This is a genomic window from Paractinoplanes pyxinae (assembly GCF_026626335.1).
Taxonomy (GTDB): Bacteria; Actinomycetota; Actinomycetes; order Mycobacteriales; family Micromonosporaceae; genus Actinoplanes; species Actinoplanes pyxinae.
This window is the reverse complement of sequence record NZ_JAPNTZ010000005.1, coordinates 449,092-560,902: the sequence shown is the minus strand read 5'-3', so window position 1 is coordinate 560,902 and position 111,811 is coordinate 449,092. Positions and strand designations below refer to the sequence as shown.

Annotated in this window: 111 protein-coding genes (2 of these 111 running past the window's edge); 60 read left to right on the top strand and 51 right to left on the bottom strand. The window is 71.2% G+C overall.

Annotated elements, in window-relative coordinates:
• On the bottom strand, positions 1 to 515 hold the 5' portion of the coding sequence (locus tag OWR29_RS16970; protein ID WP_267563827.1) for a helix-turn-helix domain-containing protein. Its footprint begins 34 nt before the window's first position; 515 of the gene's 549 nt are visible here — the first part of the coding sequence; it begins with the start codon at positions 513 to 515; its stop codon lies off the left edge, out of view.
• A 109-nt stretch (positions 516 to 624) separates the two neighbouring features.
• Between OWR29_RS16970 and OWR29_RS16965 the strand changes: the two genes are divergently transcribed.
• Together OWR29_RS16965 and OWR29_RS16960 are read left to right on the top strand one after the other, a co-directional pair.
• The gene (locus OWR29_RS16965; RefSeq protein WP_267563826.1) at positions 625 to 918 is read left to right on the top strand and encodes a hypothetical protein; all 294 of its coding nucleotides are present in this window, start codon (positions 625 to 627) and stop codon (positions 916 to 918) included.
• Positions 915 to 1,841, top strand: coding sequence for a hypothetical protein (locus tag OWR29_RS16960; RefSeq protein ID WP_267563825.1), 927 nt, complete (start codon positions 915 to 917; stop codon positions 1,839 to 1,841). Before OWR29_RS16965 ends, OWR29_RS16960 begins: the two co-directional genes overlap by 4 nt.
• Positions 1,842 to 1,848: 7 nt before the next feature.
• Here the strand turns inward: OWR29_RS16960 and OWR29_RS16955 are convergent, their stop codons facing one another.
• Complete coding sequence (locus OWR29_RS16955; RefSeq protein WP_267563824.1) at positions 1,849 to 2,709, bottom strand: UbiA prenyltransferase family protein; 861 nt, start codon at positions 2,707 to 2,709, stop codon at positions 1,849 to 1,851.
• 50 nt (positions 2,710 to 2,759) lie between these two features.
• On the opposite strand from OWR29_RS16955, the gene OWR29_RS16950 reads away from it, so the two are divergent.
• The 4 genes from OWR29_RS16950 to OWR29_RS16935 all read left to right on the top strand — a co-directional run bounded on the left by OWR29_RS16950 (position 2,760) and on the right by OWR29_RS16935 (position 5,447).
• Entirely contained in the window at positions 2,760 to 3,662 is a 903-nt protein-coding gene (locus tag OWR29_RS16950) for a serine hydrolase domain-containing protein (protein ID WP_267563823.1), read from the top strand.
• A gap of 14 nt (positions 3,663 to 3,676) precedes the next feature.
• Positions 3,677 to 4,162 (top strand): GNAT family N-acetyltransferase, encoded by a 486-nt coding sequence (locus tag OWR29_RS16945; RefSeq protein ID WP_267563881.1) that lies wholly within the window; start codon positions 3,677 to 3,679, stop codon positions 4,160 to 4,162.
• Positions 4,159 to 4,773, top strand: coding sequence for a ribonuclease FAU-1 family protein (locus tag OWR29_RS16940; protein ID WP_267563822.1), 615 nt, complete (start codon positions 4,159 to 4,161; stop codon positions 4,771 to 4,773). Before OWR29_RS16945 ends, OWR29_RS16940 begins: the two co-directional genes overlap by 4 nt.
• Before the next feature lie 71 nt (positions 4,774 to 4,844).
• On the top strand, positions 4,845 to 5,447 hold the full coding sequence (locus tag OWR29_RS16935; RefSeq protein ID WP_267563820.1) for a sigma factor: 603 nt from the start codon (positions 4,845 to 4,847) through the stop codon (positions 5,445 to 5,447).
• Positions 5,448 to 5,487: 40 nt separating this feature from the next.
• Here the strand turns inward: OWR29_RS16935 and OWR29_RS16930 are convergent, their stop codons facing one another.
• Complete coding sequence (locus OWR29_RS16930) at positions 5,488 to 5,856, bottom strand: FKBP-type peptidyl-prolyl cis-trans isomerase (RefSeq protein WP_267563819.1); 369 nt, start codon at positions 5,854 to 5,856, stop codon at positions 5,488 to 5,490.
• A gap of 106 nt (positions 5,857 to 5,962) precedes the next feature.
• On the opposite strand from OWR29_RS16930, the gene OWR29_RS16925 reads away from it, so the two are divergent.
• The 5 genes from OWR29_RS16925 to OWR29_RS16905 all read left to right on the top strand — a co-directional run bounded on the left by OWR29_RS16925 (position 5,963) and on the right by OWR29_RS16905 (position 10,026).
• Positions 5,963 to 6,877, top strand: a complete 915-nt coding sequence (locus OWR29_RS16925) for a lytic polysaccharide monooxygenase (RefSeq protein ID WP_267563818.1) — start codon at positions 5,963 to 5,965, stop codon at positions 6,875 to 6,877.
• 118 nt (positions 6,878 to 6,995) lie between these two features.
• A complete protein-coding gene (locus OWR29_RS16920) occupies positions 6,996 to 7,238 on the top strand; it encodes a hypothetical protein (RefSeq protein WP_267563817.1) in 243 nt (80 codons plus the stop codon).
• Between the two features lie 11 nt (positions 7,239 to 7,249).
• On the top strand, positions 7,250 to 8,644 hold the full coding sequence (locus OWR29_RS16915; RefSeq protein WP_267563815.1) for a DUF4331 domain-containing protein: 1,395 nt from the start codon (positions 7,250 to 7,252) through the stop codon (positions 8,642 to 8,644).
• Entirely contained in the window at positions 8,641 to 8,982 is a 342-nt protein-coding gene (locus OWR29_RS16910) for a phospholipase (RefSeq protein ID WP_267563814.1), read from the top strand. The genes OWR29_RS16915 and OWR29_RS16910 overlap by 4 nt, the downstream gene beginning before the upstream one ends.
• A 27-nt stretch (positions 8,983 to 9,009) precedes the next feature.
• Complete coding sequence (locus tag OWR29_RS16905) at positions 9,010 to 10,026, top strand: AraC family transcriptional regulator (protein WP_267563813.1); 1,017 nt, start codon at positions 9,010 to 9,012, stop codon at positions 10,024 to 10,026.
• Here the strand turns inward: OWR29_RS16905 and glgC are convergent.
• The gene (gene glgC / locus OWR29_RS16900) at positions 10,023 to 11,255 is read right to left on the bottom strand and encodes a glucose-1-phosphate adenylyltransferase (protein ID WP_267563812.1); all 1,233 of its coding nucleotides are present in this window, start codon (positions 11,253 to 11,255) and stop codon (positions 10,023 to 10,025) included. The genes OWR29_RS16905 and glgC overlap by 4 nt on opposite strands.
• 135 nt (positions 11,256 to 11,390) lie before the next feature.
• Between glgC and glgA the strand changes: the two genes are divergently transcribed.
• Both glgA and OWR29_RS16890 read left to right on the top strand, forming a co-directional pair.
• On the top strand, positions 11,391 to 12,590 hold the full coding sequence (glgA, locus tag OWR29_RS16895) for a glycogen synthase (protein ID WP_267563811.1): 1,200 nt from the start codon (positions 11,391 to 11,393) through the stop codon (positions 12,588 to 12,590).
• Positions 12,591 to 12,617: 27 nt separating this feature from the next.
• A complete protein-coding gene (locus tag OWR29_RS16890) occupies positions 12,618 to 14,237 on the top strand; it encodes a glycoside hydrolase family 10-like protein (protein ID WP_267563810.1) in 1,620 nt (539 codons plus the stop codon).
• On the opposite strand, the gene OWR29_RS16885 is transcribed toward OWR29_RS16890, so the two are convergent.
• Positions 14,212 to 15,105, bottom strand: a complete 894-nt coding sequence (locus OWR29_RS16885; RefSeq protein WP_267563809.1) for an SDR family NAD(P)-dependent oxidoreductase — start codon at positions 15,103 to 15,105, stop codon at positions 14,212 to 14,214. The genes OWR29_RS16890 and OWR29_RS16885 overlap by 26 nt on opposite strands.
• Positions 15,106 to 15,164: 59 nt before the next feature.
• On the opposite strand from OWR29_RS16885, the gene OWR29_RS16880 reads away from it, so the two are divergent.
• Both OWR29_RS16880 and OWR29_RS16875 read left to right on the top strand, forming a co-directional pair.
• Positions 15,165 to 16,199: an AraC family transcriptional regulator gene (locus OWR29_RS16880; RefSeq protein ID WP_267563808.1), complete on the top strand. Its 1,035-nt coding sequence runs from the start codon at positions 15,165 to 15,167 to the stop codon at positions 16,197 to 16,199.
• A gap of 52 nt (positions 16,200 to 16,251) precedes the next feature.
• Positions 16,252 to 17,367, top strand: coding sequence for a DUF4331 family protein (locus OWR29_RS16875; RefSeq protein ID WP_267563807.1), 1,116 nt, complete (start codon positions 16,252 to 16,254; stop codon positions 17,365 to 17,367).
• Here the strand turns inward: OWR29_RS16875 and OWR29_RS16870 are convergent.
• The 3 genes from OWR29_RS16870 to OWR29_RS16860 form a co-directional block, all read right to left on the bottom strand.
• On the bottom strand, positions 17,364 to 17,735 hold the full coding sequence (locus tag OWR29_RS16870) for a VOC family protein (protein ID WP_267563805.1): 372 nt from the start codon (positions 17,733 to 17,735) through the stop codon (positions 17,364 to 17,366). The genes OWR29_RS16875 and OWR29_RS16870 overlap by 4 nt on opposite strands.
• A 71-nt stretch (positions 17,736 to 17,806) precedes the next feature.
• Positions 17,807 to 18,238: a YidB family protein gene (locus OWR29_RS16865; protein ID WP_267563804.1), complete on the bottom strand. Its 432-nt coding sequence runs from the start codon at positions 18,236 to 18,238 to the stop codon at positions 17,807 to 17,809.
• A 66-nt stretch (positions 18,239 to 18,304) separates the two neighbouring features.
• A complete protein-coding gene (locus tag OWR29_RS16860; RefSeq protein WP_267563803.1) occupies positions 18,305 to 18,493 on the bottom strand; it encodes a hypothetical protein in 189 nt (62 codons plus the stop codon).
• Positions 18,494 to 18,607: 114 nt separating this feature from the next.
• On the opposite strand from OWR29_RS16860, the gene OWR29_RS16855 reads away from it, so the two are divergent.
• Entirely contained in the window at positions 18,608 to 19,207 is a 600-nt protein-coding gene (locus OWR29_RS16855) for a TMEM175 family protein (RefSeq protein ID WP_267563801.1), read from the top strand.
• Between the two features lie 139 nt (positions 19,208 to 19,346).
• Here OWR29_RS16855 and OWR29_RS16850 read toward each other — a convergent pair whose 3' ends face one another.
• Positions 19,347 to 20,252: a hypothetical protein gene (locus OWR29_RS16850; protein WP_267563800.1), complete on the bottom strand. Its 906-nt coding sequence runs from the start codon at positions 20,250 to 20,252 to the stop codon at positions 19,347 to 19,349.
• Between the two features lie 134 nt (positions 20,253 to 20,386).
• Between OWR29_RS16850 and OWR29_RS16845 the strand changes: the two genes are divergently transcribed.
• The 3 genes from OWR29_RS16845 to OWR29_RS16835 are packed head-to-tail and all read left to right on the top strand — an operon-like array spanning position 20,387 to position 24,064.
• Positions 20,387 to 22,732, top strand: a complete 2,346-nt coding sequence (locus OWR29_RS16845; protein WP_267563799.1) for a PEP/pyruvate-binding domain-containing protein — start codon at positions 20,387 to 20,389, stop codon at positions 22,730 to 22,732.
• Complete coding sequence (locus tag OWR29_RS16840) at positions 22,729 to 23,337, top strand: hypothetical protein (RefSeq protein WP_267563798.1); 609 nt, start codon at positions 22,729 to 22,731, stop codon at positions 23,335 to 23,337. The genes OWR29_RS16845 and OWR29_RS16840 overlap by 4 nt, the downstream gene beginning before the upstream one ends.
• Before the next feature lie 4 nt (positions 23,338 to 23,341).
• Entirely contained in the window at positions 23,342 to 24,064 is a 723-nt protein-coding gene (locus OWR29_RS16835) for a TetR/AcrR family transcriptional regulator (protein ID WP_267563797.1), read from the top strand.
• Between the two features lie 298 nt (positions 24,065 to 24,362).
• On the opposite strand, the gene OWR29_RS16830 is transcribed toward OWR29_RS16835, so the two are convergent.
• On the bottom strand, positions 24,363 to 25,259 hold the full coding sequence (locus OWR29_RS16830) for a helix-turn-helix transcriptional regulator (protein ID WP_267563796.1): 897 nt from the start codon (positions 25,257 to 25,259) through the stop codon (positions 24,363 to 24,365).
• A 205-nt stretch (positions 25,260 to 25,464) separates the two neighbouring features.
• On the opposite strand from OWR29_RS16830, the gene OWR29_RS16825 reads away from it, so the two are divergent.
• The 8 genes from OWR29_RS16825 to OWR29_RS16790 all read left to right on the top strand — a co-directional run bounded on the left by OWR29_RS16825 (position 25,465) and on the right by OWR29_RS16790 (position 33,918).
• Positions 25,465 to 28,260 carry an alpha-L-rhamnosidase gene (locus tag OWR29_RS16825; RefSeq protein ID WP_267563795.1) on the top strand — a complete coding sequence of 932 codons (2,796 nt, stop codon included), beginning with the start codon at positions 25,465 to 25,467 and terminating at the stop codon, positions 28,258 to 28,260.
• An 11-nt stretch (positions 28,261 to 28,271) separates the two neighbouring features.
• Positions 28,272 to 29,585 carry an ABC transporter substrate-binding protein gene (locus tag OWR29_RS16820; protein WP_267563793.1) on the top strand — a complete coding sequence of 438 codons (1,314 nt, stop codon included), beginning with the start codon at positions 28,272 to 28,274 and terminating at the stop codon, positions 29,583 to 29,585.
• A gap of 2 nt (positions 29,586 to 29,587) precedes the next feature.
• Positions 29,588 to 30,493: a carbohydrate ABC transporter permease gene (locus OWR29_RS16815; protein ID WP_267563792.1), complete on the top strand. Its 906-nt coding sequence runs from the start codon at positions 29,588 to 29,590 to the stop codon at positions 30,491 to 30,493.
• Entirely contained in the window at positions 30,490 to 31,341 is an 852-nt protein-coding gene (locus OWR29_RS16810) for a carbohydrate ABC transporter permease (protein ID WP_267563791.1), read from the top strand. The genes OWR29_RS16815 and OWR29_RS16810 overlap by 4 nt, the downstream gene beginning before the upstream one ends.
• A gap of 60 nt (positions 31,342 to 31,401) precedes the next feature.
• The gene (locus OWR29_RS16805) at positions 31,402 to 32,364 is read left to right on the top strand and encodes a zinc-dependent alcohol dehydrogenase (protein ID WP_267563790.1); all 963 of its coding nucleotides are present in this window, start codon (positions 31,402 to 31,404) and stop codon (positions 32,362 to 32,364) included.
• 172 nt (positions 32,365 to 32,536) lie between these two features.
• The gene (locus OWR29_RS16800; protein ID WP_267563789.1) at positions 32,537 to 32,986 is read left to right on the top strand and encodes an HNH endonuclease; all 450 of its coding nucleotides are present in this window, start codon (positions 32,537 to 32,539) and stop codon (positions 32,984 to 32,986) included.
• A 9-nt stretch (positions 32,987 to 32,995) separates the two neighbouring features.
• A complete protein-coding gene (locus tag OWR29_RS16795; RefSeq protein WP_267563788.1) occupies positions 32,996 to 33,583 on the top strand; it encodes a sulfotransferase family protein in 588 nt (195 codons plus the stop codon).
• A gap of 23 nt (positions 33,584 to 33,606) precedes the next feature.
• The gene (locus tag OWR29_RS16790) at positions 33,607 to 33,918 is read left to right on the top strand and encodes a DUF1905 domain-containing protein (protein ID WP_438872603.1); all 312 of its coding nucleotides are present in this window, start codon (positions 33,607 to 33,609) and stop codon (positions 33,916 to 33,918) included.
• A gap of 98 nt (positions 33,919 to 34,016) precedes the next feature.
• Here the strand turns inward: OWR29_RS16790 and OWR29_RS16785 are convergent, their stop codons facing one another.
• On the bottom strand, positions 34,017 to 34,217 hold the full coding sequence (locus OWR29_RS16785) for a hypothetical protein (RefSeq protein WP_267563787.1): 201 nt from the start codon (positions 34,215 to 34,217) through the stop codon (positions 34,017 to 34,019).
• Positions 34,218 to 34,305: 88 nt separating this feature from the next.
• On the bottom strand, positions 34,306 to 34,650 hold the full coding sequence (locus tag OWR29_RS16780) for a MerR family transcriptional regulator (protein WP_267563786.1): 345 nt from the start codon (positions 34,648 to 34,650) through the stop codon (positions 34,306 to 34,308).
• 51 nt (positions 34,651 to 34,701) lie between these two features.
• On the opposite strand from OWR29_RS16780, the gene OWR29_RS16775 reads away from it, so the two are divergent.
• From OWR29_RS16775 to OWR29_RS16765, 3 genes are all read left to right on the top strand, one after another.
• Positions 34,702 to 35,700, top strand: a complete 999-nt coding sequence (locus tag OWR29_RS16775; protein ID WP_267563785.1) for an oxidoreductase — start codon at positions 34,702 to 34,704, stop codon at positions 35,698 to 35,700.
• Between the two features lie 41 nt (positions 35,701 to 35,741).
• On the top strand, positions 35,742 to 40,793 hold the full coding sequence (locus OWR29_RS16770) for a PDDEXK-like endonuclease domain-containing protein (protein WP_267563784.1): 5,052 nt from the start codon (positions 35,742 to 35,744) through the stop codon (positions 40,791 to 40,793).
• Between the two features lie 62 nt (positions 40,794 to 40,855).
• The gene (locus tag OWR29_RS16765) at positions 40,856 to 42,244 is read left to right on the top strand and encodes a WD40 repeat domain-containing protein (RefSeq protein WP_267563783.1); all 1,389 of its coding nucleotides are present in this window, start codon (positions 40,856 to 40,858) and stop codon (positions 42,242 to 42,244) included.
• On the opposite strand, the gene OWR29_RS16760 is transcribed toward OWR29_RS16765, so the two are convergent.
• A complete protein-coding gene (locus OWR29_RS16760) occupies positions 42,241 to 42,858 on the bottom strand; it encodes an L-threonylcarbamoyladenylate synthase (RefSeq protein ID WP_267563782.1) in 618 nt (205 codons plus the stop codon). The two genes, OWR29_RS16765 and OWR29_RS16760, sit on opposite strands and share 4 nt — an antisense overlap.
• Before the next feature lie 9 nt (positions 42,859 to 42,867).
• Complete coding sequence (locus OWR29_RS16755; protein WP_267563781.1) at positions 42,868 to 43,707, bottom strand: NAD(P)-dependent oxidoreductase; 840 nt, start codon at positions 43,705 to 43,707, stop codon at positions 42,868 to 42,870.
• A 118-nt stretch (positions 43,708 to 43,825) separates the two neighbouring features.
• On the opposite strand from OWR29_RS16755, the gene OWR29_RS16750 reads away from it, so the two are divergent.
• The 4 genes from OWR29_RS16750 (at position 43,826) to OWR29_RS16735 (ending at position 47,059) form a co-directional block, all read left to right on the top strand.
• On the top strand, positions 43,826 to 45,145 hold the full coding sequence (locus tag OWR29_RS16750) for a WD40 repeat domain-containing protein (protein WP_267563780.1): 1,320 nt from the start codon (positions 43,826 to 43,828) through the stop codon (positions 45,143 to 45,145).
• Positions 45,146 to 45,255: 110 nt separating this feature from the next.
• On the top strand, positions 45,256 to 46,218 hold the full coding sequence (locus OWR29_RS16745; RefSeq protein WP_267563778.1) for a WD40 repeat domain-containing protein: 963 nt from the start codon (positions 45,256 to 45,258) through the stop codon (positions 46,216 to 46,218).
• On the top strand, positions 46,187 to 46,783 hold the full coding sequence (locus tag OWR29_RS16740) for a GNAT family N-acetyltransferase (RefSeq protein ID WP_267563777.1): 597 nt from the start codon (positions 46,187 to 46,189) through the stop codon (positions 46,781 to 46,783). The genes OWR29_RS16745 and OWR29_RS16740 overlap by 32 nt, the downstream gene beginning before the upstream one ends.
• Before the next feature lie 33 nt (positions 46,784 to 46,816).
• Positions 46,817 to 47,059, top strand: a complete 243-nt coding sequence (locus OWR29_RS16735) for a hypothetical protein (RefSeq protein ID WP_267563776.1) — start codon at positions 46,817 to 46,819, stop codon at positions 47,057 to 47,059.
• Between the two features lie 2 nt (positions 47,060 to 47,061).
• On the opposite strand, the gene OWR29_RS16730 is transcribed toward OWR29_RS16735, so the two are convergent.
• Positions 47,062 to 48,483, bottom strand: coding sequence for a peptide MFS transporter (locus OWR29_RS16730; RefSeq protein WP_267563775.1), 1,422 nt, complete (start codon positions 48,481 to 48,483; stop codon positions 47,062 to 47,064).
• A 48-nt stretch (positions 48,484 to 48,531) separates the two neighbouring features.
• On the opposite strand from OWR29_RS16730, the gene OWR29_RS16725 reads away from it, so the two are divergent.
• The 4 genes from OWR29_RS16725 (at position 48,532) to OWR29_RS16710 (ending at position 52,733) form a co-directional block, all read left to right on the top strand.
• Positions 48,532 to 49,971 (top strand): NAD-dependent succinate-semialdehyde dehydrogenase, encoded by a 1,440-nt coding sequence (locus OWR29_RS16725; protein WP_438872602.1) that lies wholly within the window; start codon positions 48,532 to 48,534, stop codon positions 49,969 to 49,971.
• Positions 49,971 to 50,657 (top strand): class I SAM-dependent methyltransferase, encoded by a 687-nt coding sequence (locus OWR29_RS16720; protein WP_267563773.1) that lies wholly within the window; start codon positions 49,971 to 49,973, stop codon positions 50,655 to 50,657. The genes OWR29_RS16725 and OWR29_RS16720 overlap by 1 nt, the downstream gene beginning before the upstream one ends.
• 7 nt (positions 50,658 to 50,664) lie before the next feature.
• Positions 50,665 to 51,264 carry a mycothiol-dependent nitroreductase Rv2466c family protein gene (locus OWR29_RS16715; protein ID WP_267563772.1) on the top strand — a complete coding sequence of 200 codons (600 nt, stop codon included), beginning with the start codon at positions 50,665 to 50,667 and terminating at the stop codon, positions 51,262 to 51,264.
• A 308-nt stretch (positions 51,265 to 51,572) separates the two neighbouring features.
• On the top strand, positions 51,573 to 52,733 hold the full coding sequence (locus OWR29_RS16710) for a sugar ABC transporter substrate-binding protein (protein WP_267563771.1): 1,161 nt from the start codon (positions 51,573 to 51,575) through the stop codon (positions 52,731 to 52,733).
• On the opposite strand, the gene OWR29_RS16705 is transcribed toward OWR29_RS16710, so the two are convergent.
• Positions 52,730 to 54,676, bottom strand: coding sequence for a hypothetical protein (locus OWR29_RS16705; RefSeq protein WP_267563770.1), 1,947 nt, complete (start codon positions 54,674 to 54,676; stop codon positions 52,730 to 52,732). The genes OWR29_RS16710 and OWR29_RS16705 overlap by 4 nt on opposite strands.
• 68 nt (positions 54,677 to 54,744) lie before the next feature.
• The gene (locus tag OWR29_RS16700) at positions 54,745 to 55,068 is read right to left on the bottom strand and encodes a putative quinol monooxygenase (protein ID WP_267563769.1); all 324 of its coding nucleotides are present in this window, start codon (positions 55,066 to 55,068) and stop codon (positions 54,745 to 54,747) included.
• A gap of 69 nt (positions 55,069 to 55,137) precedes the next feature.
• Between OWR29_RS16700 and OWR29_RS16695 the strand changes: the two genes are divergently transcribed.
• The gene (locus OWR29_RS16695; RefSeq protein WP_267563767.1) at positions 55,138 to 55,938 is read left to right on the top strand and encodes an IclR family transcriptional regulator; all 801 of its coding nucleotides are present in this window, start codon (positions 55,138 to 55,140) and stop codon (positions 55,936 to 55,938) included.
• On the opposite strand, the gene OWR29_RS16690 is transcribed toward OWR29_RS16695, so the two are convergent.
• The 12 genes from OWR29_RS16690 to OWR29_RS16635 all read right to left on the bottom strand — a co-directional run bounded on the left by OWR29_RS16690 (position 55,925) and on the right by OWR29_RS16635 (position 71,778).
• On the bottom strand, positions 55,925 to 56,893 hold the full coding sequence (locus OWR29_RS16690) for an amidohydrolase family protein (RefSeq protein WP_267563765.1): 969 nt from the start codon (positions 56,891 to 56,893) through the stop codon (positions 55,925 to 55,927). The two genes, OWR29_RS16695 and OWR29_RS16690, sit on opposite strands and share 14 nt — an antisense overlap.
• Before the next feature lies 1 nt (position 56,894).
• A complete protein-coding gene (locus OWR29_RS16685; protein ID WP_267563764.1) occupies positions 56,895 to 57,893 on the bottom strand; it encodes an NAD(P)-dependent alcohol dehydrogenase in 999 nt (332 codons plus the stop codon).
• A gap of 88 nt (positions 57,894 to 57,981) precedes the next feature.
• A complete protein-coding gene (locus OWR29_RS16680) occupies positions 57,982 to 59,130 on the bottom strand; it encodes a tetratricopeptide repeat protein (protein ID WP_267563763.1) in 1,149 nt (382 codons plus the stop codon).
• The gene (locus OWR29_RS16675; protein ID WP_267563762.1) at positions 59,127 to 59,339 is read right to left on the bottom strand and encodes a hypothetical protein; all 213 of its coding nucleotides are present in this window, start codon (positions 59,337 to 59,339) and stop codon (positions 59,127 to 59,129) included. Before OWR29_RS16675 ends, OWR29_RS16680 begins: the two co-directional genes overlap by 4 nt.
• Positions 59,336 to 61,129 (bottom strand): tetratricopeptide repeat protein, encoded by a 1,794-nt coding sequence (locus tag OWR29_RS16670; protein ID WP_267563760.1) that lies wholly within the window; start codon positions 61,127 to 61,129, stop codon positions 59,336 to 59,338. The genes OWR29_RS16675 and OWR29_RS16670 overlap by 4 nt, the downstream gene beginning before the upstream one ends.
• Positions 61,102 to 62,490 (bottom strand): hypothetical protein, encoded by a 1,389-nt coding sequence (locus OWR29_RS16665; protein WP_267563759.1) that lies wholly within the window; start codon positions 62,488 to 62,490, stop codon positions 61,102 to 61,104. Before OWR29_RS16665 ends, OWR29_RS16670 begins: the two co-directional genes overlap by 28 nt.
• Positions 62,487 to 64,361, bottom strand: a complete 1,875-nt coding sequence (locus tag OWR29_RS16660; protein WP_267563758.1) for an Hsp70 family protein — start codon at positions 64,359 to 64,361, stop codon at positions 62,487 to 62,489. Before OWR29_RS16660 ends, OWR29_RS16665 begins: the two co-directional genes overlap by 4 nt.
• 10 nt (positions 64,362 to 64,371) lie before the next feature.
• Positions 64,372 to 64,923: a nucleotide exchange factor GrpE gene (locus tag OWR29_RS16655; RefSeq protein ID WP_267563757.1), complete on the bottom strand. Its 552-nt coding sequence runs from the start codon at positions 64,921 to 64,923 to the stop codon at positions 64,372 to 64,374.
• A 17-nt stretch (positions 64,924 to 64,940) separates the two neighbouring features.
• Positions 64,941 to 65,387, bottom strand: a complete 447-nt coding sequence (locus tag OWR29_RS16650; protein WP_267563756.1) for a hypothetical protein — start codon at positions 65,385 to 65,387, stop codon at positions 64,941 to 64,943.
• Entirely contained in the window at positions 65,374 to 67,779 is a 2,406-nt protein-coding gene (locus OWR29_RS16645) for a hypothetical protein (protein ID WP_267563755.1), read from the bottom strand. The genes OWR29_RS16650 and OWR29_RS16645 overlap by 14 nt, the downstream gene beginning before the upstream one ends.
• Complete coding sequence (locus tag OWR29_RS16640; RefSeq protein ID WP_267563754.1) at positions 67,776 to 69,539, bottom strand: toll/interleukin-1 receptor domain-containing protein; 1,764 nt, start codon at positions 69,537 to 69,539, stop codon at positions 67,776 to 67,778. The genes OWR29_RS16645 and OWR29_RS16640 overlap by 4 nt, the downstream gene beginning before the upstream one ends.
• A gap of 109 nt (positions 69,540 to 69,648) precedes the next feature.
• The gene (locus tag OWR29_RS16635) at positions 69,649 to 71,778 is read right to left on the bottom strand and encodes an MMPL family transporter (RefSeq protein ID WP_267563753.1); all 2,130 of its coding nucleotides are present in this window, start codon (positions 71,776 to 71,778) and stop codon (positions 69,649 to 69,651) included.
• Between the two features lie 202 nt (positions 71,779 to 71,980).
• Between OWR29_RS16635 and OWR29_RS16630 the strand changes: the two genes are divergently transcribed.
• Genes OWR29_RS16630 through OWR29_RS16605 form a run of 6 tightly spaced genes read left to right on the top strand, consistent with a single transcriptional unit; the run spans position 71,981 to position 75,328 of the window.
• Positions 71,981 to 72,244: a hypothetical protein gene (locus OWR29_RS16630; protein ID WP_133877323.1), complete on the top strand. Its 264-nt coding sequence runs from the start codon at positions 71,981 to 71,983 to the stop codon at positions 72,242 to 72,244.
• A 16-nt stretch (positions 72,245 to 72,260) separates the two neighbouring features.
• Positions 72,261 to 72,746 carry an SsrA-binding protein SmpB gene (gene smpB, locus OWR29_RS16625; protein ID WP_267563752.1) on the top strand — a complete coding sequence of 162 codons (486 nt, stop codon included), beginning with the start codon at positions 72,261 to 72,263 and terminating at the stop codon, positions 72,744 to 72,746.
• A gap of 7 nt (positions 72,747 to 72,753) precedes the next feature.
• The gene (locus OWR29_RS16620; RefSeq protein WP_438872601.1) at positions 72,754 to 73,785 is read left to right on the top strand and encodes an LLM class flavin-dependent oxidoreductase; all 1,032 of its coding nucleotides are present in this window, start codon (positions 72,754 to 72,756) and stop codon (positions 73,783 to 73,785) included.
• The gene (locus OWR29_RS16615) at positions 73,782 to 74,000 is read left to right on the top strand and encodes a hypothetical protein (protein ID WP_267563750.1); all 219 of its coding nucleotides are present in this window, start codon (positions 73,782 to 73,784) and stop codon (positions 73,998 to 74,000) included. The genes OWR29_RS16620 and OWR29_RS16615 overlap by 4 nt, the downstream gene beginning before the upstream one ends.
• Positions 73,931 to 74,512: an alanyl-tRNA editing protein gene (locus OWR29_RS16610; RefSeq protein ID WP_267563749.1), complete on the top strand. Its 582-nt coding sequence runs from the start codon at positions 73,931 to 73,933 to the stop codon at positions 74,510 to 74,512. The genes OWR29_RS16615 and OWR29_RS16610 overlap by 70 nt, the downstream gene beginning before the upstream one ends.
• Before the next feature lie 51 nt (positions 74,513 to 74,563).
• Positions 74,564 to 75,328 carry a methyltransferase domain-containing protein gene (locus OWR29_RS16605; RefSeq protein ID WP_267563748.1) on the top strand — a complete coding sequence of 255 codons (765 nt, stop codon included), beginning with the start codon at positions 74,564 to 74,566 and terminating at the stop codon, positions 75,326 to 75,328.
• 136 nt (positions 75,329 to 75,464) lie between these two features.
• Here the strand turns inward: OWR29_RS16605 and OWR29_RS16600 are convergent, their stop codons facing one another.
• Positions 75,465 to 76,586 (bottom strand): cellulose binding domain-containing protein, encoded by a 1,122-nt coding sequence (locus OWR29_RS16600; protein ID WP_267563747.1) that lies wholly within the window; start codon positions 76,584 to 76,586, stop codon positions 75,465 to 75,467.
• A 99-nt stretch (positions 76,587 to 76,685) separates the two neighbouring features.
• Here OWR29_RS16600 and OWR29_RS16595 point away from each other — a divergent pair, with 99 nt between their 5' ends.
• On the top strand, positions 76,686 to 78,920 hold the full coding sequence (locus tag OWR29_RS16595; protein ID WP_438872600.1) for a rhamnogalacturonan lyase family protein: 2,235 nt from the start codon (positions 76,686 to 76,688) through the stop codon (positions 78,918 to 78,920).
• Between the two features lie 62 nt (positions 78,921 to 78,982).
• Positions 78,983 to 79,357: a VOC family protein gene (locus tag OWR29_RS16590; protein WP_267563746.1), complete on the top strand. Its 375-nt coding sequence runs from the start codon at positions 78,983 to 78,985 to the stop codon at positions 79,355 to 79,357.
• Here OWR29_RS16590 and OWR29_RS16585 read toward each other — a convergent pair whose 3' ends face one another.
• The 4 genes from OWR29_RS16585 to OWR29_RS16570 all read right to left on the bottom strand — a co-directional run bounded on the left by OWR29_RS16585 (position 79,358) and on the right by OWR29_RS16570 (position 84,136).
• On the bottom strand, positions 79,358 to 80,062 hold the full coding sequence (locus tag OWR29_RS16585; RefSeq protein ID WP_267563745.1) for a hypothetical protein: 705 nt from the start codon (positions 80,060 to 80,062) through the stop codon (positions 79,358 to 79,360). It lies immediately after the preceding gene.
• Entirely contained in the window at positions 80,055 to 81,431 is a 1,377-nt protein-coding gene (locus OWR29_RS16580; RefSeq protein ID WP_267563744.1) for a (Fe-S)-binding protein, read from the bottom strand. Before OWR29_RS16580 ends, OWR29_RS16585 begins: the two co-directional genes overlap by 8 nt.
• Positions 81,432 to 81,525: 94 nt before the next feature.
• Entirely contained in the window at positions 81,526 to 82,644 is a 1,119-nt protein-coding gene (locus tag OWR29_RS16575; protein WP_267563743.1) for an FAD-binding oxidoreductase, read from the bottom strand.
• A 43-nt stretch (positions 82,645 to 82,687) separates the two neighbouring features.
• The gene (locus OWR29_RS16570; protein ID WP_267563742.1) at positions 82,688 to 84,136 is read right to left on the bottom strand and encodes an FAD-linked oxidase C-terminal domain-containing protein; all 1,449 of its coding nucleotides are present in this window, start codon (positions 84,134 to 84,136) and stop codon (positions 82,688 to 82,690) included.
• Between the two features lie 142 nt (positions 84,137 to 84,278).
• Between OWR29_RS16570 and OWR29_RS16565 the strand changes: the two genes are divergently transcribed.
• Positions 84,279 to 84,974: a hypothetical protein gene (locus OWR29_RS16565; protein WP_267563741.1), complete on the top strand. Its 696-nt coding sequence runs from the start codon at positions 84,279 to 84,281 to the stop codon at positions 84,972 to 84,974.
• Positions 84,975 to 85,077: 103 nt separating this feature from the next.
• Here OWR29_RS16565 and OWR29_RS16560 read toward each other — a convergent pair whose 3' ends face one another.
• Positions 85,078 to 86,232 carry a cytochrome P450 gene (locus OWR29_RS16560; RefSeq protein WP_267563740.1) on the bottom strand — a complete coding sequence of 385 codons (1,155 nt, stop codon included), beginning with the start codon at positions 86,230 to 86,232 and terminating at the stop codon, positions 85,078 to 85,080.
• 265 nt (positions 86,233 to 86,497) lie between these two features.
• Here OWR29_RS16560 and OWR29_RS16555 point away from each other — a divergent pair, with 265 nt between their 5' ends.
• On the top strand, positions 86,498 to 86,908 hold the full coding sequence (locus tag OWR29_RS16555) for a helix-turn-helix domain-containing protein (protein ID WP_267563739.1): 411 nt from the start codon (positions 86,498 to 86,500) through the stop codon (positions 86,906 to 86,908).
• Here OWR29_RS16555 and OWR29_RS16550 read toward each other — a convergent pair.
• Both OWR29_RS16550 and OWR29_RS16545 read right to left on the bottom strand, forming a co-directional pair.
• On the bottom strand, positions 86,841 to 87,914 hold the full coding sequence (locus tag OWR29_RS16550; protein WP_267563738.1) for an MAB_1171c family putative transporter: 1,074 nt from the start codon (positions 87,912 to 87,914) through the stop codon (positions 86,841 to 86,843). The genes OWR29_RS16555 and OWR29_RS16550 overlap by 68 nt on opposite strands.
• Positions 87,911 to 88,378 carry a hypothetical protein gene (locus tag OWR29_RS16545; protein ID WP_267563736.1) on the bottom strand — a complete coding sequence of 156 codons (468 nt, stop codon included), beginning with the start codon at positions 88,376 to 88,378 and terminating at the stop codon, positions 87,911 to 87,913. The genes OWR29_RS16550 and OWR29_RS16545 overlap by 4 nt, the downstream gene beginning before the upstream one ends.
• A 190-nt stretch (positions 88,379 to 88,568) precedes the next feature.
• On the opposite strand from OWR29_RS16545, the gene ppdK reads away from it, so the two are divergent.
• Positions 88,569 to 91,259 (top strand): pyruvate, phosphate dikinase, encoded by a 2,691-nt coding sequence (gene ppdK, locus OWR29_RS16540; RefSeq protein WP_267563735.1) that lies wholly within the window; start codon positions 88,569 to 88,571, stop codon positions 91,257 to 91,259.
• Positions 91,260 to 91,411: 152 nt separating this feature from the next.
• Positions 91,412 to 91,822, top strand: coding sequence for a VOC family protein (locus OWR29_RS16535; protein ID WP_267563733.1), 411 nt, complete (start codon positions 91,412 to 91,414; stop codon positions 91,820 to 91,822).
• A gap of 43 nt (positions 91,823 to 91,865) precedes the next feature.
• On the opposite strand, the gene OWR29_RS16530 is transcribed toward OWR29_RS16535, so the two are convergent.
• The 4 genes from OWR29_RS16530 to OWR29_RS16515 form a co-directional block, all read right to left on the bottom strand.
• Positions 91,866 to 92,249 carry a DUF732 domain-containing protein gene (locus tag OWR29_RS16530; RefSeq protein ID WP_267563732.1) on the bottom strand — a complete coding sequence of 128 codons (384 nt, stop codon included), beginning with the start codon at positions 92,247 to 92,249 and terminating at the stop codon, positions 91,866 to 91,868.
• A 258-nt stretch (positions 92,250 to 92,507) separates the two neighbouring features.
• Complete coding sequence (recQ, locus tag OWR29_RS16525) at positions 92,508 to 94,529, bottom strand: DNA helicase RecQ (protein ID WP_267563731.1); 2,022 nt, start codon at positions 94,527 to 94,529, stop codon at positions 92,508 to 92,510.
• Between the two features lie 100 nt (positions 94,530 to 94,629).
• Entirely contained in the window at positions 94,630 to 96,531 is a 1,902-nt protein-coding gene (locus tag OWR29_RS16520; protein WP_267563730.1) for a SpoIIE family protein phosphatase, read from the bottom strand.
• Positions 96,532 to 96,564: 33 nt separating this feature from the next.
• The gene (locus tag OWR29_RS16515; RefSeq protein WP_267563729.1) at positions 96,565 to 97,206 is read right to left on the bottom strand and encodes a GTP cyclohydrolase II; all 642 of its coding nucleotides are present in this window, start codon (positions 97,204 to 97,206) and stop codon (positions 96,565 to 96,567) included.
• Positions 97,207 to 97,363: 157 nt separating this feature from the next.
• Between OWR29_RS16515 and OWR29_RS16510 the strand changes: the two genes are divergently transcribed.
• A complete protein-coding gene (locus tag OWR29_RS16510; RefSeq protein ID WP_267563878.1) occupies positions 97,364 to 98,056 on the top strand; it encodes a RibD family protein in 693 nt (230 codons plus the stop codon).
• Positions 98,057 to 98,071: 15 nt separating this feature from the next.
• Here the strand turns inward: OWR29_RS16510 and OWR29_RS16505 are convergent, their stop codons facing one another.
• The 5 genes from OWR29_RS16505 to OWR29_RS16485 form a co-directional block, all read right to left on the bottom strand.
• A complete protein-coding gene (locus tag OWR29_RS16505) occupies positions 98,072 to 99,127 on the bottom strand; it encodes a lysylphosphatidylglycerol synthase transmembrane domain-containing protein (RefSeq protein WP_267563728.1) in 1,056 nt (351 codons plus the stop codon).
• A 62-nt stretch (positions 99,128 to 99,189) separates the two neighbouring features.
• Positions 99,190 to 99,957, bottom strand: a complete 768-nt coding sequence (locus OWR29_RS16500; RefSeq protein ID WP_267563727.1) for a class I SAM-dependent methyltransferase — start codon at positions 99,955 to 99,957, stop codon at positions 99,190 to 99,192.
• Positions 99,954 to 101,117, bottom strand: coding sequence for a glycosyltransferase family 4 protein (locus tag OWR29_RS16495; RefSeq protein WP_267563726.1), 1,164 nt, complete (start codon positions 101,115 to 101,117; stop codon positions 99,954 to 99,956). Before OWR29_RS16495 ends, OWR29_RS16500 begins: the two co-directional genes overlap by 4 nt.
• The gene (locus OWR29_RS16490; RefSeq protein ID WP_267563725.1) at positions 101,114 to 101,512 is read right to left on the bottom strand and encodes a 6-pyruvoyl trahydropterin synthase family protein; all 399 of its coding nucleotides are present in this window, start codon (positions 101,510 to 101,512) and stop codon (positions 101,114 to 101,116) included. Before OWR29_RS16490 ends, OWR29_RS16495 begins: the two co-directional genes overlap by 4 nt.
• Before the next feature lie 3 nt (positions 101,513 to 101,515).
• On the bottom strand, positions 101,516 to 102,490 hold the full coding sequence (locus OWR29_RS16485; RefSeq protein ID WP_267563724.1) for a zinc-dependent alcohol dehydrogenase: 975 nt from the start codon (positions 102,488 to 102,490) through the stop codon (positions 101,516 to 101,518).
• A 114-nt stretch (positions 102,491 to 102,604) separates the two neighbouring features.
• Between OWR29_RS16485 and OWR29_RS16480 the strand changes: the two genes are divergently transcribed.
• On the top strand, positions 102,605 to 103,375 hold the full coding sequence (locus OWR29_RS16480) for a CDP-alcohol phosphatidyltransferase family protein (RefSeq protein WP_267563723.1): 771 nt from the start codon (positions 102,605 to 102,607) through the stop codon (positions 103,373 to 103,375).
• A gap of 590 nt (positions 103,376 to 103,965) precedes the next feature.
• On the opposite strand, the gene OWR29_RS16475 is transcribed toward OWR29_RS16480, so the two are convergent.
• Positions 103,966 to 104,850: a cobalamin-binding protein gene (locus OWR29_RS16475; protein ID WP_267563722.1), complete on the bottom strand. Its 885-nt coding sequence runs from the start codon at positions 104,848 to 104,850 to the stop codon at positions 103,966 to 103,968.
• A gap of 180 nt (positions 104,851 to 105,030) precedes the next feature.
• Between OWR29_RS16475 and OWR29_RS16470 the strand changes: the two genes are divergently transcribed.
• Positions 105,031 to 105,621 carry an HAAS signaling domain-containing protein gene (locus OWR29_RS16470; protein ID WP_267563721.1) on the top strand — a complete coding sequence of 197 codons (591 nt, stop codon included), beginning with the start codon at positions 105,031 to 105,033 and terminating at the stop codon, positions 105,619 to 105,621.
• Positions 105,622 to 105,794: 173 nt separating this feature from the next.
• Here the strand turns inward: OWR29_RS16470 and OWR29_RS16465 are convergent, their stop codons facing one another.
• Positions 105,795 to 106,643, bottom strand: coding sequence for an alpha/beta fold hydrolase (locus tag OWR29_RS16465; protein WP_267563720.1), 849 nt, complete (start codon positions 106,641 to 106,643; stop codon positions 105,795 to 105,797).
• Between the two features lie 139 nt (positions 106,644 to 106,782).
• Here OWR29_RS16465 and OWR29_RS16460 point away from each other — a divergent pair, with 139 nt between their 5' ends.
• Positions 106,783 to 107,049 (top strand): hypothetical protein, encoded by a 267-nt coding sequence (locus OWR29_RS16460; RefSeq protein WP_267563719.1) that lies wholly within the window; start codon positions 106,783 to 106,785, stop codon positions 107,047 to 107,049.
• 390 nt (positions 107,050 to 107,439) lie between these two features.
• Here the strand turns inward: OWR29_RS16460 and OWR29_RS16455 are convergent, their stop codons facing one another.
• Together OWR29_RS16455 and OWR29_RS16450 are read right to left on the bottom strand one after the other, a co-directional pair.
• Positions 107,440 to 107,808, bottom strand: a complete 369-nt coding sequence (locus tag OWR29_RS16455) for a hypothetical protein (RefSeq protein ID WP_267563716.1) — start codon at positions 107,806 to 107,808, stop codon at positions 107,440 to 107,442.
• 57 nt (positions 107,809 to 107,865) lie between these two features.
• Entirely contained in the window at positions 107,866 to 108,639 is a 774-nt protein-coding gene (locus OWR29_RS16450) for an alpha/beta hydrolase (protein ID WP_267563715.1), read from the bottom strand.
• 53 nt (positions 108,640 to 108,692) lie between these two features.
• Between OWR29_RS16450 and OWR29_RS16445 the strand changes: the two genes are divergently transcribed.
• From OWR29_RS16445 to OWR29_RS16435, 3 genes are all read left to right on the top strand, one after another.
• Complete coding sequence (locus OWR29_RS16445) at positions 108,693 to 109,457, top strand: alpha/beta hydrolase family protein (protein WP_267563712.1); 765 nt, start codon at positions 108,693 to 108,695, stop codon at positions 109,455 to 109,457.
• A gap of 95 nt (positions 109,458 to 109,552) precedes the next feature.
• A complete protein-coding gene (locus OWR29_RS16440; RefSeq protein WP_267563711.1) occupies positions 109,553 to 109,837 on the top strand; it encodes a hypothetical protein in 285 nt (94 codons plus the stop codon).
• Between the two features lie 143 nt (positions 109,838 to 109,980).
• A complete protein-coding gene (locus OWR29_RS16435) occupies positions 109,981 to 110,451 on the top strand; it encodes a DUF1877 family protein (protein WP_267563709.1) in 471 nt (156 codons plus the stop codon).
• Here OWR29_RS16435 and OWR29_RS16430 read toward each other — a convergent pair.
• Positions 110,435 to 111,328, bottom strand: coding sequence for an SDR family NAD(P)-dependent oxidoreductase (locus OWR29_RS16430; RefSeq protein WP_267563708.1), 894 nt, complete (start codon positions 111,326 to 111,328; stop codon positions 110,435 to 110,437). The genes OWR29_RS16435 and OWR29_RS16430 overlap by 17 nt on opposite strands.
• A 132-nt stretch (positions 111,329 to 111,460) precedes the next feature.
• On the opposite strand from OWR29_RS16430, the gene OWR29_RS16425 reads away from it, so the two are divergent.
• Together OWR29_RS16425 and OWR29_RS16420 are read left to right on the top strand one after the other, a co-directional pair.
• Positions 111,461 to 111,769 (top strand): ArsR/SmtB family transcription factor, encoded by a 309-nt coding sequence (locus OWR29_RS16425; protein WP_267563707.1) that lies wholly within the window; start codon positions 111,461 to 111,463, stop codon positions 111,767 to 111,769.
• A protein-coding gene (locus OWR29_RS16420; RefSeq protein WP_267563706.1) for an SRPBCC family protein crosses the window boundary here: on the top strand, positions 111,766 to 111,811 show its 5' portion. Its footprint extends 479 nt past the window's final position; the window shows 46 of its 525 coding nt (coding positions 1–46); it begins with the start codon at positions 111,766 to 111,768; its stop codon lies beyond the right edge, outside the window. Before OWR29_RS16425 ends, OWR29_RS16420 begins: the two co-directional genes overlap by 4 nt.

Here is a 111,811-nt window from a genome sequence, read left to right as displayed (position 1 = left end):
TCCTGCGGCCGGTACGGGCCATCGAGCCACCTGAGCAACGAGTCGGCCCGCAGCCGATAGTGCGCGCCGATCCGGTTGCCTGGAATCTGCTGCTGCCGAATTGCGGTGACAACGTCGTCCGACTGCACCTGAAGCAGGTTGGCGGCATTTTCGGGCGTCAGAACCATAGGGAAGCCGGCCGTGTACGGCGGTGTCGATGCCACCGAAGCCGGAACCGTCGCGATCGGCGTTTGGCTCGGGCCGGCGACCGGAGCCGGCGCCGGAGTGGCTGGCGTTGGCGGCGCGGCTGCAGCCGGAGGAGCCGGTGTGAGGGCTGTAGGTGAGCGCTTCGGCGTCGCCCGGCGGCGAGTGGATATCAGAATGACCAGGCCGATCGTTGCGACCCAGGCGGTCAGCACCAGGCCGACCTGCTTGAGCGTCACAGCAAGCAAGAAGAGCCATCCCAGCGAGAGTGCGCCCAGGAGCCACGGTGAAAAGGGCGGCCGCAAGGGCGGGGGCTCGCGGTCGTCTGGCATCCCGTCATCCTCGCTCAAACAAGTCCTGTTCGGAACGTAGCGACACGGATGATTACGTTCATGGCCGTCGTTCCGTAGCGTGGTCCCAGAGCTGAGAAAAGGGGCCGGCATGGCGAAGGGGCATGGCGTCGGGCGAGTCGTGCGGCGGCTGCTCAGCCTGGCGACACTACGCCAGTCCGACCCGGGCTACGGCTCGACAGAGATCGATATCACGTTGCAGCGGACGTGGCCCGCGAACTGGAAGGCGTTTCGGTGCCGACGGTGCGACGGGGTCAAATGGGCGGCATACGCCCCGACCTGTCTGGGTATCCGCGGTGCGCATCAGTGGGAGCCCGAGGAAATGAAGACGGCTAACAGCAGTACGGCAGGACCGGACACTCCCGAGCTCAAGATCCAGGAATGAGCACGCCGGATGTGTTGACGTTACGGATCGGCTCGCGATTCCTCATCGTCACGTTGTTTCCCAACCTCGTCTTCGCGTTGCTCATCGGAGCGTTGATGTTTGCTGGCGCACCGTCCCATCGGCCCGACTGGCACCGGCTCGAGCAACGTCTCCAAGACTTGTCTGTCGTCGGCGTCGTGCTTCTGGGTGTGTCAGTTCTGGCCTTCTCGGTGGCTCTGCACCCACTCAACTACACGCTCGTGCAATTGATGGAGGGCTACTGGCGCGGCTTGCCGTTCGGCGATCAGCTTCAGCGGTCTGCGGAGGCGCGAGGAAACCTGTATCGGCGTGAGCTGCGCCGCCGCGGCGCGAACGGCGCCGATGTCGCTGCCTTGCTGTACTGGCTCCCACCAGGCAACAATCCGGTTCGTCCGACCATGCTGGGCAACGTGCTGTTCGCGGGTGAGGTTCGAGCAGGCAGCCGATACGGATACTGGACCGAGGTTGTCTGGCCGAGGCTTATGCCGCTTCTATCCGACCAGATCCGAAGCCAGCTGGGTGATGCGCGAAATCAGCTGGATGCCGCCGCACGGCTGGCGAGTGTGGGTTTGCTTGGCGTTTTGACTACCACTCTGTTGTTGATCCAATACGACGTCTGGCTTCTGGTCGCGGTCGGCTGTTATCTGTTCGCATGGACCTCCTACCGGTCTGCGGTCGCCGCGGCAAGGCGCTTCAGTCAAGGCCTCGCAGTCGCTTTCGATCTGCACCATCTGGCGCTGTGGGATGCGTTGTCCCTCGACCGTCCAGCCGATCTCGATGTTGAGTACGAGACTCGCGCCGAACTTCTGACCAGATTGTTCCGGGACGAGCACGACCTGGAACCGGATGAACGCGCGACCTTCAAGTACCTGCCTCCTCCGCCGCCCTGTCCACCTTGCCCCTGACCGGCGCTCAGCCGACGATCGCCAAGGCGAATCCGGCGGTCGGGATGGCGAAGAACAGCGAGAGGATCGCCAGGCGGGGGATCGACGGGCGGCGGGTCAGAATTGCGTACGCGGTGACGAGCACGGGAATCGTCAGGAGCTGACCGGTCAGTGTGGACCGGGGGACGACGGTGTCGAGGGCGGCGCAGACGACGCTGATGGCGAGGGCCGCCGACCACAGGGCGACGCCCACCGCGTACGCCGGGCGGGCTCCGAAGCGTACGGCGAAGGTTCTGTCGCCCGCCTTCTCGTCGGCCGGCAGGTCGGTGACGGTGGTGGGCACGTAGAGGGCGGCCGCGAAGAGCACGCCGATCAGGCCCAGCGGCCACGGGAAGTCCCAGGGGTCGCGGGTGATCGACCAGCCCGCGGCCGGCGAGACCAAGCCGACGACCAGCGCGTTCACGGCGACGTCCCAGCCCGGGCGGGTCTTGAGGCGCAGCGGGGGAGCGCTGTACGCCCAGCCCAGCACCAGCACGCCGGCCACGCCCAGCACGAACAGCGGGCCCACCAACAGGGCGGCGACCAGGCAGGCCACAGCCATCCGGAAGTACCAGGTACGCAGCGTCCGCTCGTCGACGGCGCCGGTGACCAGGGGCGCCGTCGACTTGCGGGGGTTGGCGCGGTCGCTGGCCAGGTCGTGCCGGTCGTTCTGGGCCAGCACGGCGCCCCAGACCAGCGGCCCCAGCACCAGCAGGGCGACGAGCGCCCGGGGCAGGTCGGCCGGAACCCACTGCCGTCCGGCCAGCACCGTGCCGAGGTAGGCGGGCACCCACGACACGGGCCAGAACCAGGGCCGCGACACGGCGACCACGAGGGTGGCGGCTGTCATGACCAGATCCTCGGCCCGCCCCGCTGACAGGGCGCTGAGAACATGTCCTGATGAGGGATCGCGTACGGCGTACCGCGGAACTGCTCGGACCGAAGCGGGACCGCGTGGTCGTCGCCGCCGTCGCCGGCGACACCGTGGAGATCGTCGGGGACGCCGACGCGGTCTACGAGATCGGCTCGATCACGAAGGTGTTCACGTCGCTGGCCCTGGCCCGGCTGACCCTCGCCGGCGTGGTCGCGCTCGACGAGCCCCTCGCCGATCTCCTGCCGGCCGCGCCGCCCCGGATCCGGCTGCGGGACCTGGCCACGCACACCTCCGGGTTGCCTCGCCTGCCGACCGGCATGCTGCTTCCGGCTCTTCTGCGACCCGGGCGGCCTGACCCGTACGCCGGCTGCGATGCCGAATTCCTGCTGGCGGCCCTGCGGCGTACGCGATTGAAGGCCCCGGAATTCCGCTACTCCAACTTCGGGGTGGGACTGCTCGGGCTGGCCTTGTCGCGCCGGACCGGTTCGGGGTACGACGAACTGCTGCGGCCGGCCGGCCTGGACTCCACCGGCGTCTTCCTCCCGCCGATCCAGGGGCACAACGCCCGCGGCAAGCCCGTTCCGCCCTGGAATCTCGCCGACCTGGCCGGAGCGGGCGGACTGCGCTCGACGGCGGCGGACATGGTGACGTTCCTGCGCGCCCAGCTGGCGGCCGAGGACGAGGCCATCCGTTTCACCCGCTCGGTTCGGCATGAGATCAACCCGTACGCGTGGGTGCATCTGGGCTGGATGGGGCGCCGCCTGCCCGGCGGCCGGGAGCAGCTGTGGCACAACGGCGGCACTGGAGGTTTCTGCTCGTTCGCCGGCCTGGAACCGGCGCGCGGCGTGGCCGTGCTGGCCTTGAGCAACACGGCGCGCATGATGGACGGCCCCGCCCTCGAGCTGCTCACCGCGATGGGAGAAGACTGAGCGTCGTGCGCATCGTGTTGATCCGGGAGTTCGCCGAGTCCGACTGGGCTCAGGTGTGGCAGATCGTGCGGCCGGTGGTCCGCGCCGCGGACACGTTCACCTATGACCCGGGGATGACCGAACGGGAGGCCCGCGCCGTCTGGATCGAGGCGCCGCCGGGTGAGACGGTGGTGGCCGTCGACGGGGACGAGGTGCTGGGCACGGCCAAGGTGGGCACCAACCGGCCCGGCCCCGGCTCGCACGTGGCCACGGCCAGCTTCATGGTCGCCCCGGCCAGCCGTGGTCAGGGCGTGGGCACCGCCCTGGTGCGGTACGCGCTCGAGTGGGCCCGCCGTCGCCGGTACGCGGGAATGCAGTTCAACGCCGTGGCCGAGTCCAACAAGTCGGCGGTCGACCTCTACCTGCGCGAGGGCTTCACCATCGTCGGCACGGTGCCCGGGGCGTTCGCCCACCCGATTCACGGCCGCGTCGGGCTGCACATCATGTACGCGCCCCTATGACCTTTCTCTACCGTTACGGCCGCGACGGACGCACCCGGTTCGCCCGCACCGGCCGGGTCGTCGCCGACAACGCGGACGGCGTGACGCTGTGGATCGCCCCCGGCTCCCCGCAGATCGAGTCGGTGCTCGCGGACGGCCGCCCGCTGCGCTCAGTTTCCCTGGCCGAGCGCTGCGACCTGCCCCGCATCCGCCGCGAGACCACGTGGCGCGGACCCGGCATAGTCCAGTTCGCGCCCACCAAGGGCGAGTACTCGATCTCGTGGTTCTTCACCGACACCGGAGAGTTCCGGGGCTGGTACATCAACCTGGAATCCCAGCCCGTCCGCCACCGCCTGGGCCTGGACAGCACCGACCAGGCTCTCGATGTGTGGGTCACCCCCGACCGTGTGCCCCACTGGAAGGACGAGGACGAGTTCGCCTTCCTGACCGGCCGCCCGGGCCGCTGGACTCCGGCCGAGGCCGCCGCCATCCGCGCCACCGCCACCGAGCTGATCGCTCTCGCCACCGCCGCCGAGCCCCCGTTCGACGGCCGCTGGACCACCTTCCGCCCCGACCCCGCCTGGCCCGTGCCGGCGCTCTCACCCGATTGGGATGAGCCGCACCTGTCGTAGGCCACGGACCACGGGGTGGCCACGTGGTTTCCGGGGCGCGACCCACCGGGACGTACCGCGACGGTAGGACCGTGAGCGTTGGGGAGGCGGAGGTGTTCGTCGCGGCGCGGCCGCGGCTGATGGCGTTGGCCCTGCGGGTGCTGGGGGACCCGGGGGAGGCGCAGGACGTGGTGCAGGAGGCGTGGCTGCGCTGGCGGCGGGAGGACCGGTCGGGGGTGGTCAACGCGCCGGCTTTCCTCGCGACCACGACCACGCGGCTGGCCATCAATGTGGCCCAGTCGGCTCGGAAGCGGCGGGAGACGACGGCGGGGTCCTGGATGCCCGAGCCGGTCGACCGGGAGGCCGACCCGGCGGCCGAGGTGGAGCGGCACGACGCGCTCGACGGGGCGGTCCGGTTGATGCTGCAGAAGATGACGGCGGCCGAGCGGGCGGCCTACCTGCTGCGCAAGGCGTTCGACTACCCCTACCAGCGGATCGCCGAGATTCTGGAAGTCAGCGGGGACAGCGCCCGGCAGTTGGTGCGGCGGGCGCACGACGGGCTGGGCTCGGAGCGGCAGCGGCCGGTCGACGACGACGAACACCGGCGGCTCGTGCGACTCGTGCTGGTTGCCGCGCGTACGGGAAGTCTGGCCGAACTCGAGCAGGAGCTGAAGCCCCGACCGGGAAGGGCGTGACCGCGGCGCTGCCCGCGAGGGACAGCGCCACGGTGACGGGTCACTGCACGCCGAGCAGATCCACCACGAAGATCAGGGTCTCGTTCGGCTTGATGACGCCGCCGGCGCCGCGCGCGCCATAGCCCAGCTGCGGCGGGATGGTGAGCTTGCGGCGGCCGCCGACCTTCATGCCGACCACGCCCTGGTCCCAGCCGGCGATGACCTGGCCGCCGCCGAGCGGGAAGGCGAAGGGCTCGCCACGGTTGTAGGAGGCGTCGAACTCGCGGCCCGTCGAGTGCGCCACGCCCACGTAGTGCACGTTGACGTACTGGCCGGGCGTCGCCTCGGGCCCCTCGCCGACGGTGATGTCCTCGATCACGAGGTCGGCCGGGGGCGCGCCCTCGATCGGACCGACGTCGGGCTTGTCCATGGGAACTCCATTCGTTGACAGTCGAGCCCCATGCAATCACACGCCCCGTCACAGTCGGTGGCGGACGTGCTGAACGACTCACGCGGATTATCCGTACTGCACGGGCGTGAGGATTCATCGTCTGGCCGCCGCGGCACTGGCTGTGACCGCGGCTGCCGCTCTCGCGCCCGCCCCGGCCGAGGCGCACGGGGCGCCCACCACGCCGATCAGCCGCACCGCCGCCTGCGCGAACGGCGGCGAACAGACGGACGCCGCGGCCTGCCAGGCGGCCCGGAAGGCGAACGGCCGCAGCTTCGGCAAGTTCGACAACCTGCGCATCGCTAACGTCAACGGCAAGGATCGCCAAGTCGTGCCGGACGGGAAGCTGTGCAGCGGCGGGCTGGACGCGTTCCGCGGTCTCGACCTGCCGCGCGACGACTTCCCGGCCACCAAGGTCACCTCGGGCAAGACCTTGACCATCCGCTACCGGGCGACGATTCCGCACGCGGGCGAGTTCCGGGTCTTCCTGACCAAGGCCGGGTACGACCCCACGGAGCGACTGAGGTGGGCCGACCTCGGCAGCAAGCCGCTCGTGTCGGTCACCGACCCGGCGCTGGAGGACGGCGCGTACGAGTTGAAGGCGAAGCTGCCCGAGCGGACCGGCCGCCACATCCTCTACATCGTCTGGGAGACGTCGAGCACCCCTGACACGTACTACTCGTGCTCGGACCTCACTTTCCCGGCGGCCGCGAAGGCGGCCGAGAAAGCAGCGACGCCACCGAAAGCGACAAAAGCCACCGAAGCCACTCAAGCCCCGAAAGCGCGACCTGCTGCGAAAGCGAAGAGCGTAGCCCCCGCGATCGTGAAGGCAACGGCCAAGCCTGTCGCCCCTCGGAAGACGCAAGCGATCCAACCGGTGAGTGACAACAGCCGAGTCACCCTCGGTCACTGGATAGTCGCCGCCGCCCTCCTTCTGGGAATCGGTGCGGCGGCCTGGGCAGGCACGGGATCAATTCTTCGCAGACGCCGCGAAAACCGTTGAACCGCAACGGTTCGCGCCTCGTACTGATGGTCGTCGACATCGCAAGCAGGTCCGTTCCTCCCCCCAAGGAAACACGAAAGGCCGAGCAATGAGGCGAGTTCGTTACGGTCACCAGGGTGTGAACCGGCGTCGCGTCCTGGCGATCGCCGCCACCGCGGGTGTCGGTGTCTCGGTGGCCGGCGTGGCCGGTCTGAGCCTGGCCGGCGAGTCCGGCGGCGAGGCCCCCAAGGGCGCCGGTCCGCTGGTCCTGTCGCTGCGCGACGCCGAGAAGGGCACGTTTGACGTGTTCGTCGGCGGCTCCAAGAGCACGCTCACCGACAAGAAGCTCGCCGCCAAGCTGCTCAAGTCGGCGAAGGGCTGAGGGGGAACCGCATGTCATCGCACCGCGAAGCGCCCGAGATCAGCAAGGATCCGGTGGCCGACAGCTCCGATCTGTACGCGTTCGTCAGCCCGGACGACCCGGACACCGTGACGATCATCGCGAACTACGTCCCGCTGCAGCTGCCGGCCAGCGGCCCCAACTTCTTCGAGTTCGGCGACGACGTCCTGTACGAGATCCACGTCGACTCGAACGGCGACGCCCGCCCCGACCTGACGTACCAGTTCCGGTTCCGCACCGAGCTGCGCAACGAGAAGACGTTCCTCTACAACACGGGGCCGATCGACGCGCTGGACAGCGAGAACTGGAACCGGCGCCAGTTCTATTCGGTCACCAAGGTCGACGCGTACGGCAAGAGCACCGTACTGGCCAAGAAGTTGCCCTGCCCGCCCTGCAACGTGGGCAAGCTGTCCATCCCGGACTACGACGCCCTGGCTGCCGACGCCGTGGCCAAGCTGAAGACGGGCGAGAAGGTCTTCGCCGGTCAGCGGGCCGACGCGTTCTTCGTCGACCTGGGCGCCATCTTCGACCTCGGCACCCTGCGCCCCTTCCAGGACAAGCACCTGGTCGGCTCGACGCTGTTCAATTACGCGGGCAAGGCGGTCAACGCCACCGACAAGCTCAACGTGCACAGCATCGCGATTCAAGTTCCTCTTTCCGCCGTACGCCGTGACGGTAAGAAGAAGGTGCGTGGGCGCGACCCCGAGGCGGTCATCGGCGTGTGGACGTCGGCCAGCCGGCGTCAGGTGCAGGTGCGTAACGGCGACAAGAAGAACGACGACGTCGTGGTCGGCCCGCAGGTGCAGGTCTCGCGTCTCGGCAACCCGCTGTTCAACGAGGTCATCGTGCCGATGGCCGAGAAGGACAAGTGGAACAGCCTGTCCCCGGCCGAGGACAAGCGCTTCGCCCAGTTCGTCGAGAAGCCCGAGCTGCAGACGCTGCTGCCGGTGCTCTACCCGGGCCTGTTCGACAACCTGGCCGCCCGCGACAAGAAGGACAAGGCCCGCGCCGACCTGGTGGCGATCCTGCTCACCGGCATCCCGGACGGGGTCATCGAGAACTTCCAGAACAACACCGGCGAGGTGCAGGCCGACATGCTGCGCCTGAACACCGCCGTGCCGCCGGCCAAGGAGCCGAGCAAGTTCGGGATCCTCGGCGGCGACCTGGCCGGCTTCCCGAACGGGCGGCGCATCGCCGACGACGTCGTCTCGATCTCGATCCGGGCCATCGCGGGCGCGACGCTGCCGCTGGTCGAGAAGGACTTCAAGCCGGACGCGGCGGCGACGCTGGTCGAGCAGGGCCTCAGCATCAAGGACGCGAGCGCCCCGCTGCTCAAGAAGTTCCCCTACCTCGGCACGCCCTTCGACGGATTCGGTAACCCCTCATGAACCACGAGCACTCCTGGCACAGCATGACCCCTTCCGGGCAGGGCACCGTCATGCTCAACATCGGGGCCGGAATCGGCGCGCTGATCATCAACACGCCCGGCGGCATGCACGGGCGCGAAATCGAGGTCAGCCCGGTCGAGGACCCGACCCGGCGCACGCACGCGGCCGTGCGCGCCCGCTACGTATGGGGCGGGGTCTGCTTCAGCGTCGTGCTCGACAGCCTGCCCGAGGGCCGCTACACCGTCTGGGACAACCCGGTCACGCCGCTGGGCGAGATCGATGTGCCCGGCGGGGCGGTCGCCGAGTTCACCTGGCCGATGGCTTCCGTCCCCGTTTAGGCGGTCGCCGGGTCTAGGGTGGACGCCATGGTCGGCGTCCCCCTGACGACTCGTCCGGGTTCACCCGGGTCGGACGCGCCCGTCCACTTCTCTCTCGCCACGACCGATGTGGACGAGGCGCGCACGTTCTGCCGCAGCATGTTCTACGGCCCCCTGCGGGTCGACCCGGTCGGTGACCGGTCCCGCTTCGCCTTCCGCGGTGACGTGGTGGCGCTCGGCCCGATCACGGTCGGCGAGATCAGCTACGGCAGCGACATCCACGTCGAGATCGCCGACCTCGAGACGTCCTACCACGTGCTGGCCCCGCTGACCGGCATGCTGCGGTCGCGGCACCGGGGCACGACGGTGCTGGCCGACCAGACCCGGGCCGCGGTCTACCGGCCGGTCGGCGACATCGACCTGGACTGGCCGGGCGAGTGCCGGCTGCTCAGCGTCAAGGTCGAGCGGGCGGCCCTGGAACGGGAGCTGGACGCCGCGCTCGACCAGCAGATCGTCACCCCGCTGCTGCTGGGCGACAGCTTCAACGTCGTCGAGGCGCCCGGGCGTACGTGGGTGTCGCTGGTCCGGCTCTTCTTCGGCGAGCTCATGCGGGGCCGGGGCCTGACCACGCAGCCGCGCATGGCCGCCCGCTGGCGCGACATGGTGGTCAGCGGCCTGGCGTTGACGGTCGAGCATCCGTACGGCGAGGAGCCGGCCGGCATGCGCGGGCCCAACCGCCCGCGGACGGTCAAGCGCACCCTCGACGCCATGCACGCCGAGCCGTGGCGCCCGTTCACCGCGACCGACCTGGCCGCCATAGCCGGGGTCGGCGTGCGGGTGCTGCAAGAGTCGTTCCGTCAGCACGTGGGCATGTCGCCGCTGACCTACCTGCGGCGATTACGGCTCGACGGGGTGCACGCGGAACTGTCGCGTTCGGACCCGTGGCAGGTGAACGTGTCCGAGGTGGCCTATCGCTGGGGGTTCACCCACCTCGGACGGTTCGCCGGCGCGTACCGGGCCCGCTACGGCGTCTCGCCGTCGCAGACCCTGCGCGAACGCCGCTAGAGCTCTACTTTCTGACCCTTGCCGATGACAACCACGCCATTGTCCGAGACCGTGTAGAGCTTCCGGTCGCGGTCGAGGTCGACGCCGATCTGGGCGCCCTCGGGCACGATGACGTTCTTGTCGAGGATCGCGTTGCGGATGACCGCGCGGCGGCCCACCTTCACGCCCTCCATCAGCACCGAGCCCTCGACGTGGGCCCAGGAATTGACCCGTACGTTGGGGGAGATCACCGACCGCTCGACGAGCGCGCCCGACACCACGACCCCGGGCGAGATCATCGACTCGATCGAGCGGCCCTGCCGGTCGTCGTAGCCGTGCACGAACTTGGCCGGCGGCCACGAGCCGTAGTTCGTGAAGATCGGCCAGTCGTGGTTGTAGAGGTTGAAGATCGGCTCGGTCGCGATGAGGTCCATGTGAGCCTCGTAGAACGAGTCGAGGGTTCCCACGTCGCGCCAGTAGCCGCGGTCGCGGTCGTGGCTGCCCGGCACGTCGTTGTCGCGGAAGTCGTAGACGTTGGCCTCGCCCCGCTCGACGAGCATGGGGATGATGTTGCCGCCCATGTCGTGCTTGCTGTCGGGGTCCTGCGCGTCCTTGGTGACCGCCTCGCACAGGGCCCGGGTGGTGAAGATGTAATTGCCCATCGAGGCGAAGATCTCGTCGGGGGCGTCGGGCAGCCCGTCGACCTCTTTCGGCTTCTCGCGGAAGGCCTTGATGCGCTTGCCGTCCTCGGCCACGTCGATGACGCCGAACTGGTCGGACAGCGACTTGGGCTGGCGGATGCCGGCCACCGTGACCGCGGCCCCCGAGGCGATGTGGTCGTTGACCATCTGCTTCGGGTCCATGCGGTAGATGTGGTCGGCGCCGAACACGATGACGTAGTCGGGGGACTCGTCGTTGATCAGGTTGAGGCTCTGGTAGATGGCGTCGGCCGAGCCGGCGAACCAGCGGGGGCCCAGCCGCTGCTGGGCGGGCACCGGCGTGACGTAGTTGCCGAGCAGGGTCGACATGCGCCACGTCTTGGAGATGTGCCGGTCGAGCGAATGGGACTTGTACTGGGTCAGGACGACCATCTTGAGGTAACCGCCGTTGGCAAGATTCGACAGCACGAAGTCGATCATGCGGTAGATGCCACCGAACGGGACGCCGGGCTTAGCCCGGTCGGCCGTCAGGGGCATCAGGCGCTTACCTTCACCACCGGCCAGAACGATCGCAAGCACCTTGACAGCCATGGAAGGACGCTAACTTTCCGCCAGCCGGAGCGCCAGCCGAAGAAGGGAACTCGCCGTGGTCATCGCGGCGACGGCCAGGGTAACTGATCTTGGTCCCCGAGCGCGAGACATCGGATCAAGCATTAGGCTGCGGGCGTGACCGAGAGACTGCGCGTGGACCTCATCACCCGGGAGTACCCGCCGGAGGTGTACGGCGGCGCCGGTGTGCACCTGGAATACCTCACCCGCGACCTGCGCGACCTGGCCGACGTCCGGGTGCACTGCTTCGGAGCGCCGCGCGACGAGCCGGGCGTCACCGCCTACCCCGAGCCGGCCGAGCTGGCCGGGGCCAACGCCGCGCTGCGCACCATGGGCGTCGACCTCGAGATCGCGGCCGGGGCCGAGGGCACCGACATCGTGCACAGCCACACCTGGTACGCCAACTTCGCCGGGCACACGGCCAAGCTGCTGCACGGGGTGCCGCACGTCGTCACCACGCACAGTCTCGAGCCGCTGCGGCCGTGGAAGGCCGAGCAGCTGGGCGGCGGTTACGCGCTGTCGTCGTTCTGCGAGCGGGTGGCCATCGAGAACGCCGACGCGGTCATCGCGGTGTCGGGCGGCATGAAGCGGGACGTGCTGACCGCGTACCCCTCGGTCGACCCCGACAAGATCCAGGTCGTCTACAACGGCATCGACACCACGCTCTACGCGCCCAACCACGGCACCGACGTCATCGAGCGGCTGGGCATCGACCTCAACCGGCCCAGCGTGGTCTTCGTCGGCCGCATCACCCGCCAGAAGGGCCTGCCCTACCTGCTGCGGGCCTGTCGCAGCCTGCCCCCCGAGGCGCAGATCGTGCTGCTCGCGGGCGCGCCCGACACCAAAGAGATCGCGGCCGAGGTCGAGGCGCTGGCCGACGAGCTGCGCGCCGCCCGCGACGAGCACGGCGTGATCTGGGTGCAGGAGATGCTGCCCAAGCACGAGGTCATCCAGGTGCTCACGCACGCCACCGTCTTCGTCTGCCCGTCGATCTACGAGCCCATGGGCATCGTCAACCTCGAGGCGATGGCCTGCGAGACGGCCGTGGTAGCCACGGCCACCGGCGGCATCCCCGAGGTGGTGGCCGACGGCGAGACCGGTCTGCTGGTGCCCATCGAGCAGGTGCAGGACGGCACGGGCACGCCGGTCGACCCCGACAAGTTCGTGGCCGACCTGGCCGCGGGCATGACCGAGCTGCTGCAGGACCCGGCCCGCGCCCGCGAGATGGGGCTGGCCGGCCGCCGCCGCGCGGTCGAGAAGTTCAGCTGGGCGCGGATCGCCGAGGAGACGATGGCGGTCTACCGGTCCGTCCTCTGATCGATTCCCCGAGGCACACTGGTCCCCATGCCCCGCGTCCCCCGGCCCCCTGTGAAGCTGACCCTGGTCGTCGTCTCGGTGTTCTTCGCGACCGCGGTTCTCGGGGTCGGCATGCTGCGCGCGGCCACCTACCAGCCGGAATCGGGGGCCGGCGTGCCCCGGCCGGTGGCAACCGCGTCGCCCGCGCCGCCCGGGGCCGAGGGCAAGTGCGGTTCGGTTCCGGTACGGGCCACCCGTCAGCTGCGGGGCATGTGGCTCACCACGGTCATGAACATCGACTTCCCGAGTCGCAAGGGGCTGAGCCAGGCCCAGGTCAAGGCCGAGTACCAGCGCTGGCTCGACCTGGCCGTGGCCCAGCGCCACAACGCGATCTTCGTGCATGTGCGGCCCAGCGGCGACGCGTTCTGGCCCTCGGCGTACGCGCCCTGGTCGGAATGGCTGACCGGCAAGCGTGACGGCAAGTCGCCCGGGTGGGACCCGATGGCGTACATGGTGAGCGAGGCCCACGCCCGCAACCTCGAGTTCCACGCCTGGTTCAACCCGTACCGAGGCACCCAGCCCGCCCCGGCCGGCCCCGGCGCCGACTTCGCCAAGCTGGCGCCCAACCACCCGCTGATCAAGCACCGCAGCTGGGCCATCTCGTACCCGAAGGGCAAGAACGGCCGCCTGTACTTCGACCCGGGCATCCCCGAGGCCCGCAAGTTCGTCGAGGACTCGATGCTCGAGGCGGTCCGCAAGTACGACGTCGACGGCGTGCACTTCGACGACTTCTTCTACCCGTACCCCGAGGCCGGCGAGGACTTCCCGGACGACGCGAGCTTCGCGCGCTACGGCGCCGGCAAGTCGCGGGCCCAGTGGCGGCGCGACAACGTGGACACCCTGGTCCGCGAGATGGACCAGCGCATTCAGCAGCTCAAGCCGTGGGTCAAGTTCGGCATCAGCCCGTTCGGCATCTGGCGCAACAAGACCAGCGACCCCGCCGGGTCGGTCAGCAAGGGGCTCGAGGCGTACGACGCGATCTACGCCGACACCCGCAAATGGGTGCAGCAGGGCTGGCTCGACTACATCGTGCCCCAGCTCTACTGGCACGTCGGCTTCGACAAGGCGGACTACGCCAAGCTGCTGCCGTGGTGGACGGCGCTGGTCAAGGGCACGGACGTGCAGCTGTACATCGGAATGGCCGACTACCGGGTCGGCGAGCCGGGCCCGTGGAGCGACCCGGCCCAGCTCGACCGGCAGATGACCATGAACGAGAAGGCCGGGGTGCAGGGCCAGGTGCACTTCAGCGCCAAACAGATCCGGGCCAACCGGCTGGGGTCGGTGGCGCTTTACCAGAGCAAGCACTACGCGTCGCCGGCGCTCGTGCCGCGGATGGCCCGGCTGCCGGCCGCGCCGCCGCCCGCCCCGCGGCTGGTGTCGGCGGCCCGCAGCGGCTCGGCGATGAAGTTCGAGACGGCGGCCACGGGAGCAACCAGCTGGGCGCTCTACCGGGTCGGCGGCGACTCGGCGGCGCTGGTGGCCACGGGCCGGGCCGGCACCGAGGTGGCCGACCCGGCGGCGCCGGACGGTCCGGCCACGTACTGCCTCAGCGGCCTCGACCGGTCGGGCAACGAGGGGCCGGTCAGCGCGCCCCTCGAGGCTGCTTGAGGGCCTGCTCGGCCAGCTCCCACAGGCGGTCGGCGGCGGCCGGGTCGACCGACCAATCGGCCACACCGACCATGGGCTCGGGTCCGCCCGGGACGACCTGGGCCTCCTGGTTGTCCTCGTCGAAGTAGCGGCCGGTGACGCCGGCCAGCAGCGGGGAGGCGGCCAGCATGACCTCGGCCGCGGCGCCCTGCTCGGGGGTCTTGTAGCCCTCGGGGTGCAGCAGGTTGCCGTCGTCGTCCATGGCGCCCAGCGCGCGCATGGTCGCCTCGTCGATGTGGCGCTGCAGATTGGTGTGGATGCGGCCGGGGGCCATCGCGTTGGCGGTCACGCCGTCCAGGTGGCGGCCGACGGCCACGGCCAGCAGAACCACGGCGGTCTTGGACTGGCCGTAGGCGACCCAGGGGTCGTACGGGCGGGTCTCGAAGTGGGGGTCGTCGAAGTCGACGCCGGCCCTGAGCTGGGCGCCCGAGCTCACCAGAACGATCCGGGCGCCTTCGGTCAGGTGGTTCTCGAGGCCCTTGATCAGCGCGAAGTGGCCCAGGAAGTTGGTCGCGAGCTGCAGCTCCCAGCCGTTGTCGGCGGTCCGGCGCTCGGGCACGGCCATGATCCCGGCGTTGGCGATGATCGCGTCGACGGGCCCGGTCCAGGCCTCGGCGTAGGCGCGCACCGAGTCGAGGTCGGAGAGGTCGAGCTCGCGGCGGGCCGGGGCGATGACCTCGGCGCCCGCCTCGCGCAGCGCGTCGGCGGCGGCGCGGCCCAGCCCCGAACCGCCCCCGGTGATCAGCATGCGCCGGCCGGTCAGGTCGACTCCGGCCAGCACCTCGGCGGCGGTGGACTGAGCGGTGAACGGGGTAATGATCCTTGTCATGGCTCTACTGTGCGGCGGCCGGGTTGGATCCTGAATGGCTCAGGGTCCAAGATAGTTGCGTGAGAGTCCAGGCCGATCCGCTCGATGATGTCTTGGCGCTCGTGGGCACAACCAGCAGCCTGTCGGCCGGTCTGGTCGCCGCCGGCGAGTGGGCGGTGGCGTTCGAGCCGCCACCGGCGGTCAAGTTCAACGCCGTACGCCGGGGGAGCTGCCTGCTGCGGGCCGAGGGGCAGGATTTCCGCCTCGAACCGGGCGACTGCTTCCTGCTCACCCGTCCGGTCGCGTTCACGCTGGCCAGTGGCCCCGACGTGCCACCGGAACCGGCCGGCCCCATCTTCGCCGCCGCGGGCGACGACGGCATCGCCCGAGCCACCCGCCGCGACAACGACAGTATGCGGACCGCCGGGGCGCGGTCCGGCTACGACGCCGGCGGCCTCGGCGGGGCGCGGTTCGGCCATGATGTCGGCGGCCTCGGCGGGGCGCAGCTCGGCCACGACGCCGACGACGTGTTCCTGATCGGCGGCCGCTTCGGTTTCGGCGAGCGGGCGCAGGAGCTGCTGCTCGACGCCCTGCCGCCGGTCGTCCACGTGCCCGGCGCGAGCACGGCGGCGGCCGCCGTGCGGTGGGCGCTGGAACAGATCGACGCCGAGCTGCGCGACCGCCCACCCGCGTCCAGCCTGCTCACCGAACACCTGGCGCTGGTCATGCTGATCCACCTGCTGCGCCTGCACCTGGCCGCCGCGCCGCCGGCCGGGGGCTGGCTGGCCGGCTTGGCCGACCCGGTCGTCGGTCCGGCCCTGCGGGCCATGCACGGCAAACCCGCGTACGCCTGGACGGTGGCCGACCTGGCCGCGGTGGCCGCCGTCTCGCGCTCCACGCTGGCCGCCCGCTTCAAGCAGGTGGTCGGCCAGGGCCCGCTCGACTACCTGACCCAGTGGCGCATCGAGCTGGCCGCCGCCCGCCTGCGCCACGGCGACCACACCGTGGCCGCGATCGCCCACGAGGTCGGCTACGGCTCCGAGAGCGCCCTGAGCACCGCCTTCAAGCGGGTGACCGGCCAATCGCCGCGCGCCTACCGCTTGTCCCGCGCCTGATGCAGTCGTCCGACTGAAGATTTCGGAGCCGGGGCGCTGCCAGGGTGGCGGCATGTCTCACCATCTCGATTCGCCGCTCGCCCGCCGCGACCCCCGGCTCAACATCACCGACCAGTACGTATTCGACGACGCCGGGGCCACGGTGCTGATCCTGAACGCCGGCACCTCGCTGGCCGGGCCGGACCAGCCCGCCGGCTTCCACGACGAGGCCCGCTACGAGTTCCGCGTATGGCTCGACGGCGCGCACGAGGACGCGCTCGCGTTCCGCGTCGCCTTCGAGCCCGGCCCCGAGGGCGCGCAGAACTACACCGTGCACCGCGTCGAAGGAGCCGCCGACGACGCAACACCGGGCGCCGCGGCGGGTCTCGACGACGCAACACCGGGCGCCGCGGCGGGTCTCGACGACGCAACACCGGGCACCGCGGTGGTCCTCGACGACGCTGCGCCGGGCGTCGAGGTCGCCCGCGGCCGCACCGGCGAGACCGTGCGCGGCGCCGACGGACTGACCGCCTGGGCCGGTCGGGTGCGCGACCCCTTCTATCTCGACCTCGGCCAGCTCGCCGCGATCGACCTGCTCGTGCAGCACGGCGAACCGGCCACGATCACCGGCTTCGTGCCCGGTGAAGCGGTCAACACGTTCGCCGGTTCGACGGTCAACAGCATCGTCCTCCGCATCCCGCACAGCGACCCGCAGCTCTTCCGTGACCGGATCATCCGGGTCTGGAGCACCACCCGGCTGGCCACCGACGCCGGCGGCTGGCGGCCGATCGGGCGGGCCGGCCTGCCGATGATCTGGCCGATCTTCCGCGACGCCGACAGTGACGCCGCGAGCGCGGCCAACGAGGCCCACCCGGCCGACGACTCTGCTGCCTACGGCAAGGGCATGCGCGAACTGGTGGCGGCCACCGTGCGGCGGCTCGGCACGACCGAGCGCCCCGAGGCGTACGCCGAAGCCGTGGTGCAGCGCCTGCTGCCGGACGCCCTGCCCTATCAGGTGGGCACGCCGGCCGTCTTCGGCTTCACCGACTTCAACGGCCGCGCCCTGGTCGACAACGCCCCCGAGGTCGTCTTCTCGCTCGTGACCAACTCGGCCGTCGGCACCGGCCTGCCCCCGGCCGCCACTGCCGACACCCGCCAGGAAGCGTTCCCGTACGTGGTGCCCGCTTAGCCGTTGGGCCGCGTCTCCATCGCCTGCAGCGACCAGCTGTTGCCGTCGGGGTCGCGGAAGTACACGAAATTTCCCCACGGCTGTTTGTCGACGTCGCTCGCCTCGACGCCGGCCTCGACCAGGCCGGCGCGGGCGGCCTCGGCGTCGGCCACCACGCACTGGATCTCTTGCGTGCCCGGCGTCTTTTCCGTGATGCCGTCGCCGATCACGATCGAGCAGGCCGAGCCCGGCGGTGTGAGCTGCACGAACCGCAAGCCCGGCTGCACGCGATGGTCGTGATCGGCGTGGAAGCCCACGCGCTCGTAGAAGGCCTTGGCCCGGTCGACGTCGGTCACGGGCACGGGGATGAGCTCAATCTTCATGTCCATGGCGACAAGGTAGGCCGGGGGTCCGACACTTTCCAGGCCCTGTGACGCGTACGCGGGAACGCTTTAGATCCTCAGTGGATGTGGGCGCCGAAGGCTCCGGCCGAGCGGTCGTCGCCGTCGATCGCGTCGGTGATCTCACGGCCCAGCTGGTCGGCCCCGACGACCCGGCCGCCCGGGCTCACCGCGTCCACCAGGTCGGGCAGCACCGAGGCGAGCTGCCAGGCCACGGCGCCGGAACTGCCACCGGCGAAGGTGGCCAGGTCGTCCAGGGGGCCGTCGCCGACCGTCCGGCGCACCTGATCGACAGTCATCGGCTGGTTGTGCGAGGTGTCCGACAGCCAGCTCCCGTACTGCTCGGGCGTGGTCGTCTCGGCCAGCCGCAGCACGACGGCGTGCAGATGGGCCGGTCCGGCTGCGGGCGAGCCGGTGTGCGCGAGGCCGAAGAGCAGGTCCCGCACCTCGGGGTCGTCGAGCAACGTGGACAGTTTGGCGATGTCGGGCATCACGGTCTCCCTCCGCACGGCTTCTGCCCTCTCAGACCGTGCGGGGGAGCGATTCGTGACAGGGCTCTAGTATTCGCCGCCCAGCGCGCTGACCAGCCGGTCCGGGGTCAGGCCGAGTTTGTAGAGCACGGCGGTGTCCTTCGGCTCGTCGAGGTCGAGCCGGTCGGGCAGCTGGTCCTTCACGGACTCGGCGTAGTCCGGCCCGTAGGCGCGGCGGAGGACGTTGAGGGCATGCGTCTTCGTGATGACAGCCATGCCTTCAAGGACACCACCGTACGCGAATTAGTGACAGTGACCTCGTCACAGTTCTGCGGGCTGTCCGGTCATGGCGGAGGAGGTTGCCCATCGGATGTGGAAGGCGGTCGCGTCATGCGGACCAGTCGGCTCGAGGCGTTCAGCGACGGCGTGCTCGCCATCATCATCACGATCATGGTGCTGGAGCTGAAGATCCCGGAAGGCCACGACCTGTCCGGCCTGCTGCACGAGACCGGCGACGGGCTGCTGACCTACCTGCTCAGCTTCGTCTGGGTCGGCATCTACTGGGTCAACCACCACCACATGTTCCATCTCGTACGGCGGGTGGCCGGCGGCGTCCTGTGGGCGAACCTGGCGTTGCTCTTCACGCTGTCGCTGCTGCCGTTCACCACGGCCTGGATGGACGAATCGGCCTTCGCGCGCACCCCGGTCGTCGTCTACGGCCTGAATCTGACGGTCGCCGCCCTGGCCTACCTCGTGCTGCAGAAGCTGATCATCCGGCAGCAGGGACCGGACTCGCCGCTGCGCAAGGCCGTGGGCGGCGACCTCAAGGGCAAGATCTCGCCGTTCTTCTACCTGGCCGGCATCCTCACCGCTTTGCTGGTCGAGCAGGCCGCGTACGCGGTGGCCTTCTACGTCGCCTGCGCGCTGCTGTGGTTCGTCCCGGACCGCCGCATCGACCGCGTGGTCCGGGACCTCGAACCGGTCGACTAGCGCTTGTTTCTGGGTGCGGTGATCGCCGGGCGGCAGCCCTGGCGGGCCGGAACGGACTCGGTCCGCTCCGGCCCGCGATCGATTCCGTCGTCCCCCGCGACGTCGTCGCGGCCGGAATCGAACGGCTCCCCGAGAGGAGTCATCGGTTCCCCTTGAACTGCGCGCAGCCCTTCTCGTCGGGCAGCAGCGGCCGGAAGGTGATCAGGTACTTCTCACCGCCGGCGGTCCACGGGGTCATCTGGTTGGCCTTCTTGGCCGCGGCCAGCACCTTGTCGGCCTCGGCGCCGCTCACGACGACACAGCCGATCTTGAAGGCCGGGTTGAGGTAGTCGCCGGGCAGGGCCGGACCGGGCCAGGCCATCTCGGTCTGCGCCGGCTGGTCGTCGCCCTGCTGCTTGATGTACGGGCGGGCCAGCACGGCCAGCGACTCGGCGTCGTACGGGGCGCTGGCGCTCGGCTCGGCGGCGGCCGGCAGGTCGCTCAGCTTGTCGACGAAGGCGGCCAGATTCTTGCGCGCCGTCTTCTGGGCGTCGGTGAGCATCGGGTCGTTGACCTGGGCCTCGTTGAGCGCCTCGACCGCGACCGACTGGGTGCCCTGGGCCGTGGTGACGGTGACCCGGGTGGTCGGCGCGTCGGCCACGTTGGGGCGGCCGAAGTCGGCGCCGGAGCGGACGCCGGCCTCGGTGGCCTCTTTCAGCAGCTGCTGCACCTGGTCGGGGCTGAGCGTCACGACCTGCAGGTTGGGCAGCGCGGGCCCGGGATAGATGGCGGGCGTGGGGCCCTGGGTGATCACCCGGCCGTCGGCGTAGACGCTGATCGCGGGCAGGGTGCCGACCGTGCGGTCCGGCGGCACGAAGCCCCCGACCGATTCCACGCGTGCGACGAGTTTGTCTCCGTCCTGGGTCTCGTCGCCGCCCTGCGGATAGGAGGAGGCGCTTTCCCGGGAGGCTGGCGAGCCCGCGCTCGTGGTGCCGGGCTGCGCGCACGCGGCGAGCAGGAACAGGGGAACGGCGGCGGCCATCAGGGTGCCGCGGAGACGAGTCATGCCCGTTCAGACGATTCGGGGCGGCCGGTGGTTCCGGTCGTTTCGAGAAATTCGCCCACCCCACGCTTGGCATTGCAGTCGTATCGGAAACCGGCTAGCCTTTGCGTTGCAGTCGTATTGGAAAAGGAGGGCCGATGGCGATCGTCGATCTGCGTGACGTCTCGGCCGGCATGGTCGCCCAGGTCGGGGGCAAGGCCGCCGGTCTGGGCGAGCTGTCGCGGGCCGGTGAACGGGTGCCGCCCGGCTTCTGCATCCCCGCCGGCCAGGCCGAACTGCCTGAAGATCAAATAATGGCGGCGTACGAACGTCTGGGCGGGGGAGCGGTGGCGGTGCGCTCCAGCGCAACTGTCGAAGACTCGCCCGGGGCGAGCTATGCCGGCATGTTCGACACCGTCCTCGACGTCCACGGCGCCGAGGCCCTGCTCGCCGCGATCGAAACCGTCCGGGCGTCGGCGTCCGGCCCCCGCGCCTCGGCCTACCACTCGGGCGATGTCCGCATGGGCGTCGTCGTCCAGCGCATGGTCGCCGCCCGGCGGGCGGGCGTCCTGTTCACGGCCAACCCGGTGACCGGCTGCCGCACCGAGATGCTGGTCGAATCGGCCGCGGGCTCCGGCTCCGCGGTGGTCGACGGCCGGGCCGAGGTGGATCGCCGCCTGGTCACTCCCGACGACCCGCTGCACGCCGTCGGCGAGCGGCTGCAGGCTCTGTTCGGCTCGCCGCAAGACGTCGAATGGGCGGTCGACGAGCACGGCGAGCTGTGGGTTCTCCAGTCTCGGCCGATCACCACCCTCTTCCCGGCGCCGCCACCCACCGAGGGGCCGCCCCGGGTCTACCTCGAATTCGGGCACGTGCAGGGCATGCTGCAGCCGGTCACTCCGATGGGCCTCGACACGCTGAAGCAACTGGTCACGGCGATGCTGGTGCCGCTGGGGCTGCGGGTCGAGATCACCGACATCGGCGGGCGGCTCTACGGCGACCTGAGCGACCTCGTCCGCGACCCGGTCGCGCGGCGGCGGCTGGTGGCCCTCATGGCGGTCGACTTCGGGCCGCGGGCACAGGCCGTCGTGCGCCACGTGCTCGACGATCCCCGATTCGCCCCGCGTAAGGGCGCCCGGACGAAGCGCGCGGGTGCGATGCCGCCCGTCGGCCGGGCCGTCCGCGGGGTGCTCGGCGCGCTGGCCAACCCCGATCGGGCGCGGGTCCGGCTCGACGACGCGGTCGACCGCATCCGCCGCGCGTCCGCCGGCAGCCCCACCGCGCTCTCCACGGCCGAGCGGCTGAAGCTCGTGCGCGAGCACGACCAGGGCGAGGGGCCCGATGCCCTCATCTGGCCCATCGTGGCCGGCATGCTGGCCAGTGCGCTGCCGCCGCGGCTGCTGGGCGACGTCGCGCGGCCGGGCGAAATCCACGCCGTGCTCGGCGGCATGCCGCACAACGTCACCATCGAGATGGACCTCGCCCTGTGGCAACTGGCCCGGGACGCCGACGACCCGGAGGCGGTCGACCTCTCGGGCTTCCTCGAGAAGTACGGGCATCGGGCCGCGGCTGAGGTCGACCTGGGCGTGCCGCGCTGGTCGGAAGACCCGGCGCCGGTGCGGGCGGCCGTGGCCAACCTGATGCGCGTGACCGATCCGGAGCAGGCGCCCGACCGCCGGTTCGCCCGCGCCGCCGAGCGGGCCGAGGCGACGCTGGCCGAACTCGGGCAACGGGCCCGGCGGCGCCGGCCGGTGCGCGGGCGGCTGGCGATCTTCCTGCTGGGCCGGGCGCGCCGGCTGGCCGGGCTGCGCGAGGCGGGCAAGTTCGCGGGCCTCTATCGGCTGGCCGAGATGCGCCGCCACCTGCTGGCCGTCGGCGCCGACCTAACCGAGGTGGGCGTTCTGCAGCGGCCGGACGACATCATGTTCCTGACGCTCGACGAGGCCGACAACGCGGCCCGGATTGCCCGCAAGCTGCGGGCCGACGACGCCTTCGACGGCGATCCGTCCGCCGGACACCGGCAGCTGGTCGCCGACCGGCGCGCCGAGTACGAGCGCGAGTCGCGGCGGCGGTCGGTGCCGGTGGCGCTGCTCTCCGACGGCACCGACGTCGAAGCGGTGCTGCCGGGCGCGGTCGATCCGTCGGCGCTGCACGGCGTGGGTGCTTCGGCGGGCCGGGCGACGGGTCGCGTCCGCGTGGTGCACGACCCGGCCACCGCCCACCTCGAGCCGGGCGAAGTGCTGGTCACCTCGACGACCGACCCGGGCTGGACGCCGCTCTTCCTCACGGCGGCGGCCCTGGTCACCGAGACCGGCGCGGTGATGGCCCACGGCCCGACGGTCGCACGTGAATACGGCATCCCCGCCGTCATCTGCGTGCCCGGCGCCACCCGCCACCTGCGCACCGGCCAGACCGTCACCGTCGACGCCGCCGCCGGAACCGTAACCGTCGCCGCACCGGAGGACGCCGCGGCCGATGTTGTCGTCGCGAAGGGAATGTCATGAGCGTTTGGCGTCGCGCCGCGGCGGCTGAGGCGGCCACCTGGCGGAATCTCTTCCTGTGGGTCGCCCGCAGGCCGGTGGAGCGGCACGGGGGTGAGGCGTTCGGGTATCTCGGGGTCGTGAAGCCGATCCTCGGGGTCTTCCTCGTGCTGTCGGTGGTGGAGATTCCGGTGCTCGACCTGATCGTCAAGCACGTGATCCCGTGGGGGCCGGCTCGCCTGATCATGCTGGCGATCAGTGTGTGGGGTCTGCTGTGGATGCTCGGCTTCCTCGGCGGGCTCATCCGGCATCCGCACCTGGTGGTGGCCGAGGGGCTGCGGGTGCGCATGGGCCCGGGGATCGACCTCACCGTGCCGTGGGAGGCGATCGCCTCGGTGAGCAAGCGCTACCGGTCGATGCCGTCCAGCAAGTCGGTGCAGTACGAGGACGGCGGGCTGCACATCGTCGTCGGCAGTCAGACCAGCATCGACGTGCGGCTGCGGCGGCCGCTGGCGTTCGAGCTGCCCCGGGGGTCGGGCGAGGCGGTCGATGAGGTACGCCTGTACGCCGACGACTCGGACGGCCTGGTGCGGGCCGCCCGGGTGCACCTCGAGGCATACGCGGAGTGACGACATGCCCAAGAAGGTCGACCATGACGAGCGCCGCCGCCTGATCGCCGACGCGTTGATGCGGGTGGCGGCCGAGCAGGGGCTGGAGGCGGTGAGCCTGCGGCACGTGGCCGCGGCGGCCGGGGTCTCGACCGGGATGGTGCAGCACTACTTCCGCACCAAGGACGAGATGATGTCGTTCGCGCTGACGGCGGTGAGCGAGCGCAGCGAGGCCCGGGTGCGCTTCGCCCTGGGTGCCCTCGCCCCCGATCCGTCGCCGCGCGAGCTGCTGCGCACCATGATCGCCACGTTGCTGCCGCTCGACGGCCCGGCCCGCGAGGACGGCCGGGTGGCCCTGGCCTTCCTCGCCTGGACGGCGGTGCGCCCGGCGGCGTCGGCCGAGCTGCGCCCCAGCTCCATGGAGTTCGTGCACTTCATCGCCTCCCAGCTGCCCAGCGGCGACCCCGGCCAGGCGGCCGGCCTGCTCGCGCTGATGGAAGGCCTGGGCGTCTACCTGCTCGGCGGCCAGTACGAGCCCGACCAGGCCCTGAACGCCCTCGACGCCCACCTCGACCTGCTCTTCGGCACCCGTGATCCCGCCGAGCCGAAGTGGGAGTTCCGCACCGGCCTGGCCGCATCCTCCGCCCCGGACGTGGAAGTAGCCGACGAACGCAAGGCCGGCCCGGCCCCATCCTCCGGCCCGGACGTGGAAGTGGCCGACGACAGCGAACCCGCCGGAGGACGGTAGCCGCAGGCGTGCAGGCGCCCGGCCGGACCTGCCCGATCGCGCCGACGTGTCTGTCCGCCGCCGTTCCTGTGATCGCCCGTTGCTCGACGCGATGGCCCGCGTGCGCCGACGCGGGCGTCCTTTCTCCGCACGTGATCGAACTTGCCCGTGGCGACGGCCCGCAGGCATCCCTTTCCGCACGTGATCGTCCCTTGCGCGAGCCGGCGGTCCGCGTGCGCCGACGCGGGCGTCCTCTCTTTGCACGGGTTCGGCCATTTCCCGTGGGGGCGGCCCGCGTGCGCCGAGGCGGGCGTTCGGGTCAGTGGCGGATGGACTTGGTGAACCGGGAGCGGTAGGTGGACGCGCTCAGGCCGTAGTGGGACTTGAAGCGGCGGGCGAAGTAGTTCTGGTCGGGCCAGCCGACCGACTCTCCTATGCGGTTGATGGGCTGGTCGGTGTGCAGGAGGCGGCTGGCGGCCAGCTCGACGCGGAAGCGGGACAGGTAGGCCATGGGCGGCAGGCCGGTGGCCGCCTTGAACAGGCGGACCAGGTAGCCGGGGGCCAGGTGCAGGTCGGCGGCCAGGTCGGTCAGGGTCCACTGGTGGGCCGGGCGGTCCTCCATCATGCGCATCGCGTCCAGCACGGCGGGGTGGGTGCCGGCCGAGCCGCCGGTTACCTGGTCGGTCTCGGCCACCACGCGGGCCAGGCCGCTCAGGAACAGCATCAGGCGGCCGATCAGGTCGCCCCGGTAGTCGGCCGGCGGGAGGGTGCGGAGTTTCTGCAGGCCGTCCAGGTGTTCCAGGCAGCCGGTAAGGGCGTCGTCGTGCAGGTGGGTGTAGAGGATCCCGCGGCGCTGGGCGGCGTACGGGCCGGTCCAGAGAAGGTGGCCCAGCTGGGGGTCCTGCCTGGTCCAGGCCAGTTCCCGCTGCAGCAGCTCGGGGGAGAAGCAGCAGTTGTAGAGGTCCAGGCGGCGGCAGTTCTCGTAGCCGTGCCAGACTCCGGGGCGCAGCAGAATAGCGTCGCCGACTTGCAGCTCCTGGCGGCCGGCGAGACTGTGGTGGACGCCCGACCCGCTCATGACCACGGCGATCTCGACGAAGCTGTGCGTGTGCACGGGATGCGAGTCCTCGTGCAGGTAGTGGCCGGCGTAGGCCACCGACCCGTCGATGAAGTGCAGCAACGTCCGGGTGTTCTCGACCGGGGGGTCTTCGGTCATGCCCCACCGTAGGCCCCGAGGTGAATTTCGTGCTACCTCCGGTTCATCACGGGCTATGTCGTGGGCCACACTGACCCAGAGGATCGGGGTCACGGCGAAACCTTCTCGCCACGAAAAAGAAACATTGAGCTCGTCCCTTCGTCGCGTTGGTTCTTGAATCGTTTCAGCGACGGATGGCGATACGTAACGCCCGCACAGGAGTGACATGCCGGACATCGCGCCACCCACCGCCCTCCGCTTCGACCACCACCCCGCCCCTGTGCTCGGCCTCGGCTCCGCCACCCCGCGCCTCTCGTGGCAGGTGCCGTCGGCCCCCGACAACTACACCCAGACCCGCTACGAAATCGAGGTCACTCGCGCCGGCGAGACGCAGGTGTTCGAGGTCGCGTCGGGGGAGCAGGTGCTGGTGCCGTGGCCGGGGGCGCCGCTGGGGTCGCGAGAGGCGGCGACCGTACGGGTGCGGGTCGGGGACTCGGCGAGCTGGAGCGACTGGAGCGAGCCCGCGACCGTCGAGACCGGCCTGCTCGAGGCGGGCGACTGGACGGCCCGCTTCGTGAGCGCCCGTGAGATCGGGGGCTGGGGCAGCCCGTCGCCGATTCTCAGCGGCACGATCGAGCTGCCCGCCGGCGTCGTCAAGGGCCGCCTGTACGCCACCGCGCACGGCCTGTACGAGGCGTGGCTCAATGGCACCCGGGTCGGGGACGAGCAGCTGGCCCCGGGCTGGACCGCCTACCAGCACCGGCTGCGCTACCAGACGCACGACGTCACCGGCCTTCTGACCGAGGGCGCGAACCGGCTCGAGGTTCAGCTCGGCAACGGATGGTTCCGCGGCTACCTCGGCTTCCGCGAGCAGCACAGCCTCTACGGCGACCGCCTCGCGCTGCTGGCCCAGCTCGAGGTCGAGACGGCCGACGGCCGGGTGCTCACCCTGGCCACCGACGGCTCCTGGACCGCCCGCGAGGGCGCCGTCGTGGTGGACGACATCTACAACGGCCAGCGCACCGACCTGCGCCGCGAGCCCGGGCCCGAGTCCGCGGTCGACGTGCTCGACGCCGACCTCGGCCTGCTGGTCGCCCCGGACGGCCCGCCTGTGCGCGTCACCGATGTGCTCCCGACGGTCGAGGTGACCACCTCGCCGTCCGGGAAAACGCTCGTCGACTTCGGGCAGAACCTCGTCGGCTGGGTGCGCCTCACCGTTCGCGGCGGCGCCGACGGGCAGACCGTCACGGTCAGGCACGCCGAAGTGCTCGAGGACGGCGAGCTGGGCGTGCGCCCGCTGCGCACCGCCAAGGCCACCGACGAATGGGTCCTGAAGGACGGCGACGAGGTCGTTCTCGAGCCCAGCCTGACGTTCCACGGCTTCCGGTACGCGGAGGTCACCGGCGTCGACGGGCTGCGGAAGGAGGACATCGAGGCGGTCGTGGTCGGCAGCGATCTGCGGCGTACCGGATGGTTCGAGTCGTCGCACGAGCTGCTCAACCGCTTCCACGAGAACGTCGTGTGGGGCATGCGCGGCAACTTCGTCGACGTGCCGACCGACTGCCCGCAGCGCGACGAGCGGCTGGGCTGGACCGGCGACATCCAGGTCTTCTCGCCCACCGCGTCGTTCCTGTTCGACAGCGCCGGCTTCCTCACCAACTGGCTCGCCGACCTGGCCGCCGAGCAGCAGAAGGACGGCTCGGTGCCGCACGTCGTGCCGGACGTGATCCGCCAGCCCGGCCCGGCCGCCGCGGCCTGGGGCGACGCCGCCGCCATCGTGCCCTGGGTGGTCTATCAGCGCACCGGCGACGCCGGCCTGCTCGAGCGGCAGCTGCCCAGCATGCGGGCCTGGGTCGATCGGATCGCCGGGCTGGCCGGGGACGGCCTGCTGTGGGCGGGCGGCTTCCAGTTCGGCGACTGGCTCGACCCGGCCGCCCCGCCCGAGGACCCGTTCCGGGCCAAGGCCGACCCGGACGTGGTGGCCACCGCGCACCTGGCCCGCTCGGCCGAGATCGTGGCCCAGGCCGCGCTGGCCGTCGGCGACGGGGAGGTCGCCCGGGAGTACGGCGAGCTGGCCGAGCGGGTGCGGGCCGCGTTCGCCCGCGAGTACGTGACCGACGGCGGCCGGGTGCTCAGCGACGCCGCCACCACCTATGCCCTCGCCCTGCAGTGGGCGCTGCTCCCCACCCCCGAGCAGCGTCAGGAGGCGGGGGACCGGCTGGCCGACCTGGTCCGCGCGGCCGGCTTCCGGATCAGCACCGGCTTCGTCGGCACCCCGCTGATGACCGACGCTCTGGCCGACGCCGGCCACCCCGAACTGGCGTACCGGCTGCTGCTGCAGACCGGCGTGCCGAGCTGGCTCTACCCGGTGACGATGGGCGCCACCACGGTCTGGGAGCGCTGGGACAGCATGCTGCCGGACGGCTCGATCAACCCGGGCCAGATGACCTCGTTCAACCACTACGCGCTCGGGGCGGTGGCCGACTGGCTGCACCGGCGCGTGGCCGGCCTGGCGCCCGGCGGGATCGGCTACCGCCGGATCGACGTGCGTCCGCTGCCCGGCCGGCTGCTCACCCACGCCGCCGCCAGGCACCTCACGCCGTACGGGGAAGCCTCGGTCGCCTGGAAACGGGACGGCGGTGAGCTGCGGCTCGAGGTGGTGGTGCCGGTCGGCGCGACGGCCACGGTGCACCTGCCCGGCCGTGATCAAGAGGTCGACGTACGCCATGGGACGCACGAGTGGGTGGTCGAGGACCCGTACGCCGGGGAAGCCGACCTGCCCGCCGAGCCGACCATCCGGCAGCTGATGGACCACGCACCCACCTGGGACAAGCTCGTCGCCACCGCTCGCGAAGCGGGCGTGGCCGGCGGCGAGGCCGACCTGGCCGACCGGCTCGAGCGCTACCTGGACGCGCCCGCCACCGAGTTCGCCGACGCCGCCACCGCGCACGGCTTCGTCCCCGGCGGCGACCAGCTCGCCGCCCGACTGACCGCCCTTCTCTCCCCCTCTTCCGACAAATGAGGAGTCAATCCATGACACGAAGCCGTATAGCGCTCGCCGTGTTGTCCGCCGCCACCCTGGCCCTCGGCGCGTGCAGCGCCGGCAGCCTCGGCAGCAGCGACGACGAGAGCGGCGGGGGCAAGGTCACGCTGTCGTTCCTGACCGACAACCAGCCCGAGACGGTCAAGATGGCGGAGGGCCTGGCCAAGGACTTCACGGCCAAGAACCCCGACATCACGATCAACGTCGAGACCCGGCCGCAGGGCACCGAGGGCGACAACATCGTCAAGACCCGGCTCTCCACCGGCGACATGACCGACCTGTTCATGTACAACTCGGGTTCGCTGATGCAGGCGCTGGCGCCGCAGAAGAACCTGACCGCGCTGGACGACTTCGCCGGGCAGCTCGACGACAACTTCAAGAAATCGGTCGGCTCGGACGGCAAGATCTACGGCGTGCCCTTCGGTAACTACATGGCCGGCGCGATCCTCTACAACAAGGACGTGTACGACAAGAACGGCCTCAAGGTGCCGACGACCTGGGACGAGTTCCAGGCCAACAACGCCAAGCTCAAGGCGGCCGGCGTCGACCCGGTCATCCAGACCTACGGCGAGACCTGGACCTCGCAGCTGTTCATCCTGGGCGACTACCACAACGTCGAGGCGGCCAACCCGGGCTGGGCCGACCAGTACACCAAGAACCAGGCCAAGTACGCGACGACGCCCGCCGCCAAGGCCGGCTTCGACCACCTGCAGCAGGTGCACGACGCCGGGTACGTCAACAAGGACTTCGCCTCGGCCAAGCTCACCGACGGCCTGAACAAGCTGGCCAAGGGGCAGGGTGCGCAGTACCCGATCCTGTCGGCCATGCTCAGCCAGCTGATCGCCGACAACCCGGGCACCGAGAACAAGATCGGCCTGTTCGCCATCCCGGGCTCCGACGCGGCCAAGAACGGCCTGACCGTGTGGGCGCCCAACGGCCTCTACATCCCGAGCAGCACCACCGGCGACAAGCTGGAGGCGGCCAAGAAGTTCGCCGGCTTCGTGGCCAGCCCCGACGGCTGCGCCTCGATGGGCAAGGCGTCGCAGCCCAGCGGCCCGTACGCGGTGACCGGCTGCAAGCTCCCCGACTCCGTGCCGCAGGCGGTCAAGGACATGCAGACCTACATCGACAAGCAGGGCGCGTCCAGCCTGGCCCTGGAGTTCCTGTCCCCGGTCAAGGGCCCGGCCCTCGAGCAGATCTGCGTCGAGGTCGGCTCCGGCATCCGCAAGGCCGACGCCGCGGCCAAGCTGTACGACGAGGACGTGAAGAAGCAGGCCCAGCAGTTGGGACTTGAGGGTTGGTAACCGTGGAGGCCCGGCCGCGCACCAGCGTGGCCGGGCCGGCCGCCCCCGGCCGCAAGAAGAGCCCGTACCCGAGCTGGTTCTACCTGCCGGCCGCCATCGTCTACGCGGTGCTGTTCCTGGTGCCCACGGTGACGTCGTTCTACTTCAGCCTGACCCGGTGGAGCATCTTCGACTCCCAGTTCATCGGGTTCGACAACTACGTCACGTTCTTCCGCGAGCCGGCCCTGGTCTCGGGCCTGTGGCACACCGTGGTCTACGCCGTGATCACGTCGGGGCTCAAGGTCGTGCTCGGTCTCGGCCTGGCCGTGCTGCTCACCTCGCAGATCATCGGCCGCGGCTACCTGCGCTCGGTGGTGTTCTTCCCGGTGCTGGTCAGCACGATCGGCGTCGGCCTGACCTTCACGATCCTCATGGACCCGGAGGAAGGCCTGATCAACGAGTCGCTGTCGCTGATCGGCATCCAGGGACCGGGCTGGCTCACCGACCCTTCGTACGCGTTGGTGTCGGTCGCCCTGGTCGACGTGTGGAAGGGCGTCGGCCTGGCCACGCTCATCTACATCGCCGGCATCGTCTCGATCCCGCAGGAGTACTTCGAAGCGGCCCGCGTCGACGGCGCCACGGCGTGGCAGAACTTCCGCCGCATCGTGCTGCCGCTGGCCCGGCCGGCCACGTTCACCGTCATCCTGCTCTCGCTGATCGGCGGCCTGCGGTCGTTCGACCTGATCTGGGCCATGACCCGCGGCGGTCCCGGCTTCACCTCGGACGTGATCGCGTCGGTGATCTACAAGCAGTACCAGGCCGGCTTCTACGGCCTGTCGACGGCGGGCAACGTGGTGCTGTTCCTGCTGGTGACGGCGATCATCTTCCCGCTCTCGCGGTTCCTGAACTCGAAGGAGGTGGACCTGTGACCGCCGCTGTCGAAGTCCGCCGGAAGCCCCGGAAGAACGTCACCCTCAGCATCGTGGCGATCCTGCTGTCCATCGTGGTGTTCGTGGTGCCGTTCGTCTTCATCCTGCTGACCGCGGTGAAGAGCCGGCAGGAGGCGTCGCGGCTCGACTTCTCGTGGCCCACGCAGTTCCAGTTCGTGCAGAACTTCGTGGACGTGGTGCAGGCCCGCGACTACATGCTGATCATCGCCTTCATCAACAGCACGATCCTCACCGTGGCCTCGGTGGCGATCATGGTGGTGCTGGCGGCGATGGTGGCGTTCGTGCTGCAGCGGCGGCGCACCCGGTGGACCGGGCTGGTCAACTTCCTCGTGCTCTCGGGCCTGATCATCCCGCCGGCCGTCGTGCCGACGATCTGGGTTCTTCAAAAACTGGGCTTGTTCCGTACGATGCCCGGCCTCATCCTCGTCGAGGTCGCGTTCGGTCTGTCGTTCTGCATCCTGCTGTTCCGCGCGTTCATCGCCACGATCCCGCGCGAGCTGGACGAGGCGGCGATCATCGACGGCGCCGGCCCGATGCGGCTGTTCTTCCGGGTGATCCTGCCCCTGCTCCGGTCGGTGATCATCACGATCGTGGTGGTGCAGTCGGTGACGGTGTTCAACGACTTCGTCAACCCGCTGTACTTGCTGCCGGGCGACCAGAACGCCACGGTCCAGCTGACGCTCTACAACTTCTCGAGCTCCTACTCGACCCAGTACAACCTGCTCTTCATGGACATCCTGCTGATCACGATCCCGCCGCTGATCATGTTCTTGTTCTTCAACAAGCGCATCGTGGCCGGCATGACAGCGGGCGCCATCAAGGGGTAGGGGAGAGACTGGGGGTCGCGCTGTTGCCTCAGCGCGGCCCCCTCGCCTTCGGAGGTCTTCATGCTCGTGTCCCGCCTGCACGCCGCCGGTGACGTGCGGCTCCACGACGAGCCCGACCCGACCGGCGACGGCGCCCTGGTCGAGGTGACCTCGGTCGGGATCTGCGGGTCGGACCTGCACTGGTTCACCGAGGGCGGCATCGGCGACGCGGTGCCGGCCAAGCCGCTGGTGCTCGGGCACGAGATGGCCGGGGTCATCCGGGGCGGTCCCGACGACGGCGTACGGGTGGCGATCGACCCGGCCGTCCCGTGTCACCACTGCGAGCCGTGCCTGTCCGGGTGGCCGAACCTCTGCCTGAACATCGTCTTCGCGGGGCACGGGGCGACCGACGGCGGGTTGCGGCAGCTCATGTCCTGGCCGGCGAACCGGCTTCACCGGCTGCCTTCCTCCTTGTCGGACGACGACGGGGCGATGCTCGAGCCGCTCGGGGTGGCGATTCACGCGTACGACCTGGGACACGTCCGGATGGCGTCGACCGTGGCCGTCGTGGGCTGCGGGCCGATCGGGTTGTTGCTGGTGCAGTTGGCCTTCCGCGGTGGGGCTACGCGAGTGCTCGCGGCCGAGCCCTTGCCACACCGCCTGGCCGCTGCCGTCGCCATGGGCGCGGCTCCGATCGAGAACGACTCGGTGGCCGACGTCGTCTTCGAGGTGTCCGGCGCGGAGCCGGCCGTCGATCGGGCCCTGCGGGTGGCCAAGCCGGGCGCCCGCGTCGTGCTGGTCGGCATTCCCGACGGGGACACGACGACGTTCAGCGCGTCGATCGCCCGCCGCAAGGGGCTGACGCTGGTCACGGCCCGCCGGATGGGTGAGGTCTACCCGCGGGCGATCGCCCTCGCGGCACAGAAACTGGTCGATCTGTCATCGGTCGTGAGCGACACCTACCCGCTCACCAACGTGTCCGACGCATTCGAAGCGGCGGCCGCGCGTACGGGCCTGAAAGTGGTTGTCCACCCCAACGGTTAATCCATTGTCCGGCGGGCGGCCGGACCCTACCGTAGAGATCACCAACAGGTCGGGAGATCGCATGTTTCTTCTCAAGTCGTACGGTGGCGTGGCCGCCGTGCGTCCCGACCGCATATCCGGGTGACGCCGTGGGCGCTTCCCGGACGCATGTGTCTATGAGGGAGGTGACCCGGTGAGTGATGTGCTGGTGCTCAACGCCGACCTGGGGCCGCTGCACCGGGTGAGCCTGCGCCACGCCGTGCGGATGCTCGTGCGGCAGGTGGCCGAGGTGCACGAGGCCCGCCCCGACAGCGTCATCGGCGTGTGGCCCGTGCCGACTGTCGTGCGCCTGGTGACGTACGTCGTGACCCGCTGGCGCCACAGCCGGGGCCCGTCCTGGTCGCGAGCCGGCGTGCTGGCCCGCGACGGGCGGCGCTGCGCCTACTGCAACCGAGCCGCCTCCACCATCGACCACGTGCTGCCCCGCTCGCGCGGCGGCGCCAACAGCTGGCTCAACACGGTCGCCGCGTGTTACCCCTGCAACCAGCGCAAGGGCAACCGCACCCCGGCCGAGGCCCGGATGCCCCTGCACGTCCAGCCGGCCACCCCGACCTGGACGTCGTTCGCGGTCAGCCGGGCGTGAGCGGTGCGCGTGATCGGGGCGGGGTGGGGCCGGACGGGAACCACCTCGCTCGCCGCGGCGCTCGACCGGCTCGGCGCGGGGCCGGTGCTGCAGATGCAAGAGACGTGGCCGCACCCGGAGCTGGCCGAGCTCTGGGTGCGCCACCTCGACGGTGAGCGGATCGACTGGCCGGCGGAGCTGCGCGGGTGGAACGCGACTGCCGACTGGCCCGGCTGCTGGCAGTGGCAGGAGTTCGCGGCGTTGTGGCCGCAGGCGCCGGTGATCCTCTCCGTCCGTGACCCCGACGAGTGGTACGAGAGTGTGCTGGCCTCGATCCACCTGTGGACCACGCCCGGCACCGACTTCGGGCCGCCGCCGGTGATCGAGCTGCTGGCTCGGCTGTGGGAGGTCGACTTCGGCGGGTGGGATCGCGTCGCCGCCGACCGGGCCGGGACGATCGACCGCTTCCGGTGGCACAACCAGTCCGTACGCGAGAACTGCCCACCGGATCGGCTGATCGAGTGGACCGTGGCCGACGGGTGGGGGCCGATCGCCGGGGCGCTGGGCGTGCCGGTGCCGGACGAGTCCTTCCCGCATCTCAACCGGCGGCCGTCATAGCGGGGTTGTCGTACCCCCGTGCCATGCTCGGGGCCGTGAACGTCGACTTCGAGAGTGAGCTGTGGCTGTGGGAGGCGCGCAAGACCGAGAGCTGGGTCTTCGTCAGCCTGCCGGTCGGCGCGTCCGACGTGATCCGCGAGCGGACGGAGGGGCTGCGGCGCGGGTTCGGCTCGGTGCGCGTCAAGGCGTCCATCGGCACGAGCCACTGGATGACGTCGATCTTCCCCGGCGGGGGTGAGGGCGCGTACGTGCTGCCGGTCAAGAAAGCCGTGCGTCAGGCGCAGAAGCTGGACGTCGGCGACGTGGCGACCGTCTCTGTGGAGCTGATTTTGTAGGGCGCGCCCGTCTTTTTTGTAGGGCACCCGTCTTTTGGTAGGGCGCGCCCGTCCGAAGCCGGGGGACAACGGACGGACGGCCCCAGCCTGTGCGGCGGCTACCAGCCGCGGCGCTTCTTGTAGTGGCCGTGGTGGCGGTAGTGACCGTGATGCTTGTAGTGGCCGTGATAGCCGTACGTGGGCGGCGGCCCGTAGGCGCCGTGGCCGTAGCCGCCCTGACGGTAGTGACCGTGGTGGCCCCGTTTCTGCAGCTTCGACGCGATCAGCGACATCAGCAACCTCTTGACGGAACCGCTCAATGTGGCCTCCTCGACTGGTGAGTACCACGGTAGGTGGCCAAGTCCAGTACACGCTGTGACCCGACTGGCGGTTTCCTGAGACCGGGGGCTACGGCACGCGGTACTGCTCGACGAGACCGGCCAGGATGTCACGCGTACGGTGCAAGTCTTGGATCTGCTTGGTCACCCGTTCGAGCTCCGAGGTGAGGCGGTCGGCCAGCCAGGGCGTGCGTATGGCCTCGTTGCTGATGCAGGGCAGCACGTCCTGAATGGTGGCGCTGTTCAGACCGGCCGCCAGCAGCGACTGGATCAGCGAGACGCGTTCCACCGCCGTCTCGGGATAGTGCCGCTGGCCGCCGCCGCTGCGCGTGCTCGCGAGCAGGCCCTGCTCCTCGTAGTACCGCAGGGACCGGGCGCTCGCGCCGGTGGCCGCCGAAAGATCGCCGATGCGCATCTTCCGAAAGTGCTTGACCCTTACACGGATGTCAAGTTTTACCGTACGGGCATGACCACCACCACCGCCCTGATCGAGCCGGTCACCCTGGCCGGCCTGCCGCTGACCAGCCCCTTCGTCATGGCCCCGATGACCCGCGAGCACTCGCCGGGCGGCGTGCCCACACCGGAGGTCGCCGCCTACTACCGCCGCCGGGCCGAGAACGGCGTCGGCCTGATCATCACCGAGGGCGTGCTCGTCGACCACCCCAGCGCCGGCCACCAGCGCGACGTCCCGCGGCTCACCGAGGGCGCGGCCGAGGACGGCTGGCGGCACGTCACCGCCGAGGTGCACGCGGCCGGCGGCCGGATCGCGGCCCAGCTGTGGCACCTGGGCAGCCAGTTCGAGGGGGACGGCGCCTGGACGCCGCAGACCATGTCGGGCGGCGATTTCGATGCGCTTCTTCGTGCGTACGCCGAAAGCGCTCGCGTCGCCGTCTGGGCCGGCTTCGACGCGGTCGAGGTGCACGCCGCGCACGGCTACCTGCTCGACGAGTTCCTGTGGCCGGTGACCAACCCGAGCGGCCGGCACCGCGACTTCCCGGCCGAGGTGGTGCGGGTCATCCGTACCGAAATCCCCGCCTGCATGCCGTTGATCGTCCGGTTCTCGCAGTTCAAGGAGCGCGACTACAGCGCCCGCATCGCCTCGACGCCGGATGAGCTCGGCGTTCTGCTGGAGGGTTTCCGGAACGCGGGCGCCGACGTGCTGCACGCCTCGCAGCGCCGCTTCTGGGAGCCGGTGTTCGAAGGCAGCGACCGCAACCTGGCCGGCTGGGCCAAACACCTCACCGGCCTGCCGTCGATCACGGTCGGCTCGATCGGCCTCACCCGCGACTTCGCCCGCTCCGCCCGGATGCGCGAACTGCTCGATCGGCGTGCCCGCGGCGAGTACGACCTGATGGCCCTGGGCCGGGTGCTGCTCGGCAATCCGGCCTGGGTGAAGCTGGCCGAGGCGGGCCGCCACGACGAGATCAACGACTACCGGAAGGCGGATGAGGAGCAGTACGCCTGAACCCCAGCGGGACAGGTGCTCGACTTGGTGCAATTGTCGCCATGGGGGCAGAAACGCCAAGAGCGGCCGTACGCGCCTGGCGTGACGGCCTGGTCAACCTCGACGCGGGCAACCGCCTGCTGAACTACCGCGCGTCGGCGGCCGGCAGCCTGACCATCGTCGGCCCGGCCACCCCGGACCTGGTGGCCGCCCTCAACGAAGACCGGGCGTACGGTTTCCTGCCGGCGGGCGCCAAGCCGGCCCCCGGCTGCCTGCTGCGCACCGGGCTGGGGCCCCTGCCACTCGGCACTACGCTGCGCCGGCTGCTGGGCAAGTCCCGCCAGGACTTCCTCGACCGCGGAGTGGGAACGCTGTACCTGGCGGTCGGCGCCCTGCACTGGCGCGACGAGGAAGAGACGTCGTACACCAGCCCCGTCCTGCTGCTGCCGGTCGAACTGGTGGCGCGGGCGCCGGGGGAGGTGCCCGCCCTGCGCTCCCGCGACGACGAGCCGGTGGTGAACCCGGCGCTGACCCTCCGGCTGCGCCGCATGGGGATCACGGTGCCGGGGCTGGGCAGCGGGCCGCTGGACGTGCGGGCGTATCTCGCAGCGTTACGGGCGACCGTCGACAACCGGGACTGGCGGGCCGACGAGAGCGTGGTGCTGTCGTGCTTCAGCTTCCACAAGGAGGCGATGTACCGAGACTTGTCCGACAACGAGTCCCGGATCGTGGGTCATCCGCTGGTGGCGGCGCTGGCCGGGCACGGGGTCGCGGAGTTGGGCGGGGCGGGCTTTGGAACGGGCGGACCGAGCGCGCCAAGTGAGTCGGGGGCACGAAGCGGTGCGGGCTTTGGAACGGGCGCACTGAGCGCGACGGCTGAGGCAGGAGGGCTGGCCGTGCGCTCGTCTCGGGCGGGTGCGGGCGACCCAGGTGCAGCCGGCCGGGACGTTTCTGAAGTTGGCACGGATGGAGGCGGCGCTGCCTGTGGACAACGGGATGACGGCGTTTCGAGCGGCGTAAAATCGGCCACCACCTCCCCCTCCCTCAGTGGGCGGGTCGTGTTCAGTGCGCCGGTCGTTTCCAGTGCGCCGGGCAGTGCGCCGGTCGTGTCGGGTGCGCCGGGCAGTGCGCCGGTCGTGTCGGGTGCGCCGGGCAGCGCGCCGGTCGTGTCGGGTGCGCCGGGCAGCGCGCGGATCGTGTCCAGAGCCGGCGACGAGCTGCCGCTTGTTCTTGATGCGGATGCCACTCAGCGGGCCTGTGTCGAGGCCGCCGTTGCTGGGCGCAGCTTTGTGCTCGACGGGCCTCCGGGGACGGGGAAGTCGCAGACGATCGCGAACATGATCGGCTGCCTGATGCATGCGGGGAAGCGCGTCCTCTTCGTGTCCGAGAAGGCGGCCGCGCTCGAGGTCGTGCGTAACCGGCTGGCGGCGGTCGGGCTGGATCCGTACCTGCTGGAGCTGCACAGCCACAAGGCGACCCGTCGCGAGGTGGCTCGCGCGCTGGCCGAGTCCGTCGAGCCGTTGCCGCGTGAGGGCGCGACCACGCGGATCGGCGTCGCGCTCGGTGGCGCGGCGTCGGCCTCGGGCGGAACCCCCCTGGGCGGCGCGGCGTTGACCTCGGGCGGAACCCCTCTGGGTGGCGCGGCGTTGACCTCGGGCGGAACCCGGCTGGGTGATGCGGCGTCGGCCTCGGACGGAACCGCGCACGGTGGCACGGGCGGATCCGAGCCGGGACCAGTGGCCGCCACGGGGGTGGATCGGGAGCGGTTGGAGGAGGTGCGGGCGCGGCTCGACGGCTATGCGCGAGCCATGAACGAGCGCCGGGAACCGCTGGGGAAGTCGCTGCATGAGGTGCTGGGGGAGTGTGCCCGGCTGAGTGATTCGCCGGCCGCGCCGATGCCTACGGTGGATCCGGGGCAGTTCGACGCCGAGCAGTTGCGGCGGATGCTCGACGCGGCCGATGAGCTGGCCCGGTGCCGGCGGGCGGCGGCCGAGGACTTTCCGTGGCGGGATGTGGTCGAGACCAGGCCGTTAGGGGACACGCTCCGGGAGGCGCAGGCGGCCCTCCGGGCCTTCGAGGCCGCGCTCGAGCCGTACGAGCGAATTGCTGCGACGTACGAGTTGAGCCTGCCCGCCGACGTCGGGGCTCTCGTTACTCTGGTTACGCATGCGGCGAAGCGGCCCGCACCCGTGCCGGACGAATGGCTGGGCGCCGAGGGCCCCGTGCTGCTTGATCGGGCCGCTGAGCAGCACCGCTGGTTCGAGGACGCCGCCCGGCAGGTGCGGGTGGCGGCCGGCGTCGAGTGGCACGAACTGCCCGAGGTTGAGCCGCCCGCCCTCGACCAGGCCACGCTGACCGCCGCCGGGGCCGAGTCGGCCGTGCGCCGCCACAGCACCGAGGCCGCGACCCTCGACGACCTCTTGCGCGAGGTCGGGCCGCTCGCCGCGCGGCTCGGACTGCCGGACGCCACCACGTTCGGTGGTCTGGCCGGGTTCGCCGCGGTGGCCGAGCTGGCGGGGCGGGCCAACCGGCCGGAGCCGTTCTGGTTCTCGCCGGGGGTGCTGGCCGGGGTGGCCGAGGCGGCGGCCGTGCTGCGCCGGTGCGCCGACGCCGTCACCGCGACCGGGCTGGAGTGCCGCCGCTGGTTTCTCGACGCGATCGTCGACCAGCCGGTGGAGCAGCTGGCCGACCGGCTCACCAACGAGCACCGCGGGCTGCGCAAGCTGCTGCCCGCGTACCGCCGCGACTGGGACGCCGTCGCCGCGTACGCCCTGCCTTCGGTTGCGCCGGCCGACGCCGTCGCGCATCTCGGCACGGCCGTGGCCTGGCAGCGTGCGCTGCGGGAAAGGGCGCTGGCCGAGCGGCGGTACGCGCCCTTGCTTGGCCGCTACCGGCGGGGAGGGGTGGAGGTCGACGACGCCCTGCGAACCGCGGCCGACCTCGTGCGGCTCAGCCCGCCCGACGCCCTGCCGGCCCTGGCCGATCAGATCGGCCGCCCGGCGCCGGATCCGGCCCTGGTCCGGCTGGCCACCCAGGCCCGCATCGTCGCCGGGTGGGAGCCGCCCACCGAAACCCTGATTCAGGCCGCCGCCCGTCGCCGCGCGCTGGTCGGCCCGTTGACCGAGGCGGCCGCGGCCCTCACGGCCTTCGACCGTGCCCTCGGCCGCCACATCGACCTGGCCGAGGCCACCCGGCTGGACGGTCTGCGCCGGGCCGCCGCCGGCCACGCCACCGCCTACGACGCCCGCGCGATCGCCTGGGCCCGGGAGGCCCGACGCCTGTATCAGGGGAAACCACTCCTCGACGGGGACGCCGACGCTCTGGCCGAGTGTGTCGCCGCTTGGCACAGCGTTCGCGACGAGTTGTCTGCGGCGGGACTGGGGGAGATCGACGGCGACCGGCTGGCGCGGCTGCTGGACGACCCGCACGGCCAGGACGAGTGGCTCGGTTTTCAGCACGCGCGCGGCCTGCTGGCCGAGGAGACCATCGCGTTCTGCCTGGAGCTGCCGTCCGATCAGATCCGGCCGGTGGTCGAGCGTGCCCTGTGGACGGCCTGGGCCGACGCCGTCCTGCGCGACGACGACCGCCTGCGCCCGGTCGACGGCCTCGAGCACGACCGACTGGTCGACGAGTTCCGCATCTTGGACGCCGCCCTCATGTCCGAGGCGCCCGCGACCATCAGCGCCGCCGTGGAATCGCGCCGGACCGCCGTACCGGAAGAAATCGCGCTGCTTCGGCGGGAGGGTCGCAAGCAGAGCCGCCACCTGCCCGTCCGCGACCTGATCGGCCAGGCCCGGGCGACCGTGCAGTCGGCCAAGCCGTGTTTTCTGATGTCGCCGCTCGCGGTCAGCCAGTACCTGCCGCCCGACCTGCGGTTCGACGTCGTCATCTTCGACGAGGCGTCCCAGGTGGCGCCGGCCGACGCCATCAACTGCGTCTACCGGGCCGACGCCCTGATCGCGGCGGGCGACGACCGGCAGCTGCCGCCGAGCACCTTCTTCTCGACCCGCGCCGACCGTGACGAAGGCACCGACGTCAACGACTTCCAGTCGGTGCTGGAGCTGGCCGAGGCCTGTGGCGCGTTCCCGGCCCTCGGGCTGGGCTGGCACTACCGCAGCCGGCACGAGGCGTTGATCGCCTTCGCCAACCACCGCTTCTATCAGGGCCGGCTGCTGACGTTCCCGGGCGCCAACGCCGACCCGGAGACCGGCGTCGAGCTGATCCCGGCCGCGGGCACCTATCGCCGCGGCGGCGCCCGTGACAACCCGGTCGAGGCCGAGGCGGTCGCCGCCCGCATCATCGCCTGCCTGACCACCCGGCCCGAGCTGTCGCTGGGGGTGGTCACCTTCTCGGTGGCGCAGGCCGAGGCGATCGAGGCGGCCGTCGAACGCGCGGCCGCCCGCCATCCCGGGCTCGACCGCTTCCTGGAGGGCGACCGGCTCACCGGCTTCTTCGTGAAGAGCCTGGAATCGGTGCAGGGCGACGAACGCGACGTGATGATCTTCTCGATCGGGTACGGGCGTGACGAGCACGGCCGGGTCAGCACCAACTTCGGCGCGCTCAACCAGCCCAACGGGTGGCGCCGGCTCAACGTCGCCATCACCCGGGCCCGGCGCAGGGTGGAGATCATCTCGTCGATCCGGTCGCGCGACATCCCCGAGTCGGCCAATCCCGGCGTACGTCATCTCGCCGCGTACCTGGAATACGCGGAGCGCGGCCTGGCCTCGACCCCGGCGACCACGCCGCCCGACCCGTTCGTGCAGTCGGTGCTCGACACCGTCCGCTCGTGGGGCTACGACGCCGACTCTCATGTGGGCAGTTACGGGTACCGCCTGGACATCGGCGTGCGGCACCCGACACCGGGCCACGGCTACGTGCTTGGTGTGGAGTGCGACGGCCCGCCCTACGGCTCGATCGGCTCGGCCCGCGACCGCGACCGGCTCGGCCCGGCCGTGCTGGCCGGGCTCGGCTGGCGGCTGCACCGCGTCTGGGGAACGGCGTGGCACCACGATCGGGTGGCCGAGGAGGACCGGCTGCGCGAGGCGATCAAGGCTGCCGTGGGGCCGCTGCCCGCTCGTAGGCCCGGATTGCTGCGTCTGCAACCGGTCGGCTGACCGACCGCTAAGGACCGAAGACGGTATTGACTCATTGCGGCTTGGTGTCCAGCATATGTCGCGTGACACCAGGGAGCGCCCCGGCGCCAGCCGCGCCGGTCAGCTGCGTTGCCTTCCGGGCCGACGGCCGGCGGCTGGCCAGTGGCACCGAGGCGGGCACGGTGACCGTCCAGGACACCAGCGATCCCGCCCGGCCGATCAGCCTGACCGAATTTGCCCATCGCTTGGCCGTGCTGGCCGCCTCCTGGAACCCGGGCGCGTCCGACCTGCTGGCCACCGGCTCGGCCGACGGCACGGCCGCCGTGTGGCGCGTCGTCGACGACCGCCCGCCACATCTCATGAAGGTCCTCGGTGGCCACCCGGCGGCGGTCACCGGCGTCTCGTGGATGCCCGACGGTCAGCATCTGCTCTGCCAGCTGGCCGACGGCCGCGCGGCCGTGTGGCAGGCCTTCGGCGAGACGTACCTGGGTGAGCTCGACGACTGCGTACGCCTGGACGTGAGCCCGACCGGCCTGGTGGCCACGGTCGGCACGAGCGGCTTCGTCGCCGTGCGCGACCTCGCCCAGGACAGGGCCCCGCTGGCCGGCCGCGCGGCGCCTGCGGTGGAGGCCTGCGCGTGGTCGCCCGACGCGTCGACGCTCGCGCTGGCCCGCCGCGACGGCGCGATCGAGCTGCGCAACACCCACCTCGACCCGATCCGCACCCTGCGCGCGGGCGAGGCGCCGTTGCGCTCGGTCACCTGGTCGGCCGACGGACGGCATGTGCTCGCAGGTGCGTACGACGGGGCGGTGTTCGCCGTCGACCCGTCGAGCCGTCCGGTGTGGCGGCTCACCGACCCGACCATCCGCACCGGATCGCTCGCCGTGGGCGGCCCGGTGCTGGCCACCGCCACCTTCGCCAGCCGGCCTTACCTGCTCGACGCGACCTCGGGCGTCCCGCTCACGCCCGGGCTGTCGCTGCCCGCGCTGCCCGCGCCGACCCGCCCGTTCCGCGACGGGGTGCTGGCCGCCGAGGGCCGCGTTGTCACGGCCGGCCCGGCCGGCAACCGCGTCGTCGTGGTCGAGCACGATCTTCGGGTGGGCGCGATCGACTCCCTGGACGACCGGGTGATCGTGTCGGCCGCGCACCACGCGGTGCGGGTGGCCCGGCTCGACCCGGCGGCCTACGAGGTGGAGCGGGGGATCACGCTGCGCGCCCCCGAACCGATCCGGACGGTGGCCCTGCTCGGCACGCCCGAGACGACCGTGGTGGTCGCCGCGTCGTACGAGTTCCGCCTGTTCTCGTGGACCGTCGACTGGACCGGTCCGCCGGTCGGCCCGACGCTGGCCGGCGAGTTCGGCGCCGGCGTGGCCGCCCTGCAGCGCCTGGACGAGCAGCGCCTGACCGCGACCGACCACCGCGGCGAGCTGGTCATTCTCGCCCTCGGGGCCGACGGCGCGCTGTCGAGCTAGAAGCGTGACGGGTCGCCCGCGCCGACCCGCAGGATTTCGGCCTCGCCCTCGGAAAGGTCCACGACGGTGGTCGGCTCGAGGCCGCCCTCACCCGAGTCGATCACGGCGTCGACCACATGGTCCAGGGTCTCCTTGATCTCCCAGCCCATGGTCATCGGCTCGTCCTGACCGGGCAGCAGCAGCGTCGTCGACACCAGCGGCTCGCCCAGCTCGGCCAGGATCGCCTGGGCCACCACGTGGTCGGGGATGCGCGCGCCGACCGTCTTCTTCTTCGGGTGCAGCAGCCGCCGGGGCACCTCTTTGGTGGCGGGCAGAATGAACGTGTACGGGCCCGGGGTGGCCGCCTTCACCGCCCGGAAGGCCGCGTTGTTGATCTGCACGAACTGGCCCAGCTGGGCGAAGTCGCGGCACATCAGCGTGAAGTGGTGCCGGTCGTCGAGGTGCCGGATCTCGCGGATCCGGTCCAGCCCCTCCTTGCTGCCCATCCGGCACCCGAGCGCGAACAACGAGTCGGTCGGGTACGCGATCACCCCGTCGGCCCGGACGATCTCGACCACCTGCCGGATGGAACGCGCCTGCGGGTTGTCCGGGTGCACGTCGAAGTACTTCGCCACCAGCGCAGCCTAGTGAGTCGGCTCCCGGAAGGCGTGCACAACCGCCGCCATGTCCGCCTGGGCGTGACCGCGGGCGGCGGCCGAGGCGTACAGGTCGCGGCAGGCGTCCAGCAGCGGCGAGGCGATGCCGCGGGCGCGGGCGGCCGCGACGATCAGCTCGTTGTTCTTGAGCACGTCGTGGATGGCCGCCTGCACCTCGAAGTCCCGGTCGGCCAGCTTGCCGCCCTTGCCGCGGGATACGGCGCTGGCCATCGGCCCGGCGTCGAGCACTTGCCGCAGCAGGGCCGCGTCCAGCCCGTGCCCCTCGGCGAAGTGGAACGCCTCGGCCAGCCCGGTCACCATGCTGATCAGGAACGTGTTGACGGCCAGCTTCATCAGCAACGCCCCCGGCACGGCGCCGCACGTGAACACCTGCTTGCACAGCGGCGCCAGCAATGGTCGTACGCGGGAAAGGTCTTCGGGGTCGCCGGCGATCATCCCGACGAGCTCACCCGCCTCGGCCGGCCCCCGCGACCCCGACACCGGCGCCTCGACATACCGCCCGCCCGCCGCCGCGATCCGCGCCCCCAGCCCGGCCGAATACTCCGGGCTGGTGGTGCCCATGTGCACGACCAGGTTCCCGTCAAGCTTCGCCGGCAGCACCTCGTCGATGGCCTGCTCGGTCGCCAGCATGAGAATCACAACCTCGGCCCGAGCGAACACCTCACCCACCTCGCTCACGCGCACCGCCCCCGGCGGCGTGTCCCCCCGGTCCGTACGACTCCACACGATCAGCTCGACGCCGGCCTTCACCAGATTGGCCGCCATCGGCCGCCCCATCACGCCGAGCCCGACAAACCCCACGCTCATGCGCAGACCGTAAGTCGGCGATCCGTCCCACCGCGCCAGCCAATCGGAGGGTCGTGGCTCACCGGTCGCGTCCCGGTTCATCCTCCTGGCCTCTCCGGCCTCCGCCCGTTCGGTCTGGGTGAGCCGTGAGGTCTCCTGGTGGCTGGACAACCGCCCGCCCGGCCGTCTGCTGATCGCCTTGACCGCGGGCACGATCAGCTGGACCGGTGAGGATTTCGACTGGGCGGTGACCGACTCGTTGTCGCCGGAGCTGGCCGGGCGCTTCCGCCGCGAGCCGCTGTGGGCCGACCTCAGGCCGTACGCGGGGAGGACCGGCCCGTCGCAACTCGGCGACATCGTGGCCGATCTGGCCGCGCCGGTCCTCGGCGTCGACAAAGACACTCTGGTCGGCGAGCACGTGAGGCAACGCCGCCGGACCACGCGCCTGCTCGTCTCGGTCGTCGCCGCTCTGTGCGTTCTGCTGCTGTCAGCAGTCATCGCCTTCGTCGACGCCCGCCGCCAGACCGAGCCGGCCGAACGCCAGACGGCCATCGCGACCTCCCGCCAGTTGCGGGCGCTGTCCGAGGCCGCGCTTCCGAGCGATCCGCGGACGGCCATCGGTCTCGGCCTGGCCGCCCATCGGCTGTATCCCGCCCCGGAGTCCAAGCACGCGGTCTTCCGGGCGCTCGCCGGAACCCGGTACATCAGCACGCTGGGCGGGCACCGGGAGCGCATCACCGAGGTCGCGTTCGCCTCGCCCGGCCGCCTCCTGGCGACCGCGGGCGCCGACGGTCTGGTCAACGTGTGGGACCTGACGGATCCGGTCCGGCACAAACGTGTCGCCGGACCGGTCGACGTGGGCATCGGGCGGATCGAGATGCTGGCGTTCCGTCCCGGTTCGACGTTGCTGGCCATCGGAGCGTGGAACGACCACGAGGAACAGCTGTCGACCCCGATAGTGCTCTGGGACGTCAGCCGACCGTTCGCCGGGGCGCACCGCGTCTATCGTCAGCCGGGCAGCATGACGGCGTTGACGTTCCTGCCGGGCGGCAACCTCATGGCGACGTCGACGACCGATGGCAACTCGCCTTCCGGCCAGGTCCATCTGTGGGAGGTGAATTCCTGGTCCGAGGCCCGCGACCTGTCGTTTCGTGACTCCGGCCAGGCCGGTGCGGTCACCAGTCTCGCGGCGACGCCGGACGGGCGGCTGTTGATCGCGGGAACGGGGGAGGGCGACGGAGACGACATCAGCGGCACTGTGACCGGCTGGCAGGTGCGGGACGGCACCCGGTTGCGCCGCCGCGGCACCGTACGGCTCGGCCCGGTCGCAGCGCTGGCCGTCGCGCCCGACGGGTGCACTGTGGTCGCGGGTGGGCAGCAGCGCAATTCGGACGGTGTCCTGACCCTTCTGGACATCAGCAACCGGGATCGCATCAAGCGCGCAGCCGCACCGGCCTGACATCACGCCCGGCTACTCGCCCGCTGCCTTGGAACAGCGGGAATCTGAACAGCTGGGCCGGCGCCACGGGAACAGAGTTCCTGGAACTCACTGACACGTGGGGAACACAGTTGTACGGGGATCTGCAGGCGACCACGGCACCGGACGGGCGTACCCAGGCCAGGATCGGCTTGGAAACCGCCGCCCTCTGGGACGTGACGGCGGGCCGACCGCCGAAGCGGCTGGCCGATCTGCCGGCGTCGGCGGATACGTGGCCCGGCATCGACTTGGACGCCTCCGGAATGTCGCGCTTCGACCCCACGTCCCGCTATCTCGTCGCGCCCGCCGCCAACGTCGACCGCAACGGGCAGGTGCGCGAGTACATGCAGGTGTGGGACATCAAGGATCGGACCCGTCCCCGGCGCCTCGGATCCCCGCTGCCGGGCCGACCAGCGGTGTCCGCGATGTCCGCCGATGGGAATCTGTTCGCCATCGATATGGTGGACGACGAATTGACCGACGGAGCGACGTCCGTCGCGCTCTACGACTTCCGTAGCAAGGTGTATCCGCGCCGGCTCGCCCGGATCAGCTCCACCGGCGGATCCGACTTCCAGTCCGTCGCTTTCGCTCCGAGTCAGCCTGTGCTGGCCGTGGCCGATGGGACCGACACCCGCCTCTATGACGTCTCAGACCCGGCCCGTCCGGTTCGGCTGGCCAAGACACTGGTCGGCTCCGGCGGCCTCGTCACGTTCAGCCACGACGGCACCATGCTGGCGGCGGCCGACCTGGACGGGCGGCTGAGCGTGTGGGACATGGCCGATCCGCTCGATCCGCGACAGCTCGGCCAGTTCGTCGCCGCCTTCCCGAGCGAACAGGTTTCCGCGATCGCCTTCGCGCCGGACGACCGGACGGTCTGGGTGGGCGGTTCGCCGACGGGCGCCGACCGGGTCGTCAAGGGCTGGGGACTGGACCGGGTCCGCCGGATGCAGGTGGACGCCCCGGCCATGGCGTGCCGAGACACCGACGCGGGCGTGGAACCTGAGGTGTGGCAACGCTACGGCGGTGGCTCCGCGTATCCCCGCGTTTGTCCCTGACAAGCCGCCCACCGTGCGGTTGGATCGAGAAATGGCTCTTACTCACCGGCTTGCGACGCGCGGCGACCTCGACGACCTCCAGGTGCTGATCGGCCTTGCGATCGCGGAGCTGCAGAAAGGGTTTCTCGACGACGAGCAGATCCGCAGCAGTGCGGCGATCATGGGGCTGGACACGCAGCTGGTCGACGACGGGACGTACTTCGTGATCGAGTCGGACGGGGTGCTCGCCGGGTGTGGCGGGTGGAGCCGGCGGGCGACGCTCTACGGCGGCGACCACTCTGCCTCGCGCGATTCGGCTCTGCTCGACCCGGCGAAGGACCCGGCCAAGGTGCGGGCCATGTACACGCATCCCGGCTTCGCCCGGCGCGGGGTCGGGCGGCTGATCCTGAGCCTGTGCGAGCGGGCCGCCGCGGCCGAGGGGTTCGGGCGGCTCGAGCTGATGGCCACCCTGTCCGGGGAGCCGCTGTATCGCGCCTACGGGTTTCGGGAGGTGGAGCGGACCGAGGACGCCCGGGGTGGCGCCCCTGTCCCGATTGTGCGAATGCGCAAGGACATCAGCCAGTGACCCGTACACAATGGACTGTGAGATGCTGCGGGCATGCCCGTCTCGGTGAACCTGGACGCCCTGCTCGACGAGCCCTTCCGTGACCTTCCCCTGACCGACCTGGTCAACGCGCCCGTGGCCGCCCTCTCCGGGGTGAGCGACGAAGAGGCCGAAGGCCTGCGCCTGGCCTTCGGCATCGCCACCATCGGCGACCTGGCCGCCAACGACTTCGTCCGTGCCGCCACCGCCATCGCCCGCCTGGCCGAGGTCGCCCAGATCCCGCCGCCGCCGGCCTGACGCTACTTCACGCCGCCCATCAGCCGGCGCAGCATCGGGGCCAGGGCCAGCAGGGCGCCGCCGAGCACGATGGCGATCGCGCCCAGGATGCCGAAGTACGGAACCTCGTTGTCCTCGCTGTAGTAGCCGGCCAGGGTGCCCGACAGGGCCGTGCCCAGGGCGATCGACAGGAAGAACAGCGCCACCATCTGGGTGCGGAAAGCCTCCGGGGCCAGCTTGGTGGTCAGCGACAGGCCGACCGGGGAGAGCAGCAGCTCGGCGATCGTGAAGACGAGCAGGATGCCGGTCAGCCCGAGCAGCGGCACGCTCTCGGTGCCCGCGAACGGCAGGAACAGCAGGAAGGCCACGCCCATGATGGCGGTGCCGGCCGCGAACTTGACCGGGGTCGAGGGCTGGCGGTCGCCGAGCCGGGTCCAGATCGCGGCGAACACACCGGAGAGAATGATGATGAACACCGGGTTGATCGACTGCACCCACGAGACCGGCATCTCCCAGCCGAACAGGTTCCGGTCGAGCCGCTTGTCCGAATAGATCGTCACCACCGTGAACTGCTGCTGGTAGAGCGACCAGAAGGCGGCGCTGGCGATGAACATCGGGATGAAGGCCAGCACCCGGCGGCGTTCCACGCCGTCGACCCGGTGGCTGGACAGGATCACCACGAAGTAGGCCACGGCGGCCAGGATGCTGAGCACGATCACGATGTTGGACAGCCAGTCGGCCTTGATCAGGCCGGTGAACGCGAGCACCAGCACGACGACGACCACCAGCGCGGCCAGGCCGAACACGAGCGGGCGGCGGGACGCGGGCAGCGGGTTGGCGATCTCGTGGGCCTCCGGCGGCAGGCCGCGCCGCCCGAACGCGTACTGGGTGAGACCGATCGCCATGCCGATCGCGGCCAGGCCGAAGCCCCAGTGGAAGCCGAGCTCGGACTGCAGCAGGCCGGTCAGCAGCGGCCCGGCGAAGGCGCCGAGGTTGATGCCCAGGTAGAACAGCGAGAAACCGGCGTCGCGGCGCTCGTCACCGGGCTCGTAGAGCAGGCCGACGATGGTGGTGGCCGTCGCCTTCACGCCGCCGCTGCCCAGCGCCACCAGCACCAGGCCGACGGCCACCCCGGCTACGCCCGGGATCAGGGCCAGGGCGATGTGCCCGGCCATCACCATGATGGCGCTGCCGAACAGCACCCGCTCGGGGCCGAACATCCGGTCGGACAGCCACGCCCCGACCACCGTCGAGAGGTAGACCGACCCGCCGTACGCGCCGACGATGCTGGTCGCCGTGGCCTCGTTGATCCCCAGGCCGCCGCGGGAGGCCTCGTAGTACAGGTAGATGAGCAGGATGCCCTGCATGCCGTAGAACGAGAACCGTTCCCACAGCTCCACGCCGAAGAGGTTGGCGAGGGGTCGCGGCTGCCCGAAGAAGGTCATGGGGCGTCGCTTACCCCGCAACCGTGGCGCTGAAAAGCGACCTGGACCATGCTGGGAGCTGTGGAAACTGATCTCTTCATCGCCGGCAAGTGGGTTCCCGCCTCCTCCGGGAACCGTTTCGACGTTCTGGACCCCGCGACGGGTGATGTGGTCGCCTCGGTCGCCGACGGCGGCGAGAGTGACGCGATCGCGGCGGTGGACGCGGCGGCCGAGGCGGGCCCGGCCTGGGCGGCCACCCCTCCGCGCGTACGCTCCGAAGCCCTGCGCCGAGCCTGGGAGCTCATGACCGAGCGGGCCGACGACCTGGCCAAGCTCATCAGCCTCGAGAACGGCAAGGCCCTGGTCGACGCGAAGGGCGAGGTCACGTACGCGGCCGAGTTCTTCCGCTGGTTCGCCGAGGAGGCCGTCCGCGGCGCCGGCGAGCTGAACACCGCCCCCTCGGGCGCCAACCGGATCCTGGTCACCCGCCAGCCGGTCGGCGTGTGTGTGCTGGTCACGCCGTGGAATTTCCCGGCCGCGATGGCCACCCGCAAGATCGGCCCGGCGCTGGCCGCCGGCTGCACGGTCGTGCTCAAGCCGGCCAGCGACACCCCGCTGACCGCGCTGGCCATGGCCGCCATCCTGGCCGAGGCGGGCGTGCCCTCGGGCGTGGTCAACGTGCTGCCGTCGCGCAGTTCGGGCAAGACCGTGGGCCGCATGCTGAAGGACCCCCGGGTGCGGAAGCTGTCGTTCACCGGCTCGACCGAGGTCGGCCGGATCCTGCTGGCCCAGGCGGCCGAGGGTGTGATCAACACGTCGATGGAGCTCGGCGGCAACGCGCCGTTCGTCGTGTTCGCCGACGCCGACCTGGACGCGGCCATCGAGGGCGCCATGATCGCCAAGATGCGCAACGGCGGCGAGGCCTGCACGGCGGCCAACCGCTTCTACGTCGAGGCCTCGGTCGCGGCCGATTTCTCGCAGCGGCTCGCCTCGCGCATGTCACAGCTCAAGGTGGGCCCTGGCACCGACGAGTCGACCCAGGTCGGCCCGCTCGTCAACGAAGACACGGTGGCCAAGGTCGACTCGCTGGTCCAGGGCGCCCTGGAATCGGGGGCCAAGGCCGAGACCGGCGGCAGCCGCCCCGAGGGGGCCGGCTTCTACTACCCGCCCACGGTGCTCACCGGCGTGGCGCCCGACGCGGCCATCCTGCGGGAAGAGATCTTCGGCCCCGTCGCCCCGATCGTCACCTTCACCGGCGAGGACGAGGCCGTGCGGCTGGCCAACGACACCGAGTACGGGCTGGTGGCGTACGTCTACACCGGCGACCTGGCCCGCGGCCTGCGGGTCAGCGAGCGGATCGAGGCCGGCATGGTGGGCCTCAACCGTGGCCTGGTCAGCGATCCGGCGGCGCCGTTCGGCGGCGTGAAGCAGAGCGGCATCGGCCGTGAGGGCGGACACGAGGGCCTGCTCGAATACCTCGAGTCGAAGTACATCGCGGTCAATTGGTGATGTTCTCGCCTCAGGGGCCGACGCTGCGGGAATTGGCCGTGCAGGCCCTGTCGTCGGTCGAGCGCGGCTACGACCTGCTGGCGCCCAAGTTCGATCTCACCCCTTTCCGTACGCCCGACAGCATCCTCGACGCCACGGCCGAGGCGCTGTCGGGCCTCGGGCCGTTCGGCGCCGGGCTGGACGTCTGCTGCGGCACCGGCGCCGGCCTGGGCGTGCTGGCGAAGGTGTGCGACGGCGGGATCACCGGCGTCGACTTCAGCGCCGGCATGCTCGCTCAGGCCCGCGCCGCGCACCCGGCGGCGTCCTTCGTCCGGGCCGACGCGCGGGCGCTGCCGTTCGCCGAGGGCTTCGACGTGGCGGTCTCGTTCGGCGCGCTCGGCCACTTCCTGCCGGCCGAGCGGCCGGCCCTGTTCGAGGGAATTTTCCGGGCGCTGCGGCCGGGTGGGGTTTTCGCGCTCGCCCTGGGCTCGCCGCCGCCGGTGACGTCGGTCGCGTACTGGGCCGCGGCCGGCTTCGACCTGGTCATGCGGGTGCGCAACGCGGTGTGGCGCCCGCCGTTCGTCATGTACTACCGGCCCAACCAGCTGCCGGAGGTCTCCGCGGACCTGAGAGCCGCCGGTTTCACCGTGCGGACCGTCCCGGGAATCGTGCTGGCCACCAAATCAGATCAACCCGATCGGCGATGATGGACACGTGACAAAAGTTGATTTCTACTTCGACCCGGCCTGCCCGTTCGCCTGGATCAGCTCCCGCTGGATCCTCGAGGTCGAGAAGCAGCGCGACCTCGACCTGCGCTTCCGGGTGATGAGCCTGTACGTGCTGAACGAGAACCGCGACCTGCCCGACGAGTACCGCAAGCTGATCGACCGCTCGCTCGGAACGGTTCGCGTGGTCATCGCCGCCGCCCAGCAGCACGGCGAGGAGGTGCTGCGGGACCTCTACACCGCGCTCGGTACCCGCATCCACAACCAGGGCAACAAGGACTTCGAGCAGGTCATCCGCGAGGCGCTGGCCGAGGTCGGGCTGCCGGCGAGCCTGGCCGAGGCGGCCACCAGCAGCGAGTACGACGAGGCGCTGCGCAAGAGCCACCACGAGGGCATGGACCCGGTCGGCGAGGACGTCGGCACGCCCACCATCCACATCGACGGGGTCGCGTTCTTCGGCCCGGTGCTCAGCAGCATCCCGCGTGGGGAGCAGGCAGCCAAGATTTTCGACGGCGCGGCGGCGCTGGCCGGGTACCCCGACTTCTTCGAGCTCAAGCGGACCCGTACCGGGGACCTGAACTTCAACTGACCGGAGGATGGACCGGCCCGGGCGACGATCGGGCCGGTCCACTCGTCCGTGTGTACCGATCTTGATCGTCTGTTCCGCCGCGGCACGGCTTCGGCGGCCCGGGCGGGTAGCCTCGCGGGCGCGGGATGACCAGGCAACATCATCAGGTTCTGCACAGTCTGTGATGCGAGTGTGCTCACGGACCGGAAATGAACTATTTTTTGTCCCGCCGCCGTACCCCCTGTCGGGCGCGCCCGGGTCTGCCTGATACTTGGTCGGCCCACCGCCCGGGCAGTGGTCGAGTTTCACCGGAGAGGACGACCCACCAGATGCGCAAGAAACTGTTGGCTATCGCCGCCGTCGGCCTGATGGCAACGGCCACCATGACTGCGTGTGACGACTCCGGTGATTCGGGTGACTCGGGTAGTAACGGCGGCGGTAACTCGTCGGGCAACGGCAAGGCCCGTATCGGCGTGATCCTGCCCGACACCGAGAGCTCGGCCCGCTGGAAGAACGAGGACCCGAAGTACCTCAAGGCGGCGTTCGAGGAGGCCAACGTCTCGGCCGAGATCGTGAACGCCCAGGGCGACCGGGCCCGGTTCGTGCAGATCGGCGAGCAGATGATCAACAGCGGGGTCAAGGTGCTGGTCATCGCCAACCTCGACTCGATCAGCGGCAAGGCCGTGCTGGACAAGGCCAAGGAAAAGAAGATCCCGACGATCGACTACGACCGTCTCACCCTCAACGGCGGCGCCGACTACTACGTCAGCTTCAACAACAACGAGGTCGGCAACCTGCAGGCGTACGGGCTGATCAAGTGCCTGCAGGCCAAGGGCGCCCAGAACCCGGTGATCGCGCAGCTCAACGGCTCGCCGTCGGACAACAACGCGAGCCTGTTCAAAGAGGGCTACGACATCCCGCTGAACGAGAAGTACGACAACGCCGAGTTCACCAAGGGCCCCGAGCAGTGGGTGCAGGACTGGGACCCGGACAACGCCACCAAGATCTTCGAGCAGATGCTCTCGCAGGCGCCGAACATCCGGGGCGTCCTCGCGGCCAACGACGGCATCGGTGACGCCGTCATCAAGGTGCTGCGCAAGAAGGGGCTGGCCGGCAAGGTCCCGGTCACCGGGCAGGACGCCACCCTCGAGGGTCTGCAGAACCTGCTGACCGGCGAGCAGTGCATGACGGTCTACAAGGCGACCAAGCTCGAGGCGGTCAACGCGGCCAACCTCGCCGTCAAGCTGTTCAACGGCGAGAAGCCGAACGTCACGAACACCCTGAAGGACCCGGAGTCGGGCGCGTACGTCCCGTTCGTGAGCCTTCCCCCGGCGGCGATCACGCTGGAGACCATCAACAAGGTCGTCGTCGACGACAAGTACATCCCGCAGGCCAACCTGTGCAAGGGCAAGTACCTCGCGCTCTGCCAGCAGCACGGCGTCGGCACGTTCGCCGATGACAAGAAGAAGGACGAGGACGAGGACCGCTAGGTCTCCGTCAGCGCCAGACCGTCCGGCTCGAGCGCGAGCAGCCACAGCCTCGAGCCGGTGCGAAGAATGACTTCCTCGCCTGTGCGGCCGTCGATATCGAAATCGGCGGCCGGCACCGGCTGCTCGTCCCGCCGGTAGGGCAGTGTGAGGTCGAAGACGCGACCGGCCGCCAGCACTGCCCGCGCCGTCCACCGGCCGGCCCGCTGATAGATCAGCACCGTGTCGGTCCGGCGGTCGCCGTCCAGGTCCGTTCGTACGGCCGTCCGGCACGACGCGTCGGCCGGCACGAACGCCCCGCCCAGCTCCGGCCGGCAGACACCGGGCCCCATCGCGCCGACCCGGGCCGCCTCGGCCGCCGGGAAGCCGCCGGCCGGCAGGTCGTGGGTGAGCGACGTCCAGGTGCCGTCGAGCGCGATGCACAGCCGGTAGTCCTGGCCGTCGGCCGCCGTCTGCCGCACGATTCCGACGTCCTCGGGCGGCAGGCCAAGGTCGGTCAGCCGGGCCGGATAGGTGAGCAGGTTGGGGTCGGCCAGGCCGTAGACGTAGCCGTCGCGGGCCGTCTCGTCGCACGGCCAGCGCAGCGGCGGCGTGGTGACCAGGGCGGCCACGGCGTCGGTGACCGGCCGGCCCGTGAGCGTCGTGTTCGACCAGGCCAGGCCGGCCGGGGGCAGCGCCTCGGGCAGGGCGTCGCGCATCGCCGCCGCGTACAGCTTCTCCTGCGTCGCCACCACTGCGGCCGGGATCGCGCCGCCCGGCTCGTTGAGCGCCTTGCCGGGGATGACCGGGCCGCGGTCGGCGACCACCCGCCACCCGTCGTCGTCCTGGTCGCCGCGGGCGGCCACCACGGCGGGCAGCCCGCGCATCGCCGCCAGCACCGCCTCGGCCGTCCCCTCGCGGTCCTCCCGGGCCAGCTTCTCGTCCGGGCCGGCGGCTCCGGGCGGCAGGATCCGCTCGCCTTCGAGTGCCCCGGTCACGCACGCCGGCACCCTCGGCCCGCTGGTCAGGGCGCTCGCGGGCAGGGCCAGCACGCACCGGACGGCCCCCACGGTCACCGCGGGCGGGACGAAGGCCCGGCTCATCACCTCGACGACGTACTGGGCGACGGTGACGTCGAGGCCGGTGCGGGTGACGAACTCGATCGTCCGGTAGCGGCCCGGCAGCGCCAGGTCGAGGATGCCCTTGCCGGGCAGGAACGTGTGGTTGCGGTCGGCCTCGGCCACCCCGCGCCAGACGGCGCCGGCCACGCTCGGCCCGCCCGGCTGCGGGATCGTGATCGGCGGGTAGGCGCCCAGCTCGGCGAACTGTCCGGACGCCCGGTTGCTGGCGACCCGCAGCAGGGCCGGCCGGTCCGTGGCGCCGGCGGCCACGCACGTCTTCACGGCGCCGCCCTCGGCCCGGGCGGTCCAGCGGCCGGAGCGGATGGTGCCGCACTCCGGGTCGGGCGCGTCGTAGGCCCCGGAACCCGCGGCGAGCTCGGGGCCGGCGACGTCGGCGCGCCCGGCCGAGACGATCGACAGGCGCCCGACGACCGTGGTGATCGTGCCGGCGGCCGGGTCGACCGTGCCGCCTTGGCCGTTCCAGACGCCGTCCTGGTCGCGGGCGACCACCGTGATCAGCCCGTCGGCGCCGGGGTCGCGCAGCGGCAGGGTGAGGGTGGCCGAGGTCAGCAGCCGGGCGTCGCCGAGCTCGATGCCGACCGGCTCGGTGAGCCAGGTGAGCCCGTGCGGCGAGGCGATGCTCGGCCGCGGCACGATCCGCACCTCGGCGTCCTCGCTCAGCGCCCCGGGCGCGAACCGCACGGACAGGCCCTTGTCGGTCGTGATCGTGCCGCCGCGGGCCGCGGTGATCGGGGCGGCCGTCACCGGCGACCGGAGGGTCCACACGACGACGCCACCGACCGCCAGCAGCACGGCCACCACCACCGCGGCCAGGGCCACGCGCACGAGTCTCCTCCTGGATCCCGGGGGACCCACGGTAGGAAGGGCGCTCAAGTGCGGTGACCTCCGGGCTGCTATTTGACGGCGAGCTCCCCGAGCTCGGACCAGCCGTCCTGGTCGACGTTCTGGCTCACGATCTTGGGCGTGGCCCGCAGATACTGTGGCAGGTCCTGCTGGGCCTGCTTGAAGTGGGCCGACCCGACGTGAGCGGCGCCCGCGTCGCCGTCCCGGAACGCCTCGACCAGCACGTACTCGGTCGGGTCGTCGAGGCTGCGGGACCAGTCGAACCACAGGCAGCCCTCCTCGCCCCGCGTCGCCGTGGTGAACGGGCCCGCGATCTCGGGCCAGCGGTCGGCGAACTCCGGCTTGATCGGGAACTTGGCGGTAATGAAGATCATGTCGATGTCCCTTTCGCGCGATCCGTCAACGGTCTTCCACCATCTCTACCAGGGCCCCAGGCTGGGGTGATGAACAAGGGCACCGGGGTTCTGCAGTCGGTCGAGCGGGCCATGCGCGTGCTCGACCACATCGCCGCCGCGCCGGGCCCGGTGCAGGCCAAGCACGTCGCCGCGGCGCTCGGGCTCACCCTGCCCACCACGTACCACCTGCTCACCACCCTCGTCGCCGGCGGCTATCTGGTGCATCTGTCCGACGAGCGGGCCTACGCCCTCGGCCACCGGGTCGACGACCTGGCCCGCGGCCTGCACCGGCAGATCGAGGCGCCGCCCGAGGTGCGGCGGGTCGCCTCGGTGATCCACCGCGAGGCCCAGGCCGCCGCGTACTACGCCGCGCTGCGCGACGCCGAGATGGTCGTCGCCCACGTGGCCGAGTGCGCCCTGCACCCACGCATCCGTCCCCTCACGATCGGCTTCCACCAGGCCCCGCACGCCACCGCCTTCGGCAAGCTGATGCTGGCCCGGCTGCCCGCCGACGACCGCGAGATCCTGCTCGAGCACACCGGCACCCCAGCCGTGACACCGGCCACGGTCACCGACCGCGGCCTGCTGGCCCGGCAGTTGCGCCAGGTCACCGGCACCGGCCTGGCCGTCGAGGTCGACGAGTTCCAGCACGGCCTCAGTTGCATGGCCGCCCCGGTCACCGACGCCGCCGGGCGCTTCGTCGGGGCGGTGGCCGTCTCGATGCCGACGACCCGGTTGCGGGAGGACAGGTGGTCGGTGGAGCGGGCGGTGCGGCTGGGCGCGGTGCGGGCCACCCGGGCCGTCGCCCTGAGCACGGCCGCGCGTACCGGCCGCATCACTCCACCTTGAGGTCGTACAGGCGGGCCGCGTTCAGACCCAGGATCTTCCGCTTCATCTCGGGCGTGACCAATCCGTACTCGCCCTGCATGTCCTCCGGGATCTGGAAGGCGGCGAACCGTTCGATCAGCCATTTCGGGTGCCAGATCGCGTACGCACTGCCGAACAGGATCCGGTCCTCGCCGATCCAGTAGAGCAGCTCGCCGAGAATGCGCGCGAAATAGCGCGGCCGGGTGTGCAGGAAGGGCAGGGCGGCCGCAAGACCGCCGTACACATTGGGCTCCTGCGTCGCTATCCAGCAGAACTCCTCGATCCGCGGGAGCCCGACGTGCTCGACGACGAACCGCAGCCCGGGGAAGGCGGTGGCCGCGTCGTCGACATCCGCCACGTCGGCGGCGTCCCGGCTCATCGGATAAAAGGCGGGTCCCTTCTGTACGTGGATGTTGCGGATGCCGAGCTCTTCGCACTTCTCGAGGTAGCGACAGGCCCAGGGGTCGCTCAGTCGCCAGCCCTTGCTCACTCCTTTCCACTCGGCCGTGCACACCATCACCCCCGGCAGTTGCCACCGCTCATGCAGCGCCTCCAGCCGGTCCAGCCCGGCCTCGCCGTCGCGCGGATCCCAGCGGCCATTGACCACGAACCGGCCCGGGTGCCGCTCGGCCACCTCGCCGTTCTGCTCGGTGGTGTCGAAGCCGTTGACGAACCAGTCGGGCCGGTCGGCCGGCTGCAGGATCGCCACGTCGTCGTACCCGGTCTCGAACAGGTCGTGGATCAGCCTTTCCTCGGGGTAGCGCTCGAACTCGGCCAAGCTCCACCGGTGCTCCGCGGGGGAGAGGCGGCGGTGGAAGTCGTGCAGGCAGCGCACGTAGCCCTCGCCGTACCGGTTGATCTGGTTGGCCGGGCTGCCGTCCCAGAACTGGGTGTGCCCGTCGACGACGAACCAGCTCTCCCCGTCCCGGCGGAACACCTCAGGGCACCAGGATGCCGCGTCCCTGCAGCCGCCCGGCCTCGAGGTCGTCCATCGCCTCGTTCACCGCGGCCAGCGGGTACTGCCGGGTGTGCAGCGTGACCTTGCCCAGGGCGGCCAGCGTCATGAGCTCGTCGAGGTCGTTGTACGAGCCGACCAGGTTGCCGATGATGTTGCGCTCGGTCGAGATGAGGTCGATCGTCGGGATGTTCACCGCGCCGCCGTAGCCGATCACGTAGTAGCTGCCGGCCCGCCGCGTCATGGCCAGGCCCAGCGATTCGGCGCCCTGCTCCCCGACGAAGTCGAGCACCACGTTGGCGCTGTCGGTCAGGTCGTTCCCGTTAGCCACGACTTCGTGCGCGCCCAGTTCGGTGGCGAGCTCGCGGGCCTTCTCGTTGGGGTCGATCACGACCACCCGGGCCGCGGTCATGGCCAGCAGGCACTGGATGCCGATGTGCCCGAGCCCGCCGGCGCCGATCACCACGACGGTCTGGCCCGGATAAAGCAAAGGCAGAGCTTTCCGTACGGCGTGATAGGCGGTCAGCCCGGCGTCGGCCAGCGCCGCCACGGCCGCCGGCTCGAGCCCGTCGGCCAGCTTGACCACCGGCCGGGCGCTCGTCAGCAACAGGTCGGCCATCCCGCCATCGGTGTCGATGCCCGGGAACTTCGAGTTCTCGCAGTGCACGTCGTCACCGGACCGGCAGGCCCGGCACAGCCCGCAGGTGACCAGCGGATGCAAGATGACCGCGTCACCCGGCGCGACGTTCGTGACCGCGCTGCCGACCTCGCGCACCCACCCCGCGTTCTCGTGCCCGATCGTGTACGGCAGCTGCACGCCCGACTTCTCGGCCCACTGCCCCTCGATGATGTGCAGGTCGGTGCGGCACAACCCGGCCGCGCCCACTTGCACGATCACGTCGAGCGGCCCGCCGATCTGCGGTTCCGGCACGTCGTCGACCGACGGCCGTTTCCCGTACGCGTGTACCCGGACTGCTTTCATCAGCTGTCTCCTCGCGTCGTCGCTGCCGAGGACTCTGCCCGGCACCGACGACGCGAGGTAACGACTCGTTCAAATGCTGACAACGGCGTCAGCCGGTGCGACGACGTATCTGGTCGACCCGGTCGGCGAGGGCCGAGACGAAGATGCCGACATCGGGGTCGTCCCGGCCGTAGCGGCCGAGCAGGCGGTCTGATTCCGCGGCGATCGGAACGAAGGAGCTCAGATAAATGCTTTTATAGCCGGAGTTCCGGCTGTAATAGTCCTGCAACGCGTACAGATTGGCGTAACACCCGATGACGCGGTGTCGTTTGACGCTCTGCACACGCAGGCGGTCGATCCGCGTCCACGCCGTCTCGGCCTCAGCGGCCAGCGTCCGGTCCTCCTTTGCCAGGGCGGCCAGCCGGGTCGCCTCGGTCGCGCGCTCCCGGCTCTTCGCCACGATCGCGGCCAGACGCGGGATCTCCTCCGGCCACTCGGCCGTGCGGACCTGCATTTCGAGCACGACGGCCAGCTGCAGAGCCGCCTTGGCGTTGCGCGGGTCGACGCGGCGGGCGTTGACGAAGAGCTGTTCGGCCCGGCGATAGTCCTCGTCGGCCAGCGCCTTGGCGCCGTGCTCGAACTCGTCTCGGCAGAGCCACCCGAGCACGGTCTGCAGCACCGCGTTGGTGAGCTGCGTGGAGGTGAACGGGGACCGGTGCTCGGTGGCCGCGGCAGCTCTCTCCCGCGCGTACGTCAGCCGCCCCGAAAAATCGGGATCGTCCCGCAACGCCGCCGCCACGTCGGCGAGCAGGGTTGCCGCCTCGCCGGACTGGTTGCGGCGCAGCGCCCGGCGGGCCTGCTCGACCTGCAGCGTCGTCCGTTGCCCGACGATCACTTCCAGCACACGTTCGACCTCGGCCCGGGCGGATGCCACGACGGCGGTCCGGGCGTCCCGCAGCACCTCGATGGCGCGGTCGGTGTTCCCGAGCCGGGCGAGGCTCTCGGCCTTGCACAGCCAGGCGTCCGCGCAGCTCCGGTCCTTGTCCAAGGCCTCGTCGGCCGTGCCGATGGCGGCCTGGAAGTCGTCCTCCTGATACCTGCGCCAGGCCCGCTCGACCAGTCGCCGGACGGGATCGCTCACGGTGCTCGCCGGCCCGCCGCCCGACAGCCCACCGTGGAGGCGTCGCGCCTGGTCGCGCCGCTCCGCGAGGTTCTCGGGCTCGGCCAGGCCGCCGCCGTAGTCGTCGGGGTCGCTCATGCCTGCCCGGCCTTCCCGAAGCGTGCCACCGCCGCCCGCACCAGGGCTATCTCTTGCGCGTGGTCGAGCTCGGCCACCTCGAGCACCACCCGCCGCAGCTCGAGGTGGCGCAGGTCCTCGTCGTCGGTCTCGTCGACGTCGAGCTCCGGCCGCTTGAGGCGGTCCAGCAGCCCGGCATGCCGCCGGGTGATCTCACGGTCCGCCGTCATGTCCCGCTCCCGTCCTCGTCGAAGTCCCCGGCCAGCAGTCGCCCGCCGATCAGGGCCAGCAGTTCGGCCTCGGTCGCCTCGACCGCGCGCGCCCGGCGGGTCAGCTCCGCGCTCTCCTGCTCCAGGCGGGCCGCCAGCGCGGTTGCCGCCGCGCCGGAGTCACCCAGGTCGGCGCCCATCGCATGCAGGCGGGCGGCCAGCAGTTCGGCCCGCTCGCTGAGCTCGGCCACGGTCGGCGCGGAGACCGGGCCGACCGGCGCGGCCGAGGTCACGTCGTCGACGGTCGGCGTACGCCCATATCGCCCGGCGTGCCCCGACCAGACGGCCCGGCGTCGCTGGGTCTGACGCTCGTGGCGGTGCAGGATCTCCAGCAGCAGCGGATCCCGCGCGCCCAGAGCCTGGGCCGCCTGAAGCTCGGCTATCGCCGTCCGCCGCTCCGACGCGTCCCGGGCCAGGTGGTGCCGCAGCAGGCCGACGACCAGGTACGGGTCGGCGAGTTGCCGGACGTCGGTCAGTGCGTAGGCGAGCCGCTCCGCCGTTCCGCCGAGCAGCTGCCGCTCGCTGCCGAGCAGCGGGGTCTCTTCGGCGAAGGCCCGCACGAGCGCACAGCCACGCAAAAGGTGGATGTCGGCCAGCAGGCGCGCCCGCTCCCGGTCGGCGGCGGGCGCCTCGCCCGCCCGGCGCACGCGGGAGATCTCGTCGGCCACAGTCTCGGACGGTGGACCGGGCCAGCGCCGGGTCGCCGGGCCGTCCGGATCGAGCAGGCGCAAGCAGCGGCTCAGCAGCTGATGCACCTTCTTGCCGGCGCCTGGCTTGTTCTCGGCCCAGACGGTGAGGCCGAGACCCAGTGCGGCCGAAGCCTGCTGGTCATCGTCGCCGCCGGCGTCACGCAACTCCTCGAAGTGCCGGCGGGCGGTCGCCGGATCCCGGTCGAGCAGGGCCCGGGTGCCCAGCACGATCTGCTTGCTGCGCAGGTCGGCCGGTACCCGGTCGCGGAAGTCGCCCAGCCGCTCGACGTCGCGGAACAGGGTCACGGCGTCGTCGATGCGTCCCTCGGACGCCGCCCGGCCGGCCAACTGGTACTGCACAACCCCGTACAACCGGCGAGCCTGGCCGACGTCGAGCCGGCCTCGCCGGTCGAGGGCGGCCAGCACCGGTTGCGCGCGCTCGAAGTCGCGGCGCTGGACGCGCAGGTAGGCCAGCAGATAGGCCACCTCGGACGACTCCGGATCCTCGCGATTCAAGGCGGCCAACCGGTGCTCGGCCTCGTCGAGGTCGCCCAGCTGGTAGAGGGCGAAGCCGCAGAGAAACCGAGCCTCGGCGCGCAGCGCGGGCGGGAGCTGGCTCTCGAGGCGGGTCAACCCTCCGACGGCGGCCTGGTACTCGCCCGCCTCGACCTGGCCGGCCAGCCGCTCGAACTCTCGGCGGCGGCTCCGAGGACCCCGCGTGGCGAGATAGAGGCCGGCCCCGATCCCGGCCAGCAGGACGGCGCCGCCCAGGCCGATCCACGCGCCGGGGCCGGAGTCCGGCTCGGCGGGCGGGCTCGGCGCGGCCGAGGGCGCGGCCGGCAACACCGAGCCGGTGGTGGTGATCTGGCGGCCGCCGCCGCGCAGGGTGACCTGATAGCGGCCGGGAGGCAGGGTGGCCCCGGCCGGAAGCGGCACGACCACCGTCGCCGCCGGCCCGGGAGAGGGCGCCGGCGCGGCCGCGGCCGGTGTCGCCCCGGCCACCAGCAGCAGGCCCGCGACGAGCAAGGCCCGGGTCACACGTCGTCGAACTGGGTGCGCCATCGCTGTGCCTCCTCCCGGCTGATCGCCTTGATGCGCAGCATCGTGTCGAGCCGCTTGCTCACGACCTGCCGGATCTTGTCCACCTCGGCCGCGTCGGCCCGCCCCTCGACTTCGCTTATGCGGCGCTGGCAGCGCGCGTAGCGCAGCAGGACGGCGAACGAGTCGGGTTCGCGGATCGTCGCCTCGTACAGGGCCCGGGCGGCGCGGTAGAGGCCGTCGGTCCCGGCCCGCTCGTGCACCTCGGCCTCCCGCAGCCACAGTTCAGCCGGGGGGAGTTCGCCGAACGGCCGCAGGAACGCCAGATCGTCGAGCAACGCCCGGGCCCATTCCGGCGGTGGATCGGCCGCGGCCTGCCACAGTGCCCACATGTCGTCGAACCGCTGCTGCCGCAGCCGGTACTGGGTCGGTGCGGTTTCGACCGCGCGCCGATACTGCTCGAAAGCCGTGGCCCCGTCACCCTCGGCCGTGGCGATGCGCGCGGCCAGCCAGTCGCTGCGGAAACCCGGGCCGGTCCGGGACAGGACCGACCGCGCCCCGGCCGGATCACCGGCCAGCCAGACCTCCTCGGCCAGTCCGGTGAGGTCGGCCATCGCCAGCAGCGCGCGTCGCAACCCGGCGCCGTCGGTCGGCCGGGCGTCCACTGAATCGTTACGGCATCGGCGAATCGTCGTCAGCAGCGCCTCGAGCCGCTGCGAAGTGTGCAGGAACGGCTCGACCACGGTGGCCGTCGCCGACACCTTGAGCAGCACTCCGCGGGCCTGCCGCTCGACGCGTCCGGGGCCGTCGCCGGACGCCTCGGGCCGGATGCCCAGGGCGAGCGCGGCCAGGGTGCCGAGGGCGTAGACGTCCTCCGCGCGCTGATGCGCCGGGAGGCCGCGAACGGCTTCCGGCGCCACCGCGGCCAGAGCGCCGGGGTCCACGTCGGATAGATCGAGTGGCGAAGCCGGCCGCACCGGCGGGCACGGCGCGAGGCGGATGCCGCCCGATCCGGACTTGACAACGACGGTGTGCGCGTCGAGTCCCAGGCCGGCCGCGCGGCCCCGGTGCCAGACGTCCACGGCCTCGCACACGTCAGCCACCAGGATCAGCCGGCCCGACCAGTGCGTGACTGCCTCGAATGCCTCGGCCAGGGTCAGGATGCCGTCCGCGGCGTATTCGATGCGGTAGCCGTCGCCGGCCGGTCCGTGGGTGAGGATCGGGAGCGTGTCCGGCCACTCGCGGCCCCGGATCTCGGCCAGCGCCGTCCGGAACCGCTCGTCGCACTGCCGCGGGTCCAGCACACGCACAAGCCGGTCGTCCTCCCGCCGCAGAGATCCACGGCTGGAGTTCCCGAGCCGGGCCGTCTCCGGCGCCGCGGTCATCGCACCTCGATGTACAGGTCCTCCAGGGCGTCCCCGACGTCCTCGAGGTCGGAGGATCCGGACTCGGCCACGGCCAGCAGGGCCAGGTAGCCCTCGCGTAGTCTGGCCGCCGGCTCCGGGTCGAGGCGCCCGATCAGCTTGTAGGCCCGTCGCGCGATCGATTTGAACTGCTCGGGAACGGCGTCGGTGGGCGGCGGCAGCACCGGCTCGGGCGGCGCCGCAGGCGGCTCAGGTGGCGGCGGTGGGACCGCCCCCTCGGGCCGTGCCATCTCCTGCTCGGCCCGCTCCGCGCTGCGTTCCACCGTGGCCCGGTCGGACTGCACGCCGCAGTGCAACTTGGCCTGCCAGGCGTCCTTGTTGTTGACACAGACGACGTCGACGGTGAGCAGCCCGTCGACGTCGAGCGAGAACGTCGTGGCCAGATCCCAGTAGCCACGCTCGCGAGGCTCCGGAAACGTGATCGGGACGGTGCCGACCAGGTCGTTGTCGAAGGAGGCGGGCTGTTCGCCCTGGAAGACCAGGATGTCGAGGGCGGTGAACGGGCCGGCGTTGGTGTAGTGCTGAGTGGCCGAGCCCGGGATCCGGCTGTCCTTGGGCAGGATGATCGAGTACCGCCCGTGCTCGGTGTGCACGCCCAGGGAATGGCTTGTGACGTCCTGCAGGATGAGGATGCCGCCCTCGTCCTGCGGCGCACCAGCCGGCTCGGCCTGCGGCTCGGCGACCTCCTGGCCCTCGTAGCCGTCGGCCGGTGTGAACTCGCGGGCCACCATGCCGGCGCCCCGGGCCACGACCTCGTCCGGGTTGATGTCGCCGCGGATGTCGCGCATCTCCATCCCGAGGTGATCGGCGAGCATCGGCCGGATCCGCGCTATCCGGGTCGAGCCGCCGACCAACAGCACCTGCTCGATGTCGGCGCGCTCGATGCCGTTGCTCTGATAGGCCGAGTCGAGCGCCTCCTCCAGGCATTCCAGCGAGCGGTCGAGCAGGTCCTTGATCAGCGACTCGAAGGTGGCCCGGCTCAGCGGGATGTTCGCACTGACCTCGGCGGTCAGGAAAGGCAGGTCGAGCATGGTCGTGGTGGCGGTCGACAACTCCCGCTTGCGGATCTCGGCTTCGCGCTTGATACGGCGGCGGACCCGCTTGTCGCCGCTCAGATCGACACCGTGCCGCTTCTGGATCTCGGCCAGGGCCCACTCCACGATGCGATCGTCGAAGTCGCCGCCGCCCAGATGCGGGTCGCCGCCGGTGCCCACGACGCTGACGTTGCCCGGGCTGACCTGGATGAGCGAGACGTCGAAGGTGCCCCCGCCGAGGTCGTAGACGGCGTACGTGCGTACCTCGTCGCCCTCGGCCTTGTCGGCGCCGAAGCAGACGGCGGCCGAGGTGGGCTCGTTGATCAGCCGGCGCACGTTGAGCCGGGCAATGCGGGCCGCCTCCTCGGTCGCCCGCCGCTGCGGCTCCCGGAAGTAGGCCGGCACGGTGATCACCGCGTCGTGCACCGGCTCACCGATGAAATCCTCGGCCTGCCGCTTGAGCTCCTTGAGGATGAAGGCGGAGATCTCCTGCGGCAGATAGTCGCGGCCCCGGAACGGGATCAACTTGGGCTGGCCGGCGTCCGACCCGGTCGGCTGCCGGGCGTAGACACCCATGTCCCGCTTGACCTCGATGACGGTGTTCTCCGGATTGCTCACCATGCTGTTCTGGGCCGGGGTGCCGACGATCACCTGGCCCTCCGGGTCGAGGCCGACCACCGACGGCACGGCCCGGGTGCCCATCCGGCTTTCGATGATCACGGTGTCCCGGCCGTCCCACACCGTCACCGCAGAGTAGGTGGTGCCGAGATCGATCCCGATCACTTTGTGAAAGGCCATGTCGCGCTCCTCACTGGCCGTCGGCCTGAATTTCGACCTGGGCCGGGGCCAGCTGGCGCCGGCGCAGGTCGTATCCGTCTTCGACGACCCGCACCACGGTGTGCGGCCGGGCGTCCGGGAAAGGTGACTCGGCCGGCCGCACAACGCCGACGCAGCGGTGCCGGATCGGGTCGTACAAGTCGTGGCCGACGACCACCGGGATCACCTCGGCGCCGAGCCGGGTGAGCACGCCGCGCAGGGTCAGGGCCAGGCCGCGCACGTGCCCGGCGGCAAGGGCCGGGTCGGAGAAGTCGGCCTCGGCGGCCATCGTCTCGATCGCCGCCAGCGGGCCGGTCAGCGCCGTGCAGAGGTCACGCAGGGCGTTGTAGGCCAGAGCCGATTCGAGGTCCTCGCGCAGGCCGGCCACCGTGCGGGTCAGCGCGTCGGCCGATTCCTGCCGGGCGTGCTCGATGCGGCGCAACTCCGCCACCACCGAGGTGTTGTCCTCCGCGATCTCCTCCAGGTGTTGTTCGATCTGATCCAGTCGGGGGCCGAGGTCCGGTCGCTTGCCGAGGTTGCGCATCCAGGGGCTCGCTCTCGTCACGGGCGCCGCGGCGGTTCGCCGTCGAGCAGGGGATGGGGAGAGAAATCGGCCGTGAAGTCGTGCCGGTCGAGGTCGGTGGACGGCGGCGGAGCCTCGCCCGCCGCCTCCAGGTGGGCGTGGACGGCCGCTCGCAGTGCGACCAGGCGGTCGGCCAGGGAGACGAACATGGGTGCGGCGGCCGTGCGGACTGTGAAGAAGCGCAGGTGCGGGTTCTGCCGGTCGTACTTCTCGCGGCGGGCCGGGCGGACCAGCTCCTCCCCGGCCTCGATGATCGAGCGCTGGCGGGCGTCCAGCTCGTCGCGGTTGGCCGGTTCGCGCCGCTGCTGCGCGCGCAGCTGGGCCACGAGCCGGTCGCGGGCCTCGCGAATCTCGGCGACCGGTGCGTCCGGCTCGACGCCGAGCACGGAGTAGAGCGAGTCGGTCTCGATCTCAACCATGAACATCGGCGGCCCCCCTGGCCCGGTCGATCTCGTGCCGCAGCTCACGAATCTCGTGGTCGAAGCGCCGCGCCTGGGTCATCGCCAGGGCGTGCGCCAGGTCGTCGGGCGCGGCCCGGGTGCGGTAGTGCCGGATTTGACGCCGGACGGCGGCGTCGGCCGCCCGGGGCAGGGACCGGATCCGGGCGTACAAGCCGGTCCGCAGGCTCTCCGTGGGCGCCTGCCGGGCACCCGAGGAGAGCAGGTGGGCGGCCTCGTCGAGACGAGCCTCGCCACCCAGGCGGACGAGGCGGACGACGACAGCGGCCCGGGCTGCCGGGCTGAGCGGATAGCCGGCCAGCACGCCTCGAGCCGCTTCGAGACCAGCGTCGCCGTCCGGAATTCCGGCGGCGGCGGCGCCGCCGGCGTCGTCCAGCACGTCGGACTGCAGGTCCCGCACGACCTCCGGCGAGCCGGCGCGGGAGATCAGCTTCGCGCCCAGGGCGTACGCCTCGGCGCCCCGGCCGTTCCAGAGCAGCAGCCGGCTGTAGGGAACGGTGAGCCCGACCGGCTCGGTCATGGCCCGGAAAGCCGGCTCGACGTCGGCCAGCAGCTCGGCCGCCACCTCCGCGCCGTCCGGGCACTCGGCCGGCCAGGCGCGAACCACGAAGGCCGCCGAACCGTCGAGGATCGCGGTCAGCGTCTCGTCGGTGGTGATCAGCCCCAGCTCGGCGCAGCGACGGTCGAGTGCCGGCAACGGCAGCAGGAACAGCGACCGCAAGACCGTGCCGGCCAGCCGACGGCCGCGGGTCGTGGACAGGCGGGCCAAGTGCTCGAGAAGCCGGCGCAGCAGCAATGCCCGGTCCAGCGCCTCGCGCTCGAGGTCGTCGAACTCCGCTTGTTCGCGGGCGATCAGCGGGCCGTCGGCGGCATCGAGCCGCTCGCGGGCCAGCCGGGCGAACCGGGCGCCGTCGGGCCGGTCGGTGCGCACGAAGGCTGCGTCGAGGTGCAGCAGCATGATGCGGCGGGCCGCCCCGAGCTCGTCCGCGCCGGCCTCGGCGCCCACGCCGAGCAGCAGCGACGGGGAGCGGAAGCGCAGGCGGGCGTTGAGATAGAAAAGATCCCACTCGCGCAGCCACACCTCGACCGCGTCACCGTCGGCCATCCATCGCTCCAGCGCGTCGTCGTCGACCCGCCGGTCGCCGGCGGCCCGCAGGCTCTGGGTGCTGTGCGCCTTGTGCAGCGCCGTCCGATCGGCCGCCCGCAGATCGAGGTCACCGGCGGCGGCCGCCTGACGGTAGAGCAGCTCGGCGACCCGTTCCCAGGCCGGCCGGTAGGCCGGGGACCGGCTGCCGGTGGCGTGCATGGCCAGGTTGAGCGCGGTGTCGGCCCGTTCCGGATCGAGCCGGATCATCGCCCGCCACAGCACCGCCGCCTCGTCCGGGCGGCCCTCGGACCAGGCGCGCCGGGCCGGGCCGTCGAGCACCGCGATACGCAATTCGCGGAAACCGTCGAGCTCGCGGACAGACGCGGGATAGGCGTCCAGGAGCGCGATGCCCTCCAGGACGTCGAGCTCGCCCCACCGTTCGAAGTGGAGGGCCAGCACCAGCTCCGGCGGAAGCCACCGGCCGTCCAGCAGGGCCGCCGCCCGGGCGACGAACCGTTCGGGATCCGCCTCTTCTGCGAGCTCCAGGGCGGCCGCGAGGAGCCGGGCGGCCGGACCGTCCCGATGGGTCTGCGGGATGTCGGCCGGGGGAACGCCACATCCGACTAGCAGAGTCGCGGCCACGGCCGACTCGACCGATGCGGCGCCGGCGTCCAGGTAGGCCGTCACCCAGGCCCGTGGCGGCCGCTTGCGGACGAGATGTTCGTGCAGCAACGCCTGCCGGACTGGCGGAGTGGCCCGGCCCAGCAGCTCAGCCGTCGGCGCGGCCCGGCGGCGGCGCGGCCCAGCTTGGCCGCCGGTCGGCTCACCGCCGCCGCCCTGCCGTTCGATGTGCACGTCGAACTGCGCCATCGCCGCGTCGATCTGAGGCGCGTCGTCCCGGGCCACGGCCACCAGCAGCGCGGCGCCGATCTCGCGCTCCTCCTTGCCCAGGTCGAGCAGGCTGATCGCGGCCAGCAACGAGATGCGCCGGTTGCCGGGAGCCAGCCGGTAGGCCCGGCGGTAGGCGGCCAGGGCAGCCCAGAGCCGGCCGGTGCCGTGCAGCAGCCGCCCCAGGTGAAATTCCGCCTTCGCCGAGTACGGGTCGTGGCACAGTGCCCTGTGCAGCCGCTCGATCCGTTCAGGCGTAGAGGTCCCAGGCAGCAGGGCGAGCCGGAACTCGGCCTCGGCCAGGGCCAGCCGGACCTGCGGCGTGCGCGGCACACCGGACAACTCGGACACGGTGACCAGTAGGGAGTCGCGATCCCGGTTCATGCCGGGTCCTCCAGCAGCTCGACCCGCCCGGGCCGGCAGACGGCAAGACGGCGACCGTCGGCCGCGATGCCCGCGCCGGTCGCGTCCGGCCAGCTCGCCACCTCGGCGCCGTCCCGGCGGTAGACGACACCGGCCGGCCCACGCGTCAGCAGCCGGCTCGCGGTCGTGTCCGCACCGAGCACGGTCTCACCCGGACGTAGCAAGAGCTCGGGCACGTGCCGGTCGTACTCGTCGACGCTGCGCAGCTCGGCGCGCGGGCCCGGACCGGTCACCACAGCCATGCAGTGCGGCCGGTCGCCCACCGGCAGCAGCGAACTCGCGCCGGGCATAGGCACCGGGGCACTGAGCACTCCGTCGACCCGCCACCCGGCCACCGCCTCGTCGGTGAGCAGCACGAGCCGCGGCCCGGCGTAGGCGAGGTCTGCCACCGGCCCGCCGATCGGTACCGGATGGACCGGATGGTCGTCGTGGTAAACCGTGACGCGGCCGGTCAGTTCGGCCACGGCGAACCGGCGGCCGTCCCGGAAGATCGCGACGCGGTGCACGCCACCCTGCACCGGCCCGAGCCGCGTCCGGCGGCCGTGGTCGTCGATCCGCCACAGCGCGTGCCGCCAGCTGCCCGCGATCAAGCCGTCCGCCGTGCACCGCAGGTCGCCCACGGTCCCGTCCATCGACAGGGCGGCCAGCGGCTCGGGATCGCCGGCGAAGTAGCGCACCAGCCCCTCCCAGCCGCCCACGGCCACCCGGTCGCGCGTCCCCGTGGCGAACCGGCGCACCCTGATCCGGTCCGTGTCCTGCCACCGCACCTCGCCGCCGCGCAGGCAGCGCAGCCGCCCGCCGCGCTCGTCCCACACGAGCACGTCATCGCCCAGCGGCCAGGCCATGTCGGCGGCAACCGGCGACACCCGCACGAGCCGCAGCGCCGACGCCGCCTCATGCTCCACCGGCGCGAGGGCCTGCTCCGGAGCGGCCGCCGGACGGGGGAACATCCAGTCCCGCAGCTCCCTCAACGCGGCCAGCGCCCGTTCGACTGTCTCGTCGGTGTCGAGGCCGGGCTCGTCGCGCAGCGCCTGTCCGCCGAAGGCGCGCAGCCGGCCGAGAGCGGCCGCCGGGTCGCGGGGCAGCACGCCCGAGCGCAACAGATCGTCGGCCAGCGCCTCCAAGGAGCGTCCGCCCGGATCCTGGCCGAGCAGGTCGCGACACGCGCGCTGGGCCAGTTGCCGACCGGCCAGCCGGATCTTGAACAGGACGACCTGCGGGTCGTCGGGCCGGTCGAGTGCGTCGGCCACGATCCCGGCCACCTGATCCCGGTCCGGCGGAGGCGGGGGATGGGCCAGGCGCTCGCGGATGGCGTCGCGGATCAGGCCATACGACCGGCCGTAGGGGTCGTGTCGGGTGAGATCGAACTGGGTGAGGTGAGCCAGATAGGTCCGCGGGACCACCCCGTCGCGGTTGAACCAGACCGGAATGACGCGGCCGTCGTCACCGGCTGGATCCTGCGCGATGGCGATGGCGAGCTCGAAGCGGGGCCACGGCCCGCTCAAGTACTCCGGTGTCAGGCAGGCCACGACGTGGTCGGAGGCGGCCAGCTTGTCGGCCAGATTCATCGGCAGCGAGCCCAGCCCGACGCCGCGGTCCTGGTCGTAGAAGACCACGAACCCGTCGGCCTCCAACTGCTCGACGAAGGGCTGGATCAGCTCGCGGTTGCTGCCGGAGTAGCTGATGAAGAGCTGATAACGGCTGTCCGACCCCTGTGGCACACCGGCGGACCTCCCGGAATGTGCGGAGGCTCGGACATCGAGCTTGATCAGCACTTTACGCCCAGCGTAGCCGGATGGTCACCGTCAGAAATCGGACCACTTCGGCCGGTCACCGGACCGGCTCGGGCTCCGATTCGCTCGTCGCCGGGGGCGTTGCCGTGACGGGGCCGTCCCCGTCGGGGACGTGCATCAGCTTGCTGGGCCACCACATCCAGCGGCCGACGTCCAGGTTCAGCGCGGTGACCAGCACCGAGCGCACGATCAGCGTGTCGAGCAGGACGCCGAAGGCCACCGCGAAGCCGATCTCGGCGAAGGCGACCAGAGGCAGGCTGGCCAGGGCGGCGAACGTGCCCGCGAGCACGATGCCGGCCGAGGTGATGACGCCGCCGGTCGCGCCCAGGCCGATCAGCGCGCCGCGGCGGGTGCCGTGGGTATGCGCCTCTTCCCGGACCCGGGTCATCAGGAAGATGTTGTAGTCGATGCCCAGGGCGACCAGGAACACGAAGACGAACAGCGGGAACGACGTGTCCTCGGCCGGGAAGTCGAAGATGTGCCGGAACACGAGCACGCTCACGCCCAGCGCAGCGGCGAACGACAGCACCACCGTGGCGATGAGGATGAGCGGCGCCACGATCGCCCGCAGCAGCAAGCCGAGGATGATCAGCACGACCAGCAGCACGAGCGGGATGATCAGCCGGTTGTCGTGCCGGTTGGCGTCGTTGATGTCGACCACCACCGCGGTGTAGCCGCCCACCTTCGCGTCGGCTCCGGGTATGGCGTGCACCGCGTCGCGAACTTCTTCCACCGTACGCTGGGCCGCCGCGCTGTCCGGGGCGGAGTTCAGCGTGCCGTCGATCAGCACCAGCCCGTTCTTGCTGATCGGATCGGCCACCTCGCTGATGCCGGGCACCGCGGCCAGGGTGCTGCTCACCTGCTGCGCGCTGCCCGCGTTGGCGATCACGGTCACCGGCTGGCCCCCGCCGGCCGGGAAGTGCCGGGCCAGGGCCTCTTCGGCCACTGTGGACGGCTGCTCGGTGGTGAACTGGTCGGCCGAGGTCAGGCCGACGGCGTTCATTTGCAGCAGGCCGAGGGCCATCGCGCCCAGGGCCAGGGCGGTGGCGATCCACACCGTGCGGGGGCGGCGGGCGATGCGCAGGCCGAGCCGGGCCCACAGGCCGGTCGCGGTCGGCTCGGGCGTGCCGTACCGCGGCCGGACCGGCCAGAACAGCCAGCGCCCGCAGATCACCAGCAGGGCCGGCAGCAGCGAGATCATCGCGGCCAGGCCGACGACGATGCCGATCGCGGCGACCGGTCCCAGCCCGGCCGTCGAGTTCAGCTCGGCCAGCGTCAGGCAGCTCATGCCGACGGCCACGGTGGCCGCGCTGGCGATGATGGCCGGCCCGGCCCGGTGCAAGGCCAGCTGCATGGCCTCGTGTCTGTCCTCGTGGCGGCGCAGTTCTTCCCGATATCGGGCCACCAGCAGCAGCGCGTAGTCGGTGCCGGCGCCGAACACGAGCACGGTCAGGATGCCCGCGCTCTGCGCGTTCACCGCCAGGTCGGCGTACTTGGCCAGCAGATAGATGACGGCCTGCGAGCTGGTCAGGGCGATGCCCGCGGTGACGATGGGCAGCAGCCACAGGACCGGGCTGCGGTACGTGATCAGCAGGATGATCGCCACCACGGCCAGCGTGGTGTAGAGCAGCGTGCCGTCGATGCCGGCGAACGCGTCGGCCGAGTCGGCCGCGGCCGCCACCGGGCCGGCCAGGAAGATCTCGAGCCCCGGCGGGGCGCCGTTCTCGGCCGTGGACGTGATCGAGGCGGCGATGTCGGGCAGCGCCTCCCAGCCGTCGTCGTCGATCCGGACCGGGACGATCATCTCGATCGCCTGCTTGTCCTGCGACGGGATCGGCCCGACGATGTCGCCGGTGACGCCCTCGACGGTGCGCATGCGGGCCACGTCGGCCTGGGCCTTGGCCAGGTCGGCCGGGGTCAGGCCGCCGGTTCGCTCGTAGACGACGATCGCCGGCGCTATGTCGTCCGGCTGGAACTGCGCCTGCAGATCGGCGACCTGGGTCGCCTCGGCGCCGCCGGGCAGCCACGCCGAGTTGTCGTTCTTCTGGACGCTGGTGAGCTTGCCCGCCAGCGGCGCCGCCATGATGACGACCAGAACCCAGAAGGCCAGCACGATCCACTTCGTGCGCCGGCCGCAGACCAGCCTTGCCACCCCACCCGTAGCCATCTCGATCCCCCCGAGACTCCGGCGTCAGACCGGCGGAGCGTAAACCCGCGCGCAGGGCCACTTGAAGCCCCCGAAGGGCCACTCAGGGTAATTTAGGGGTGACCCCCGACACGTTCCGTCCACAATGGGGGGAGATGGGCGGGAAAATCCCGTCGATCGCTCAGGTCGCGGCGACCAAGGTCATTTCGGCATAATCGCACGGGTGACCAATTGGGAATTCGCCCGCCTCGAGTACCGCGCCGCGGGCACGCTCGGCGCCGACCGGTTCATGGACTGGACGGCCACCTTCCACCACCCCGGCGGCGTCCTGCGCTGGGGCACCGACGAGCGCTTCGACGACCTGCGCCATCTGAACCGGGCCGGGGCGGCCGGCTGGCAGGCGTACGACCGGGCCGCGATGCACGTGCACAACGAGCCCCACCGGCTGAGCAGCGTCACATATTCGATGCGGCGGCCCGTGCCGTAAAGCTAACCTTCCCTGCGTGGGCAGGGAGACCGGGCGCAAACTGATCGCCTCGAACAAGAAGGCGCGGCACGACTACGCGATTCTCCGCACGTACGAGGCGGGTCTCGTGCTGGCCGGGACCGAGGTGAAGTCGCTCCGCGAGGGCCGGGCCTCGCTGGTCGACGCGTTCGCCGGCGAGCACGAGGGCGAGATCATGCTCTACGGGCTGCACATCGCCGAGTACGGCTACGGCAGCTGGACCAACCACGCGCCCCGCCGCACCCGCAAGCTGCTGCTGCACAAGTCCGAGATCGTGAAGATCCTGGCTCAGCTGCGCGACGGCAACGGGCTCACCCTGGTGCCGCTCTCGATGTACTTCAACGAGGGCTGGGCCAAGGTCGAGCTGGGCATGGCGCGCGGCCTCCGGTCGTACGACAAACGGCAGGTCCTGGCCGAGCGCGACGCCAAGAAAGAGATCGCGCGCGAGATGGGCCGCCGCCTCAAGGGCCGCACCTCTCGGTAGAGTGATCATGGTGGAATTCGGACTGGACACCTTCGGCGACGTCACCGTCGACGAACACGGCAAGAAGCTTCCGTACGCGCGAGTGATCCGCAACGTGGTCGAGCAGGCCGTGCTGGCCGAGCGGGTCGGCGTCGACGGGTTCGGCCTCGGCGAGCACCACCGCGACGACTTCGCGGTCTCCGCGCCCGAGATCGTGCTGGCCGCCATCGCCGCCCGCACCGAGCGGATCAAGCTGGGCACGGCGGTCACGGTGCTGAGTTCCGACGATCCGGTACGGGTCTTCGAGCGCTTCGCCACGCTCGACGCGGTCTCGAACGGGCGCGCCGAGATCATCCTGGGCCGCGGCTCGTTCACCGAGTCGTTCCCGCTGTTCGGCTTCGACCTGCACGACTACGAGCGGCTGTTCGAAGAGAAGGCCGACCTGATGGTCAAGCTGCTCGGCGAGGGCCCGGTGAGCTGGGAGGGCACGGTCCGCCCGCCGCTGAAGGACCAGCAGGTCTATCCCAAGACCGAGTCCGGCCGGATCCGCACGTGGATCGGCGTGGGCGGCAGCCCCGAATCGGTGGTGCGGGCCGCGCGGCACGGCCTGCCGCTGGTGCTGGCCATCATCGGCGGCGAGCCGGTCCGGTTCGCGCCGTACGTCGAGCTCTACCAACGAGCGCTCGAGGAGTTCGAGCAGCCGTCGCAGCCGGTGGCCGTGCACTGCCCCGGGTTCGTCGCCGAGACGGACGAGGAAGCCGTCGAGACGCTGTGGCCGCACGCGCGCAACATGCTCAACCGCATCGGCCGCGAGCGGGGCTGGCCGCCGCTGAGCCGCGACCGCTTCGAGAACGACATCCGCGACGGCGCCTGGCACGTCGGCTCGCCCGAGACGGTGGCCCAGAAGATGGCGCACACCATCAAGCACCTCGGGATCCAGCGCTTCGACCTCAAGTACTCGGCCGGCACGCTCCCGCACGACAAGATGATGACCGCGATCGAGCTGTACGGCACCAAGGTCGTCCCGCGGGTGAAGGAGCTTCTAGAGTCGGGGGCATGACCGAACGCCTCGACTGGAGCGACCCCACGCTGCGGGAGTGGGACTGCACGGTGCTGTGGTCCGACCCGGCCGACCCGGAGGCGGGCATCGTGCTCGACCGTTCCGCCTTCTACCCGGGCGGCGGCGTCCAGCGCCACACCACGGCGTGCTGCTCTGGCAGGGCGTGCAGACCCGGGTCGTCGACGCCCGCAAGAGCGACGACGGCCCGCGGCTGATCCCCGCCCCCGGCGACCCGGTGCCGCCGGCGGGCGCGACGGTCCGAGGTGCGATCGACGACACCCGGCGGAGCACCCTCATGCGTACCCACTCGGGCCTGCACATCCTCTGCGGCACGGTCTTCCGCGACTTCGGCGCCCTGGTCACGGGCGGCAACATGCAGCCCGGCGAGGCCCGCATGGACTTCAACCTGCCCGAGGTGCCACCCGGCTTCAAGCAGGCGCTGGAGGACGCCGTCAACGCCGAGGTGGCCGCCGACCGCAAGATCGTCGCCCGCGTCCTGCCCCGCGAAGAGGCCCTGCAGATCCCGACCCTGGTCCGTACGCAGGACGCCCTCCCACCCCTGCACGAACCCGAGATCCGCATCATCGACATCGTCGGCCTCGACGTCCAGGCCGACGGCGGCACCCACGTCGCCTCCACCGCCCAGGTCGGCCGCGTCGAGGTGGTCAAGGTCGAGAGCAAGGGCCGCCAGAACCGCCGCGTCCGCATCCGCCTGGCCCCCGCCTGAACGGTCCGGAACCGGACTGCTGCCCGGCGGCTGAAGGTGTCTGCTGGAGGGATGAGCGAGCGGACCTACGCCCTCTCGGCGGATGGCGCCGAGTTCTACGAGTCGGCCTTCGTGCCGGCCTTGTTCGACGGGTGGGCGCGGCGGCTGATCGAGGCGGTGGCGCCCAGCGTCGAGGAGTCGATGCTTGACGTCGCCTGCGGCACCGGGGTGGTGGCGCGGGCTTCCACGGCCGGGTGGGTGGTGGGCGTCGACGTCAACCCGGCGATGCTGGCGGTGGCCCGGCGCAAGCGCCCCGACCTGGACTGGCGGGCCGGGGACGCCATGAGCCTGCCGTTCGCCGACGACGCGTTCGACGTGGTGGTGTCGCAGGCGGCGCTGATGTACTTCGCGGATCGGGTGGCCGCGTTGCGGGAGATGGCCCGGGTCGGCGGGCGGTTGGGTCTGCAGGTGCCGGGGCGGCTGTCGGCCAGCACCGGCTATGTGGCGCTGACCGAGGTGGTCGGCCGCCACGCCGTACCGGAAGCAGTCGAAGTGATCGGCGGGTACTTCGCCGTCGGTGAGCCCGAGATGCTGGCCGCCCTGTGCGAGGAGGCCGGGTGGCGGATCGACCGCTTTACCACCTACATGAGCGCCACGTGCCTGCCGAGCATGGACGATTTCCTGTACGCCGAGCTGCTACCGCTGGCAAGCCATGTTGACGACGCCACCCGTCGCCGGATCGTCGCGGACGCCCGGGTCGCCCTGGCGCCCTTCCTGACGCCGGCCGGCGAGGTGGCGGCGCCGATCGAGACCCATCTGATAACGGCCCACACCTAGGGTCTGTCTTCGTGGCAGGGGCGGGGCTGCGGCGAGGCCCAGGTCCCGCCTGGACCGCGCCTCGCTCCCACCGCAGCTGCGAAACAGACCCTGGGCGGGGTGCCCGGCCCGGCTGGGAACCCCGCTGGGTGAGCTGTCAGCCGAGGGCGGCGGCCAAGGCGGGGTACCAGCGGTTGGCGATCTTCACGTTGCCGGCGTCGTTGGGGTGGACTCCGTCGTAGGTGTCGGTGGCCGAGTTGAAGCCGGTGAACTGGTCGACGACGGTGATGGGGGAGGCGGCCGTCGACAGGCCGGCGGCCCAGGCGGGGATGGCGGCGTTCAGGTTGACCACGCGCTGGGCGCACTCGGCGCAGTTCGAGGCGTTCATGGGGATGATCTGGGCGACCAGGATCTCCATGGCCGGGTTGGACGCCCGCATCTGGCCGACCAGGCGGGTGAACGCGGCCAGGATCGTCGCCGGCGGCTGGTTGTTCCAGACGTCGTTCGTGCCGAAGTGCATGAGCACGATGTCGGGGTCCGTGGCGTCGAGCCAACCAACCAGTTGGTTCTGGTTGGCGACGTTCGTGGCGAGGAAGCCGCCGTGGCCCTCGTTCTCACCGTCGTACGGGAAACCGCAACCCTGACCGGGCAGTGTGCCCACGAAGTCGACCCGGGTGGCAGGCAGCTTCTGCCACAGCAACGCGCGCCAGCAGCCGGGGGAGCCGGTGATCGAGTCGCCGAGCGCCATGATCTTGACGGGGGAGCCGGCCGGGGGAGGCGTGGTCGTGGGCGGCGGTGTCGTCGGCGGCGGCGTTGTGGGTGGCGGTGTGGTGGGTGGGGGCGTGGTGCTCGGCGGGGGAGTTGTGGGGGCCGGGCCGTTGCAGGTGGTGCCGTTCAGGGCGAACGACGTGGGCACGGGGTTGCTGCCGGTCCAGGAGCCGTTGAAGCCGACGGAGGCCGTTCCGTTGGTGGCCAGCGCGCCGTTCCAGGAGGCGTTGCGGACGGTGACCGCCGCCCCGGACTGGGTGGCCGCGCCGTTCCAGAGCTGGGTGATGGTCTGGCCGGCCGGGAACGAGAAGGTCAGCGTCCATGACGAGACGGGGTCGCCCAGGTTGGTGACGTCGACGGCGGCGCCGAAGCCGCCCGGCCAGGAACTCGAGACGGTGTAGCGGACCTGGCAGCCGGCGGCGGCCGAGGCCGGGCCCGCGGCGGCGACGGCGAACGAGCCGGCCAGAACGGCGGTCGTGGCGGCGAGGGCGGTCAGGCGAAGTCTGGGCATCGGGCGCTCCGGTGGGCGAGGCGGGGGGATCGATGAAGACGGATAGAAGGCACTATGACATGGGAGCGCTCCCAATCCAACCTTGACCGATACGTCGCGATGCTCCACTCTGGGAACGCTCCCATTCACGTACCTCGATCTAAGGATCCGCTCGTGGTCAGAAGAGCAAAGATCGCGGCCGTCCTCGCCGTCGTCACCGCCGGTGCGGGCGTCATGGTCGCCACCCGGGCCGACGCCGCCGCCGGCTGCCAGGTGCGCTACGCCGTCACCAATTCCTGGCCCGGCGGCTTCGGCGCGAATGTCGACGTCACGAACCTGGGCGACCCGATCAACGGCTGGACGCTGGCCTTCACCCTGCCCGGCGGCCAGACCATCACGTCGCTGTGGAACGGCACCGTCACACAGTCCGGTTCGGCCGTCTCGGTGAAGGACGCCGGCTGGAACGCCGCCCTCGCCACGAACGCCACGACGAGCTTCGGCTTCAACGCCAACGGCGCCTCGGTCACCCCGGGAACGTTCACATTGAACGGAGTGGCGTGCACCGGCTCGACCCAGCCGACGACTCCGCCGCCCGCGACCACGCCCCCGGTCACGACGCCCCCGCCGACAACGCCACCCCCGACGACGCCGCCGCCCACGACGCCGGCCGACGGGAAGCAGCGCGAGCGCCTCGACCGCGGCGTGATCAGCGTCCGCTCCGGCTCGGCCAACCTGGTCAGCTGGCGACTGCTCGCCACCGACCCGTCCGGTGTCGGCTTCAACGTCTACCGCGGCACCACCAAGGTCAACGCCTCGCCCCTGACGGCTTCAACCAACTATTTGGATTCCGGCGCGGCGGCGAACAGCGCGTACACCGTACGCGCCGTGGTGAACGGTGTTGAGCAGGCCGCCGAGGGCCCGTCGCTCACCTTCGGCAACGGCTATCTCGACGTGCCGATCCAGAACCCCAACAGCTCCCTGTACGCCGCGAACGACGCCTCCACCGGCGACCTCGACGGCGACGGCAAGCTCGACCTGGTCCTCAAGTGGGATCCGCTCAACAGCAAGGACAACTCGCAGTCGGGCGTCACCGACCCGGTCTACGTCGACGCCTACAAGCTCGACGGCACGCGGCTCTGGCGCATCAACCTCGGCCGCAACATCCGGGCCGGCGCGCACTACACCCAGTTCCAGGTGTACGACTACGACGGCGACGGCCGGGCCGAGGTGGCCATGAAGACGGCCGACGCCACCGTCTCGGGCACCGGGCAGGTGATCGGCAGCTCGAGCGCCGACTACCGCAACTCGTCCGGCTATGTGCTCACCGGCCCCGAATACCTGACGATGTTCGACGGCCGCACCGGCGCCGCACTGTCCACCGTCGACTACGTTCCCCCGCGCGGCACGGTGTCGAGCTGGGGCGACTCGTACGGCAACCGGGTCGACCGCTTCCTGGCCGGCACCGCGTATCTCGACGGCAGCCGGCCCAGCCTGATCATGGCCCGCGGCTACTACACCCGCAGCGTGATCGTGGCCTGGGACTTCCGCAACGGCACACTGACCCGGCGCTGGACGTTCGACAGCAACAGCTCGACCAACAGCGGCACCGCGGGCCAGGGCAACCACCAGCTTTCGGTGGCCGACGTCGACCGGGACGGCCGCGACGAGATCGTGTACGGCTCACTGGCGATCGACGACAACGGCGCCAAGCTGTGGAACACCGGGTACGGGCACGGCGACGCCCTGCACGTCGGTGATCTCGACCCGTCGCGTACGGGCCTCGAGGTCTTCAAGGTCGACGAGGACTCGAGCAAGCCGTCGTCGTGGTTCGCCGACGCCCGTACGGGTCAGATCCTCTGGAGTACGCCGGCCAACGGTGACAACGGGCGCGGCGTCTCGGCCGACATCTGGGCCGGCAGCCCCGGCGCGGAAAGCTGGTCGTCCGCGGTCGACGGCGTGCGCGGACCGTCCGGTTCGGTTGTCGCCAGCCGCAAGCCGAGCTCGACCAACTTCGTGATCTGGTGGGACGGGGACGCCCAGCGCGAACTGCTCGACCAGACCCGGATCGACAAGTACGGCACGTCGTCCGACACGCGCCTGCTGACGGCGAGCGGCGTCCACTCGAACAACGGCACCAAGGCCACCCCGTCGCTGAGCGGCGACCTGCTCGGCGACTGGCGCGAGGAGGTCGTCTGGCCCACCTCGGACAACACGGCGCTGCGCATCTATTCGACCCCGATCCCGACCGACCGCCGGGTCGTGACGCTGCTGCACGACATCCAGTACCGCGAGGCCCTGGCCTGGCAGAACACGGCGTACAACCAGCCACCCCACCCGAGCTTCGCGATCGGATGACCGGTTCCCGGCCGGTCCCGCCACAGCCCACGGGATCGGCCGGGAACACCTAAGGTGTGGCCATGATCCTTCGACACGTGACGGTCGACAGTTCGGAGCCGTACGAGCTGGCCCGCTTCTGGAGCGAGGTCACCGGCTGGCCGCTGGGCGACGACGACCAGCCGGGCGACGACGAGGTGCTGATCGAGGCGCCGTCGCCGGTGCCGGGCCTGCTCTTCATCCGCGTGCCCGAGGCCAAGACGATCAAGAACCGCCTGCACATCGACTGGATGCCCGACGAACGCACCCGCGACGAGGAGGTCGACCGCCTCACCGCCCTGGGCGCCAAGCTCTTCGAGGATCACCGCACCCCCGACGGCCTGGGCTGGGTGACCATGCAGGACCCCGAGGGCAACGAGTTCTGCGTCGAGCGAAGCACCATCGAGCGCGGGCTCTGATCAATCTCGGGTGTGGAAGCCCCGGCACCGGCTGCAGTAGCGGCGGGGATCGGCCGCGGTCAGGGCGTCGGCCCGTCGGCCCACCGCGAGCAGCTGGTCGGTCGTGAGCCGGCGGGCGTCCCAGGCCAGGCCGGCCAGCTCGGCGCTGTGCGGGTGGGTCCGATTGCGGTCGGACGGCTCGACGCCGGTCAGCTCGGCCAGGTCGGCCGCCGGGATGCCCAGGATGTGGGCGAACCCGGTTACGTAGGCCCCGGTGACTCTTACGACGCACTGGCCGAGCTGATAGATCGTCGAGTCGGACACGTACGGACCCCCGCCCACCCACAGCAGCAGCCGGGCGTTCCACGGGCGGATGTTGCGGTTGGCCAGCAGGCGCACCAGCATCGGCCCCGGCCCGTCCGATGCCGGCCGCACCCGGACGTGGGCGGTCACCTGCTCGGGTCCCGGCGCGACCGGGGGGTGCTCGGGCAGGGAGCGGATGAAGGCCCGGATCTCGTCCAGCGCCTCGAGTTGCAAGTTCTTCATCGACACGATGAGCCGGCCGACCTCGCGCGAGATCGTGCTTCGCGCGGGGGCCAGATCGTCGGGCACCTCCAAGCCGGCCGCGACGAAGAGGTCGGCCGCGTGCCACCCGAGATCGGCGGCGGAGCGGCGCAGCACGTCGGGATCGGCGCCGGCGAGGCGGCTCAGGGTGAGGTCAGGCATCACCCCAGCGTGCCAGCAACTCGCCGGCGGCGACCGGCCCGCGGATCGAGGCGTCCAGCACCTGGGCGGTGTGGGCCATGGCCATGCCGGCGCCCTGACGGCGGAGGGCGGCGGCGACCTGCATCATGCACCCCGGGTTGGCCGTGACCAGCAGCTCGGCCCCGGTGGCGACGACGTTCCGGGCCTTGCGGTCGCCCAGTTCGGCCGCCGGGACGGGATTCAGCACGTTCCAGATGCCGGCCGAGCCGCAGCACAGCTCGGGGTCGGCGATCTCGCGCAGCTTCAGCTCGGGGATGCCGCGCAGCAGCGCGCGCGGCTGAGCCCGGACGCCCTGGGCATGGGCCAGATGGCAGGCGTCGTGATAGGCCACCGTGATCGGCAGCGGGTGGCGCGGGGCGACCGGGCCCAGCTCGTCGAGCAGTTCGGCCAGGTCGCGCACCTTCGCGGCGAAGGCGGCCGCCCGCCGCGCGTAGACCGGGTCGTCGGCCAGCAGCTCGCCGTACTCTTTCAGCGAGGAACCGCAGCCGGCCGCGTTGACCACGAAGTAGTCCATGCCGGTGTGCTCGAACGTCTCGATCAGGCGGCGGGCGAAGCCGACCGCCTCCTCCCGGCGTCCGTTGTGGACGCTCAGGGCCCCGCAACAGCCCTGGCCGGACGGGATCACGACGTCGCAGCCCTCGGCGGCCAGGATCCGGACGGTCGCGGAGTTGACCTCGGGGAAGAACGCGCCCTGCACGCAGCCGGTCAGCATGCCGACGACCGCGCGCCGGGTGCCACGGGCGGCGACCCGGCGCGGCGGGGGCGGAACCTTGCGCAGCCGCGGCGCCAGCGACTCGAGCGTGGCCAGCGTCGGGCCCAGTCGCTCGAGCAGGCCGCTCCGGCTGACCAGCTTTTGCAAACCCGATTTCTGGTACGCCATCAGAGGCCCACGCAGCAGCCGGAGCCGCCGTGGATAGGGGAACACCGCGAAGATCGCCCGCCGCAGCAGCGCATCGCCCCGATCCCGGGCGTAGCGCCGCTCGACCTGGGCCCGGGTGTCCTCGATCAGGCGGTCGTACTTGACGCCCGACGGGCACGCGGTCACGCACGACATGCAGCCCAGGCACTTGTCGAAGTGCTCGACCATCGAACCGCTCAGCGGCTCGCCGTTGACGCCCTCGTTCATCAGGTAGATGCGGCCGCGCGGCGAGTCGGCCTCGGCCCCCCACAACACGTACGTGGGGCAGGTGGGCAGGCAGAAGCCGCAGTGCACGCAGTCGGCGATCAGGTCGGCCCGCGGCGGATGGTGATCGTCGAAGGCCTGCCCGTCGGCGACCGGCCCGAGCACATCGCGCGGCGGCTCCCCGGTGCCCCACGTCGAGTCGACCATCAGATACCTCCCACAAAGATCGCCCGGCGCCTCGCGGCGGAGGCCATCAGATGTCGCCCACAAAGATCACCCCGACGCCTCGCAGCGGAGACCATCAGATGCCGCCCACGAATCGGCCCGGCGCGAAGCGGTAGCCCGGGTCGAACTGTTCCTTGATCCGGCGCATCACGGCCAGCCCCGGCACCGGCCCCCACATGTCGAGGATGTCGCGCACCTCGGCCGGCGCCGTCAGCACGACGGCGTGCCCGCCGCTGCGCACGCACAACGCCCGCAACCGCTCGACCTCGGTGATGTCGCGGGCCGCCGCGTAGAGGACCCCCGTGCCGGCCGACCCGCGCAGCGCCGAACCCGAGTCGACCAGCGCCGGCACCTTGGACAGCGGCACCGACAGCTTCAACCCGATCTCGTCGGGCGCCCACGGGTCGCGTCCCCACCAGCCGGGCGCCGTCTCGCTCACCTCGCCGGCCAGCAACTTCTCGATCAGGGCGGCCCTCTCCCGCACGCCGGACGCCGTGCCCTCGAGCAGCACCGCCAGCTCGCCGGTGGCGGTGTCGATCTCGATCGCCGTCGGGGCGACCTGCGCGGCCAGGATCGCGGACACCGCCTGAGCCGGGGCGGTCGACCGCACGTACGCCGAAGCCGCCGGCCGCGGATGCAGGCGGAACACGCACTCGGTGATCAACCCCAGGGTCCCGTACGACCCGGTGTAGAGCTTGCCGAGGTCGTAGCCGGCCACGTTCTTGACCACCTTGCCGCCCGACCTGGCCACCACCCCGTCGGGCCGCACGACGGTGATGCCGATCAGCAGGTCACGCGCGGTGCCGTAGTGCAGGCGCCGTGGCCCGCTGGCCCCCGTCGCCACGACGCCGCCGACCGTCGCGCCCGGATGGAAGTCGATGGCCAGCTGCTGATCGCCGAGCGCGAGATCGCCGAGCGGGGTGCCTGCCCCGACCACTGTGATCAGGTCACCGGCCGCGTGCTCGACCACGCCCGACAGCCGCCGCGTGTCGATGATCAGGTCGAGCGACCGCGGGGGAGGACCCCAGTGAATCTTGGTGCCGCCGCCCCGCACGACCACCGACAACCCTTGAGCGGCGGCGACCAGCGCCGCCGCCTCCTCGGTGGAAGCGGGCGAGGCCACCAGCCGGGCCGGCACACCGCCGACGTGGTCGTCGTCGCCGGCCGGCCGGGTCAGCTCGTCGAGCGCGGCCATCAGAAGCCCCCCACCCGGGCGCGAGCAGCGGCGAACGCGGCCATCAGAAGACCTCCACACCTGGGAACCGCTCGGCCAGATTGCTGCCGGGCCGCTCGCCGCACAGGCGGGGCGTGGGGAAGACCTTGCCCGGATTGGACAGATGATCGGGGTCGAAGGCGCAGCGCACCAGCTGCATCGTGTCGAGGTCGTCGTCGCCGAACATGCGGGGCATGTACTTCGCCTTGTCCATGCCGACGCCGTGCTCGCCGGTGATCGAGCCGCCGTACTCGATGCAGAGGTCGATGATGGCGCCGGACACCGTCTCGGCCCGTTCGGCCTCGCCCTCGACCCGGGCGTCGAACAGCACCAGCGGATGCAGGTTGCCGTCGCCCGCGTGGAAGACGTTCGCCACCCGGACGCCGTGGGAGTCGGCCACCTCGCTGATGCGCCGCAGCACCTCGGGCAGGGCGGTTCGCGGGATCACGCCGTCCTGCACGATGTAGTCGGGGCTGATGCGGCCCACCGCGGCGAAGGCGGACTTGCGGCCCTTCCAGAACAGGGCCCGCTCGGCCTCGTCGGCCGCGATGCGGATCTCGAACGCGCCCTCCTTGGTGCACAGCGCGGTGACCTGCTCGAACTGGGCCTCGACCTCGGCCGACGGGCCGTCCAGCTCGACCACCAGCACGGCCGCCGCGCCCGGCGGATAGCCGCAGGCGACCGCGGCCTCGGCCGCCTCGATGGCGAGCGCGTCCATCATCTCGATCGCCGCCGGCACCACGCCGGCCGCGATGATGGCCGAGGTGGCCGCCCCGGCGGCGTCGATGCTGGTGAACGCGGCCAGCAGCGTGCGCACCGACTCGGGCAGCCGGGTGAGCCGCACGGTCACCTCGGTGGCGACGCCGAGCGTGCCCTCGGAGCCGACGAACGCGCCGATCAGGTCGTACCCCGGCGGGTCGAGGGCCCGGCCGCCCAGGCGCACCAGATCGCCGTCGGGGGTGACGATCTGCAGGCCGGTGACGTGGTTGGTGGTGAAGCCGTACTTCAGGCAGTGGGCGCCACCCGAGTTCTCGGCCACGTTGCCGCCGATCGAGCAGATCTGCTGGCTCGACGGGTCGGGCGCGTAGTAGTAGCCGTGCGGGGTGGCCGCCCGGGTGACCTGCAGGTTGATCACGCCCGGCTCGACCACGGCCCGCTCGTCGGCCGGCGCGATCTCGACGATGCGGCGCATCTGGGCCGTGACGATCAGGACGCCCTCGGCGTGGGGCAGGGCGCCGCCGGACAGCCCCGTGCCGGAGCCGCGGGCCACGAACGGCACGCCGGCCGCGGCGCAGGCCTTGACCACGGTGGCGACCTGGGCGGCCGTGTGCGGCAGCACGACCAGGGCCGGAATGACCTTGTAGTGGGCGAGGCCGTCGCACTCGTACGTCCGGAGCGTCTGCCGGTCGGTCACGACCTGCTCGGGGCCCAGTTCGGCGCGCAGCGCGAGGGCGAGCGCATCGATGTCCGCCATGCGACCTCCTTCGGAGCCGACCCTGCCGACAACCTAACCCGGGGGTCCGACATTCGTCACCGAGAGTCTTCCGTTCTGTGCCGGTGCGTAGTAGTTCCGGCATCGCCGCCGGCCCCGCGCGCCGGTCTGGGAGGATGGCCCGATGTTCGTGACCGCAAGAGTTGCCAGGCTGGCCGCTTTGACGGTGTTTGCCCTGCTCGCGGCGGCCGGATGCTCGTCGGACGACGAGCCCGCGCCCGAGCCGACCGGCCTGATCGACGTGACCACGATGCGCGGCGCGTTCCTGCAGGCGGCCGAGATCGGGCCGACCTGGCAACCGCCGGCCCAGAGCCCCGACCCGAGCAAGCTGGTCAGCCTCTGCGGTGGCACGACGGCCGCGCCGAGCGTGCCGCCTGGCGGCGAGGTCGTGGCGTCGTCCTTCGTGGACGAGGGGCAGAAGGGCGCCCAGACGCTCGACCAGACCGCGCTCGTCTACGGCGACGCGACGCTCGCGACGGCGGCCCAGACGGCGTTGCGCGCGGTGGCCGACGGCTGTCAGGCGAAGGTGTCGGTGCCGGCCACCGTCAACGACCAGAAGTCGGAACCGGCGTACACCGAAACCGTCGAGATCAAAACGTTGGACGAGGCTGGGTGGAAGGGTTTCGTGGTGGTCCGGCACAAGACCTACGAGAAGGCTCACCCGGGTCTGGCCGACACCGCCGTCGCCGTCCTGAACAGCCGAAACGTGGTTCTGGTGGACCAGTACGCGCTCTACCGCCTGGGCACTGCGAGCGCCGCGAGCAACTTCGACGCCGACTGGCAGAAGCTCGTCGGCACCGTGGTGCAACGTGTCGGATAGCCGGACGGGATAGACACGACGGCCCGCTGTCGTCTAATGTTCCGAGTGCGCCGTTGCGAGTTCTTCCCCCGTGGAATTCGCAGCGGCGTCTTACTGTCTCCGGCTAGTTCGCCGTCACCGGCAGCATTTCGAAGCCGCGGATCGTCAGGCTGTCCCGCCGCTCGGCGCCCTCTTCCCGTCGCAGCTCCGGCAGCCGCTCGAACAGCCGCGGGAAGGCGATCTGCGCCTCGAGCCGGGCCATCGGCGCCCCCAGGCAGTAGTGGATGCCCCCGCCGAACGACAGCGACGCGTTGTCGGCCCGGTTCAGGTCGAGCCGGTCGGGATCGGTGAACCGGCGCGGGTCGCGGTTGGCCGCCCCCGTGTACGCCACGATCCGCTGGCCCGGTTCGAGCGGCACCCCGGCCACGGTCGTGGGTTCCAGCACCGTACGGTCGATGTTCTGCACCGGCGAGTCGAAGCGCAGAAGCTCTTCGACCGCGGCGGCCGGATCGGCGAGCAGGGCCGGCCGTTGCTCCGGGTGGTCGAGCAGCGCCGCCAGCCCGTTGGACAGCAGGTTGGTCGTCGTCTCGAACCCGGCCGCGAACAGCAGCCCGGCCATCGTCAGCAACTCGTCGGCGGTGAGCTTGTCGCCCGCCTCCTCGTGCTCGACCATGGCGCTCATCAGGTCGCCGCGCGGGTGCCGCCGCCTCTCCGCGGCCAGATCACGCAGGTAGTCGCGGACCGCCTTGGCCGCCGGGTCGGCCTTCAGCAGCACCTCGGGCGTGACCTCGTCGAGCACGGCCGACCAGTCCTGCACCAGGTGCTGGAACTGGGCGCGGTCGGCGTCGGGGATGCCCAGCAACTCGCTGATCACGTTGCAGGGCAGGGGAAACGCGAACGCGGAGACGAAGTCGGCGGTGCCCGCGGCGGCCATCGCCTCGATCATGGTGTCGATCATGCGGGTGGTCGCCGGGCGCAGCTGCTCGACCCGGCGGACGGTGAAGCTGGAGCTGACCAGCCGCCGCAGCCGGGTGTGGTCGGGCGGGTTGATGCCGAGCAGGCTGGTGAAGTAGCCGTAGAGCGCCGGGTGTTCGGCCCAGTCGGCCAGGCCGGCCTCGGGCAGCAGCTCGACCGGCATCTTGCCGAGCTTGTGATCGCGGGAGACGGACTGGCATTCGGCGAAGCGGGTCACGATCAGGGTGCCGTCCGCGGCGCGCAGCACTGCGCCTGCCTCGCGGAGCTTCGTGTAGTGGCCGTACGGATCTTCACGTCCCACCATCGTGGTGAGCTCATCCAACAGTGTCGAAACTTCGCGACTTTCCACAATGCTCGCCACGACTCCGACGATACAAGTTCGCGACTGCGAGCAATACAAGGTGAGTTTGCGCAGCCCTTGAGCGGGTGGTGGCCGTGTTCTAGGCTTCATCCGGTCCGTCAACGTCAGTTTATGGCGCCTGCATCGGGGGATGTGCATGGACGAGAGGCTCGCGTCCCTGCTCATGGCGTCGTAGGCTGCGTGGTGACCTAGGGGGAGGGAGGCGTGGGTGGGCGCCTTCTCTATCTCCGGACGCCTGGACAGGCTGTTCAAACAGCTGCGGCCCGAGCCGAGTTACATGGCCGTGGCTGAGGCCGTCCGCAACGACCAAAACGTGTCGATCTCACACACGTACATCTGGCAGCTGCGCACCGGCCGGCGCGACAATCCGACGATCCAGCATCTGACCGCGCTGGCCACCTACTTCGGCGTGCCCGTGTCCTATTTCGTGGACGACGAACAGACGGTCCGCATCGACTCGCAGCTCGACCTGCTGCGGACCATCCGCGACGCCGGGGTCACCGAGCTCGCCCTGCGCGCGGCCGACGTCTCGCCGCGCGGCCGGGACACGATCAGCGAGCTGATCCAGAGGGTGTGGGAGTCCGAGAAGGGCCTGCGAGACCGCGGCTCACCCGGCTGAGCCAGGCCACCTCGTCGGCCATCGTCGGGCCGACCGGCGCCCACGACCCGGGCGTGGCCAGCGGCGTTGTGGCCGCCCGGCGCTGCAGCGCCTCGACGATGGCGACGGCTTCCTCATCCGGCGAAGGCCCGTGCGGTGCCGCGTACGGGCGCAGGGCGAGCATGCCGTCGCGGATCTCGATGACCCGGCGATACAACCGCAGGTGCACATCGTCGACGCCGGCCAGCTCGATCACCGCGCGCCGCGGCGTGAAAAGGATCACCTCCGGAAAGGCGTCCCGCATGGCCTTCCAGAGCGGGCGCAGCACGAGCAAAGAGCGATAGGCCGCGTACGCCGCACGGGCCCGCCGCGTGGCCGGCACCAGCAGTCCCGCGATGGTCAGGATCAGACCGCTCGTCTGCACGGTGCGCCCGATCGGCTCGACGGTCGAGAAGGCGATGTGCGCGCCCAGGTTGTGGGCCAGGATCAGGCCGCCCTTGACCGCCGCATAGCAGGCCACCAGCCCGGTGCCCGCCGCCGTCACTCTCAGCCCGAACCGGGGCAGCAATGATCGGGCCTCGCCGCTGACCCGCCAGAAGAGCACCGACGCGGTGACGAGCACAGTGCCGAGATAGGCCTCGAGCAACACCCAGTACGCCACCACCGACCAGCCCTGGTCGCCGGCCAGCAGTTCGGCCTCGGTGTCGATTCCGCCGGCGATCACATCGAGCACCACCAGCGCCCCGAGCACCGACACCAGCAAGGTCAACTGCCTGGCCCGTACGCCCGTGTGCGTGACCAATGCGATGAAGCGCAGCAGGAAGTACGCCGACGTGACGCCGAGCAGGTGCGGCAGGATCGGAACGGCGACCCGCTCGGCCACCGGCCCGAACGACATCGTCTTGGCCAGCGCGATGGCGCAGACGGCGGCCCACAGCGCGCGCTGCCGCTGGTCGCGCCAGAGGGTCGGAACCCGGATGAGCGTCGCGCCCCACAACAGCACCAGCAGCGCGACGTCGAGGATCATTCGAAGCCCAGCGCGTCCGCGACCCGTCCCAGCGTCGTGCGCGGCCCGCGGGAGGACCGGCCGCGGATGAGCGAGGCCATCATCTCGGCCTCCCTTTCCTGCGCGTCCGTGTAGCCGACCCGGCCCAGCATGCGCCGCACGGCGGTCGGCTCGAGGTCGGGGAAGAGCCGCTCGATCGCGGCGTCGGCGCCGGAGTGTCCGCAGAGGATGTGCGACAGCTCGTGCAGCACGATGTGCTCGGCGTGCAGCGGCGACGTGCCGGGGTCGAAGAAGACGTGGTCGGCCCGCTCGGTGCCGATCCACAACCCGCAGGGCGCCTCGGCGCTGAGCCCGGGCACCGGCCGGCGGATCAGCGGGCGGCCGCGGCGGGCGGCGATCTCGTCGCAGAACTGGTCGAGGTCGAAGGGGTCGGGCACACGCAGGCCACGCAGCTTCTTCTCGCAACGCCGTCGCAGTCCCTCCACCGCGGCCACGCTACTCGACCGTTCCGCTGCGCGGAACTGCGCGGAGAAAGCGCTTACCGAACAGGGGGTGACGAACCGCTGTGGAAAACCCCACGGGACTGTTAACTATTCAGTACTTCTCTGCTTAGCCTTACGAACCTTGGGGCAGAAACCAGTACGGCCGAGGAATCAAAACCGGAGGTGGCTGGCGATGGCAAAGTACGTCTACGACTTCGCCGAGGGCAACAAAGACCTGAAGGACCTTCTCGGGGGCAAGGGCGCCAATCTCGCGGAGATGACCAATCTCGGCCTGCCGGTTCCGGCCGGCTTCACCATCACCACCGAGGCCTGCCAGCGCTTCCTGGCCGAGGGCTCGCACGTCGACGGGCTCGACGACGAGATCGACCGGCATCTCGCCGCGCTCGAGTCCGCGATGGGCCGGCGGCTCGGCGACGCGGCCGACCCGTTGCTGGTCAGCGTGCGCTCGGGGGCCAAGTTCTCGATGCCCGGCATGATGGAGACCGTCCTCAACGTCGGGCTCAACGACGAGTCGGTGGCCGGCCTGTCGCGCCAGGCCGGGGGCAACGACCGGTTCGCCTGGGATTCCTACCGCCGGCTGATCCAGATGTTCGGCAAGACCGTGTGCGACGTGCCGGGCGAAGAGTTCGAGGACGCTCTGCACAAGGCCAAACAAGCCAAGGGCGTCCGGGACGACGTGCAATTGGACTCCGACGATCTCAAATCGCTCGTGGCGGCGTACAAGAAAGTCTTTTCCAAGCACGTCGGCCACGAATTCCCGCAAGATCCGCGGCAGCAGCTCGACCAGGCCGTCGAGGCGGTTTTCCGGTCGTGGAACGCCGACCGCGCGGTGCTCTACCGGCGGCAGGAACGCATCCCGGCCGACCTCGGCACCGCCGTCAACGTGGTCGCGATGGTCTTCGGCAACCTCGGGCCCGATTCCGGTACGGGCGTCGCCTTCACCCGCGACCCGGCCACCGGCGAGAGCGGCATCTACGGCGACTACCTGCAGAACGCGCAGGGCGAGGACGTGGTGGCCGGCATCCGTAACACGCTTCCCCTGGCCGACCTCGAGAAGATCGACAAGAAGTCGTACGACGAGCTGCTGCAGATCATGGCCACGCTCGAGGGGCACTACCACGACCTGTGCGACATCGAGTTCACGATCGAGCGCGGCAAGCTGTGGATGCTGCAGACCCGCGTCGGCAAGCGCACCGCCGCGGCCGCCTTCACCATCGCCGCGCAGCTGGTCGAGGAGGGCATGATCGACCTCGACGAGGCGGTGACCCGGGTCAGCGGGGCCCAGCTGGCCCAGCTGATGTTCCCGCGGTTCGACCTCTCCGGTGACCCGACGGCTCTGACGCGCGGCGTCGGCGCTTCGCCCGGTGCCGCGTACGGGGAAGTGGTTTTCACCTCGGCCCAGGCGGTCGCTCTCGCGGGCGAGGGCCGGTCGGTGATTCTCGTACGCCGGGAGACCAACCCGGACGACCTGCCCGGCATGATCGCCGCGCAGGGCATCCTCACCGCCCGCGGCGGCAAGACGTCGCACGCGGCCGTCGTCGCCCGCGGCATGGGCAAGACCTGCGTCTGCGGCGCCGACCAGGTCGAGGTGGGCCGCGACCAGTTCACGGTCCACGGCCAGGTCGTGCACGAGGGCGACGTCATCTCGATCGACGGCACCACCGGCCGGGTCTACCTGGGCGAGGTGCCGGTGCGGCCGTCCGAAGTGGTGCAGTACTTCGAGGGCGACCTCGACCCCGCGCTGGCCAACGAGCCGCTGGTCGCCGCCGTGCACCAGCTGATGACCCACGCCGACGAGCGCGCCCGGCTGCGGGTGCGCACGAACGCCGACACCGGCCCGGACGCGGCCCGGGCCCGGCGCTTCGGGGCGCAGGGGATCGGGCTCTGCCGCACCGAGCACATGTTCCTGGGCGACCGGCGCGAGCTGGTGGAACGGCTCATCCTGGCCCACAACAAGACCGAGCGCGACGACGCCCTGGCCGCGCTGCAGCCGTTGCAGCGGGCCGACTTCCTCGAGATCTTCCGCGAGATGAACGGGCTGCCGGTCACCGTGCGGCTGATCGACCCGCCGCTGCACGAGTTCCTGCCGTCTCTCGAGGAGCTGGCGGTGCAGGTGGCGGTGGCCAAGGAACGCGGCTCGTCGGGCGAGGAGGCCGAACGCGACGAGCGGATGCTGGCCGCCGTGCGGCGCATGCACGAGTCGAACCCGATGCTCGGCCTGCGCGGCGTGCGACTGGGCCTGGTGATTCCCGGTCTGTTCGGCATGCAGGTGCGGGCGATCGCCGAGGCGGCGGTGGCGCTGGCCGCCGAGGGTGGCCGGCCCAAGCCCGAGATCATGGTTCCGCTGGTCGGGGCGGTGCAGGAGCTCGAGACCGTCCGCCACGAGGCCGAGCGGATCATCGCCGAGGTGGTCGGCGACTCGGGCGTCGAGGTGCTGATCGGCACGATGATCGAGGTGCCGCGCGCGGCGCTGACCGCCGGCCAGATCGCCGAGGCGGCCGAGTTCTTCTCGTTCGGCACCAACGACCTGACCCAGATGGCGTGGGGCTTCAGCCGCGACGACGTGGAGGGCGCGTTCTTCTGGCGCTACCTCGAGCTGGGCATCTTCGGCATCTCGCCGTTCGAGTCGATCGACCGGGACGGCGTGGGGCGGCTGGTCCGGATCGCCGGCGAGGAGGGACGGGCCACCCGGCCCGGGCTGAAGCTCGGCGTGTGCGGCGAGCACGGCGGCGACCCGGAGTCCGTGCACTTCTTCCACGAGGTGGGGCTGGACTACGTGTCGTGCTCGCCGTTCCGGGTGCCGATCGCGCGCCTGGAGGCCGGTCGGGCGGCGGTGGAGTCGGCCGGCTCCGACCACCGCTGAGGTGTTCCCGGCCCGCATTCGTCGGTTTCGACCGGGATGCGGGCCAGCTTTTCGGGTGCGTTCTCGCCAGGGGCTCAAAAATGTCGGAGGGCGGGTCTAGCGTCGGGGTCGTTCAGCAGCAGCAGTCGTGGCAGCAGCCAAGGGAGTCTGTGATGGCGTCTCAGCTCAACCCCTACCTGACCTTCGACGGCAACGCCCGCGAGGCCATGGAGTTCTACCACTCGATCTTCGGCGGCGAGCTGAGGGTCAACACGTTCGGCGAGTTCGGCGCGCCCGACCCGGCCATCGCCGACAAGGTCATGCACGCGATGCTCACCAGCGAGAAGGGTTATTTGCTGATGGCGTCGGACACGGCGCCCGGCATGGCCCACAACCCCGGCAACACGATCACGGTCAGCCTCAGCGGCGATCCCGGCGAGGGGCTGGAAGAGGTGTGGGAGAAGCTGGCCGACGGCGGCACGGTCCAGCTGCCGTTCGAGAAGCAGATGTGGGGCGACCTCTACGGCCAGCTCACCGACAAGTTCGGCGTCCCCTGGATGATCGACGTGGTCGTCCCGCAGTGACGACGCGCGGCCGGGCGCCCGCTGCGCCCGGCCGGCGTGGCGGTCAGCTGCCCTTCGAGGCCGAGGGCTTGCACAGGTTGGTCTTGGCGATGGCCACGATCTTCTGGCCCTTCTTGGCGTCCACCGAGAAGAGGCTGATCGCGTCGATGACCGTCTCGCTGGTGGTCATGCCGTTGGTGAAGTCGGTGCAGATGTTGTAGCCGTTGTCGAGCGCGGCCTGCTTGTCCGCGGTCAGCTTGGCGTCGAGCTTGGTCAGCGCCGCGAGGTACGTCTCCTCGTCGCCCTTGGGCAGGCTGGCCTGCTGCGCCTGCTTCTCGGCGTCGACGAAGGCGGCCTTCTCCGACTTGTCGTCCGAGCACGCGCTCAGCGTCCCCAGCCCGGTCAGAGCGACCAGAACGGTGCCCACCACGGCAAGACGTGCCCCCACGTTGCGTCCCCCTCGTTCACGTCGAAGCGATCTTCACGCCCCGTACCGCAGGCACGGTACGGGGCCTGCGCCAGCCGCGGCCACCGACACCCGGCCGACTTTCCCGGCCAATCGGCCAGCGCCGGACACACCGGCGGCCCAGTCCGGCCTGCTCGACGCCCCGCCGCGCCCCGCCGAGCGACGCCGCGCCTGCTACGCCGCGTCGCACCCGCCGCGCGTCGCCGCGCCGGCCCGCGCGCGCTGCGGCCCTCGGCCGCGTCAGTGGTAGTCGGGCGGGGGCTCTTCGTCGTAGTCGAGGTCGGGCGGCTCCTCGTCGAAGACGAAGGCGTCAGCCGGTTCGTCATCGCCGAAGCGGGAGCCGACGCCGGGCTTGCGCGCCGGCGGGGCGACCGCCGAGCTGTGCGCCGGTGGCGGCGGCGCGGACGACGCGGGCGCGCCATCGCCGTGCAGGGTGTCGAGCACCTGCTGGCCGAACTTGGTCAGCTTGTTCTGGCCGACGCCGCTCACCGTGCCCAGCTCGCCCAGCGTCTTGGGGTTCAGCGCGGCGATCGCCCGCAGTGTCGCGTCGTGGAAGATCACGTACGCGGGCATGCCCTGCTCTTTGGCCACCGAGGCCCGCCAGGCCCGCAGCCGCTCGAAGGTCGAGGCGTCGGCGGGGGAGAGATCGGCCGCCGGGGCCGCCGCCGCCCGCTGCCGGGGCGCCTTCACCTTGGCCGGGGCCTCGCGCCGCATCATCACCTTGGTCTCGCCGCGCAGCACCCCGGCGCTGGCGTCGGTGAGCACCAGCGTGCTGTATTCGCCCTCGACGGCCAGCAACCCCTCGGCCAGCAACTTGCGCACCACCCCGCGCCACTCGGCGTCGCGCAACTCTTGCCCGATGCCGAACACCGACAGCTCGTGGTGGCGGAACCGCTGCACCTTGTCGGTCTCTTTGCCGAGCAGGATGTCGATCGACTGGCCGGCGCCGAACTTCTGCCCCCGCTCGCGCTGCAACCTCAGCACCGTCGACAGCAGCTTCTGGGCCGGCACCGTGCCGTCCCACGATTCCGGCGGGGTCAGGCAGGTGTCGCAGTTGCCGCAGTTCTCGCCCGTGGCCGCCTGCCCGAAGTAGTTGAGCAGCTGCGACCGCCGGCACGTCACCGTCTCGCACAGCGCGAGCATGGCGTCGAGGTGCCGACCGGCGTTGAGGCGGTGGGCCAGGTCGCCGTCCGAGCTGTCGATCATCTTGCGCTGCTGCACCACGTCCTGCAGCCCGTACGCCAGCCAGGCGGTCGACGGCAGCCCGTCGCGACCGGCGCGGCCCGTCTCCTGGTAGTAGCCCTCGACGGACTTCGGCAGGTCGAGGTGGGCCACGAAGCGGACGTCCGGCTTGTCGATGCCCATGCCGAAGGCGATCGTGGCCACCATGACCAGCCCGTCCTCCCGCAGGAAGCGGGACTGGTTGGCCGCGCGCACCCGGTTGTCGAGCCCGGCGTGGTAGGGCAGCGCGTTGATCCCGTTCTGCTGCAGGAACTCGGCCGTGCGCTCGACCGAGGCCCGGGACAGGCAGTAGACGATGCCCGACTCGCCCGGGTGCTCGGTGCGCAGCAGGTCGAGCAGCTGCTTGCGCGGCTCGTTCTTCGGCACGATGCGGTATTGGATGTTGGGCCGGTCGAAGCTGGCCGTGAAATGCCGCGCGTCGGTCAGCTGCAGGCGGGTGGCGATCTCGTCACGGGTGGCCGACGTGGCGGTGGCGGTGAGCGCGATGCGCGGCACGTCGGGCCAGCGCTCGTGCAGCATCGACAGGCCCAGATAGTCGGGCCGGAAGTCGTGGCCCCACTGCGACACGCAGTGCGCCTCGTCGATGGCGAACAGCGAGATCTTGCCCCGGTCGAGCAGCCGCTGGGTGGCCGCCACGCCCAGGCCCTCGGGCGCCACGTACAGCAGGTCGAGGTCGCCGTTGACGAACTCGGCCTCGACCAGGCGGCGCTCGTCGTAGTCCTGCGCGGAGTTGATGAAGTTGGCCCGGACGCCGAGGGTGCGCAGCGCGTCGACCTGATCCTGCATCAGCGCGATCAACGGCGAGACGACCACGCCGGTGCCCGGGCGGACCAGCGCCGGGATCTGGTAACAGAGCGACTTGCCCCCGCCGGTCGGCATGAGCACCAGCGCGTCGCCGCCGCCGGCCACGTGCTCGATGATCTCGTGTTGCTGACCGCGGAACGACGGATAGCCGAAGACGCGGTTGAGGACGTCGACGGCGGCCGAATCGTTCGCGGGAACCTGGGAAGCCGAAGTCACCCCGCGACAGTACAGAGAAATGCCGCCCGCGTGCGAAGCCCTGTGGACAACGGCGAAATGTGGACAACCCGCAGGCCCGGGCCCGGCCGGAGCAGACTTCTCAGCGCTCCGGCAGCAACGCCACCAGCGCCAGAATCACCTGTGCGGGCGTGCCCGGCGCGGCGTCGAGCACGAGAGGAGCGTCCTGATTCGCATGCTGACCGGCCACGTGGTGCAGCGCCGACACCCCGGCGCTCGACAGATGGGTGACCCCCGACAGATCCACCGTCATCGGCATCGTGCCGCCCCGGCTGCGCCGCAGCAGCTCTTGCCGGGCCAGGCCGGCCGTGGTCAGGTCGAGCGGCCCCTCGAGCCGCACCCGGGTCTCGTCGTCGCCGGCCTGTTCGACGATCCGGAACTCGTCCCTGTGCTCCTGCGCCGCCTGCGGTTCCGGCGACGACAGGTCGAGCAGCCGGGCCGGCCGGCACAGCGGCTTGGCCACCCGGGCCACCGTGCCCGTCTCGTCGTGGTCCACCTTGAGCAGCGAGACCAGCTGGGCCGTCAGCGCCAGCCCGCGCCCGCGGTTGGCCTGCCGCTCCGGCGCCCGCCACTGCCCCCGGTCCACGACCGAGGCCTGCACGACGCCCGCCGGGTCCAGCGTCACCGTGACCGTGACGGTGGCCTCCGCCGCGCTGCCGGCGTGCTCGACGGCGTTGGCCAGCAGCTCACCCACCGCGTGCTGCAGCGCGAAGACGTCCTCGCCGGTCGCGCCGATCCGCGACAACCACTCGCCCAGCCGCTGCCGCACGGCCCGCAACTCGGCCGGGTCGGCCCGCACCTCGAGGGCCACGCCGGGCTCGACGGGAACACGCTGCACGGCCAGCAGCGTGATGTCGTCGGTGTGCCCGGTCGCCCGAACCAGCAGCTCCACCGTCTGCGAGCAGACCCGTTCGGCCGGCGTGGCCTGCGGGTCGTGCAGTGCCCGCCCGGCCGCGCTGTCGGCCGCCACGTGCGCCAGTTCCTCGGCACTCGACTGGTGATCACGTCCGGGCCGCTCGAGGATCCCGTCGCTGTAAAGCAGGAGCAGCTCGCCTGTTTCGAGGCTCTCCGCGCGTACGGGAAAAGAACCGCCAGTGCCCAGCGGGGCCCCACCGGTCAGCGGCAGGTATCGGGTGGCGCCCGATGCGCCGACCACCAGCGGCGCTGGGTGCCCGGCCGTGCAGTACGAGAACTCGCCGCTCGCCGGGTCGAGCGTGACCAGCGCCACGGTCGTCGCGTGCGCGGCCGGCACCCGGGCGGCGAACCGGTCGGCCGCCGCCAGCGCCTCGACGATCCCGGCGCCCTCCTCCAGCCTGTCCTGCAGCACGGCCCGCAACTGGCCCATCACGCCCGAGGCGGTGACCCCGTGCCCGACCACGTCGCCGACGATCAGCGCGATCCGCCCGTCCTGCTGCGGCACCGCGTCGAACCAGTCGCCGCCCGCGGCGGTGTCCGCGTCGGCGAGCAGATAGCTGGCCGCGATCTGGGCCCCCGGCAGCACGGGCAGCCCCGCCGGCAACAGCTCACGCTGCAGGGCGGTGATCACCTCGCGGCTCTCGTCGTAACGGCGCTGCAGGTGCGCCGTCCGCTCCGCCTCGGCCTGCCGCTGCCGCACCGCCTCGGTGACGTCGAAGCCGATGCCGATCACCCCGCGCCGCTCGCCGTCGACGACCCAGGGCGTGATCGTGAAGTTGGCGAACATCTCGTGCACCGAGCCGTCCGGCGCCGTGATGTGGGCCCGCCACTCGCGGCCGTTGATCGGCTCCCCGGTGCGGTAGACGTCGTAGTAGGCGTCGACGAACTGCTGGCCGGCCAGGTCGCTGATCACCTCACCGATCGGCCGGCCGTGGAACTCGCGGCCGGTCAGCACCGACCGCGTGGCCGCGCTGAGCGTGAGCACGCGCAGCTCCGGGCCCTCGCACACGGCGAGGATGAAAGGCACCTGGTCGACCGCGGCCAGCACCAGCGAGGGGTCGTCCACCATCAGCTCATCCTGCCCGACCCCCGGCCACGAGCGTCACTCGGCCAGCGGTAACTCGATCGTGTGAGCGGTGTGGGAGGCCTTGGTGGCCAGATAACGGACGTTCGCTGGGGACATGTGGACCCCGGTCGGCACCCGCTGGGTCACCTCGATGCCGCTCTTCTCGAGCTGGATCGCCTTGTCGGGATTGTTGCTCAGCAGCCGGATCCGGTCGGCCCCCAGCGCCAGCAGCATCTGGGCGGCGGCGGTGTAGTCGCGCTCGTCCTCGCCGCGGCCCAGGGCCACGTTCGCCTCGTACGTGTCCAGACCCGCGTCCTGCAGCGCATACGCGTCCAGCTTGGCGTACAGGCCGATGCCGCGGCCCTCCTGCCGCAGGTAGAGCAGGAAGCCGCCCTGCTCGGCGATGCGCTCGACCGCCTCGCGCAGCTGCGGCCCGCAGTCGCAGCGCTCGCTGCCGAACACGTCACCGGTCAGGCACTCGCTGTGCGGGCGCACCAGGGGCGCCCGGCCACCGGCGGCCGACTTCTTCAGCGCGCGCTGCCAGTCGCCCAGGCCCAGGGCCAGATGCTCCTTGCCGTCGACCAGGCCGTCGAAGGTGATGACCCGGGCGGTGGTGGCATAGCCGTCGCCGAACCGCAGCGGAACGGTCACCTGCTGCCGCAGCGTGGCTTCTAACATCGGTCCTCCTCGTTGGTTCCCCGTTGATCCGCTTTACCCGCCGGCGGAGTCACCGCACCGCAACAGAACGCGAACGTGCCAGTAATCGTGTCGCGGATTATCTTGGACGCAACTGTCGGACAGGGTGACGATCGTCGCTCTACTGGAGGCGTCATCAGTGGTCCCGCGTCCTTACACCTTGCTGAGCTGCGGCATGTCGATCGACGGATACCTGGACGACGCGGCGCAGGAACGGCTGCTGCTTTCCAACGACGCCGATTTCGACCGGGTCGACGCCGTTCGTAGCACTTGTGACGCGATCCTCGTGGGCGCGGCCACCATCCGGCAGGACGATCCGCGCCTGCTGGTGCGCTCGGCCGAGCGCCGGGCGGCCCGGGTCGCCCGCGGCGAGGCGCCCAACCCGCTGAAGGTCACCGTGACCGCCCGCTGCGACATCGACCCGGCTGCACGGTTCTTCACCGTAGGCGAGGTCGACAAGCTCGTGTACTGCGCGTCGGGCACCTGTCACTCGGCCCGCGAGCGGCTGGGCGCGGTGGCCACCGTCATCGACGCCGGCGATCCCGTCGACCTGAGCCGGGTGACCGCCGACCTGGCCGGGCGCGGGGTGCGCCGGCTGATGGTCGAGGGCGGCGGCACCATGCACACCCAGTTCCTCACGGCCGGGCTGGCCGACGAGCTGCAGCTGGTGGTGGCGCCGTTCTTCGTGGGCGACTCGCGGGCGCCGCGCTTCGTCAGCGACGGCAAGTTCCCGTTCGGCCCGGGGCGCCGGGCCACGCTGGCCGAGGTGCGCCAGATCGACGACGTCGTCCTGCTGCGCTACGCCCTCTCCGACCGTTTCGACGCGAACTGATCCGTTGAGCATGCGCTAGGCGCCGGCGCGGACCAGTTCGCGGCCGGCGGGAACCAGCGCGGGCTCGACCAGCACGGCCGGGGCGGCCGGAAGCCCGTACGGCACCGGCGAGATCGGGGCGGCCACGCGGACGGCGGCAGCAGTGCGCAGGCGGGCCAGTCCCCGGCCGATCAGCACCGCGGCGCCGGGCAGGGCGGCCACGAAGGCGAACAAGCCGTACACGACGGCCGTGGTCAGGCCCTGGGTGGCGCTCAGCCCGGCCGCGCCGAAAGCCCAGGCCGTGACGGCCTCGCGCGGGCCCCAGCCGCCGACGTTCAGCGGCAGCGACATCGCCAGCAGGGCCAGCAGCATCAGCGGGACCAGGCGGGTCAGCGACGCCGCCGAGCCGGCCGACCGGGCCGCCACGACGAACGTGGCCAGGTGACCGGCGACCACGACGACCGAGGCCAGCGTGACGCCCGGCCAGTTGCGGCGGGCCAGCAGCCCGGTGCGGATCTCGGCCAGGCCGGTGCGCACCCCGGCTGCGACCCGCGAGCCGCCCTGCCGCAGCTTGCGGAAGGCCAGCAGCAGGATCACGGCGGCCAGCGCCACGGCGGCCAGCACGACCACGACGACGAAGCCGTGTGTGCGCAGGACGGTCAGCACGGGGGAGGGGACGGTGAGGAGCACCGACACCGCGATGGCGAGGAAAACCAGCTGGCCGGCCGTGCGCTCGAGCACCACGGCCCGCACGCTCCTGGCCACGTCACCCTCGTCGCGGCCGTGCTGCACGGCGCGGTCCACGTCGCCGAGCACCCCGCCCGGAAGCGCGGCGTTGAGGAAGAGCGCCTTGTAGTAGTCCGCGATCGCGGTGCCGAACGAAAGCCGCAGGCCGAGGCCGCGCGCCACCAGGCACCAGCGCCAGGCGCTGAACACGGTGGTGGCGACCCCGATGGCGAAGGCCAGGCTGAGGGCGGGCAGCGAGATCACCCGCAGGCCGTCGACGAACGCGCCGGTGCCGAGCCGCCACAGCAGGAAGGCCAGGATCCCTGCCCCGCCCAGGATCCGTGCCCAAGCCCAGATTCGCCCCACGTCGCCGTTCCCTTCAAGTAGCCCGCTCTTTCCCCTAGTACGCCGGGGCGGGCACAAAGGGTTCAGCCGAAGGTCGCCAAAAGATCGACATGTCCGACCGAGGCTGTGGGCAGATGCTCCAGACGGTCCTCCAGATAGCCGTCCAGATCCGCCGAAGGCCGCTGCTCACGGGCCGCGCCGACCCAGCCCCGCAGCCATTCGGCGGTCAGTTCCGGCAGCTCGGGGCCCAGCCGCCACGCACTCGGCCGGGTGACGACCGTCGCACCGGCCTTCTCGAAGGCCTGTGCCGCGTACGCGGGAGCATCGGGCCCGAGAAGCCGGCGCCCGCCCACGACCCGGCGCTGGTGCTCGTCGAACGCCTCGGCCACGGTAGCGTCCTGCGGCCGGGCCGGGTCGAGGCTCACCTCACCGGCGACCGAAAGGGTGAACAGGGCCGTGACCTGGGCCGCCGCGAGCGTCGCGACCAGCGCGTCGATCTCGGCCTCGGTCAGCAGGTCGAGCAGCGCCGAGCAGGTCACCAGGTCGGTGCCGGCCAGGTCGGCGGCGGTCAGCGCGGTCACGTCGCCCAGCGCGCCCTCGACGGTGACGCCGGGCAGCCGCACGTGCGAGGTGGCGTAGTGCAGCAGCTTCGGGTCGAGGTCGGCCAGGATCCAGTGCTGCGGGGTGTCGAGCTGCGGGGCCAGCCAGCGCGCCATCGAACCGGTGCCGCAACCCAGGTCACGCACGACGTTGATCGGCTTCGGCAGCCGGGCCACCAGGTCGGTCGCGCGGGCGGCGGCGTCGGCGGGCTCGCGCAGGCCGAGCCAGGTGGTGCTGAACTCTCCGGTCATCGGGGGTCTCCTAAGCGGATGGCGGACAGCTGACGGGCGGTTCCGGCCCAGGTCGGGAGGGTTTCCCGGCGGGCCCGGGCGGCGGCGCGCAGGCGTTGGCGCAGCGCGTCGTCGGTGAGCCATCGGCGGATGGCGGCGGTCAGGGCAGGCCGGTCGTCCGGCGGGATCAGGATGCCGGGCAGCGTGCCGTCGGGCGCGGCGCCGAGGGCCTCGGGCACGCCGCCGACCGCCGTCGCGATCACCGGCAGCCCGCGGGCCAGGGCTTCGGTCACCACCATCCCGTAGGTCTCGGCGCGCGAGGGCAGAATCAGAAGATCGGATTTCCCGTACGCGCGATCGAGCGCAGCCGGAGGCAGTGCCCCCACGAAACGCGTGCGGTGGTTACGGTGCGGCACCGGGTGCACCAGCGCCCCCGCATAGGTGCACTCCCAGTCGAGCGAAGACAGATCCTCCTCGAGCGCCGCCACCAGCAGGTCTTGCCCTTTGCGCGGGCTGACCGAAGCCACGCACAGCAGCCGCCGCCCGTCCGCGCGCGGTTCGGCCAGTTCCGCCGGCTCCACCCCCGGGGCCGCGACCGCGATGCGAGGCGTTCCGTGCGGTGCCGCCGCGGCGGGCAGTGGTCCGTGCTCCGCGGCGGGCAGTGGTCCGTGCTCCGCGGCGGGCAGCGATCCGTGCTCCGCGGCGGGCAGTGATCCGTGCTCCGCGGCGGGCCGGGGCAGGCCGTGGAGGGCGGCGACGCGCTCGGCGGCGGCGTCGCTGGTGGCGATCACGACGGTGGCCAGGTGCAGCGCCCGGCGCTCCCGCTCGCGCAGGTCGGCGGCAACCCCGGGGGAGAGGCCCGTCTCGTCGCTGAGCGGCAGGTGCACCACGATCATGAGCCGCAGCCGACCGGCGTGCGGCTCGAGAATTTCCGGCACCCCACACCCGACCAGCCCGTCAATCAGCACATCGGACTTGTCGGGAATCTCCGCCAAGCCCGTGCTGAGCGCGCGCCGGGCGTCCGGCCCGGGCTGCGGCCACGAGCCGGGGACGGCAATCTCGTGCACGTCGGGCAGCAACGACAGCACCGCCCGGTCGTAGCGGTTGCCGCCGCTGGGCGCCGCCGGATCGTCGACGCCACCCGGCAGCACCGCCCACAACGGGCCGGGCCCCGACGTCACAGATCGCGCTCGTACGAGGCCCAGGCGATGTGCGACTCGTGCAGCGTGATCGTGAGCCCGGTCAGGCCGGCCGCGCCCGGGCCCAGATCCCCGGCCGCGATCCGGTTCGCGAGCCGGTCGGCGATCACCTTGGCCAGGAACTCGGTCGACGTGTTGATGCCCAGGAAGTCGGGCTCGTCGTCCAGGTTCCGGTAGCTCAGCCCGCCGCAGATGGCGTGCAGCTCCTGCGAGGCCAGGCCGATGTCCACCACGATGTTGTCGTCGTCCAGCTCGGGGCGGCGGAACGTCGCGTCCACCACGAAGGTCGCGCCGTGCAGCTTCTGGGCCGGTCCGAAGACCTCGCCGGAGAAGCTGTGCGCGATCATGATGTGGTCGCGGACGGTGATGCTGAACAAGGGCTACTCCTCGGGGTAGTCGATCACGTGGCAGAGGGCGCGCAGGCTGCCGTCGGCAAGGCGCGGCAACACCTCGGGCAGCTCCGCGAAGGGCGAGTGCCCGGTCAGGAAGGCGTCGAACCGCTCGTCCTTCAGCAGCTCGAGCGAGAGGGCGAGCCGGTCGGCGTACGAGCGGTTGCGGCCCGGCACGATCCCGCCGACCTGACTGCCGCGGATGGTGAGCCGGCGCGAGTGGAAGAACTCGCCCAGCGGCACGCTGACCGGCTGGTCGCCGTACCAGCTGAGCTCCACGACCGTGCCCTCGGCGGCCACCAGCTCGAGCGCGCGGGTCAGCCCGGCCGAGGTGGCGCTCGCGTGGATCACCAGATCGCAGTCGCCCCGGGCCTCGGCCGGGGTGGCGAAGTCGACGCCCAGGTGCGCCGCGAGTTGTGAGCGCCCGGCGTCGACGTCGACGAGCTCAACCCGTACGCCGGGAAAGCGCGCGAGAATCGCCGCCGCGCAACCACCGACCATGCCCCCGCCGACGACCGCGACGCGATCACCGATCTGCGGGCGGGCGTCCCAGACGGCGTTGACCGCGGTCTCGACAGTGCCGGCGAGAACGGCCCGAGACGCGGGCACCTCGTCCGGAACCAGAGTTACAGCCGTTTTTGGTGCGATAAAGCGGGTTTGGTGGGTATAGAGGGTGAACACGGTGCGTCCGAGAAGGTCGGGCGGGCCCTGCTCGACCCGGCCGACGTTGAGGTAGCCGTACTTCACCGGGGCCGGGAAATCACCCTCCTGAAAGGGGGCACGCATCGCCGACCACTGGCTCTCGGGCACCCGGCCGGTGAACACCAGAGTCTCGGTTCCCCTGCTCACGCCCGTGTGGAGAGTGCGGACCAGGACCTCGTCCGGGCCCGGCTCGCCCAGGGTGACCGGACGGATCTCGCCCCGGCCCGGCTCGGCGATCCAGAACGCGTACGCGTCACTCGTCATGGTTCCTCCCGCCGCTCATTCCGTCGCACGCTGAACCGAACGCTGCCCAGGCGCGTGTTAAGCGCTGACGACGGCAACCATACGCGGCGGCCGATCTTGCACATGGAGGCCTCGGTGACTTCAGTAACCGCACCCACCAGCGACTCCTCACGGGCGCCGGTGGTCGGCCTGGCCGCCCAGCTGGCACTGCTCGCGCTGCTCGGCAGCACCCTCGGACTCACCGCCACCGGCCTGATCGCCGGCGCGGCCTACGGCCTGGTCCTGTGCGGCCTGCTCGGCGCCGGCCTCGACCGGGCCCGCATGCACCACCTCGGCGCGGCCAACGCGGTCACCCTCGCCCGCGCGCTCCTGGTCGGCGCCGTGACCGCCATGGTTGTCACCTCGTTCGCCCACCCCGTCAGCACGCCCGCCCTGGTCGCGATCGCCGGCGTGGCTCTCGCCCTCGACGGTGTAGACGGCCAGGTCGCCCGGCGCACAAACACCACGACGGCGCTCGGCGCCCGCTTCGACATGGAGGTCGACGCCTTCCTGATCCTGGTCCTGAGCGTCTACGCCGGCGACCGTTTCGGCTGGTGGTGGATGGCGATCGGCGCCTTCCGCTACGCCTTCGTGGCCGCCGCGTGGGCCCAGCCCTGGCTCAACGCGGCCCTGCCCCCGCGCTTCTCCCGCAAGGTCGTGGCTGCGCTGCAGGGCATCGTGCTCGCCCTGGTCACGGCCAACCTGCTGCCCACCGCCCTCACCACGGTCGTGCTGGCCGTGGCCCTGACGTCGCTGACCTGGTCGTTCGGCCGCGACACGATCTGGTTGTACCGCGCGTCCCGCATCCGTGCGGCAGCTCGCGAACGCTGGTCGGCCCCGCACCGCCAACCGGCGTTGGCTCACTGAGCCGGCCGCTTCCCGCGCCCGCCGCGCCTGGTTCCCGCGCGGCGGGCGCACCCATGTGCTGAGTTGCTGCGCTCTTCTTACGGCCGTCCTTCCCGGCGCTTTTCTCGTACGACCTAGGGGCGCAGACGTTCGTCGGTGCTCACAGTCCTCGCCAGGCAAGGAGCCCGCTCAGCCGTTCGTCCTGAGCGCAGGCGGCGGTGGCGCTGACACTCCGCGCGGAGCGCGGGGTCGGGCTTGCAGCCGTTCACCCCGTGCGCAGGCGGCGGTGGCGCTTACACGCCACGCCCGGAGCCGGCCCACAGTCGTTCACCCTGTGCGCAGGCGGCGGTGGCGCTGACGCTTCACGTGGAGCGCGGGGTCGGCTCGCAGCTGTTCATCCTGTGCGTGGGCGGCGGTGGCGCTGGCAATCCTCGCGGGGCACGGGATCGGCTCACACTCGGCGGATCAGTTCACCCGTGCGCGGATGGCAGTGTCGCGCCTTCGGCCTGAGCGTCAGGCGGTGCCGGCCACTTCGTCGATGCCCACAGCTGACTGGCCACCTTCGCGGATGATCCGCCGTTGAGGGGCGCGAGTGCCGTTGGAGGTCGCGGTCAGGCGACGCGGGCGGCGGTGCCGGGCGGGGGTGGTGGCACCGCGGACGGGTGCAGGATCGAGGCGATCGCTTCGACGCCGTTGATCAGGCGAGGGCCGGGGCGCACGATGATGCCGTCGGCGTCGAGGGCCCACACCTGCGCGACGGGAAAGTGCGGCACCACTCGGCGGGCCTGCTCGATGGCGCCGTCCAGGTGGAAGCCGCAGGGGGTGACCAGCACGATCTCCGGCTGCGGCGCGGCCAGATCGGCGTACGTGGTCTGAACCGAGCGTTTGCCCCCACTCGCCGCGACCGGATCGCCGCCCGCCGCCGTGATGAGGTCGGGCACCCAGTGGCCGGCCGTGAACGGCGGATCGACCCACTCGACGACCGTCACCCGCGGCCTCGGCCGTCCCGCGACCGCCCGCGACACGGCAGCCAACCGCCCGCGCAGTTCGGTGATCAGCTCTTCGGCCCGTTCCCGGACGCCGGCCGCCTCGCCCACCGCGCGGATCGTGTCCAGCACCTCATCGAGCGAGTACGGGTCGAGCGACACCACGTCGGCCCGGCACCCCAGGTGGTCGAGCGCGTCGGTGACGTGCCCCGACGGCAACGCGCACACCCGGCACAAATCCTGAGTGAGGATCAGATCCGGCGCGAGCTCGGCCAGAGCATCGGCGTGCAACGTGTAAAGGTCACCGCCCTCGGCCAGCCGCCCCCGCACGTACGAGTCAATCTCCCCCGGACTCATCCCACGCGTGTCCTTGCCGCCAACCACCACGGTCTTCTCCACCCGCGCCGAAGCCGGCTCATCACACTCGAACGTCACCCCGACCAGGTCGTCCCCCAACCCGAGCGCGTAAACGATCTCAGTAGCTGACGGCAGCAACGAAACAAGACGCATGCCCCCATCCTGCCCCGCTCTCTCCTTTGACGATCGCGTTGTGTCGGGGGGCGTGGGTTGTGGTGAGGGGTCGGCCGAAAGTCGTAGGTGGGGTCCGGGATCCGGTCCGCGGGCCGATGTTCGGCGGTTGGTTGATCGCGATGCTGGTTCTACCGCGCCGAACAGTCAGGGGAGACAGGGATGACGACGGCACCGCTCGCTCACACGGACGTGATCGTCCTCGACTACCTCGCCGCGCTCTGGGCTCAGAGCGAGGACCTCGCGCCCGAGCTGCGGGACGAGCTGATGACGACCGTGGCCGACTACATCTCGTTGCGGCGCACCTCGCCGGCGTCACCGATCGAGGACCCGGCCGAGATCGTGCGCCGGTTAGGGCCACCGGAGGCCTTGGTGGCGGCGGCGCGAAGAGGACACCTGCCGCCCCACATCCGGTTGCCCGCCCTGGTCCCGCCTCCCCCGCCGGCCGCCACCGGTGGGGGAGCGGCCGAATACACGGCGATCGGCCTGATCACGGCGGGCGCCTTCGTTCTGCCCGGCCTCGGACCGGTGGCCGGCATGCTGATGGCCAGCGCCTCACCCCATTGGACGCCAGCCGAGAAGGCCGCCAGCTGGTTCCTGGTGCTGGGCTCGGGCGCGGCCTCGTTCGCGGCGCTCTTCTTTTTCGCGGTGGCCGGCGCCGGCCAGGCCGCGGCGATCTTCCTCTGCTACCTGATCGCGGTCGGCGGCTCGGTGCTCGCAGGCAAGCGCCTCATGGACGGCCTTCGCCGCTGAGGCAACGCTTCGACAAGCCATGCAGGCGCCCGACGCCGGCCGGTACCGCTGAGGCATAGGCGCTCGACGGGTGTTGGGTGCGGTGCGGGTGGGTTGATGCCGGCGTCATGTTGACTTGATGTGTTGATTGTGTTGACTGGATCAATATTGACGTCAACATTGATGCGTCGTCTTCACGCCGGTTGGGTGCGGCGGCCGGGCTGGGCGATGATCTCGTCGATCACCTGGGTCCAGACGGCGGCGGGTGGGAACTCGTGGCCTACGCCCTCCAGCCAGACCAGGCGGGCGCCGGGGATTTCGGCGCACAGCGCCTCGGCGTGGGGCGGCGTGAAGAACGGGTCGAGCGTACCGTGCAGGACCAGCGTGGGGGCGGTGACCGTGCCGAGCCGGTCGCGTACGGGCGGCCCTTCGGCGCAGATGTAGTGGTTGGTCTGCGACGCTGTCATGTCCTGGGTGCGGTCGAAGACGCGCTGGGCGAGACGGCGCAGTTGCGGCTCGTCGGCGGTGAAAGGGCCGCCCAGACGACGTACGGAGGAAACCAGCTCGTCGACCGCGGAGCGCCGATCGGTCCAGTCCGGCTGTTCTTGCTCGCCGTTGCCGGACCCGAAAGAGAGCTCGTACGCGGGTGGGACCGTGCTCGTCGACATCAGCGTCAGGGACAGCACGCGGTGGGGGCGTTCGACCGCGATGCGCTGGGCCATCATGCCGCCGGTCGAGAGCCCGACCAGGTGGGCGCGGTGGACGCCGAGGCCGTCGAGCACGCCGAGCGCGTCGTTGGCCAGATCCACATCGGAGTACGGTGGCTCGCCGGCCGGGAAAGACGTCGAGCGGCCCGTGTCGCGATGGTCGTAGCGGATCACGAACCGCCCGCCCGCGGCCAGGCGCCGGCAGAACTCGTCGGCCCACCAGTCCATCGAGCTGGCCGCGCCCGCGATGAGCAGCAAGGCCGGATCGCCGGCCTCGCCGAACGTCTCCACACACAGCTCGATGCCGTTGACCGGCATCATCGTCTCGGTCACCACACGGTCATTGTCGGGCATGGCCCTTGACGCGCGGGTTAAAACTCGGTGCGGCTCATGGTTTGATGATCGGGTGCTGCCTGATTTGAGCGGATATGAACCACACCGGACCGTGCTCGACGCCCCGTTTGAAGGCGTTCCGGTGCCGGGATTGCGAGCCGACTACTTCCGCCGGGCCGAAGGCGAACGGATAGCGACCGTCGGTTGCTACTCGATCGGCGACCGCGAGGTGCTGATGGCGTGGGGCTATGTGGACGAGGAACACTGCCGGCACAACGCCGTCCGCGACCCCGAAGGCGGGTGGCACGCGGCCGCGGACGGCTGTCCCGACGTCGAACTCGTGCGCGACGGCCAAACCGTGGTCGGCTTGGCCGTCCGCGCGCCGGACGGGCAGTGGATCAGGGCTTGAACGACGAGATGCGCGGGACGCCTTCACCCGCGCCGTACGCGCGGCGGACGGGCAGTGGATCAGGGCTTGAACGACGAGATGCGCGGGACGCCTTCACCCGCGCCGTCCGCGCGCGGGACGGGCAGTGGATCAGGCCTTGAACGACGAGATGCGCGGGACGCCTTCACCCGCGCCGTACGCGCGCCGGACGGGCAGTGGATCAGGGCTTGAACGATGAGATGCGCGGGATTCCTTCACCCGCGCACCCGCTGGCGGGCAGTGGATTCTGGGCTTGACCGGCGACTCGCCGGACGTCTGCAGCCGTGCACCTGCCGGGGGCGAGAAGAGCTGCGATTGACGGCGGGTTTGCGGGCGCGGCTGCAGTCGAGGAGCGCGCTGCGTAGATACGGGTCAGAACTTGACCGGGGCAGCGGCGGCCGCGGCGCGGGCCTGTTGACGGACGACGCGCAGCGAGACGGCGGTGAGCGTGATGGCGACCGCGAACAGGGTCAGGTGCAGCCACGGGTTGGCGATCGGCACGAAACCGATGATGGCGACAGGGATCTGCACGACGGCGATCAGCGCGGCCAGCCACCAGCGGCTGCCGCCGCTCCACAGCAGGGCCGTCCACACCGGGGCTGAGACGACGACCAGCGTCAGGCCGTCGAGCAGCGCGTGCAGGGCGGAATTGTGCACGGCGTTGTGGGCGAAGGCCTGCGCGGGCGTGGTTATCCACAGGCCGGCCAGGACGAGGGCGAGTACGGCGGCGGCACGACGCATGGGATCCTCCAGCGTGGTTGGACCGTTGCTCTGAGTCACCACGGTACGGGCGTGACTTCAGCGCCGTAAAGCTTCACTCACGAAGTCCATCCCGGCGGGGAGGCAGCGCGACCAGTAGCCGAAGTTGTGCCGCCCGTCCTCGAAACTGCCCGCGGCGGGCGGCTCGGGCAGGGCTTTCGCCAATGCGCGTACGTTGTCGAGAAGCCCGTCTTGGCGGCCGCACCACAAACCGACCGGCGTGCCGCGCAATTGGTCGGCCGCGGTGAAAATCTCGTCCCCCGGTCGTACGGCGGGGGAAAGCGCGACCACCGCTCGGGCGAACCCGGGATAGGCCTCGGCCAGCAGCAGCGACCCGTACCCGCCCATCGACCAGCCGAGCAGTGCGATGCGCTTGGTGTCGAAGCCGCGTGCCCGGCACCAGCGTGGGATCTCCTCGTGGACCATCCGCTGCGGGTCGTCGCCGCCGTCGGGGCGCCACCACAGTCGGTCGCCGGTGGCGCCGGCCAGCACGAACGGGGGCTTTCCGCGGCGTACGGCGTCGGTCAGGAACCGCCCGAAGCCGAGCGCAGCGAAGTCGGCCGCCGTCTTCGAGCCGCCGTGCAGGATCAGGCAGACCGGCAACCCTCGTCCGTCGCCGTGACCGGCCGGAACCGCGGTGTAGAAGTCGACCATCCGTCCGCGGGCGGTGGAATCGCGCCTTTCGAGGCGTTCGTCACCCACCGGGGCATGCGGGATGACCGGTTCCAGTTGGCCCGGTCGGCTGCGATAACCCACCATTCCGGCGACGCCGGCGGCGGTAGCTCCGATGGCCAGGAATGTTCGTCGTCTCATCGTCACCCACAACGGCGATCGACCGCGTTGCGTGACGTTCCTACGCTCACGACGTGCGCAGACTCGGGGTGGTGCTTCTCTTGGTGGCACTGCTGCTGGACGGGTTCGGCCCGGCGCGCCCGGCGTCGGCGCGCGGGTCCGTGGTGAGCCGGGTGCTGCAGCTGGCGCGGGGTGCTGACCGGCCCCTGCCGACGACGCTCTGGTATCCCTCGCCGCTCACCGGGCGTCACCCGCTCATCCTCTTCAGCCACGGTCTGGGCGGGTCGCCGCGGCAGTTCGCGCCGCTCGCGGCCGGCTGGGCCGAGGCCGGGTACGTGGTGGCCGCCCCGGCCTATCCGCGGACGAACGCGCGGGTGCGGGTCGACCGCCGGGACATCGTCAATCAACCGGCTGATGCAGCTTTCGTGATCGAGGCGGTGCGGGCGCTCGACGGAGTGTCCGGTGACGTGCTGGCCGGGCACCTCGACGTCGAGCGGGTCGCCGCGATCGGCTTCTCGGCGGGCGGCACCACGACGCTCGGGCTGTTCGGGCCGGGACACCCCTCGTACCTGCGGGCCGGCATCTCGATCAGCGGGCGGCGACCACCCGCGGGCTTCGGGGGAGCGCCGGCGCCGCTGCTTTTCCTGCACGGCGACCGCGACCGGGTGGTGCCGATCCGGGCTGGCCGCCAGGCCTACGGAATGGCGCCGACGCCGAAGCAGTTCGTGACCATTGCGGGGGCTCGTCACGGTGAGTTCCTGCGACCTGGTGACTCACGGTATCCACGCGTGTCGGGTCAGATTCTGGCCTTCCTCGCGGCGAAAGTCCCGGTCGGCTGATTCTTAGACCTTCTACCCAGAGTGATACTCCAGGTCAGAAGGCCTGACCGTTCGGCCCACCCGGCACGCTGCGTGATGACGACTAGGCTGCTGGAGTGCATGTCTCCCATATCGTCGTGGCCGCGACAGTCACGTTGAGTGTTTCCGCCGTTTGTTACTCACAGTTCGACTCGCGGAAGGCGGAGCAGCAGGCGCGAGCCGTCGCCGACAAGGCCACCTGCCGGGCGGTCGACTCCGCGATCCTCGCCTACGTCGGCGTCCACGGCGGCGCGCCCAGCTCGGTCAGCCAGCTGACCGGCTACCTCGACGGCGACATCACCGCCTACCGCGTCGTCCGCGGCCGGGCCGCCGGTCCGGGCTGCGCGTCAGGTGCTCGCTGACCGTCCGCGGCCAAGCCCCGGCCCGGGGCTGAGCGACAGCCGTTCGCGGCCGAGCCCCGGTCCGGCCTTCGCGGCGGCCGCTCGCTGACCTTCGGGGCCTCAGTACGCTGCCTGCCATGGCATGCCGGGGAATGTTCTTCGCGTTGACGGCGGATCAGGAAGCCGCGCTGATGGCGACGCGTGATGACGCCGAGGTCCGCGACCTCATCGACGATATCGAGATGGGCGACTGGGCCGGCGAGCCGTTGGATTGTGAGACGGACAAGGCCTGGGACGCCATCCACCGGTGCCTGAGCGACGGAACTCTCGGCTGCGGCCGGCACCTGTCACCGCTCGACATGGCCGTGCTCGGCGGCCTTCAGCATCACGAGGGCGAAGACTACGTCGTGGCGTACCTGCGCGACGGCGAAGTCGCTGAGGTGGCTGCGTCGCTCGCCGTAGTGGATCGGGAATGGATGCGCCGGCGCTATGACCGCATCGACGCCACCGAGTATCAAGCCGAGTTGAGTGACGAGGACTTCGACTACACCTGGCACTGGTTCACCCAGGTGCGCACCTTCTATCTCAAGGCCGCGGCGGCCGGCCGCGCGGTCATCTTCACCGTCGACCAGTAGGGCCCGCGGTCGATTGCCGGTGCTGCTGCTGGCGGCGCCGCGCGTCCCGCATGATCTTGGGGACGGCGGGCGCGGCCAAGCGAGGGAAGAGGTCGACGAAGCGCATCATCGGGGCCCGGCGGCGCGGCACGATCGTCACCGGGCGGGGACGTTCGGTCAGGCGGCCGACCACCCGGCCGATCTCGTCCGGGGTGAGCAGGGGCGCGGTGAAGGAGGCGGCCGCTTCGGGATCGTCGGTTTCGATCAGCGGGGTCCGCACTCCGCTCGGGCAGACCGCGCACACGTCGATGCCCCGGTGCCCGCCCCGCCGCAGGTCGAACAGCGTGCTCAAAGTGAAGGCCATCGCCGCGTGTTTGCTGGCCGCGTAGATCGCCTGACCCGGAGTGGCCACGATGCCGGCCAGCGAGACCAGATTGATCACCTGGCCCCGGCCGGCCGGGACCATGTGGCCCAGAGCGGCGACGGTGCCGTTGATCGTCCCCATGGCGTTGACGGCCAGGACGCGCTGGTTGCTGGCGTCGTCGACCTCCCACGCGTAGCCCACGGCCAGTACGCCGGCGTTGTTGACCCACAAGTCAAGATGGCCGTGCTCGGCGACGACCGCGTCGGCCACCGCTCGATTGGCACTGAGATCGGTGACGTCCAGCTCCGCCGCTCGGCAGTTGGGGCCGAGCCCTTCGATCGCCGCCTCGGCGCTGCCGAGAGCGCTACCGAGAGGGCTGCCGAGAGCGCTGCCGAGAGGGCGGCCGAGGACGCTGCCGAGAGGGCGGCCGAGGGTGCGGCCGGTCGCCCACACCGCGAATCCGCGTCGCGCCAGTTCTGCCGTGATGGCCCGGCCGAGCCCGCCACCGGCCCCGGTGAGGACCGCTGTCCTCATGGGTTGCCTTTCTGCCCGCCGAGCACTGAATCAACGGCGAAGCTACGGCGCGCCCGTGGACATCCACTGGACAAATACTGGACGCCCCTACATGCCTTGACGGTTATATGCCGCGCATGGCATGTTGAGCCCATGGACGCCCTGGCCGCGCTGGCCGAGCCCACTCGCCGGCGGATCGTGGACGCGCTCCGGGTCCGCGAGTGCACGGTCTCGGAGCTGGTGGCCTCGCTGGGCATGAGTCAGCCCGCCGTGTCGAAACATCTACGCGTATTGCGCGAGGCGGGGCTCGTCACCGCCCAGACCCGGGCTCAGCAGCGCATCTACCGGCTCGAACCGGGGCCTTTTCGTGAGCTTGACGCCTGGCTGGCACCCTACCGGCGCATGTGGACACATCACCTCGCCGAGCTGGAGCGCCACCTCGACCGCAAGGAGGACACATGACACTGGACGTGGGAACCGCGCGGGACGCACACCTGGAGGGGA

Coding starts and splice junctions, on each gene's coding strand:
- OWR29_RS16550 (WP_267563738.1), bottom strand. CDS start 87,914: ATGATCCTCGACGTCGCGCTGCTGGTGCTGTTGTGGGGCGCGACGCTC.
- OWR29_RS16790 (WP_438872603.1), top strand. CDS start 33,607: ATGCTCGGGGCCGTGAACGTCGACTTCGAGAGTGAGCTGTGGCTGTGG.
- OWR29_RS16835 (WP_267563797.1), top strand. CDS start 23,342: ATGCCCAAGAAGGTCGACCATGACGAGCGCCGCCGCCTGATCGCCGAC.
- OWR29_RS16605 (WP_267563748.1), top strand. CDS start 74,564: ATGAGCGAGCGGACCTACGCCCTCTCGGCGGATGGCGCCGAGTTCTAC.
- OWR29_RS16885 (WP_267563809.1), bottom strand. CDS start 15,105: ATGACAAGGATCATTACCCCGTTCACCGCTCAGTCCACCGCCGCCGAG.
- glgC (WP_267563812.1), bottom strand. CDS start 11,255: ATGGCTGTCAAGGTGCTTGCGATCGTTCTGGCCGGTGGTGAAGGTAAG.
- OWR29_RS16940 (WP_267563822.1), top strand. CDS start 4,159: ATGACCTTTCTCTACCGTTACGGCCGCGACGGACGCACCCGGTTCGCC.
- OWR29_RS16455 (WP_267563716.1), bottom strand. CDS start 107,808: ATGCGTCGTGCCGCCGCCGTACTCGCCCTCGTCCTGGCCGGCCTGTGG.
- OWR29_RS16755 (WP_267563781.1), bottom strand. CDS start 43,707: ATGAGCGTGGGGTTTGTCGGGCTCGGCGTGATGGGGCGGCCGATGGCG.
- OWR29_RS16700 (WP_267563769.1), bottom strand. CDS start 55,068: ATGATCTTCATTACCGCCAAGTTCCCGATCAAGCCGGAGTTCGCCGAC.
- OWR29_RS16890 (WP_267563810.1), top strand. CDS start 12,618: ATGCCCCGCGTCCCCCGGCCCCCTGTGAAGCTGACCCTGGTCGTCGTC.
- OWR29_RS16570 (WP_267563742.1), bottom strand. CDS start 84,136: ATGGCGGACATCGATGCGCTCGCCCTCGCGCTGCGCGCCGAACTGGGC.
- OWR29_RS16620 (WP_438872601.1), top strand. CDS start 72,754: ATGGTGGAATTCGGACTGGACACCTTCGGCGACGTCACCGTCGACGAA.
- OWR29_RS16475 (WP_267563722.1), bottom strand. CDS start 104,850: ATGCGTCTTGTTTCGTTGCTGCCGTCAGCTACTGAGATCGTTTACGCG.
- OWR29_RS16655 (WP_267563757.1), bottom strand. CDS start 64,923: ATGCGCAACCTCGGCAAGCGACCGGACCTCGGCCCCCGACTGGATCAG.
- OWR29_RS16590 (WP_267563746.1), top strand. CDS start 78,983: ATGATCCTTCGACACGTGACGGTCGACAGTTCGGAGCCGTACGAGCTG.
- OWR29_RS16595 (WP_438872600.1), top strand. CDS start 76,686: ATGCTCCACTCTGGGAACGCTCCCATTCACGTACCTCGATCTAAGGAT.
- OWR29_RS16875 (WP_267563807.1), top strand. CDS start 16,252: ATGTCTCACCATCTCGATTCGCCGCTCGCCCGCCGCGACCCCCGGCTC.
- OWR29_RS16665 (WP_267563759.1), bottom strand. CDS start 62,490: ATGACCGCGGCGCCGGAGACGGCCCGGCTCGGGAACTCCAGCCGTGGA.
- OWR29_RS16860 (WP_267563803.1), bottom strand. CDS start 18,493: ATGGCTGTCATCACGAAGACGCATGCCCTCAACGTCCTCCGCCGCGCC.
- OWR29_RS16730 (WP_267563775.1), bottom strand. CDS start 48,483: ATGACCTTCTTCGGGCAGCCGCGACCCCTCGCCAACCTCTTCGGCGTG.
- OWR29_RS16775 (WP_267563785.1), top strand. CDS start 34,702: ATGACCACCACCACCGCCCTGATCGAGCCGGTCACCCTGGCCGGCCTG.
- OWR29_RS16930 (WP_267563819.1), bottom strand. CDS start 5,856: ATGGACAAGCCCGACGTCGGTCCGATCGAGGGCGCGCCCCCGGCCGAC.
- OWR29_RS16600 (WP_267563747.1), bottom strand. CDS start 76,586: ATGCCCAGACTTCGCCTGACCGCCCTCGCCGCCACGACCGCCGTTCTG.
- OWR29_RS16565 (WP_267563741.1), top strand. CDS start 84,279: ATGTTCGTGACCGCAAGAGTTGCCAGGCTGGCCGCTTTGACGGTGTTT.
- OWR29_RS16485 (WP_267563724.1), bottom strand. CDS start 102,490: ATGACGAGTGACGCGTACGCGTTCTGGATCGCCGAGCCGGGCCGGGGC.
- OWR29_RS16960 (WP_267563825.1), top strand. CDS start 915: ATGAGCACGCCGGATGTGTTGACGTTACGGATCGGCTCGCGATTCCTC.
- OWR29_RS16675 (WP_267563762.1), bottom strand. CDS start 59,339: ATGACGGCGGACCGTGAGATCACCCGGCGGCATGCCGGGCTGCTGGAC.
- OWR29_RS16650 (WP_267563756.1), bottom strand. CDS start 65,387: ATGTTCATGGTTGAGATCGAGACCGACTCGCTCTACTCCGTGCTCGGC.
- OWR29_RS16680 (WP_267563763.1), bottom strand. CDS start 59,130: ATGAGCGACCCCGACGACTACGGCGGCGGCCTGGCCGAGCCCGAGAAC.
- OWR29_RS16585 (WP_267563745.1), bottom strand. CDS start 80,062: ATGCCTGACCTCACCCTGAGCCGCCTCGCCGGCGCCGATCCCGACGTG.
- OWR29_RS16535 (WP_267563733.1), top strand. CDS start 91,412: ATGGCGTCTCAGCTCAACCCCTACCTGACCTTCGACGGCAACGCCCGC.
- OWR29_RS16830 (WP_267563796.1), bottom strand. CDS start 25,259: ATGACCGAAGACCCCCCGGTCGAGAACACCCGGACGTTGCTGCACTTC.
- OWR29_RS16615 (WP_267563750.1), top strand. CDS start 73,782: ATGACCGAACGCCTCGACTGGAGCGACCCCACGCTGCGGGAGTGGGAC.
- OWR29_RS16645 (WP_267563755.1), bottom strand. CDS start 67,779: ATGAACCGGGATCGCGACTCCCTACTGGTCACCGTGTCCGAGTTGTCC.
- OWR29_RS16695 (WP_267563767.1), top strand. CDS start 55,138: ATGAACAAGGGCACCGGGGTTCTGCAGTCGGTCGAGCGGGCCATGCGC.
- OWR29_RS16575 (WP_267563743.1), bottom strand. CDS start 82,644: ATGGCCGCGCTCGACGAGCTGACCCGGCCGGCCGGCGACGACGACCAC.
- OWR29_RS16670 (WP_267563760.1), bottom strand. CDS start 61,129: ATGGCGCACCCAGTTCGACGACGTGTGACCCGGGCCTTGCTCGTCGCG.
- OWR29_RS16915 (WP_267563815.1), top strand. CDS start 7,250: ATGTCATCGCACCGCGAAGCGCCCGAGATCAGCAAGGATCCGGTGGCC.
- OWR29_RS16560 (WP_267563740.1), bottom strand. CDS start 86,232: ATGGTGGGACGTGAAGATCCGTACGGCCACTACACGAAGCTCCGCGAG.
- OWR29_RS16950 (WP_267563823.1), top strand. CDS start 2,760: ATGAGGGATCGCGTACGGCGTACCGCGGAACTGCTCGGACCGAAGCGG.
- OWR29_RS16910 (WP_267563814.1), top strand. CDS start 8,641: ATGAACCACGAGCACTCCTGGCACAGCATGACCCCTTCCGGGCAGGGC.
- OWR29_RS16735 (WP_267563776.1), top strand. CDS start 46,817: ATGCCCGTCTCGGTGAACCTGGACGCCCTGCTCGACGAGCCCTTCCGT.
- OWR29_RS16470 (WP_267563721.1), top strand. CDS start 105,031: ATGACGACGGCACCGCTCGCTCACACGGACGTGATCGTCCTCGACTAC.
- OWR29_RS16905 (WP_267563813.1), top strand. CDS start 9,010: ATGGTCGGCGTCCCCCTGACGACTCGTCCGGGTTCACCCGGGTCGGAC.
- OWR29_RS16450 (WP_267563715.1), bottom strand. CDS start 108,639: ATGAGACGACGAACATTCCTGGCCATCGGAGCTACCGCCGCCGGCGTC.
- OWR29_RS16840 (WP_267563798.1), top strand. CDS start 22,729: ATGAGCGTTTGGCGTCGCGCCGCGGCGGCTGAGGCGGCCACCTGGCGG.
- OWR29_RS16850 (WP_267563800.1), bottom strand. CDS start 20,252: ATGACTCGTCTCCGCGGCACCCTGATGGCCGCCGCCGTTCCCCTGTTC.
- OWR29_RS16425 (WP_267563707.1), top strand. CDS start 111,461: ATGGACGCCCTGGCCGCGCTGGCCGAGCCCACTCGCCGGCGGATCGTG.
- OWR29_RS16660 (WP_267563758.1), bottom strand. CDS start 64,361: ATGGCCTTTCACAAAGTGATCGGGATCGATCTCGGCACCACCTACTCT.
- OWR29_RS16770 (WP_267563784.1), top strand. CDS start 35,742: ATGGGGGCAGAAACGCCAAGAGCGGCCGTACGCGCCTGGCGTGACGGC.
- OWR29_RS16825 (WP_267563795.1), top strand. CDS start 25,465: ATGCCGGACATCGCGCCACCCACCGCCCTCCGCTTCGACCACCACCCC.
- OWR29_RS16820 (WP_267563793.1), top strand. CDS start 28,272: ATGACACGAAGCCGTATAGCGCTCGCCGTGTTGTCCGCCGCCACCCTG.
- OWR29_RS16805 (WP_267563790.1), top strand. CDS start 31,402: ATGCTCGTGTCCCGCCTGCACGCCGCCGGTGACGTGCGGCTCCACGAC.
- OWR29_RS16520 (WP_267563730.1), bottom strand. CDS start 96,531: ATGGTGGACGACCCCTCGCTGGTGCTGGCCGCGGTCGACCAGGTGCCT.
- OWR29_RS16955 (WP_267563824.1), bottom strand. CDS start 2,709: ATGACAGCCGCCACCCTCGTGGTCGCCGTGTCGCGGCCCTGGTTCTGG.
- ppdK (WP_267563735.1), top strand. CDS start 88,569: ATGGCAAAGTACGTCTACGACTTCGCCGAGGGCAACAAAGACCTGAAG.
- OWR29_RS16965 (WP_267563826.1), top strand. CDS start 625: ATGGCGAAGGGGCATGGCGTCGGGCGAGTCGTGCGGCGGCTGCTCAGC.
- OWR29_RS16865 (WP_267563804.1), bottom strand. CDS start 18,238: ATGCCCGACATCGCCAAACTGTCCACGTTGCTCGACGACCCCGAGGTG.
- OWR29_RS16635 (WP_267563753.1), bottom strand. CDS start 71,778: ATGGCTACGGGTGGGGTGGCAAGGCTGGTCTGCGGCCGGCGCACGAAG.
- OWR29_RS16780 (WP_267563786.1), bottom strand. CDS start 34,650: ATGCGCATCGGCGATCTTTCGGCGGCCACCGGCGCGAGCGCCCGGTCC.
- OWR29_RS16710 (WP_267563771.1), top strand. CDS start 51,573: ATGCGCAAGAAACTGTTGGCTATCGCCGCCGTCGGCCTGATGGCAACG.
- OWR29_RS16515 (WP_267563729.1), bottom strand. CDS start 97,206: ATGTTAGAAGCCACGCTGCGGCAGCAGGTGACCGTTCCGCTGCGGTTC.
- OWR29_RS16870 (WP_267563805.1), bottom strand. CDS start 17,735: ATGGACATGAAGATTGAGCTCATCCCCGTGCCCGTGACCGACGTCGAC.
- OWR29_RS16855 (WP_267563801.1), top strand. CDS start 18,608: ATGCGGACCAGTCGGCTCGAGGCGTTCAGCGACGGCGTGCTCGCCATC.
- OWR29_RS16500 (WP_267563727.1), bottom strand. CDS start 99,957: ATGACCGGAGAGTTCAGCACCACCTGGCTCGGCCTGCGCGAGCCCGCC.
- OWR29_RS16725 (WP_438872602.1), top strand. CDS start 48,532: ATGCTGGGAGCTGTGGAAACTGATCTCTTCATCGCCGGCAAGTGGGTT.
- OWR29_RS16685 (WP_267563764.1), bottom strand. CDS start 57,893: ATGAAAGCAGTCCGGGTACACGCGTACGGGAAACGGCCGTCGGTCGAC.
- OWR29_RS16720 (WP_267563773.1), top strand. CDS start 49,971: ATGTTCTCGCCTCAGGGGCCGACGCTGCGGGAATTGGCCGTGCAGGCC.
- OWR29_RS16430 (WP_267563708.1), bottom strand. CDS start 111,328: ATGAGGACAGCGGTCCTCACCGGGGCCGGTGGCGGGCTCGGCCGGGCC.
- OWR29_RS16580 (WP_267563744.1), bottom strand. CDS start 81,431: ATGGTCGACTCGACGTGGGGCACCGGGGAGCCGCCGCGCGATGTGCTC.
- OWR29_RS16845 (WP_267563799.1), top strand. CDS start 20,387: ATGGCGATCGTCGATCTGCGTGACGTCTCGGCCGGCATGGTCGCCCAG.